The 112,602-nt window shown below is 67.7% G+C and carries 98 protein-coding genes and 2 pseudogenes (2 of these 100 cut by a window edge); 44 read left to right on the top strand and 56 right to left on the bottom strand.

What is annotated here, in order from left to right; all coding sequences use genetic code 11:
- Window positions 1–495, bottom strand: the 5' portion of a protein-coding gene (gene rtcR, locus ACXI0U_RS01820; protein ID WP_263400632.1) for an RNA repair transcriptional activator RtcR. The gene continues 1,110 nt to the left of window position 1, outside the view; 495 of the gene's 1,605 nt are visible here — the first part of the coding sequence; the start codon lies at window positions 493–495; its stop codon lies off the left edge, out of view.
- A 2-nt stretch (window positions 496–497) separates the two neighbouring features.
- Window positions 498–1,106, bottom strand: coding sequence for a YiiX family permuted papain-like enzyme (locus ACXI0U_RS01815; protein WP_043243705.1), 609 nt, complete (start codon window positions 1,104–1,106; stop codon window positions 498–500).
- A gap of 241 nt (window positions 1,107–1,347) precedes the next feature.
- On the opposite strand from ACXI0U_RS01815, the gene ACXI0U_RS01810 reads away from it, so the two are divergent.
- The 8 genes and pseudogenes from ACXI0U_RS01810 (at window position 1,348) to ACXI0U_RS01775 (ending at window position 10,165) form a co-directional block, all read left to right on the top strand.
- Window positions 1,348–2,898 carry a TROVE domain-containing protein gene (locus ACXI0U_RS01810; RefSeq protein ID WP_479549650.1) on the top strand — a complete coding sequence of 517 codons (1,551 nt, stop codon included), beginning with the start codon at window positions 1,348–1,350 and terminating at the stop codon, window positions 2,896–2,898.
- Between the two features lie 658 nt (window positions 2,899–3,556).
- Window positions 3,557–4,781: pseudogene (locus tag ACXI0U_RS01805) on the top strand (RtcB family protein).
- 58 nt (window positions 4,782–4,839) lie between these two features.
- Complete coding sequence (locus ACXI0U_RS01800; RefSeq protein ID WP_431483445.1) at window positions 4,840–5,418, top strand: hypothetical protein; 579 nt, start codon at window positions 4,840–4,842, stop codon at window positions 5,416–5,418.
- 21 nt (window positions 5,419–5,439) lie between these two features.
- The gene (locus tag ACXI0U_RS01795) at window positions 5,440–6,237 is read left to right on the top strand and encodes a nucleotidyltransferase domain-containing protein (protein ID WP_431483444.1); all 798 of its coding nucleotides are present in this window, start codon (window positions 5,440–5,442) and stop codon (window positions 6,235–6,237) included.
- Window positions 6,238–6,266: 29 nt separating this feature from the next.
- Complete coding sequence (locus ACXI0U_RS01790; RefSeq protein WP_479549649.1) at window positions 6,267–7,184, top strand: hypothetical protein; 918 nt, start codon at window positions 6,267–6,269, stop codon at window positions 7,182–7,184.
- 48 nt (window positions 7,185–7,232) lie between these two features.
- Entirely contained in the window at window positions 7,233–8,612 is a 1,380-nt protein-coding gene (locus ACXI0U_RS01785; protein WP_479549648.1) for a HEAT repeat domain-containing protein, read from the top strand.
- A gap of 41 nt (window positions 8,613–8,653) precedes the next feature.
- Window positions 8,654–9,679: an RNA 3'-terminal phosphate cyclase gene (gene rtcA, locus ACXI0U_RS01780; protein WP_479549647.1), complete on the top strand. Its 1,026-nt coding sequence runs from the start codon at window positions 8,654–8,656 to the stop codon at window positions 9,677–9,679.
- A 114-nt stretch (window positions 9,680–9,793) separates the two neighbouring features.
- Entirely contained in the window at window positions 9,794–10,165 is a 372-nt protein-coding gene (locus ACXI0U_RS01775; RefSeq protein WP_479549646.1) for a hypothetical protein, read from the top strand.
- Window positions 10,166–10,262: 97 nt separating this feature from the next.
- Here the strand turns inward: ACXI0U_RS01775 and gdhA are convergent, their stop codons facing one another.
- Window positions 10,263–11,597 carry an NADP-specific glutamate dehydrogenase gene (gdhA, locus tag ACXI0U_RS01770; protein ID WP_043243691.1) on the bottom strand — a complete coding sequence of 445 codons (1,335 nt, stop codon included), beginning with the start codon at window positions 11,595–11,597 and terminating at the stop codon, window positions 10,263–10,265.
- Between the two features lie 345 nt (window positions 11,598–11,942).
- On the opposite strand from gdhA, the gene ACXI0U_RS01765 reads away from it, so the two are divergent.
- Window positions 11,943–12,350 carry a hypothetical protein gene (locus ACXI0U_RS01765; RefSeq protein ID WP_021219402.1) on the top strand — a complete coding sequence of 136 codons (408 nt, stop codon included), beginning with the start codon at window positions 11,943–11,945 and terminating at the stop codon, window positions 12,348–12,350.
- An 84-nt stretch (window positions 12,351–12,434) separates the two neighbouring features.
- Here the strand turns inward: ACXI0U_RS01765 and ettA are convergent, their stop codons facing one another.
- Window positions 12,435–14,102 (bottom strand): energy-dependent translational throttle protein EttA, encoded by a 1,668-nt coding sequence (ettA, locus tag ACXI0U_RS01760; RefSeq protein WP_021219403.1) that lies wholly within the window; start codon window positions 14,100–14,102, stop codon window positions 12,435–12,437.
- A gap of 285 nt (window positions 14,103–14,387) precedes the next feature.
- Here ettA and ACXI0U_RS01755 point away from each other — a divergent pair, with 285 nt between their 5' ends.
- A complete protein-coding gene (locus ACXI0U_RS01755; RefSeq protein ID WP_479549645.1) occupies window positions 14,388–18,554 on the top strand; it encodes a sensor domain-containing protein in 4,167 nt (1,388 codons plus the stop codon).
- A 90-nt stretch (window positions 18,555–18,644) separates the two neighbouring features.
- On the opposite strand, the gene ACXI0U_RS01750 is transcribed toward ACXI0U_RS01755, so the two are convergent.
- Window positions 18,645–19,289 carry a DUF6348 family protein gene (locus ACXI0U_RS01750; RefSeq protein ID WP_479549644.1) on the bottom strand — a complete coding sequence of 215 codons (645 nt, stop codon included), beginning with the start codon at window positions 19,287–19,289 and terminating at the stop codon, window positions 18,645–18,647.
- 232 nt (window positions 19,290–19,521) lie between these two features.
- Between ACXI0U_RS01750 and ACXI0U_RS01745 the strand changes: the two genes are divergently transcribed.
- The 3 genes from ACXI0U_RS01745 to glyA all read left to right on the top strand — a co-directional run bounded on the left by ACXI0U_RS01745 (window position 19,522) and on the right by glyA (window position 23,830).
- Complete coding sequence (locus ACXI0U_RS01745; RefSeq protein ID WP_479549643.1) at window positions 19,522–20,217, top strand: DUF4241 domain-containing protein; 696 nt, start codon at window positions 19,522–19,524, stop codon at window positions 20,215–20,217.
- Window positions 20,218–20,598: 381 nt separating this feature from the next.
- A complete protein-coding gene (locus tag ACXI0U_RS01740; protein ID WP_479549642.1) occupies window positions 20,599–22,476 on the top strand; it encodes a hypothetical protein in 1,878 nt (625 codons plus the stop codon).
- Window positions 22,477–22,576: 100 nt separating this feature from the next.
- Window positions 22,577–23,830, top strand: a complete 1,254-nt coding sequence (gene glyA, locus ACXI0U_RS01735; protein WP_021222882.1) for a serine hydroxymethyltransferase — start codon at window positions 22,577–22,579, stop codon at window positions 23,828–23,830.
- 401 nt (window positions 23,831–24,231) lie between these two features.
- Here the strand turns inward: glyA and ACXI0U_RS01730 are convergent, their stop codons facing one another.
- The 7 genes from ACXI0U_RS01730 to ACXI0U_RS01700 all read right to left on the bottom strand — a co-directional run bounded on the left by ACXI0U_RS01730 (window position 24,232) and on the right by ACXI0U_RS01700 (window position 32,521).
- Complete coding sequence (locus tag ACXI0U_RS01730) at window positions 24,232–26,619, bottom strand: TonB-dependent siderophore receptor (RefSeq protein ID WP_479549641.1); 2,388 nt, start codon at window positions 26,617–26,619, stop codon at window positions 24,232–24,234.
- 65 nt (window positions 26,620–26,684) lie between these two features.
- Window positions 26,685–27,632, bottom strand: a complete 948-nt coding sequence (locus tag ACXI0U_RS01725; protein ID WP_479549640.1) for a FecR domain-containing protein — start codon at window positions 27,630–27,632, stop codon at window positions 26,685–26,687.
- Window positions 27,629–28,144, bottom strand: a complete 516-nt coding sequence (locus ACXI0U_RS01720) for a sigma-70 family RNA polymerase sigma factor (protein WP_021218785.1) — start codon at window positions 28,142–28,144, stop codon at window positions 27,629–27,631. Before ACXI0U_RS01720 ends, ACXI0U_RS01725 begins: the two co-directional genes overlap by 4 nt.
- 87 nt (window positions 28,145–28,231) lie before the next feature.
- Window positions 28,232–29,203 (bottom strand): GTPase, encoded by a 972-nt coding sequence (gene yjiA, locus ACXI0U_RS01715; RefSeq protein WP_431483434.1) that lies wholly within the window; start codon window positions 29,201–29,203, stop codon window positions 28,232–28,234.
- Between the two features lie 102 nt (window positions 29,204–29,305).
- On the bottom strand, window positions 29,306–29,509 hold the full coding sequence (locus tag ACXI0U_RS01710) for a YbdD/YjiX family protein (RefSeq protein ID WP_021218787.1): 204 nt from the start codon (window positions 29,507–29,509) through the stop codon (window positions 29,306–29,308).
- Window positions 29,510–29,522: 13 nt separating this feature from the next.
- Window positions 29,523–31,589 carry a carbon starvation CstA family protein gene (locus ACXI0U_RS01705; RefSeq protein ID WP_271660024.1) on the bottom strand — a complete coding sequence of 689 codons (2,067 nt, stop codon included), beginning with the start codon at window positions 31,587–31,589 and terminating at the stop codon, window positions 29,523–29,525.
- A gap of 425 nt (window positions 31,590–32,014) precedes the next feature.
- A complete protein-coding gene (locus ACXI0U_RS01700) occupies window positions 32,015–32,521 on the bottom strand; it encodes a DUF3015 domain-containing protein (protein WP_479549639.1) in 507 nt (168 codons plus the stop codon).
- Between the two features lie 219 nt (window positions 32,522–32,740).
- Here ACXI0U_RS01700 and ACXI0U_RS01695 point away from each other — a divergent pair, with 219 nt between their 5' ends.
- From ACXI0U_RS01695 to ACXI0U_RS01685, 3 genes are read left to right on the top strand one after another with little or no spacing between them, the layout of a single operon-like run.
- A complete protein-coding gene (locus ACXI0U_RS01695; protein ID WP_479549638.1) occupies window positions 32,741–33,961 on the top strand; it encodes a DUF3142 domain-containing protein in 1,221 nt (406 codons plus the stop codon).
- A complete protein-coding gene (locus ACXI0U_RS01690) occupies window positions 33,948–36,119 on the top strand; it encodes a tetratricopeptide repeat protein (protein ID WP_479549637.1) in 2,172 nt (723 codons plus the stop codon). Before ACXI0U_RS01695 ends, ACXI0U_RS01690 begins: the two co-directional genes overlap by 14 nt.
- Window positions 36,120–36,172: 53 nt before the next feature.
- Window positions 36,173–36,541, top strand: coding sequence for a PilZ domain-containing protein (locus ACXI0U_RS01685; protein WP_021218792.1), 369 nt, complete (start codon window positions 36,173–36,175; stop codon window positions 36,539–36,541).
- 3 nt (window positions 36,542–36,544) lie between these two features.
- Here ACXI0U_RS01685 and radA read toward each other — a convergent pair whose 3' ends face one another.
- The 3 genes from radA to ACXI0U_RS01670 form a co-directional block, all read right to left on the bottom strand.
- Window positions 36,545–37,906, bottom strand: a complete 1,362-nt coding sequence (radA, locus tag ACXI0U_RS01680; protein WP_021218793.1) for a DNA repair protein RadA — start codon at window positions 37,904–37,906, stop codon at window positions 36,545–36,547.
- 39 nt (window positions 37,907–37,945) lie between these two features.
- Window positions 37,946–38,227 carry an HP1242/YdcH family protein gene (locus ACXI0U_RS01675; RefSeq protein WP_021218794.1) on the bottom strand — a complete coding sequence of 94 codons (282 nt, stop codon included), beginning with the start codon at window positions 38,225–38,227 and terminating at the stop codon, window positions 37,946–37,948.
- Window positions 38,228–38,304: 77 nt separating this feature from the next.
- On the bottom strand, window positions 38,305–38,544 hold the full coding sequence (locus ACXI0U_RS01670; protein WP_043244487.1) for an HP1242/YdcH family protein: 240 nt from the start codon (window positions 38,542–38,544) through the stop codon (window positions 38,305–38,307).
- 159 nt (window positions 38,545–38,703) lie between these two features.
- Between ACXI0U_RS01670 and ACXI0U_RS01665 the strand changes: the two genes are divergently transcribed.
- The gene (locus ACXI0U_RS01665) at window positions 38,704–38,991 is read left to right on the top strand and encodes a DUF1272 domain-containing protein (RefSeq protein ID WP_479549636.1); all 288 of its coding nucleotides are present in this window, start codon (window positions 38,704–38,706) and stop codon (window positions 38,989–38,991) included.
- Window positions 38,992–39,054: 63 nt separating this feature from the next.
- Window positions 39,055–39,477 (top strand): large-conductance mechanosensitive channel protein MscL, encoded by a 423-nt coding sequence (gene mscL / locus ACXI0U_RS01660; RefSeq protein ID WP_031287489.1) that lies wholly within the window; start codon window positions 39,055–39,057, stop codon window positions 39,475–39,477.
- Window positions 39,478–39,662: 185 nt separating this feature from the next.
- On the opposite strand, the gene ACXI0U_RS01655 is transcribed toward mscL, so the two are convergent.
- From ACXI0U_RS01655 to ACXI0U_RS01645, 3 genes are all read right to left on the bottom strand, one after another.
- Window positions 39,663–41,225 (bottom strand): TerC family protein, encoded by a 1,563-nt coding sequence (locus ACXI0U_RS01655; protein WP_271660020.1) that lies wholly within the window; start codon window positions 41,223–41,225, stop codon window positions 39,663–39,665.
- A 286-nt stretch (window positions 41,226–41,511) separates the two neighbouring features.
- Window positions 41,512–41,994 carry a DUF934 domain-containing protein gene (locus ACXI0U_RS01650; RefSeq protein WP_043244491.1) on the bottom strand — a complete coding sequence of 161 codons (483 nt, stop codon included), beginning with the start codon at window positions 41,992–41,994 and terminating at the stop codon, window positions 41,512–41,514.
- Window positions 41,991–43,661 carry a nitrite/sulfite reductase gene (locus ACXI0U_RS01645; protein ID WP_374979876.1) on the bottom strand — a complete coding sequence of 557 codons (1,671 nt, stop codon included), beginning with the start codon at window positions 43,659–43,661 and terminating at the stop codon, window positions 41,991–41,993. Before ACXI0U_RS01645 ends, ACXI0U_RS01650 begins: the two co-directional genes overlap by 4 nt.
- Window positions 43,662–43,952: 291 nt before the next feature.
- Between ACXI0U_RS01645 and ccoN the strand changes: the two genes are divergently transcribed.
- Window positions 43,953–45,377 (top strand): cytochrome-c oxidase, cbb3-type subunit I, encoded by a 1,425-nt coding sequence (gene ccoN, locus ACXI0U_RS01640; protein ID WP_374979875.1) that lies wholly within the window; start codon window positions 43,953–43,955, stop codon window positions 45,375–45,377.
- A 10-nt stretch (window positions 45,378–45,387) separates the two neighbouring features.
- Window positions 45,388–45,633: a cbb3-type cytochrome oxidase subunit 3 gene (locus ACXI0U_RS01635; RefSeq protein WP_021218802.1), complete on the top strand. Its 246-nt coding sequence runs from the start codon at window positions 45,388–45,390 to the stop codon at window positions 45,631–45,633.
- Between the two features lie 151 nt (window positions 45,634–45,784).
- On the opposite strand, the gene ACXI0U_RS01630 is transcribed toward ACXI0U_RS01635, so the two are convergent.
- Window positions 45,785–46,561, bottom strand: a complete 777-nt coding sequence (locus ACXI0U_RS01630) for a ferredoxin--NADP reductase (protein ID WP_021218803.1) — start codon at window positions 46,559–46,561, stop codon at window positions 45,785–45,787.
- An 85-nt stretch (window positions 46,562–46,646) separates the two neighbouring features.
- Window positions 46,647–47,639 carry a TRAP transporter substrate-binding protein gene (locus ACXI0U_RS01625; RefSeq protein ID WP_374979874.1) on the bottom strand — a complete coding sequence of 331 codons (993 nt, stop codon included), beginning with the start codon at window positions 47,637–47,639 and terminating at the stop codon, window positions 46,647–46,649.
- A gap of 326 nt (window positions 47,640–47,965) precedes the next feature.
- Here ACXI0U_RS01625 and ACXI0U_RS01620 point away from each other — a divergent pair, with 326 nt between their 5' ends.
- On the top strand, window positions 47,966–49,090 hold the full coding sequence (locus ACXI0U_RS01620; RefSeq protein WP_479549635.1) for a methyltransferase: 1,125 nt from the start codon (window positions 47,966–47,968) through the stop codon (window positions 49,088–49,090).
- 498 nt (window positions 49,091–49,588) lie between these two features.
- Here the strand turns inward: ACXI0U_RS01620 and ACXI0U_RS01615 are convergent, their stop codons facing one another.
- The 8 genes from ACXI0U_RS01615 to ACXI0U_RS01580 all read right to left on the bottom strand — a co-directional run bounded on the left by ACXI0U_RS01615 (window position 49,589) and on the right by ACXI0U_RS01580 (window position 58,899).
- Window positions 49,589–49,735, bottom strand: coding sequence for a DUF2474 domain-containing protein (locus ACXI0U_RS01615; RefSeq protein ID WP_021218806.1), 147 nt, complete (start codon window positions 49,733–49,735; stop codon window positions 49,589–49,591).
- 17 nt (window positions 49,736–49,752) lie between these two features.
- Window positions 49,753–50,760, bottom strand: a complete 1,008-nt coding sequence (cydB, locus tag ACXI0U_RS01610) for a cytochrome d ubiquinol oxidase subunit II (RefSeq protein ID WP_184492091.1) — start codon at window positions 50,758–50,760, stop codon at window positions 49,753–49,755.
- A gap of 2 nt (window positions 50,761–50,762) precedes the next feature.
- Window positions 50,763–52,208 (bottom strand): cytochrome ubiquinol oxidase subunit I, encoded by a 1,446-nt coding sequence (locus tag ACXI0U_RS01605; protein ID WP_021218808.1) that lies wholly within the window; start codon window positions 52,206–52,208, stop codon window positions 50,763–50,765.
- Window positions 52,209–52,587: 379 nt separating this feature from the next.
- The gene (locus tag ACXI0U_RS01600; protein ID WP_479549634.1) at window positions 52,588–53,175 is read right to left on the bottom strand and encodes a nucleotidyltransferase family protein; all 588 of its coding nucleotides are present in this window, start codon (window positions 53,173–53,175) and stop codon (window positions 52,588–52,590) included.
- 160 nt (window positions 53,176–53,335) lie between these two features.
- Window positions 53,336–54,307, bottom strand: a complete 972-nt coding sequence (locus tag ACXI0U_RS01595; RefSeq protein WP_021218810.1) for an XdhC family protein — start codon at window positions 54,305–54,307, stop codon at window positions 53,336–53,338.
- Window positions 54,308–54,309: 2 nt separating this feature from the next.
- Window positions 54,310–55,533, bottom strand: coding sequence for a cytochrome c (locus ACXI0U_RS01590; protein ID WP_316925505.1), 1,224 nt, complete (start codon window positions 55,531–55,533; stop codon window positions 54,310–54,312).
- Window positions 55,534–55,535: 2 nt separating this feature from the next.
- Entirely contained in the window at window positions 55,536–56,075 is a 540-nt protein-coding gene (locus ACXI0U_RS01585; RefSeq protein ID WP_021218812.1) for a (2Fe-2S)-binding protein, read from the bottom strand.
- On the bottom strand, window positions 56,068–58,899 hold the full coding sequence (locus ACXI0U_RS01580; RefSeq protein ID WP_479549633.1) for a xanthine dehydrogenase family protein molybdopterin-binding subunit: 2,832 nt from the start codon (window positions 58,897–58,899) through the stop codon (window positions 56,068–56,070). The genes ACXI0U_RS01585 and ACXI0U_RS01580 overlap by 8 nt, the downstream gene beginning before the upstream one ends.
- Before the next feature lie 286 nt (window positions 58,900–59,185).
- On the opposite strand from ACXI0U_RS01580, the gene ACXI0U_RS01575 reads away from it, so the two are divergent.
- Window positions 59,186–60,403: an MFS transporter gene (locus ACXI0U_RS01575; RefSeq protein WP_479549632.1), complete on the top strand. Its 1,218-nt coding sequence runs from the start codon at window positions 59,186–59,188 to the stop codon at window positions 60,401–60,403.
- Here the strand turns inward: ACXI0U_RS01575 and ACXI0U_RS01570 are convergent, their stop codons facing one another.
- Genes ACXI0U_RS01570 through ACXI0U_RS01560 form a run of 3 tightly spaced genes read right to left on the bottom strand, consistent with a single transcriptional unit; the run spans window position 60,404 to window position 64,124 of the window.
- A complete protein-coding gene (locus ACXI0U_RS01570; RefSeq protein WP_479549631.1) occupies window positions 60,404–62,611 on the bottom strand; it encodes a xanthine dehydrogenase family protein molybdopterin-binding subunit in 2,208 nt (735 codons plus the stop codon). It abuts the gene before it with no gap.
- Complete coding sequence (locus ACXI0U_RS01565; RefSeq protein ID WP_374979868.1) at window positions 62,608–63,597, bottom strand: FAD binding domain-containing protein; 990 nt, start codon at window positions 63,595–63,597, stop codon at window positions 62,608–62,610. The genes ACXI0U_RS01570 and ACXI0U_RS01565 overlap by 4 nt, the downstream gene beginning before the upstream one ends.
- Entirely contained in the window at window positions 63,594–64,124 is a 531-nt protein-coding gene (locus tag ACXI0U_RS01560; RefSeq protein ID WP_374979867.1) for a (2Fe-2S)-binding protein, read from the bottom strand. Before ACXI0U_RS01560 ends, ACXI0U_RS01565 begins: the two co-directional genes overlap by 4 nt.
- Window positions 64,125–64,416: 292 nt before the next feature.
- Between ACXI0U_RS01560 and ACXI0U_RS01555 the strand changes: the two genes are divergently transcribed.
- Both ACXI0U_RS01555 and trmA read left to right on the top strand, forming a co-directional pair.
- Entirely contained in the window at window positions 64,417–65,709 is a 1,293-nt protein-coding gene (locus ACXI0U_RS01555; protein ID WP_021218818.1) for an NCS2 family permease, read from the top strand.
- The gene (gene trmA / locus ACXI0U_RS01550; protein WP_111259671.1) at window positions 65,709–66,803 is read left to right on the top strand and encodes a tRNA (uridine(54)-C5)-methyltransferase TrmA; all 1,095 of its coding nucleotides are present in this window, start codon (window positions 65,709–65,711) and stop codon (window positions 66,801–66,803) included. The genes ACXI0U_RS01555 and trmA overlap by 1 nt, the downstream gene beginning before the upstream one ends.
- A 309-nt stretch (window positions 66,804–67,112) precedes the next feature.
- On the opposite strand, the gene ilvA is transcribed toward trmA, so the two are convergent.
- The 4 genes from ilvA to ACXI0U_RS01530 form a co-directional block, all read right to left on the bottom strand.
- Window positions 67,113–68,639: a threonine ammonia-lyase, biosynthetic gene (gene ilvA, locus ACXI0U_RS01545; RefSeq protein ID WP_265170481.1), complete on the bottom strand. Its 1,527-nt coding sequence runs from the start codon at window positions 68,637–68,639 to the stop codon at window positions 67,113–67,115.
- Window positions 68,636–69,052 (bottom strand): YybH family protein, encoded by a 417-nt coding sequence (locus ACXI0U_RS01540; protein WP_479549630.1) that lies wholly within the window; start codon window positions 69,050–69,052, stop codon window positions 68,636–68,638. The genes ilvA and ACXI0U_RS01540 overlap by 4 nt, the downstream gene beginning before the upstream one ends.
- A gap of 194 nt (window positions 69,053–69,246) precedes the next feature.
- Window positions 69,247–70,068, bottom strand: a complete 822-nt coding sequence (locus ACXI0U_RS01535; RefSeq protein ID WP_021218822.1) for an HDOD domain-containing protein — start codon at window positions 70,066–70,068, stop codon at window positions 69,247–69,249.
- Between the two features lie 94 nt (window positions 70,069–70,162).
- The gene (locus tag ACXI0U_RS01530) at window positions 70,163–70,684 is read right to left on the bottom strand and encodes a DUF4345 domain-containing protein (protein WP_479549629.1); all 522 of its coding nucleotides are present in this window, start codon (window positions 70,682–70,684) and stop codon (window positions 70,163–70,165) included.
- 140 nt (window positions 70,685–70,824) lie between these two features.
- On the opposite strand from ACXI0U_RS01530, the gene ACXI0U_RS01525 reads away from it, so the two are divergent.
- The 4 genes from ACXI0U_RS01525 to ypfJ all read left to right on the top strand — a co-directional run bounded on the left by ACXI0U_RS01525 (window position 70,825) and on the right by ypfJ (window position 73,955).
- The gene (locus ACXI0U_RS01525; RefSeq protein ID WP_021218824.1) at window positions 70,825–71,334 is read left to right on the top strand and encodes a DUF4136 domain-containing protein; all 510 of its coding nucleotides are present in this window, start codon (window positions 70,825–70,827) and stop codon (window positions 71,332–71,334) included.
- Between the two features lie 324 nt (window positions 71,335–71,658).
- On the top strand, window positions 71,659–72,096 hold the full coding sequence (locus tag ACXI0U_RS01520; RefSeq protein WP_184492082.1) for a DUF411 domain-containing protein: 438 nt from the start codon (window positions 71,659–71,661) through the stop codon (window positions 72,094–72,096).
- A 63-nt stretch (window positions 72,097–72,159) separates the two neighbouring features.
- The gene (locus tag ACXI0U_RS01515) at window positions 72,160–73,014 is read left to right on the top strand and encodes a PhzF family phenazine biosynthesis protein (protein ID WP_431483420.1); all 855 of its coding nucleotides are present in this window, start codon (window positions 72,160–72,162) and stop codon (window positions 73,012–73,014) included.
- A 68-nt stretch (window positions 73,015–73,082) separates the two neighbouring features.
- Window positions 73,083–73,955, top strand: a complete 873-nt coding sequence (ypfJ, locus tag ACXI0U_RS01510; protein ID WP_479549628.1) for a KPN_02809 family neutral zinc metallopeptidase — start codon at window positions 73,083–73,085, stop codon at window positions 73,953–73,955.
- A 126-nt stretch (window positions 73,956–74,081) separates the two neighbouring features.
- Here ypfJ and ACXI0U_RS01505 read toward each other — a convergent pair whose 3' ends face one another.
- From ACXI0U_RS01505 to ACXI0U_RS01475, 7 genes are all read right to left on the bottom strand, one after another.
- The gene (locus ACXI0U_RS01505) at window positions 74,082–74,672 is read right to left on the bottom strand and encodes an HAD family hydrolase (RefSeq protein ID WP_271660003.1); all 591 of its coding nucleotides are present in this window, start codon (window positions 74,670–74,672) and stop codon (window positions 74,082–74,084) included.
- 51 nt (window positions 74,673–74,723) lie between these two features.
- Window positions 74,724–75,695, bottom strand: coding sequence for a Csu type fimbrial protein (locus ACXI0U_RS01500; RefSeq protein ID WP_374979863.1), 972 nt, complete (start codon window positions 75,693–75,695; stop codon window positions 74,724–74,726).
- A 23-nt stretch (window positions 75,696–75,718) separates the two neighbouring features.
- A complete protein-coding gene (locus tag ACXI0U_RS01495) occupies window positions 75,719–78,163 on the bottom strand; it encodes a fimbria/pilus outer membrane usher protein (RefSeq protein ID WP_479549627.1) in 2,445 nt (814 codons plus the stop codon).
- Between the two features lie 25 nt (window positions 78,164–78,188).
- Window positions 78,189–78,977: a fimbrial biogenesis chaperone gene (locus tag ACXI0U_RS01490; protein ID WP_021218831.1), complete on the bottom strand. Its 789-nt coding sequence runs from the start codon at window positions 78,975–78,977 to the stop codon at window positions 78,189–78,191.
- A gap of 13 nt (window positions 78,978–78,990) precedes the next feature.
- Window positions 78,991–79,539, bottom strand: coding sequence for a Csu type fimbrial protein (locus ACXI0U_RS01485; protein ID WP_021218832.1), 549 nt, complete (start codon window positions 79,537–79,539; stop codon window positions 78,991–78,993).
- Window positions 79,539–80,066: a Csu type fimbrial protein gene (locus ACXI0U_RS01480; protein WP_265170474.1), complete on the bottom strand. Its 528-nt coding sequence runs from the start codon at window positions 80,064–80,066 to the stop codon at window positions 79,539–79,541. The genes ACXI0U_RS01485 and ACXI0U_RS01480 overlap by 1 nt, the downstream gene beginning before the upstream one ends.
- Before the next feature lie 73 nt (window positions 80,067–80,139).
- The gene (locus ACXI0U_RS01475; protein ID WP_271659998.1) at window positions 80,140–80,586 is read right to left on the bottom strand and encodes a Csu type fimbrial protein; all 447 of its coding nucleotides are present in this window, start codon (window positions 80,584–80,586) and stop codon (window positions 80,140–80,142) included.
- Window positions 80,587–81,443: 857 nt separating this feature from the next.
- Here ACXI0U_RS01475 and ACXI0U_RS01470 point away from each other — a divergent pair.
- Entirely contained in the window at window positions 81,444–81,926 is a 483-nt protein-coding gene (locus tag ACXI0U_RS01470) for a BRO-N domain-containing protein (protein ID WP_021218835.1), read from the top strand.
- A gap of 339 nt (window positions 81,927–82,265) precedes the next feature.
- Here ACXI0U_RS01470 and tesB read toward each other — a convergent pair whose 3' ends face one another.
- From tesB to ACXI0U_RS01455, 3 genes and pseudogenes are all read right to left on the bottom strand, one after another.
- Window positions 82,266–83,135: an acyl-CoA thioesterase II gene (gene tesB, locus ACXI0U_RS01465; RefSeq protein ID WP_184492074.1), complete on the bottom strand. Its 870-nt coding sequence runs from the start codon at window positions 83,133–83,135 to the stop codon at window positions 82,266–82,268.
- A gap of 52 nt (window positions 83,136–83,187) precedes the next feature.
- Window positions 83,188–83,334 (bottom strand): annotated as a pseudogene (locus tag ACXI0U_RS01460) (hypothetical protein); the annotation flags it as partial.
- 51 nt (window positions 83,335–83,385) lie between these two features.
- Window positions 83,386–83,943 carry a GNAT family N-acetyltransferase gene (locus ACXI0U_RS01455; RefSeq protein ID WP_431483417.1) on the bottom strand — a complete coding sequence of 186 codons (558 nt, stop codon included), beginning with the start codon at window positions 83,941–83,943 and terminating at the stop codon, window positions 83,386–83,388.
- A gap of 90 nt (window positions 83,944–84,033) precedes the next feature.
- Here ACXI0U_RS01455 and ACXI0U_RS01450 point away from each other — a divergent pair, with 90 nt between their 5' ends.
- The 3 genes from ACXI0U_RS01450 to ACXI0U_RS01440 all read left to right on the top strand — a co-directional run bounded on the left by ACXI0U_RS01450 (window position 84,034) and on the right by ACXI0U_RS01440 (window position 87,076).
- The gene (locus tag ACXI0U_RS01450; RefSeq protein WP_350447821.1) at window positions 84,034–84,954 is read left to right on the top strand and encodes a histone deacetylase family protein; all 921 of its coding nucleotides are present in this window, start codon (window positions 84,034–84,036) and stop codon (window positions 84,952–84,954) included.
- 284 nt (window positions 84,955–85,238) lie between these two features.
- Window positions 85,239–85,763 carry an NINE protein gene (locus tag ACXI0U_RS01445; RefSeq protein WP_479549626.1) on the top strand — a complete coding sequence of 175 codons (525 nt, stop codon included), beginning with the start codon at window positions 85,239–85,241 and terminating at the stop codon, window positions 85,761–85,763.
- A gap of 89 nt (window positions 85,764–85,852) precedes the next feature.
- The gene (locus ACXI0U_RS01440; protein ID WP_479549625.1) at window positions 85,853–87,076 is read left to right on the top strand and encodes a TIGR03862 family flavoprotein; all 1,224 of its coding nucleotides are present in this window, start codon (window positions 85,853–85,855) and stop codon (window positions 87,074–87,076) included.
- Between the two features lie 3 nt (window positions 87,077–87,079).
- Here the strand turns inward: ACXI0U_RS01440 and ACXI0U_RS01435 are convergent, their stop codons facing one another.
- From ACXI0U_RS01435 to ACXI0U_RS01425, 3 genes are read right to left on the bottom strand one after another with little or no spacing between them, the layout of a single operon-like run.
- Window positions 87,080–87,979, bottom strand: a complete 900-nt coding sequence (locus ACXI0U_RS01435; protein WP_316925445.1) for a LysR substrate-binding domain-containing protein — start codon at window positions 87,977–87,979, stop codon at window positions 87,080–87,082.
- A gap of 32 nt (window positions 87,980–88,011) precedes the next feature.
- A complete protein-coding gene (locus tag ACXI0U_RS01430; RefSeq protein WP_479549624.1) occupies window positions 88,012–90,222 on the bottom strand; it encodes a xanthine dehydrogenase family protein molybdopterin-binding subunit in 2,211 nt (736 codons plus the stop codon).
- Window positions 90,219–90,686, bottom strand: a complete 468-nt coding sequence (locus tag ACXI0U_RS01425) for a (2Fe-2S)-binding protein (protein WP_431483413.1) — start codon at window positions 90,684–90,686, stop codon at window positions 90,219–90,221. Before ACXI0U_RS01425 ends, ACXI0U_RS01430 begins: the two co-directional genes overlap by 4 nt.
- A 122-nt stretch (window positions 90,687–90,808) precedes the next feature.
- Between ACXI0U_RS01425 and ACXI0U_RS01420 the strand changes: the two genes are divergently transcribed.
- The 12 genes from ACXI0U_RS01420 to ACXI0U_RS01365 all read left to right on the top strand — a co-directional run bounded on the left by ACXI0U_RS01420 (window position 90,809) and on the right by ACXI0U_RS01365 (window position 103,004).
- Entirely contained in the window at window positions 90,809–91,708 is a 900-nt protein-coding gene (locus tag ACXI0U_RS01420; protein ID WP_431483412.1) for a LysR substrate-binding domain-containing protein, read from the top strand.
- A gap of 477 nt (window positions 91,709–92,185) precedes the next feature.
- A complete protein-coding gene (locus tag ACXI0U_RS01415) occupies window positions 92,186–93,115 on the top strand; it encodes an amidohydrolase family protein (protein WP_043245037.1) in 930 nt (309 codons plus the stop codon).
- Window positions 93,116–93,119: 4 nt separating this feature from the next.
- A complete protein-coding gene (locus ACXI0U_RS01410; RefSeq protein WP_265170469.1) occupies window positions 93,120–94,025 on the top strand; it encodes an amidohydrolase family protein in 906 nt (301 codons plus the stop codon).
- A gap of 121 nt (window positions 94,026–94,146) precedes the next feature.
- The gene (locus tag ACXI0U_RS01405; RefSeq protein WP_021217538.1) at window positions 94,147–95,544 is read left to right on the top strand and encodes a UbiD family decarboxylase; all 1,398 of its coding nucleotides are present in this window, start codon (window positions 94,147–94,149) and stop codon (window positions 95,542–95,544) included.
- Window positions 95,541–96,164 (top strand): UbiX family flavin prenyltransferase, encoded by a 624-nt coding sequence (locus tag ACXI0U_RS01400; protein WP_043245034.1) that lies wholly within the window; start codon window positions 95,541–95,543, stop codon window positions 96,162–96,164. Before ACXI0U_RS01405 ends, ACXI0U_RS01400 begins: the two co-directional genes overlap by 4 nt.
- Window positions 96,161–97,225 (top strand): CobW family GTP-binding protein, encoded by a 1,065-nt coding sequence (locus ACXI0U_RS01395; RefSeq protein ID WP_479549623.1) that lies wholly within the window; start codon window positions 96,161–96,163, stop codon window positions 97,223–97,225. Before ACXI0U_RS01400 ends, ACXI0U_RS01395 begins: the two co-directional genes overlap by 4 nt.
- 103 nt (window positions 97,226–97,328) lie before the next feature.
- Window positions 97,329–98,669 carry a nucleobase:cation symporter-2 family protein gene (locus ACXI0U_RS01390; protein WP_431483409.1) on the top strand — a complete coding sequence of 447 codons (1,341 nt, stop codon included), beginning with the start codon at window positions 97,329–97,331 and terminating at the stop codon, window positions 98,667–98,669.
- Between the two features lie 21 nt (window positions 98,670–98,690).
- Complete coding sequence (locus ACXI0U_RS01385) at window positions 98,691–100,067, top strand: amidohydrolase family protein (RefSeq protein ID WP_479549622.1); 1,377 nt, start codon at window positions 98,691–98,693, stop codon at window positions 100,065–100,067.
- A 121-nt stretch (window positions 100,068–100,188) separates the two neighbouring features.
- Complete coding sequence (locus ACXI0U_RS01380; RefSeq protein WP_479549621.1) at window positions 100,189–100,791, top strand: N-acetyltransferase family protein; 603 nt, start codon at window positions 100,189–100,191, stop codon at window positions 100,789–100,791.
- A 284-nt stretch (window positions 100,792–101,075) separates the two neighbouring features.
- Window positions 101,076–101,441 carry a VOC family protein gene (locus ACXI0U_RS01375; RefSeq protein WP_479549620.1) on the top strand — a complete coding sequence of 122 codons (366 nt, stop codon included), beginning with the start codon at window positions 101,076–101,078 and terminating at the stop codon, window positions 101,439–101,441.
- An 85-nt stretch (window positions 101,442–101,526) separates the two neighbouring features.
- The gene (locus ACXI0U_RS01370) at window positions 101,527–102,534 is read left to right on the top strand and encodes a response regulator (RefSeq protein WP_479549619.1); all 1,008 of its coding nucleotides are present in this window, start codon (window positions 101,527–101,529) and stop codon (window positions 102,532–102,534) included.
- A 2-nt stretch (window positions 102,535–102,536) separates the two neighbouring features.
- The gene (locus tag ACXI0U_RS01365; protein ID WP_043245029.1) at window positions 102,537–103,004 is read left to right on the top strand and encodes a PAS domain-containing protein; all 468 of its coding nucleotides are present in this window, start codon (window positions 102,537–102,539) and stop codon (window positions 103,002–103,004) included.
- A 585-nt stretch (window positions 103,005–103,589) separates the two neighbouring features.
- Here ACXI0U_RS01365 and ACXI0U_RS01360 read toward each other — a convergent pair.
- The 8 genes from ACXI0U_RS01360 to yedA form a co-directional block, all read right to left on the bottom strand.
- A complete protein-coding gene (locus tag ACXI0U_RS01360) occupies window positions 103,590–105,059 on the bottom strand; it encodes an aldehyde dehydrogenase family protein (RefSeq protein ID WP_479549618.1) in 1,470 nt (489 codons plus the stop codon).
- 19 nt (window positions 105,060–105,078) lie between these two features.
- Window positions 105,079–105,891: an ABC transporter permease gene (locus ACXI0U_RS01355; RefSeq protein WP_043245027.1), complete on the bottom strand. Its 813-nt coding sequence runs from the start codon at window positions 105,889–105,891 to the stop codon at window positions 105,079–105,081.
- A 1-nt stretch (window position 105,892) separates the two neighbouring features.
- On the bottom strand, window positions 105,893–106,804 hold the full coding sequence (locus ACXI0U_RS01350; protein WP_021217527.1) for an ABC transporter permease: 912 nt from the start codon (window positions 106,802–106,804) through the stop codon (window positions 105,893–105,895).
- A gap of 105 nt (window positions 106,805–106,909) precedes the next feature.
- Window positions 106,910–108,049: an ABC transporter substrate-binding protein gene (locus tag ACXI0U_RS01345; protein WP_431483404.1), complete on the bottom strand. Its 1,140-nt coding sequence runs from the start codon at window positions 108,047–108,049 to the stop codon at window positions 106,910–106,912.
- An 80-nt stretch (window positions 108,050–108,129) separates the two neighbouring features.
- A complete protein-coding gene (locus tag ACXI0U_RS01340) occupies window positions 108,130–109,248 on the bottom strand; it encodes an ABC transporter ATP-binding protein (protein WP_431483403.1) in 1,119 nt (372 codons plus the stop codon).
- Window positions 109,249–109,909: 661 nt separating this feature from the next.
- The gene (locus ACXI0U_RS01335) at window positions 109,910–110,740 is read right to left on the bottom strand and encodes a helix-turn-helix transcriptional regulator (protein WP_431483548.1); all 831 of its coding nucleotides are present in this window, start codon (window positions 110,738–110,740) and stop codon (window positions 109,910–109,912) included.
- 208 nt (window positions 110,741–110,948) lie between these two features.
- Window positions 110,949–112,265 carry an RNA helicase RhlE1 gene (locus ACXI0U_RS01330; RefSeq protein ID WP_431483402.1) on the bottom strand — a complete coding sequence of 439 codons (1,317 nt, stop codon included), beginning with the start codon at window positions 112,263–112,265 and terminating at the stop codon, window positions 110,949–110,951.
- 88 nt (window positions 112,266–112,353) lie between these two features.
- Window positions 112,354–112,602: the final stretch of a drug/metabolite exporter YedA gene (yedA, locus tag ACXI0U_RS01325; protein ID WP_431483401.1), read on the bottom strand. The gene runs 657 nt beyond the window's last position; only the last 249 of its 906 coding nucleotides appear in the window; the start codon falls outside the window, past its right edge; its stop codon occupies window positions 112,354–112,356.

The following is a 112,602-nucleotide window of genomic DNA, read 5'->3' as shown; positions in this document are numbered from 1 at the left end:
CAGGTCGAGGTCGATCAGCGAGTGGGTACCGATGGCGTGGCGATCCTCGTCGCGGCGGCGGGCCGGCGAGGTCTGCACCAGGCGCGCCGGCAGGTAGCGCGCCTCGGTGAGCAGGAACCAGCAGATCTGCGCTACGTGGGTCCCGGTGGTGATGTGCACCAGGTAATCCTCGTGCTCGGTATCGAAGCGGTAGGCGCTGGCGAAGTCGTGCAGCGCCGCATACACCTCCTCGAAGTCCCAGGGGTTGTGCAGCGGCATCTCGTGCAGCACCACCTCGGTCTGCGGCGACACCTGCTCCACATCGCCCTTGATGCGCTGGGCCAGCCCCAGGTCGCGGGCATCGCTGCCGTGGATCAGCTCCAGGCGGTCCAGCAGCAGGTCCGGCTGCTGGCACAGGCCGACGCTGGGGCGCCACTTGTTCCAGCGCTCGGCGCCCTTGCCCATGCGGTCCAGGGTGGCGCCGATAAAGCCGATGGCGACGGTCTTGCGCGCCATGCTCAGTGCTCCGCCACGGTGATCAGCAGGGGCGACTCGAAGATCGCCACCGGTGATACCACGGTCTCGTCCAGCGGGATGGCCTGGCCGTAGCGCTCGCGCATCTTCGCCTTCACCACCGGCGAACTCAGGTCGAAGTCGCGGATGCGCTGCAACTCGCCCAGGCGCAGGCCGAGGCTGCGCTCGTAGAGCTTCCACACCAGCTCCGAGCAATACAGGCGCTGGTCATTCCACTCGAAGGCCAGGTCATAGCGACGCCCGCGCATGCCCTCCGCCAACTGGCGCATCTGCACCAGCACGTCAGGGGTCAGCAGCTCATCGGCACGGGCCAGCCGCTTGATCACGTAGTGCCCACCCTCGCCCCGGGCGATCCAGTGCTGCAGCGGCACGTACTGCACCTTCGCCCCCGCCTCGAACACCTGCAGCGTACCGTTGCGCGCCAGCACCAGCCCCATGTGGCTGTAGCGCGAGTGGGTGGCCTGCTGCACCGCCAGGCTCTGCGCCGAGCGCGACTGGTGGAAGATGATGTCGCCCTCGTGCACCTCGGGCAGCGGCACCGCCTGGGCCAGGCCGGCGAACAGGCTGAAGACGAGAAAAAGTGAAAAGCGCATGGCATGTCCTTGTCGAGGGCGCGTCAGTGACGGCGAGTTTATCCAAAAACATAAATCCGTATATCCATGAATATGAATACCCATGACGACCGCCACCATGGAGATCATTGGATTCAGCAGGAATAAAAATTAATCACTTATAAATCAATGAGTTAAAAAATAATTCGAGCCGCGAAAACGAAACTGGCACGCCGCTCGCTATATCCCTGTCAACAAAAGGACAACAGAGCGAGACGCCACCATGGCCAACACCGCACTCTTCAACACCCAGGCAGCAGGCCTGCCGCAGGTGGATGCACTGAACCACAGCCAGGCCGGCGCCTACGCCCTGCAGCCGAAGCACAAGCTGGCACAACTGGCGATGACCGGTTGCCTGAACCAGACCTTCTACGCCGACGCTCCCGAGCAACTGGCCGAGGTCCTGGCCCTGGTGGCTCAACTGGACGCAGCCTTCGTGGCCAAGACCGCCGTGTACGCCCGTCGTGCCGGCCACATGAAGGACATGCCGGCCCTGCTGGTGGCCGCTCTGGCGGCGCAACGCTCCTCCCTGCTGCCGGAAGTTTTCGGCCAGGTGGTGGATAACGGCAAGATGCTGCGCAACTTCGTGCAGATCCTGCGCAGCGGTGTGACCGGCCGTAAATCGCTCGGTTCGCAACCCAAGCGACTGGTACAGGAGTGGCTGAACACCGCCAGCGAGCGACAACTGCTGCAAGCTGCGATCGGCAACCAACCGTCCCTGGCGGACGTGCTGAAGATGGTTCACCCGAAACCGAGCGAAGCCTGGCGTGAAGCCTTCTTCGCCTGGGTACTCGGCAAGCCGGCGGACGCCGATGTGCTGCCGCCGCTGACCCGCGCCCTGCTGGCTTACCGCAGCGGCGCCAGCGACGAGCTGCCGGACGTGCCTTTCCAATTGCTGGGCGACCGTCAGCTGAGCGCTGAACAGTGGCTGGTGCAGGCACAGCGAATGGGCTGGCAGGCACTGCGGATGAACCTCAACACCCTGGCGCGCCACGGTGTGTTCCAGTTGCGCGGCGCGGCCTACACGGTTGCCGCGCGGCTGGCGGACCGGGAAGCGGTGGCCAAGGCACGGGTCTACCCGTACCAGTTGCTGACTGCCTACAAGATGGCCGGCAGCGAAGTACCGGAGCCGGTGCGCGAGGCGCTGCAGGACGCGCTGGAAATGTCGCTGGCCAATGTGCCGGCGCTGCGGGGCAACGTGGTGGTGTGCCCGGACGTGTCCGGCTCCATGCAAAGCCCGGCCACCGGCTACCGCCCGGGCGCCACCAGCACCGTGCGCTGCATCGATGTGGCGGCGCTGATGGCCGCGGCGGTACTGCGCAAGCAGCCGATGGCGCGAGTGATGCCGTTCGAGAACCACGTGGTGAACGTGCGACTCAACCCGCGTGACAGCGTGATGAGCAACGCGCAGAAGCTGGCCTCGATCGGCGGCGGTGGTACCAACTGCTCGGCACCGCTGGCGCAGCTGGTGAAGGAGAAGGCCAAGGTGGATACGCTGATCCTGGTTTCCGACAACGAATCCTGGATCGACGCCAAGCGTCGCGGCGCCACCGAAACCATGCTCCAGTGGCAGCAGCTGAAGCGGCTGAACCCGAAGGCGAAGATGGTCTGCATCGACATCCAGCCCTACGGCACCACCCAGGCGCAGGAGCGGGCGGACATCCTCAACGTCGGCGGTTTCGGCGATGCGGTATTCGATGTGGTCGCCCAGTTCGCCAGCGGCGAATACGGCGCGCGGCACTGGGTCGAGCTGATCGAGGCGACCGAGCTGTAGCGAAAAGATGAAGGGCCCCGCAATGGGGCGGGGCCCGCAACGAGTTGAAGCGCGAGACGGCGAATGCAGCCGGGACTCCATCACCGATGTCCCTGCACACTTTTGTCACCGTAGCGCGCGGCACGAATGCAGGTGGCTGTACATCGGTTGAGCCGGTTCGATTCCGGCCCGCGGCAACGCGGAACAGTCGCCTTCCCTTGTCGTGCCACCTTGAGTTTTGCGACGAATGCCGGTGGAACTACACCCTTCCACGGTCGAGATGCGGGTTCGAATCCCGTCGGCTCCAATACTGCGGGGCCGTAGTTCAACGGTAGAACACGAAAACGTTTCACCACCTTTTGTCGTCGCACCTGTTTCACCACGGCCCGCATGGGCCGGCAGCGAATGCAGCGGACATTACATTGGTCGCGGGTTCGAACCCCGCCCCGGCAACGGGTAGCTCAGTGGGTAGAGCAGTCTCATGTCCGCGTCACCTCGTCGCTGCACCAGGGCCATCGAATGGCCAAAGGATCGACCCGGCGAATGCCGGTGGAACTACAGGACGTCGTGGTTGCGGGTTCGACTCCCGCCGGCTCTTCGGGGCCGTAGCTCAACGGATAGAGCGCGATGCACGTTTCACCTCAGTTGTCGCCGTTTTGAAATTGAAAGGAACGAGAACATGGAAAAGCACTACAACCTGCTGGAAGTCGCCAACGGCAAACCGATCAAGCTCTGGACCCAGGGCGTACCGGTGGAGGACGACGCGCGCAAGCAGCTGATGAACACCGCGCAGATGCCCTTCATCTTCAAGCACCTGGCCGTGATGCCGGACGTGCACCTGGGTAAGGGGTCGACCATCGGCAGCGTGATCCCCACCGTCGGCGCCATCATCCCGGCCGCCGTGGGCGTGGACATCGGTTGCGGAATGATCGCCGCGCGCACCTCGCTGACCGCCTCCGACCTGCCGGATAACCTGGCCGGCCTGCGAAGCGCCATCGAAAGAGCCGTGCCCCACGGGCGTAGCGTTTCCCGCGGTGGCCGAGACAAAGGCGCCTGGGAAGACGTGCCGGAGCTGGCGGACCACGCCTGGTCGGCCCTGGCCGGGCGCTTCAAGGTGATCACCGACAAGTACCCGCGCCTGGAGAAGACCAACAACCGCAAGCACCTGGGAACCCTGGGAACCGGTAACCACTTCATCGAGGTCTGCCTGGACGAGGCACAGCGCGTCTGGTTCATGCTCCACAGCGGATCGCGCGGCGTAGGTAACGCCATCGGCAACCTGTTCATCGAACTGGCCCAGGCCGATATGCGCCGGCACATCGCCAACCTGCCGGACCGTGACCTGGCCTACTTCGAAGAAGGCAGCGAGCACTTCGACGACTACGTGGAAGCCGTGAGCTGGGCCCAGGACTTCGCCAAGCAGAACCGCGCGATGATGATGCATGCCGTGATCGCCGCCGCGCGCCAGGTGATCACCAAGCCCTTCGAGGCCAACCTGGAGGCAGTGAACTGCCACCACAACTACGTGCAGAAGGAGCAGCACTTCGGCCAGGAGGTCCTGGTAACCCGCAAGGGCGCGGTATCGGCACAGAAGGGCCAGCTGGGGGATCATCCCGGGCTCCATGGGTGCGCGCAGCTTCATCGTGCGTGGCCTGGGTAACGAGGAGGCGTTCTGCTCCTGCAGCCACGGTGCCGGTCGCACCATGAGCCGTACCAAGGCGAAGAAACTGTTCACCGTGGAAGACCAGATCCGCGCCACCGCCCATGTGGAATGCCGCAAGGACGAAGACGTGATCGACGAAATCCCCATGGCCTACAAGGATATCGACGCCGTGATGCATGCCCAGCGCGAGCTGGTGGAAGTGGTGCATACCCTGCGCCAGGTGGTGTGCGTGAAGGGGTAAAAACTACCTGCGCTGACTGCCTCGCCGACGTTTTTCAAGACACTGTGAAGAGGGAATCATGTTGCAGAAACTGGAAAGCCGGCGGGTGACGGAACTCCAGGCCCGCCTCGACGAAGCTGGCAGCGTCTTCGACTTCGTCGTGCTGGGCCTGGATGTCACCGCCCGCCCCGGCGAGGCCGAGCACAAGGATGCGCTGCGGGTGCTGTTCGAAGGCATTCGCGAACGCTCCCAGGCATGGCGCCGCAAGCTGCTGGAAGAACACCCGCAGTACGCCAATAAACCCTGGCCGGAGCTGATCCCCGACCTGGACCGGGCCCGCCCGCAGGCCCTGGATGCCGCGCGCATCGAGGACCTGGCGCGGGACGATGGGCCGCTGTACCGGGCCCTGGTCGGCCCGCCCTATGGCAGCACGCTGCAGGTGGAGGACTTCCGCGAATGGCGCGAGGTCCTGCGGCTGCATGCCGGCGAAGGGCTGCAGGTGCTGGACTGGGTCGGCAACGCCGACGACGAACCCCAGCGCAGCGCCTGGAGCAGCTACTTCGATGACGGCAAGGAATGGTGGGGCATCTGGTGCCTCACCCTGTACAACCCGAGACGACGAACACTCAGCGCGCTGGCCGCCAGCGCCACCGATTGAAGCAGTAAAGGAACCAACGAAATGACCAGCGACCACCGCCATCCCCTCCCCGCCGCCATGCGCGAGCGGGTGCTGGAGGAACTGCACCGGGTCGAACGCGAGCGCAACGTCACCGTGCTCTACGCCTGCGAATCCGGCAGCCGCGCCTGGGGCTTCGCCTCGAGCGACAGCGACTACGACGTGCGCTTCGTCTACGTCGAGCAACCCGACTGGTACCTGCAGGTGCGTGAGCCGCGCGACGTGATCGAGCGCCCGCTGGACGACGAGCTGGACGTCAGCGGCTGGGAACTGCGCAAGGCCCTGCGCCTGCTGCGCAACTCCAACCCCACGCTTTTGGAATGGCTCGACTCGCCCCTGGTGTACCGCCAGGACGAGGCCGCCAGTGCACGCCTGCGTGAACTGGCCGAAGCCTTCTGGTCACCCCGCGCCGTGCGTCACCATTACCTGTCCATGGCCAAGAAGAACTTCCGGGGCTACCTGCAGGACGAGACTGTGCGTTTCAAGAAGTACCTCTACGTCCTGCGCCCGCTCCTGGCGGTACGCTGGCTCGACCAGGGCCGCGGCCGCCCGCCGATGCCCTTCGAGGACCTGCTGGTGACCCTGGATGACGCTGCACAGCTGGAGGAAATACACGCGCTGCTGCAACTCAAGCGTGCGGGTACCGAGGCCACCTACGGCCCTCGCCGCGAGGTGTTGCACGCCTTCATCGAAGCCCAGCTGGCCAGCGCCGGTGAAGCGCCACAGTTGCCACGGGGCGAGGGCGATGACGCCCTGCTGGATGAATTCATGCGCCACTGCGTGCGGACCCACGCCGCCTGACGCCAACGAGTAAAGGGAGAACACGGGAAATGGATTTCAAACTGCTTATCACCCTGCCGGCGCTCCTCGGCCTTGCCAGCGGCCTGGCCGCCCAGGAGCGCCAGCGGCTGGAAACCGTCGCCCTGGACGCAACAACGGCCTTCGAACTGTCGCTGCCCGCCTGCACCCAGGCGCCCTGCCCCTTCGAGCTGCGCCTGTTGCGTAGCGGCCAGCCGGTCGGCGCCCCGGTGGCGCTGGCCTGGTCGGCAACGGCTGCACCGGCCCAGCCAGCAGAGCCCGATCCCCTGTACGGCACCGGTACGCCCCCGGCGAGCGCCTCGGCCCAACCCGGGGTGTGGATAACCGGCGAGGAGGAAGGGCAGGTCAGCGCCTCCGCCCGCCCGCTGCCGCTGGCGGATGACTCGCAGGCACTGCTGGTCACCCAGATGGCCGGCTTCGAACACCCCAAGCGCCGCCACGCCCTGTACATGGCAACGGCCCAGGGCCCGCGTCTGGCCTGGTCCCACGACGAAGTCCCGGGGCCGAACCAGAGCTGGGTGCTGACCGCCACCGGTGAGAATCCGGTGCTGCTGGTGCGCTACCACGCCCTGGAGGACAACGCGCCGGACCGCCTGGAAACCCGCAACCTGAAATGGAATGGCGACCACTCGGCCCTCGCCGAAGCCGCCACTCCGCCGCCAGCGTCGCTGCTCGCGGTAATCGCCGAGCGCCACGCCAGCATCACCGCTGCCCATGCCTCCCGCACCCGGCAGCCCGAGTGCCTGGGGCCCTATGCAGTCATCGACACCGGCACCCCGGGCACTACCCGCTACGCCCTGACGCAGGTGGCGGAAAGCGCCTCCCAGGCCCAGGCGGAAACCACCCGCCTGCGCCACTGCGCAGCGACCCTGCGCCCACAGACCGTGCCACTGGCACCGCTATTGAATACACCCGTCCCGACGCCATAAGCCGGCGGGACACGGATGGGGCCAGATCCCCATCCAAGGAGAGCTCCAATGAACACAACGCAATGGCTCGCCCATTGGCGGGACCAGCTACGCGTGAAACAGGCTGCCGGCGAATACACCGACTGGCTGCGATACCGGCTGGACGAAGCCGAAACCGCCCTGGCCAACGGCGTCACCCTCAGCGCCCGCGAGTTGCCCCGGCAGCACAACGGTTTCATCCGCGAGGGCGTGCTGCGCCGGCACCTCGAACGGGGCGACGAATCCGCTTTGGCCTATTGCCTCGTCTGCCTGAACGATTCGGTGGCGAGCCTGCGCGAACTGGCACGGGGTGCCCTGGAACAGCGCCTGGTCGCAGCGTCTGCCGAGAGCCTGCTGGCCAACCTCGACCTGCTGCTGGACCTGCAGCGCAAGATGCGCGCCGACCACAGCGTGGCCCTGGCCAGCATCCAGGAACGCATGGGAGAGCCCGCGCTGCGCCCGACCTTGCTTCAGGCGCTGCCAGGCCTGAGCGGACGGGAAGCACGCTTCGTCTTCAGCACCTTGATGGCGGAGGTCAACCTCGACGCCGAACTGCTCGGGACCGCCCTGGCACACCCCGATCCAACCCTGCGCACCCAGGCCATGGACGCGCTGGGCAAGGCGCCGGCCAACCTGGTCGGGCCGCTCTGGCGCCGCGCCTTGATGGACCGCAGCGACCGCCTGCGCGCTAAGGCCCTGTATGCGCTGCTCAAGGGCGAACCCGACGCAGCAGAACTGCGCAGCTGGCTGGAAACGGCCCTGCTGGACAGCTCGCCCGCCGTTCGCGACCTGGCGCGCTGGGCTGCACCTCGTCATGGCGTCGACGCCCAGGCCGTGGTGCGACGCGCCCTGGAACAGCTGCCGAAGGACAGGACGCACTGGCACGGCGTGCTCGGCCAGGCCGCCGAATTGCGCATGGAGGAAGCCGTTCCGCTGGCCCACCAGGCGCTCGCCACGCCACTGCCCTCCGTACGCCGCAAGGGCCTGCAGGTGCTGATGGAGCTCGCCCCTGAACAAGCAAGCGAGGCGAGCCTCGCCCTGCTGGACGACGCCGCACTGGGCGTGATCGTGGCGGCACTCCTGGCCTTGAAGCGCCTGCGCCACCCGGCATTCGAGCCGGCACTGCAGGCAGAGATCGCCCGTCGTGCCGTGGAGGACATACCGGGCAGCCTGCGCCTCATCCTGATGCGGCCCGCCGGCGCTCAGTCGGAAAGCCTGCTGGATGGCCTGTGCAACGCTCCTGAAGCCCAGCGCGAGCTCTGGCTACAGGCGTTCCAGTCCTGGCGTCAGCGCTGGCGACCGAACAGATACTGGGAGTCTGCCGCGCCACTCAAGGCCCGCCTGGAAGGCCTGCGCGACAGGCAACTGATACCCGAAGAAGAACTGACGGCCCTGATACGGCTGCTGTGAAAGCGCCCTTAGCGGAAGCAATTGATCGGAACACTTAAGACATGAACAAGGATTTTCTCGAACTCGACGGCGCTATCGGTGGCGGCCAGATACTGCGCAGCGCGCTGAGCCTGTCGATGATCAGCGGGCGCGCGTTCCGCATCCGCAATATCCGTGCGAAGCGCAGCCGACCGGGCCTGTTGCGCCAGCACCTGACGGCGGTACTGGCGGCAGCGCAGGTGTCCGGGGCAGTGGCCGAGGGCGCGGAGCTGGGCTCGCAGACGCTGTGCTTCACGCCCGGGCCGATACGCGGCGGCGACTACCGTTTCGCCATCGGCAGCGGGGGCAGCTGCACCCTGGTGCTGCAGACCCTGCTGCCGGCGCTGCTGTTCGCCGACGGGCCGAGCACCCTGGAGGTCAGCGGCGGCACCCACAACCCGCTGGCGCCGCCGGTGGACTTTCTCCAGTGCGCCTGGCTGCCGCTGTTGCGCCGCATGGGCGCCGAGGTGGAGCTGGAGCTGCTGCGCCACGGCTTCATGATGGCCGGTGGTGGCGTGGTGCGGATGCGCATGGCACCCGGCGAACTGCAGCCGCTGCACCTGGAGGCACCGGGCGCGGTGTTGAAGCGCAAGGCACGCGCGCTGGTCGCCGGGGTTCCCGGCCATGTCGGCGAACGCGAGCTGCAACGGGTGGGCAAGCGCCTGGGCTGGAATGAGGACGAGCTGCACCTGCAGTTCATCGACAATGACCAGGGGCCGGGCAATGCCCTGCTGCTGGAGATCGGCTGCGCGACCCTGACCGAGGTGTTCAGCGCCTTCGGCCAGCCCCGCCTGGGTGCGGAGCGAGTCGCCGACCTGGCGGTGGACGAGGCCCGTGCCTGGCTGGCTTCTGGCACCGCGGTGGGCGAGCACCTGTCGGACCAGCTGCTGCTGCCCATGGCCCTGGCCGGCGGTGGCAGCTTCAGCACCCTGGTGCTCAGCGACCACCTGGTGAGCAATATCGAGGTGATCCAACAATTCCTGCCCGTCCGCTGTCAGATACAGACTAAGCGGCAGGATTTCCACGACATCGCCATCACGGCGGTTTGACGAAACCACGACATCCTCCCGCCGATACTTGCGCCAGGCCGCCTCTCCCCGGGGTGGCCGCCGCAATGAAATCAGCGCATGTACGCCCGGGTAACGGGCGTACGGGAGTCGAACATGGCGTCATTCCGCGCCGCCCTTGCCATCCCCCTCCTCCTCGGCTGCGCCCTGCTGGCCGGCTGCGAGAGCACCCACCAATACCTGATCGCCGAAGGCTACCCACCGGCCTTCGCCGACGGCTTCCGCGACGGCTGCAGCAGTGGCCGCCAGGCGGCAGGCGTGATCACCGGCGCCTTCCGCAAGGACGTGCCGCGCTACCTCAAGGAGCGCACCTACGCCGAAGGCTGGGGCGACGGCTTCGAGCAGTGCAAGGAGCAGGTGCGCAGCGAAGAGCTGCGGGAGTTCCACGAGCAGGTATCCAAGGATCGCGACGAGGACTGGGAGCGTGACAAGCGCCGCACCATGGACCGCGCCCTGACCGGCCATTGAGCGGCCGGGCACAACCGTCGCGCAAACGAAAAGGGCAGCCATTCGGCTGCCCTTTTTCGTCGCGGATGAATCCGCTCCCACCAGGGGATGTCGCGACTCAGACCACGCCTTGCGCCAGCATGGCGTCGGCCACCTTGACGAAGCCGGCGATGTTGGCGCCCTTCACGTAGTTGATCCGGCCGTGCTCTTCGCCGTGGGCGACACAGGCATGGTGGATGTTCTGCATGATGCCGTGCAGGCGCTGGTCCACCTCACCGGCGCTCCAGTGCAGGCGCATGGCGTTCTGGCTCATCTCCAGGCCGCTGGTGGCGACGCCGCCGGCGTTGGAGGCCTTGCCCGGGGCGTAGAGGATGCCGGCCTCGACGAAGATATCCACAGCCTCCAGGGTCGAGGGCATGTTGGCGCCTTCGGCGACGCAGATGCAGCCGTTGGCCAGCAGGGTGCGGGCGTCGTTGGCGTCCAGCTCGTTCTGGGTCGCGCAGGGCAGCGCGATGTCGCAAGCCAGGCTCCAGGGGCGCTGGCCGGCGAGGAAGCGCAGACCGGGCGCCTGCAGCTCGCTGAGGCGGCCACGGCGCACGTTCTTCAGCTCCATCACCGCTTCCCACTGCTCCTGGGTCAGGCCGCCTTCGGCGAACAGGGTGCCTTCGGAATCGGACAGCGAGATCACCTTGCCGCCCAGCTCCATGACTTTCTGCGCCGCGTACTGGGCGACGTTGCCGGAACCGGAGATGGCCACGCGCTGGCCGTCGAAGCCGCTCTCGCGGCCCTTGAGCATTTCCTGGGCAAAGTACACGCAGCCGTAGCCGGTGGCTTCCGGGCGGATCAGGCTGCCGCCGTAGGCCAGGCCCTTGCCGGTGAGCACCGAGGTGAACTCGTTGGACAGGCGCTTGTACTGGCCGAACAGGAAGCCGATCTCGCGGGCGCCGACGCCGATGTCACCGGCGGGCACGTCGAGGTCGGCGCCGATGTGGCGGTACAGCTCGCTCATGAAGGACTGGCAGAAGCGCATGACTTCGGCATCGCTCTTGCCCTTGGGGTCGAAGTCCGAGCCGCCCTTGCCGCCGCCCATGGGCAGCGAGGTCAGGGAATTCTTGAACACCTGCTCGAAGGCCAGGAACTTGAGCACGCCGAGGTTCACCGAGGGGTGGAAGCGCAGGCCGCCCTTGTACGGACCGATGGCGCTGCTCATCTGCACGCGGTAGCCACGGTTGACCCGTACGCGGCCGGCGTCGTCGACCCAGGGCACGCGGAACAGGATGGCGCGTTCGGGCTCGACGAGGCGTTCGAGGATGCCGCCCTGCAGGTAGCGCGGGTTGGCCTCGAGGAAGGGCCAGAGGCTGCGCAGCACTTCTTCCACGGCCTGGTGGAATTCGGGCTGGTCGGGGTCACGCCGTTTCAGGCGGGCAAGATAGTTGTCGACGGATTCGGTCATGGCGTCCTGGCCTGCTCGTTCTGTTCAAAAGGGCGCTGACTCTAGCAAGGAAAATGCGCCCTACAGAAGTGCAAGATGACGCTTTATTGAATCTTTTTGGTGCAAATCTATAAAAGACGCCGCAATCGAAGGGAATAAACCCCTATGAAACGGGGATTTCGTCGAGCAAAGCTTGCACCTTGTCGGCGCAATCCAGGCTCTCAAATAGCGCATTCGCGCGAGCACCGAGCGAGCGGGGCGCTGCCGCCTGGCCTTTGTATCCACCCATTTCCACGGGAGAACTCGGCACATTCGCGCCAGTCATAGCGATGTGCCATTTCGGCACTCACTCCCAGGAGTCCATCCATGTACCGCTCGCGCATGCGTCCTTCCCTCCTCGCCGCCACCACGCTCACCGCCCTGCTGCTCGCCGGCATCGGCCAGGCCCGAGCAGGTGTCGAGATGGCAGGCTCGGCCAGCAGCTATGACAACCTCGCCGCTGTGGATAGCACCTCCCACGGGGGCCAACTGACGGAGAGCAACATCAGCGTCGGCGATCTCAAGGAGATGCAGAAGCACATCAACAAGCTGAATCAGCTGAGCAGCGATCAGGCCGACACCATCAGCGCCCTGAGGCGCCAGGTGGACGACCTCAAGCGCGACAGCGGCTCGGCCAACGACATCTCCGGCATCCAGCGCGGGCTGGATGAGCAGGCACGCAAGACCGACCAGTTGCAACGCAGCCTGGACGACCTGGCCCGCAAGGTGAAGTAAGCCGGGAGCGGAAACGAAAACGGAGCCTTTCGGCTCCGTTTTCTTTTGCGGCCCACCCGGCGTCAACCGGGGGATGACCTCAGGTCACTGGGCCAGCTTCTTGTGACGCACGCGGTGCGGCTGGGCAGCGGCATCGCCCAGGCGTTTCTTGCGGTCGGCTTCGTACTCGGTGTAGTTGCCTTCGAAGAACACCGCTTGCGAGTCGTCTTCGTACGCCAGGATGTGGGTGGCGACGCGGTCCAGGAACCACCGATCGTGGGAAATCACGATGGCGGCGCCGGGGAAGTCCAGCAGGGCTTCTTCCAGGGAGCGCAGGGTTTCGACGTCGAGGTCGTTGGACGGTTCGTCGAGCAGGAGGACGTTGCCACCCTCCTTCAGGGTCAGGGCCAGGTGCAGGCGGCCACGCTCACCACCGGACAGGTCCTTGACGAACTTCTGCTGGTCGCCGCCCTTGAAGTTGAAGCGACCGACGTAGGTGCGCGACGGGATCTCGTAGTTGCCGATGCGGATCTGGTCGGAGCCGTCGGAAATCTGCTGGAACACGGTCTTGCTGCCATCCAGGTCGTCGCGGCTCTGGTCCACGCAGGCCAGTTGCACGGTCTCGCCGATCTCGATGCTGCCCGAGTCCGGCTGCTCCTTGCCCATGAGCATGCGGAACAGGGTCGACTTACCGGCACCGTTACCGCCGATCACGCCGACGATGGCGCCCTTGGGCATGGAGAACGACAGGTTGTCGATCAGCACGCGGTCGCCGTAGCCCTTGGTGACGTTCTTGAACTCGATGACCTTGTCGCCCAGGCGCGGACCGGCCGGGATGTAGATCTCGTTGGTCTCGCTGCGCTTCTGGAATTCCTGGGATTGCATTTCCTCGAAGCGCTGCAGGCGGGCCTTGGATTTCGACTGGCGGGCCTTGGCGCCTTTGCGCACCCACTCCAGTTCTTCCTTCATGGCCTTTTCATGGGCCGACTGCTGCTTGGATTCCTGGGCCAGACGGGCCGACTTGGTCTCCAGCCAACCGGAGTAGTTGCCCTCGTAGGGGATGCCCGCGCCACGGTCGAGTTCGAGGATCCAGCCGGCGACGTTATCGAGGAAGTAACGGTCGTGGGTAATGGCTACCACGGTGCCCGGGAAGTCGTGGAGGAAGTGCTCCAGCCAGGCGACGGAGTCGGCGTCCAGGTGGTTGGTCGGTTCGTCCAGCAGCAACATGTCGGGGGCGGACAGCAGCAGGCGGCACAGGGCCACGCGGCGCTTCTCACCACCGGACAGGTGCTCGACGCGGGCGTCCCAGGCCGGCAGGCGCAGCGCATCGGCGGCGACTTCCAGCTGGCGCTCCAGGTTGTGGCCATCGCTGGCCTGGAGGATGGCTTCGAGCTTGGCCTGCTCGGCGGCCAGCTTGTCGAAGTCGGCGTCCGGGTCGGCGTAGGCGGCGTAGACCTCGTCCAGGCGAGCCTGGGCGTCCTTCACCACGCTGACCGCTTCCTCGACCACTTCGCGCACGCTCTTGTTCGGGTCCAGCTGCGGCTCCTGGGGCAGGTAGCCGATGTTCAGCTCGGGCATCGGGCGCGCTTCGCCGTCGAACTCGGTGTCCACGCCGGCCATGATCTTCAGCAGAGTCGATTTACCCGAGCCGTTGAGGCCCAGCACACCGATCTTGGCGCCGGGGAAGAACGACAGGGAGATGTTTTTAAGGATTTCCCGCTTCGGCGGAACAACCTTGCTCAGCCGATGCATGGTGAAGACGTATTGAGCCATGGGTGACCTTGGTTCTGTGATCAGGGGTATAGGGCGGGGCGCAGGCGCTCCCGCGCGCGTGCGGCAAAGCTACCGGAATGGGCGAAACAGGGCAAACGACGCTCGTCGGCCATGCTGGCACTTCGCCTCACTTCAAGGCATGCTAGCCGGCTTGCATCAGCCGGACTACAGTCAGTCGGCAAGCACCACCCTGCCTTTTTCGTCGTCACCGCAGGATTTCGCCCAGTGCCCAAGCTTCGCCCTTCCACTACCCCGCGTGCGCCCGGAGAGCCGTACGGCCCGCCGATGCATCGCTCGGTGAAGGGCCTGCTCGTGATCCTCGTGCTGTCGATGCTCGGCCTGCTCCTCTGGCAGCTGCAGCAGGAGTACCACCAGCTCCGGGACAGCCAGCGGCAACGCAGCCAGGAGCTGGCGCGGGAAATGTCCAGCCACCTGGAAGGCAGCATGGAGTTCAAGGCCCAGGCCGGCCTCGCCTTCCTCTCCCAGAGCGCCCGCCAGCCGTCCATCAACCCCGAGCTGCTGGACAACCTGCGGCGCATCTACCCGGCCATGCGCAGCATCGCCTGGCTCACCCCCCGTGGCGGCATCGCCGCCGACAGCGCGGAAGGCGCCGACGACGCCCTGTTCGTCGCCAGCCTCTACCAGCGCTCCGCCGGCCAGCCCGTGCACTTCGCCTTCAGCGCCCAGGCCGGCGGCCAGCTGTACCTGATTCTGCGGGACGTGCAGGCCAACAACGTCTGGCTCCTGCGCCTGGCGCCGCGTGCGCTGCACAACTGGATCCGCGAGCAGGAGCGCGCCCAGTCCGGCTGGCTGCTGGAGGACCGCTTCAGCGCCCGCGTGCTGCTGCACAGCGGCAAGCTCGACAAGGACAGCCCCATCGTCATGCCGGTGACCGCCGAGGAAGAGTCGCAGACGCTGTTCCTCGCCCCCCTCGCCCACAGTGACTGGCAACTGCGCGCGCTCTACGACGAACGCCAGGTGCAGGCCCAATTGCTGCCCGGGCTCATCGGCCGCTTCGCGCTGTTCCTGATCTGCGCCACCCTGGCCACCATCGCCCTGTTCGTCCTGCAGCGCGAACAGCGCAACCTGCGCGAGATCAACGACGCCTCGCGGCGCTCCCTGCGCCAGGCGGCCAGCGCCCTGGGGGTGATCGAAGAGCGCGTGGTGGTGACCTGGACCGACGGCGTGGTGTGCTACCTCAACGCCCGCGCCGAGGCGTTGTTCGGCATGAGCAGCGAAGAATCCCAGGAGTACCACCTGCTGGCCCTGCTGCCGGGGCTGGACCCGCTGCTGCTGCACGCCACCACCTTCCCCAACGACCTCGGCCCGGACCTGGTGCCCGCCGGCGTCGACGGCGAGCAGCGCCTGTTCGCCGTGACCCGCAACGACCTCAACGATGGCGCCAAGCTGATCGGATACGTCTGGGTGCTGCGCGACGTCACCGAAGAGCAGCAGGCCCTGCGCGTGCTGCAGGAAACCCGTCGGCGCTACCAGGACATCTTCGAAGGCACCGGGGTCGCGCTCTGCGTGCTGGACCTTTCCGGCCTGCGCGAATACCTGTTCCAGCTGGGCCTGCGCGACACCCAGGCCCTCGGCCAGTGGATCACCGCGCACCCCGAGCAGCACATGGAGCTGCAGCAGCGCCTGCGCATCACCGAGGTCAACCAGTTCGCCCTGCGCCTGCTGGGCGTCGCCAGCACCGAGCAGGCCTGGCAGCAGTTGGTCGGCCACGGCCCGTTGCGCGATGGCGGCATCCGCGCCCAGCTGATCGGCGCCGTGCTCGGCAGCCAATCGCAGATCGAGCTGGAAACCCGCATCGTCACGCCCCAGGGCACCGAGCGCCACCTGTGGGTGGTGCTGCGCCTGCCGGAAATGATCCAGGACCTGCACGCCGTCACCCTGAGCATCAGCGACATCACCAGCCGCAAGCGCATCGAGCTGTCGCTGATCGAGCGCGAGCGCTTCTGGTCCGACGTGGTGCTGGCCGTGCCGGACACCCTCTACGTGCACGACATCGGCAACCGCAAGGTCATGCTCAGCAACAACCGCCTCGGCCAGCAGCTCGGCTACAGCCGTAGCGAGCTCAAGGAGATGGGCGAGCGCTTCTGGGAGCAGGTGCTGCACCCGGACGACGAGGAACAGTACTGGCGCATGCGCAACCTGCAACAGGTGGTCGGCGACGGCCTGCTGCTGCAATGCCAGTTGCGCTGGCGCCATCGCGACGGCAACTGGCACTGGTTCGACATCCGCGAGCAATCCCTGACCCGCGACGAGCAGGGCCGGGTCAGCCGCCTGATAGGCGTGGCCAAGGACATCACCGAGCAGATCGAAGCCAGCGAACTGATGCGCGACAGCGAGCGGCGCTACCGCCTGCTGGCCGAAAGCATCAGCGACGTGATCTTCACCAGCGACCGCCAGCTGCAGCTCAACTACGTCAGCCCCTCGGTGCAGCCGGTGCTCGGCCTCAGCGCCGAATCGGTGGTCGCCAACGGCTTCAACACCGCCGTCGCCGACCCACGGCAGATGGCCCCGCTCTACGTGCTGCTGGACCAGGTCAGCAACGCCCTGGGCAACCCCCAGCGCCTGGCCGAACTGCGCGCCCGCCTGCCGGCCCAGCTGTTCCTCTTCGACTGCCTGCGCGCCGACGGCCGCAAGATTCCCGTGGAACTGCGCATCATGCTGATGTGGGACGAACACGGGCAGTTCGAAGGGCTGCTCGGCGTCGGCCGCGACATCAGCCAGCAACGCCGCGCCGAAAAAGACCTGCGCATGGCGGCGACGGTGTTCGAGCACTCCACCTCGGCCATCCTGGTCACCGACCCGGCCGGCTATATCGTCCAGGTCAACGAAGCCTTCAGCCGCATCACCGGCTACTCCTCGGCCGAAGTGCTCGACCAGCTGCCCTCGGTGCTCACCGCCGACCGCCAGCAGGCCACCCAGCTCAACTACATCCTCGGCCAGCTCAACCAGCGCGGCAGCTGGGAGGGCGAGGTCTGGCTCAAGCGCCGCCAGGGCGATGCCTACCCCTCGTGGATCGGCATCACTGCAGTGCACGACGAAGAAGGCGACCTGGTCAGCTACGTGTGCTTCTTCAGCGACATCAGCGAGCGCAAGGCCAGCGAACAGCGCATCCACCGCCTGGCCTACTACGACGCCCTCACCCACCTGCCCAACCGCACGCTGTTCCAGGACCGCCTGCACACCGCGCTGCAGCACGCCGAGCGGCACCAGGAGTGGGTGGTGCTGATGTTCCTCGACCTCGACCGCTTCAAGCCGATCAATGACTCCCTCGGCCATGCCGCCGGCGACCGCATGCTCAAGGACGTGGCCATCCGTCTGGCCGCCTGCGTCGACGACGACGACACCGTGGCGCGCATGGGCGGCGACGAATTCACCCTGCTGCTGCAACCTCGCGCCACCCGCGAAGGCGCGCTGAACCGCGCCATCAGCGTGGCCGAGCAGATACTCGCCAGCCTGGCCCGCCCCTTCGTGCTGGAAGGCCGCGAGTTCTTCGTTACCGCCAGCATCGGCATCGCCCTCAGCCCCCAGGACGGCCGCGAGCTGAGCCAGCTGATGAAGAACGCCGACACCGCGATGTACCACGCCAAGGAACGCGGCAAGAACAACTTCCAGTTCTACCAGGCCGAAATGAACGCCCGCGCCCTGGAGCGCCTGGAGCTGGAGGGCGACCTGCGCCACGCCCTGGAGCAGCGCGAATTCATCCTCTATTACCAGCCGCAGTTCTCCGGCGACGGCAAGCGCCTCACCGGCGTCGAGGCGCTGCTGCGCTGGCAGCACCCCAAGCGTGGCCTGGTGCCGCCCAACGACTTCATCCCGGTGCTCGAAGAGCTCGGCCTGGTGGTGGACGTCGGCGACTGGGTGGTGCGCGAGGCCTGCCGCCAGCTCAAGCACTGGCACCAGCAGAAGATGCGCCTGCCGAAGATCTCGGTGAACATCTCCGCGCGCCAGTTCGCCGACGGCCAGTTGGTGGAACGCATCTCCGGAATCCTCGCCGACAGCGGCCTGCCGCCCGCCTGCCTGGAGCTGGAGCTGACCGAATCCATCCTGATGCGCGACGTCGGCGAAGCCATGCAGATCCTCGCCAGCCTCAAGCGCCTGGGCCTGTGCATCGCGGTGGACGACTTCGGCACCGGCTACTCCTCGCTCAACTACCTCAAGCAGTTCCCCATCGATGTGCTGAAGATCGACCGCAGCTTCGTCGACGGCCTGCCCGACGGTGAGCGCGATGCGCAGATCGCCCGCGCCATCATCGCCATGTCCCACAGCCTCAACCTCGCGGTGATCGCCGAAGGCGTCGAGACCCACGCCCAGCTGGAGTTCCTCCGCGAACACGGCTGCGACGAGGTGCAGGGCTACCTCTTCGGCCGCCCCATGAGCCCCGAGCAGTTCGAGGCCCAGTTCGGCGGCGCCGCGCTGTTCATGCTCAGTTGAGCACCTCGAACCACCAGGCCAGCCCCACGCAAGAGCCCCGCTAAATGCGGGGCTCTTGCGTTGCAGCGGGACCGTTCCGGGCAAACACCGTCAGGCGGGGATCGGCTTGACCACCAGGAAGTGCCGCACGCTGTAGTACGCCTGCGAATCCTGCCAGCCGAGGCGCGAGAGGCTGTCCATGCCGGCCTGCCAGGCGTCGTTGTCGAACAGCGCCTCCACCGTGCGCTGGTTGCTGAAGGCGCAGAAGAAGTGGCGGAACCAGTGGATGCGCGCGTCCAGCGGCTGGGCGCGGATCTGCGCCTCGATGCTGGGGAACAGCTCGGCGGGCAGCTCCGGCACCTTGCCATCGGCGCCCCGCAGGCCGAGGTTGCCCAGGTGCGCCTCGAAGCGCTGCTCGCCCACCTGCCAGGTCTCCACCATCACCTGCTCCTCGTCGACATGGCCCCACAACGCCGAGAGCAGCACATGGAAGCTGTTGCGGCAGAAGTTCTGCCAGGCGTCCTGCAGACCCGACTCGCCCTCGCCCAGGCCGACGAAGGCTTCCTGGAACTGGCGGTTGTCGTCTTCCAGCAGCACATCCACGTTCAGCCGCCCGGTCTGCTCGCCGGGGTACCAGGTGGCGCGGATGGCCGGCAGCCGGCCAGTAGGGGCGACCCAGTCGTCGTGCACGACGAACTCGACGCCATGGGACTCAAACAGTGCAGCCAGGCGCTGCGTAACGAATACCGGTTCCATCTTCGATCCTTGTGCAATAAGGCACGCCCGAGGCGGCATAGACGGGGCCCGGGAATGCCAGGCCGAAACGGCGCGTAGATTACCGCGCTTGAGCGGTCGGAGCGGCAAGCACGTCGAGCAGGACGCACTCGCCTGGCTGCGCCGCAGGTATTCTGCGCACCAGTCCGCACACGCGGGCGCCAGGGCGTGGGATCTTCTCCACCGCTGCTGCACAGATGGAGGACCGCTGCCCATGAACCGACACTTCGCCAGGCTCGCCCTGCTGCTGGCCCTGCCAGCGCTCTACGCCGAGGCCGCCGCCCCGAAGGACCACCCGCTCTTCGATGCCGCCTTCACCGAGGGCTACCAGGTGCAGGTGGAGGGCCAGGACTACCGCCTCCATACACAGGCCATCGGCGAGCTGGAGCTGCCCACCGGGCAACTGGTGGCCTGTGACCCGCTGGTGAGTTGCGACGGCCCCTTCACCCAGGCCGTGCCCAAGGGCCGTTACCCCCTGCAACTGGCTATCGCGCGAATCGGCGATGACGAACGCGTGGCCTTCGCCCGCATCGTCTTCGCCCCCGGCCCGGCGACCCGCTGGGAGATGGCCCTGGTGAAAGGCCAGGACCCGAGCACCCTGGGCCCGGACGAGTTCTTCGGCTACGGGGTGGACAGCGGCACCGGCGGCTTCCTGGACGCCGCCGCCCTGCGCAGCTACGAGGCCCGCCGAGACCAGGAAGGCGAGGCCTTCGACGAGCGCCTGTTCGCCGAACTGGACAAGACCTACCAGCACACCCGCAGTTGGTACCTGCTGCCGACCGACGCCGGCAACGTGGCGTTCTTCTCCAGCGGCTACGGCGACGGCGCCTACCCCAGCTACTTCGGCTACGACGCCGACGGCCGGCTGGTGGCGGTGGTGACCGATTTCCTGTTGTTGCCCGAGCGCTGACAGCGAGCTGCAAGCTGCAAGCTGCAAGCTGCAAGCTGCAAGCTGCAAGCTGCAAGCTGCAAGCTGCAAGCTGCAAGCTGCAAGCTGCAAGCTGCAAGCTGCAAGCTGCAAGCTGCAAGCTGCAAGAGCCTGGGGGGTCGGCGAATACCGTCAACACCTGGGCTTATTTGTCTACGCAGCCCGGGCGTAGGGTGGACCACGCTTCACCGGTCCACCATTCGAGGTCATGCCGAACACCACGCCCCCCTCGCCGCGAAACCGGTTTCGTGATCCCCGACAGGCCCGCACCAAGGGCCTTGCCGTAAGATCGCGCCATCACCGCCCAGCGCCCCGCCCGACCAGCCCGCCATTGACCGGCGACGACGAGACAAGGAGCCCGCCATGTCCTGGTGGAAACGCTTTACCCGCAACGCCGACACCCGCCAGACCACCCCAGCCGCCCCGACCGCCGAGGCGCAAGCCGCCCCCGAACAGACCAGCATCGAGCTGCGCCAGGGCACCGCCGAGTTCGAGCGTTTCATCACCGAGGCCGAGCTGGAACAGGGCAACCTCGCCCATGGCGCCGAGCACCTGGCCGAGCTGCTGAAGTTCGCCCCGGGCAACCCCGAATGGCTGGCCCTGGCCGAACGCTACCTGCAAACCGCCGGTACCCCGGCTGAAGCCGTGCTGCTGCCGCCGAGCGATCAGCGCTACGCCGCCACCGAGGCCCTGCGTTGCTGGATCATGGCCCGCGAAGGGCGGGTCGCCGACGCGGTGGACCTGCTTCTGCACGTCATCGACGCCGCCCCCGAAAGCGACTACCTCGACGCCTGGGCCCTCGGCTGGCTGGAGCCGGCCGGCGCCCTGGAGCAGCTGGATGCCGACCTGCAGATGCGCCTCTACGGCCGGCTCATCCAGCGCACCCCGGAAGCCCGCGAAGCCACCGCCCACGACCTCGCCAACACCCGCCGCTGGGCCGCACTGGCCAGTCGCATCCGGCCTTCGGACGATTTCGTCGCCCAATGGGCCATGCTGCACATCGGCCTGCTGCGCCGCGCCGCCCTGTTCGACCAGGCCCTGGAACTGGCCGGCCCGGTGCAGCAACAGGACTGGCACCAGGCGACCGCACGGGGCCTGGTGCTGCGCCAGCAGGGCCGCCCGGCGGAGGCCGACCTGGCCTTCAGCCAGGCCATGCAGCAGCAACCGGAAGAACTCAGCACCTACCTGGAGGCCGGCGACACCTGGCTGGAGAACCAGGGCTGGGCCCAGGCCATCAGCTGGTACGACCAGGCCCTGGCGCTGCACCCGGAACATGCCTGGGCCGCCCCTTCGCGGGACTACTGCCAGTGGCGCGCCACGGGCGACGACGCCCTGCTGCAGCAGGTGATCGACGCCGCCAAGGCCGATAACGAGCGCGCCTACCAGCTGTGGTTCCTCGCCAGCGGCGCCCCGCCCCAACCCAACGACGCCAGCGCCAACGTCCTGCGCAAGATCCGCGACAGCCTGCTCGATGGCAGCTACAACGGCTCGCCCGGCGACAGCATCACCCTGCGCACCAGCTCCCTGGAGGCGCCGAGCAACGTCCTCGCCATCACCCTGGAACTCGCCGCCCATGGGCTGGCCGGTTGCAAGGTAGAGGTCACCGCCGAGTCCATCGCCCAGCCCGACCCGCGCCAGCCCCTGGGGCCGGTCGCCCACCGGCTCTGGCGCTATGAGGGCGACCAGGCGCAGCCGGCCCTGCCGCCGCCGGGGGAAAAGGTCAGCGCGCTGATCGCCGGGCTCGCCGCCAAGCCCTATGCCCGCGCCAACTGGGCCCAGGCCAGCCATGTGGCCGCCGGCCTGGACGCTGACGAAGCGTTGCAGGTGCTGGCGACCCTGGTGCACCCGCCGGCGGTGCCCGACCGCTCGATCCCCGCGCTGCTCTGGCTCACCCGCGTGCAAAGCGCCGCCGCCCAGGTGCTGGCCCATCTCGACGGCGGCTGGGAAGGTTCGCGTCGCCGCGAGCTGTTGCTCTGCGCCCTGTTCGGGCCCAGTGACTGGACCACGGTGGCGGCCATCCGCGTGCTGGCTGCCATCGCCCACGACCAGCCAGCCCACGCGCTGGACATCCACACCTGCTTCGAACAGCTGGAAAGCCAGCGCCCCGACGACGGCTACTGCTGCTGGCTGGAGCCGCTCTACGAGAGCTGGCAGCAGTTGCCGCTGCTGTTCGACCATGAGCGCGAGACCCTGCGCCAGAAGCTCGCCCAATTGCAGGAAGACGACAGTGATTCCGCGTGAATGCCACTTGTCTGTCGTATGACCGACCTTCATGTGTCAGCCAACGACCTATGAGTTAGAATGCGCGCCTTTCCACGTACCGATCCCTGAGAGGACCGCCATGTTCAGCCGTGATTTGACCCTCGCCCGCTACGATGCAGACCTCTTCGCCGCGATGGAGCAGGAAGCCCAGCGCCAGGAAGAGCACATCGAACTCATCGCCTCCGAGAACTACACCAGCCCGGCGGTGATGGAAGCCCAGGGTTCGGTACTGACCAACAAGTACGCCGAGGGTTACCCGGGCAAGCGCTACTACGGCGGTTGCGAGTACGTCGACGTTGTCGAGCAACTGGCCATCGACCGCGCCAAGGAACTGTTCGGTGCCGACTACGCCAACGTCCAGCCCCACGCCGGTTCCCAGGCCAACGCCGCTGTCTACCTGGCCCTGCTGTCGGCCGGTGACACCATCCTCGGCATGAGCCTGGCCCACGGCGGTCACCTGACCCACGGCGCTTCCGTCTCCTCCTCCGGCAAGCTGTACAACGCCGTGCAGTACGGCATCACCGACGCCGGCCTGATCGACTACGACGAAGTCGAGCGCCTGGCCGTCGAGCACAAGCCGAAGATGATCGTCGCAGGCTTCTCCGCCTATTCGCAGATCCTCGACTTCCCGCGCTTCCGCGCCATCGCCGACAAGGTAGGTGCCTACCTGTTCGTCGACATGGCCCACGTGGCCGGCCTGGTCGCCGCTGGCGTGTACCCGAACCCGGTGCCCTTCGCCGACGTGGTCACCACCACCACCCACAAGACCCTGCGCGGCCCGCGCGGCGGCCTGATCCTCGCTCGCAAGAACGAAGAGATCGAGAAGAAGCTCAACTCCGCCGTATTCCCCGGCGCCCAGGGTGGCCCGCTGGAGCACGTCATCGCCGCCAAGGCCGTGTGCTTCAAGGAAGCCCTGCAGCCCGAGTTCAAGACCTACCAGCAGCAAGTGGTGAAAAACGCCCAGGCCATGGCCCAGGTGTTCATCGACCGCGGCTTCGACGTGGTCTCCGGCGGTACCCAGAACCACCTGTTCCTGCTGTCCCTGATCAAGCAGGACATCACCGGTAAGGACGCCGACGCCGCCCTGGGTCGCGCCTTCATCACCGTGAACAAGAACTCGGTACCCAACGACCCGCGCTCGCCCTTCGTCACCTCCGGCCTGCGCATCGGCACCCCGGCCGTCACCACCCGTGGCTTCAAGGAAGTCGAGTGCCGCGAGCTGGCCACCTGGATCTGCGACATCCTCGAGAACATGGGCGACGAGTCCGTGGTCGACCGCGTTCGCGAACAGGTCAAGGCCATCTGCGCCAAGCTGCCGGTCTACGGCAACTAAACGTCAGCGCTGACGAAAAAGCCCGGCTCATGCCGGGCTTTTTTATGCCTGTCGCACAGGCCATGGGGCCGCTGCGCGGCCCTTGGCGAATGAGTCCGCCCCTACAGGCACGTGGTACGTCGGGGTGTAGGGTGGATGGCGCTCTTTTCATCCACCAGCGGAGCCGAACCGGGCTCCGCTGCGGTGGACCGGTGAAGCGTGGTCCACCCCACCTGCCGGACACAACGTGTCGGCGGCCCTTGGCGAATGAATTCGCCCCTGCAGGTACGGGGTTTGTCGGGGTGTAGGGTGGATGGCGCTTTTTCCATCCACCAAGGGGGGTTACCGGCAGCTCCGATGGTGGGCTGAAGCCCACCCTACGCTCCATGCCGTAGCCCGGGCTTCAGCCCGGGAACGCCCCCTCAGAAACCGAATGTCGCCGACACCAGCCAGGTGCGCGGGGTGGAGAGGGTGAGGCCGGTGGCGGTGCCGTCGGGGACGTTGGCGGAAGCCCAGTAGGCCTTGTCCATGACGTTCTCCACGCTGGCGCGCAGGGTGACGTCAGTCTCGCCGACGCTGAAGGCGTAGCGCGCGCCCAGGTCGTAGCGCTGCCAGGCGTCGGCCTTCTGGGTGTTGGCCGGGTCCAGGTACTGGGCGCCGGTGTGGATGGCCCGCGCGGTCAGGGTCAGCCCCTGCACCTGGGGCAGGTCCCATTCGACGCCGAGGTTGGCGTTGAGGATCGGCGCGCCGATGGCGCGGTTGCCATCGTTGCTGCCATTGGCGGTGCGGGTCAGCTCGGCGTCCAGCAGCATGGCGCCGCCGAGGATGCGCACGCCTCCCAGCGGCTCGCCGAACAGGTTCAGCTCCAGGCCCTGGTTGCGCTGCTCGCCGTCGGGGCGCAGGTAGCCGTTCTCGGTGTAGTAGGCGGGCTTCTCGATGCGGAACAGGCTGAGGGTGCTGGTCAGGTTGCCCATGTCGTACTTGATGCCGGCTTCCACCTGCTTGCTGCGGTAGGGCGCGAACACCTGGCCGGCGTTGCTGGCCGTCTCCGGGGCGGTCTGGCCCTGGGTCAGGCCTTCCATGTAGTTGGCGTACAGCGACAGTGCTTCGGTGGTGCGCCAGACCACGCCCAAGGCCGGCGAGGTGGCGCTTTCGTCATAGCGCTGGTCGGGCTCGCCCGGCTCGGAGCTGTCCACCTCCACCCGCTGCAGGCGCGCCCCAAGGGTCAGCAGCACGCTGTCACCGGCGAAGCTCAGGGTGTCGGCCAGCGCCAGGCTGGAGAGCACGCTCCGGGTGTGGGTCGGGTTGTCGGCTGCCGTGGGCGTGACCGGCACCGGCAGGGTCGCCGGGTCGAACAGGTTGCTCACACCGTTGGCGTAGCGCGCACCGCTGTTGTCGAAGGTCATGTCGAAGCGGTTGAGGCTGAGGTTGAGGGTGTGCCCCACCGAACCCGTGGAGAACCAGTTGCGCAGGCCGACCGTGGCGGTGCGTACCTCCTCCTCGCGCTGGAAGGCGCGCGGGCTGACCACGAAGCGCCCGGCGTCGTTGGTCAGCTGCACCGCGTGGCGGAGGAAGTCGTAGTCGCCCCGGCGCGCGCCGGCGGCGGCATAGACCATCAGCGACTCGCTCAGGTCGTACTCGCCGCGCAGGGCGCCGAAGGTGTCCTTGGCCCGGGAGTAGGTCCAGGGCTGGGCGAAGTTGTGGTGGATGCCCTCGGCGTCCGGCACCTTGACCCCGGCGTTGAGGCCGACCCGCTCCATGGGCCCGTCGACGTCGCGCTCCTGTCGTCCGAGATCGAGGGACAGGCGCACGCGCTCGGCGCGCAGGTCCAGCCCGAGCACGGCGGAATCACGCTCCAGGCTCTGGTGGTCCCACTCGGTGTCGCCGGATTGCTTCACGCCGTTGAAGCGCAGGCCGAAGCGCTGGTCGTCGCCGAAGCGCCGGCCGATGTCCACGTGCCCGCCCAACTGGCCGGAAGAGGCGTGCAGGGCGGTGAACTCGGTGGTCGGTTCGTCACCCGCGCGCTTGGGCTCGATATTCACGCTGCCGCCGACGCTGCCGTTGGGTGCCAGGCCGCCGAGCAGGGCGCCCGGGCCCTTGAGGATGTCGATCCGCTCGACCATCTCCATGTCGATGGAATAGGTGGGCAATACGCCGTAGAGGCCGCCATAGGCAACATCACTGTTGTACAGGCTGTAGCCCCGGATGGAGAACTGCTCGAAGCGCCCGGCGGAGGGGTTGGTGCTGCGCACCGAGGGGTCGCTGGCGACCACGTCGGCGAGGGTGCGGGCCTGCTGGTTCTTCACCGCCTCGCTGGTGTAGGAGGTGAGGTTGAAGGGCGTCTCCATGAAATCCCGCTCGCCCAGCATGCCCAGCCCGCCACGACGGGAAACCTGGCCGCCGGCGTAGTGATCGGCGCTGGCGCCGCTGCCCTGCCCGGTGATGGCGATCGGCTGCAGCTGCTGCACGTTGCCGCCCTGGTCGGGCACCGGCAGCAGGGTGTAGCTGCCCTCGCCGGCCGGCTGCTGCATCAAGCCGGAGCCCTGGAGCAGACGGGCGAAGCCCTCCTCCACGGCGAAGTCGCCGTTCAAGCCGGCACTGCTGCGCCCGGAGACCAGGGACGGGTCGACGGACAGGCTGACGCCCGCCTCGCCGGCGAAACGGGTCAGCGCTGCGCCCAGGCTGCCGGCGGGGATCTGGTAGCTGCGGCGCGCACCGTCGTCGGCCCAGCTGGCGGCAGACAGGCCGACACAGCCCAGGGCCAGAAGCAGAGGCATCGCGCAGGGACGGAAGGAAAGGACTGCAGACATCGAAAGGCTCTCTTTTTCGTTCTATTGCCAGTGATGACAGGCGAGCCGAAAAAAAGGGACAGCCCTCATGCAGGCGATTGCCGTGGCACCAGCGACACCCAGTAGCGGGTGCGGTAGTGCAGCTCGATGGGCAGGCTGGCGACCAGCAGGGCCAGGGCCTTGTCGGTGTCTTCCAGGCGGAAGGTGCCGGTCACGGCGAGGGTTTCCAGCGCCGGGTCCCAGCGCAGCACGCCGGGTCGGTAGCGATCCAGCTCGCGCAGCACTGCACCCAGGCCGCGGTTCTCGACGATCAGCACACCCTGCTGCCAGTCGGGCTGGCGGGTGTCGAAGGCTTCCACCCGGCCCACAGCGGAAGCGCCCAGGCCGGCACGCTGGCCCGCCTGCAGGGTGACCGGCATGCCCTGGACAGGCTCCAGCCGCACCGTGCCGCGCGCCACCGACACCAGGCAGCCGTGGTCGAACTGGCGCACGCAGAAGCGCGCGCCCGAGGCCTGCAGGCGACCGTCGCGGGTCTGTACCTGCAACTCGCTGGCGCCGTCCAGGGCGATTTCGCCGTCGACCAAGGCGAGCTGGTGGCGACCGTCGGTGAAATCCAGGTTCACCGCGCTGGCGGTGTTGAGCTGCAGGCGCGTGCCGTCGGGCAGTTCCAGCGAACGACGCTCGCCGGTGGCGGTGCGCAGGTCGGCGCTCCAGTTGGCGATGGGCATCTGCCGCCAGGCGAGCCAGCCGGCGGGTGCCAGGGCGCCGAGAGCAAGCATGCGCTTGAGAGTGGTGCGCCGCCCCAGGTCCGGGCGGTCGAGGCTGGCCAACGCCAGGGCCCCGGGCAATTGGGCGAAGCGCTGGCGCAGGGCCTGGGCCTTCTGCCAGGCCTGTTCGTGGTCGCCGCTGCGGGCGCGCCAGCGTTGCAATTCGGCATGGTCGGCCTCGCGGGCGCCGCCGGACTCCAGCAGCGTCAGCCAGTGCGCCGCTTCCCGCGCCACCTGGCGGGCCTGGGCCGAGGGCTGGGCACTCACAGGTCCACCAGCAGGCAGTGCTCGTAGGCCTTGGCCATGTAGCGCTTTACCGTGCGTTCGGATACGTCCAGGCGCAGGGCGATGCTGGCGTAGTCGAGGCCTTCGAGCTGCGACCAGAGGAAGGCACGGCGCACCGCCAGCGGCAGGCCGTCGAGCAGTTCGTCCAGCGCCTGCAGGGTTTCCAGCAGCAGCCAGCGCTGTTCGGGCGAAGGCGCTTGCGCCTCCGGCAGGCTGGCCAGGGCGTCCAGGTAGGCGCGTTCCAGGCTGCGGCGCTGGTGGTGGTTGATCAGCAGGCGCTTGCCGACGGTGAGCAGGTAGGCCCGTGGCTCCTGCAGGCGCGGCAGCGGTTTGTCCTGGTGGGCGGCGAGCACGCGGACGAAGGTGTCCTGGGTCAGGTCCGCAGCATCCCAGGCGTTGCCCAGGCGCCGCCGCAGCCAGCTTTCCAGCCAGCTGCGGTGTTCGCGATAGAGGGTATTGAGACAGGGTTCGGGTGCCGCGACTGCATCGTTCATGGGTGGCACGCCGGAGGGGTAAATGGAATCAAATGCGAGTGATTCTATTTACTTTTCATCTGCATTCCAACCCTGCGAGTCACCCTTTCAGGCCTGCACCTCGGCGAAACCGGCGCGGATGCGCTCCTCCGGCAAGCCATCGCCAATGAACACGATCACGCTCTCGCGCGACTCGCCCTCCGCCCACTCGCTGTCCCAGTCGAAGCCGTAGAGGCGCAGCACCCCCTGGAACACCATGCGCCGGTCCTCGCCGGCGATATCCAGCACGCCCTTGTAGCGCAGCAGTGCATTGCCGTGCTCTTCCAGCAGGCCTTCCATGAAGGTGCTGAGCTTGTCGAGGTCCAGCGCCTTGTCGCTCTTCAGCACCAGGGTGGAAATTCGGTCGGTGGAGCCGGCCGGGGTCAGCGGGCGCAGGCTCAGGCCGGAGCCGATGTCGGCGTTGAGGTTGAAGCCGCGCACGTCGAGCAGCTCGGCCAGGTCGATGCGGCCGTGGTCGACCACACGGATCGGCGCGCGGCGGTTGATCCGTGACAGCCGCTGGCTGAGGGCCTCGAAGTGGGCGTTGTCCACCAGGTCGCGCTTGCTCACCAGGATGCGATCGGCGAAACCGACCTGGGCCTGGGCGATGGTCTCGGCCAGGTGGCGCTCGGCGTTGGCGGCGTCCACCAGGGTGATGATGCCGTCCAGCACGTAGCGCTCGCAGAGCTCCTCGTCGGCGAAGAAGGTCTGCGCCACGGGTGCCGGGTCGGCCAGGCCGGTGCACTCGATCACCAGCCGGTCGAAGGCCAGCTCGCCGGCGTCCAGGCGCTCCAGTAACAGGTACAGGGCCTTCTCCAGCTCGACGTGGATGGAGCAGCAGACGCAGCCGTTGGCCAGGGTCATCACCTGCACCGGCTCGCTGCCGAGCAGTTGGCCGTCGATGGGCGTCTCGCTGAATTCGTTCTCGATCACCGCGATCTTCAGGCCGTGCTCGGCCTTGAGGATGTGCTTGAGCAGGGTGGTCTTGCCGGCGCCGAGAAAGCCGCTGAGCACGGTGACGGGGATGGGGGTCGGGTACATCGTGGTCTCCAAAAGACACGCGCCACGACGAGTCGTGGCGCGTGGGTAACTGTCAACCTGTCTCGCCAGGCGTCGCGAGCGCAGCAGCCTGGCGAAGCACGTTTAACAGCAGCGGATGGGTCGTCCTTTGCCGCCACCGTAACGCGCCTCCTGGCGCTCGCGGAAGAACTCCTCGTAGCTCATCACCGGCTTGTCCGGGTGCTTGCCACGCATGTGCTCGACGTAGTTGTCGTAGTCGGGCATGCCGACCAGCATGCGCGCGGCCTGCCCCAGGTACTTACCCATGCGGCTCAGGTCATTGAACATGCGCGTTCACTCCTCAGGCATCCGGGATCGGCTGGAAGGGCGATTCCTTGTCGGTGCGCTCCGGCTTGGCCCAGGCCCTGCGTCCCACCTTGATGGCGTAGAACAGGATGCTGAGAACCACGAAGAGGAAGAGCACGGTCAGGGTCGAGTTGGTGTAGGCGTTGAAGATCACGTGCTGCATCTGCGCCATGTCCTTGGCCGGGGCCAGGATCTGGCCGGCGTCAGCGGCGTCGCTGTACTTCTTGGCCAGGGCCAGGAAGCCCACCGCCGGGTTCGGGTCGAGCAGCTTGATCAGGCCCGCGGTGGTGGTGCAGATCAGCAGCCAGGTGGCCGGCACCAGAGTGACCCAGACGTAGCGCTGGCGCTTCATCTTGATCAGCACCACGCAGCCGAGCATCAGGGCGATACCGGCGAGCATCTGGTTGGAGATGCCGAACAGCGGCCACAGGGTGTTGATGCCGCCCAGCGGGTCGATCACGCCCTGGTACAGCAGCCAGCCCCACATGGCCACGCAGCCGGCCGTGGCGATGACGTTGGCGGTCCAGGACTCGGTGCGCTTCAACGCCGGCACGAAGTTGCCCAGCAGGTCCTGCAGCATGAAGCGCCCGGCACGGGTACCGGCGTCCACCGCGGTGAGGATGAACAGCGCCTCGAAGAGGATCGCGAAGTGGTACCAGAACGCCATGGTGTTCTCGCCCGGCAACACCTGGTGGAGGATCTGCGCGATGCCCACGGCCAGGGTCGGCGCACCACCGGCACGGGCCAGGATGGTGTGCTCGCCGATGTCACGGGCGGTGGCCTCCAACACTTCCGGGGTGATGGTGAAGCCCCAGCTGCTGACGGTGGCCGCCACGCTGGCGACGTCGGTGCCGACTACGGCCGGCGGGCTGTTCATGGCGAAGTACACGCCCGGCTCGATCACCGAGGCGGCGACCATGGCCATGATGGCGACGAAGGATTCCATCAGCATGCCGCCGTAGCCGATGTAACGGGCATGGGATTCGTTGGCCAGCAGCTTGGGCGTGGTGCCGGAGCTGATCAGCGCATGGAAGCCGGAAACCGCGCCACAGGCGATGGTGATGAACAGGAAGGGGAACAGGCCGCCCTTCCACACCGGGCCGGTGCCGTCGACGAACTGGGTCAGCGCCGGCATTTTCAGCTCGGGCATGGTCACCAGGATGCCGATGGCCAGGGCGATGATGGTGCCGATCTTGAGGAAGGTCGACAGGTAGTCACGGGGCGCCAGCACCAGCCACACGGGCAGCACGGCGGCGACGAAACCGTAGCCGATCAGCATCCAGGTGATCTGCACGCCGGTGAAGGTGAAGGCCGGGCCCCAGACCGGGTCGGCGGCCACCTGGCCACCGAGCCAGATCGACAGCAGCAACAGCACCACGCCCACCAGCGAAATCTCGCCGATACGGCCCGGGCGGATGTAGCGCATGTAGATGCCCATGAACATCGCGATGGGGATGGTCGCCATCACCGTGAACATGCCCCAGGGGCTCTCAGCCAGGGCCTTGACCACGATCAGCGAGAGCACCGCGAGGATGATGATCATGATCAGGAAGGCGCCGAACAGCGCGATGGTGCCGGGTATCTGGCCCATCTCCTCACGCACCAGCTCGCCCAGGGAGCGGCCGTTGCGACGGGTGGAGATGAACAGGACCATGAAGTCCTGCACCGCACCGGCGAGCACCACGCCGGCAATCAGCCAGAGCGTGCCGGGCAGGTAGCCCATCTGCGCCGCAAGTACCGGGCCCACCAGCGGGCCGGCGCCGGCGATGGCGGCGAAGTGGTGACCGAAGAGGATGTGCTTGTTGGTCGGGACGTAGTCCAGGCCGTCGTTGTTGAGCAGCGCGGGGGTCGCGCGGGTCGGGTCCAGCTGCATCACCTTGGTGGCGATGAACAGGCTGTAGTAGCGGTAAGCGACAAGGTAAAGGGCAACGGCTGCGACCACGATCCACAAGGCGTTGATCGCCTCGCCGCGGCGTAGTGCGACCACACCCAAGGCACATGCGCCGACCACCGCCAGCACTGCCCAAGGCAGGTGGCGCGTGACGCTATTGTTATTGTTCATAGGGAACTCCGAATGGATAGACAGACAAGCTGCCGCACAAGCTTAGCCGCTCCCCGGCGAAACTGAAGTCAGACCTTGGTCTAGAGCCTTCGGCCACTGTCGCCGGGGTGGTCGGACGGGGTCTATCCGGGGCATGGAGTGTGCCCTGCCAGCCCCCGTGCACGGGCATGACCGCTGAGTGGGATGGAGGTCGCTTTTTACCTCCACCAGGCGGAGTGGAGGACAGGGAAAGCAGTGGGCTGAAGCGGAGCGCCGCCCGGCCCGCCCTACGCCCACCTGCGCCCACCTGCGCCCGCACAGGTCCACCTGCGCGCTGGGTCCGATGCATGGGTAGGTCGGGTGCAACCCGACATTTCGGCCAAGCCGCCTGATCACCGGGCATGAAAAAGCCGGGCATCGCCCGGCTTCTTCGTTACTGCGGCCGATCAGGCCGGCTGTTTGGCGTAGCGCGCCAGTTGCTGGTCGCGGCTCATCACTTCCAGAGTGTTGGCCAGCACCTGCTCGCCGGTCACGTCCGGGGCGGAGAAGATGGTGGAGAAGTTCTCCTGGGCGATCTTGGCGAAGTGGGCGCGGTCGCCCTGCTCCACACCCAGCAGGGTGGCGTAGGCGTCCAGCGCTTCGCCCTGGCCCTGGGCCATGTCTTCGGCAATGTTGTCGAGCATGCCGTTCATGGCCAGCATCGAGCGGCCGCCGTAGCCGATCTTGGCGCCGACATCGCAGCCGTTGGTACCGGAGGTCATGCCGAAGGTGGCGTTACCCGAGGTGCCGTTGGTGGTAGTGGCCAGGAAGTGCGGTGCGAAGCCGCGTTGGCCGTCGAACAGCATGTTGCCCCAGCCGCAGCCGTTACCACCGGCAGCGTCGGCATGTGCCGCCACGCTACCTACGCTCAGAAGTCCCACAATCACGCCTTTGACCAGCAGTCGGTTGTCCATTAGCTGCACTCCACAATCATCAATAGGGGTAAATCCGCCTAAGCAGCTTTGGCGACACTTGGCGAACTGTCAAACCAGGCGGCCCTGCCGTGCGCCCAATGGCCATGCCGCTTGCGGGGATGTGACGGGGTTGGCGGGCAGCCCTTGCCGGCCTGGCGGATTGGGAGTCTAATCCGCCGCGAACGGGCCTCGCGCCCGGGCCACGTCACGATGACCACCATGTACGGCCTCCCCCGCCGCAGGATCGCGGCCCTCTTCTTCCTACTTGCATTGACCGGCGGCTGCCGCGAAGAGGCGTCCCTGCCCTTCGACCAGCAACTCTACGTCTGGCAGCGCCAATGGCTGCCCGCCCACGCCGAAGCGCTCGCCGCCAGCCACGCCGACTTCTCCACCCTGCGCGTGCTCGCCTTGCAGGCCCACCCCGGTGCCGGCTGGTCGCGCATCCGCGTCGACGCCCCGCTGCTGCGCGCCGATGGTCGGCCACTGGTGGCGGTGGTACGCCTCGACGGCCAGCTGCCGCAGTTGGACGCGCAACGGGCACGGGAGGAAATCACCGCGCTGCTGGCCGACTGGCAGGCCGCCGGCCTCACCCCCCAGGCGCTGGAGATCGACCACGACTGCGCCAGCGCGCGCCTGCCCGGCTACACCCGCTTCCTCGCCGAGCTGCGCCCGGCCCTACCACCAGGCCTGCGCCTGGGCATCACCGCCCTGCCCGCCTGGCTCTCCAGCCCGGACCTGGACGCACTGCTGGCCCAGGTGGACGGCAGCGTGCTGCAGGTCCACGGCGTCAGCGCCCCCGAGCAGGGGCTGTTCGATGCCGACAAGGCGTTCGCCTGGGCACAGCGCTGGGCCGAACGCAGCGAGCGCCCCTTCCTGCTCGCCTTGCCCGCCTACGGTGCCGGCCTCATCAGCAGTGCCAGCGGCGCCCAGGTGGAAAGCGAAGCGCCGCTGAACCTGGCCGGCGAGCGCCGCGAACTCAGCGCCGACCCGCAGCAGGTCGCCGCCCTGGTCCAGCGCCTGCGGGATAAGCGCCCCGCCCACCTCGCCGGGCTCATCTGGTTCCGCCTGCCCCTGCCGGGCGACCGCCGTGCCTGGCCCCTGGCGACCCTGCGCGCCGTGGCCCGGGGCGAGCCCCTGGCGGCGGCACTGGCCGTCCAGGTGGAACGCCCACGGGGCGATGAGCTGCGCGAACTCAGCCTCACCAATACCGGCAACGCCCCCGCGACACTGCCACAACGCCTGGACATCACCGCCCGGGACTGCCAAGCCTTCGACGCCCTGCCCGGCTACCGCATGCAACGCAGCGACACGGGCCTGGTGCTGGAGCGCCAGGCCACCGCCCAGCTCGCCACCGCCCAGCTCGCCGCCGGCCAGCGCCGTGCGCTGGGCTGGGCCCGCTGCTCCGAACTCGATCAAGGAGGAATCCATGTACGCCCCTGAGCGTCGCCCTGCCCGTCTCGCCCTGGCCATCGCCCTCGCCCTGCCGCTCGGCAGCGCCCTGGCCTGCGGCCCGGACTTCTCCATGCGCCTGCTGGACGACCGCGCCAACAGCCTGGCCGAACTGCCCGAAGGCAACTTCGCCTTCGAGATCAGCCGCCTGGCACCGCCCATCCCCGGGCTCAAGCAGGTAACCGAAGCCAGCCTGGTGCCGCGCTGGGAGGAGGACAACGGCGCCTACCTGCAGCAGCGTGACGAGCGCGAGAAAAGCGAACTGGGCGAAGCGATGTGGCAGCGCGTGCAAACCCTGCGCGGCCTCGATAACGCCCAGCGGGCCGAAGCGGAAGGCCAGGACCTGCCCGCCGAAATCCGCCTCTACACCGCCGGCGCCGTAGCCTTCCAGGGCGACCCGGCGCTGGCCGTCGACTACTTCCGCCGCGTCCTCGCGCTGCCGGACGCCGAGCGTCGCACCCGCAGCACCTGGGCCGCCTACTCCATGGGCCGCACCCTGGCCGCCAGCAGCCGCTTCCTGCCTGCCAGCAACGAAGTGCTCAGCGACGAGGAAATCACCCAGCGCCTGCACGCCAATGCCGAAGCCGCCAGGGAGGCCTTCCGCCTCACCCGCACACTGGCCATCGAGGGCTTCGACGACCCGCTGGAGCTGGCCGCCGCCAGCCTGGGCGAGGAAGCCCTGCTGGCCAAGGAGGCCGGCGACTGGGGCGAGGCCATCCGCCTCTACGCCAACCAGGCGACGCTGCACTCCAACACCGGCTACAGCTCCCTGCGCCAGCTGAGCGGGGAGCTGGCGCGCATGCCCGACGAGCAACTGGTGCCGCTGCTGGCGGTACCCGAAGTCCAGCAATTGCTCACGGTGCGCCTGCTCACCCGGATCGGCTGGTTCTACGACGAACAGCCCAACGGCGAGCAGCACCTGGCCGAACTGCTGATGGCCCTCGACGCCGCCGAGCTGCCCAACGCCGACCGCCTCGCCGCGCTCGCCTACCGTGTCGGTCGCTACGACGATGCCGAGCGTTTCCTGGCCAAGGCCGGGGACAGCGGCCTCGCCTGGTGGTTGCGGGCCAAGCTGGCCCTGCGTGCCGGCGACACCCCGGGCGCCACCGAGGCCTATGCCAAAGCCGCCAAAGCCTTCCCCGAGGACGAGAAATGGGGCGCCCGGCGCACCGTCAACTGGGAGTGGGAAACCGTCACGCCGCGCTGCCGGGTGGAAGGCGAAAGCGCCATCCTCGCGCTGCAGCGCGGCGATTACCTCGAAGCCTTCGACAACCTCTACCGCAGCGGCGAGATCTACTGGATGGATGCCGCCGCCGTGGCCGAGCGGGTGCTCACCCTCGACGAGCTGAAGGGCTACGTGGACGCCAAGGTCGTCGCGCCGCCCCCTCAAACCCAGGAAGACCGCGACGCCTATCGCCCGCAACCGGTGGCCGCCTCCCTGCGCGAGCTGCTGGGCCGCCGCCTGCTGCGCGAAGGCCGCTACGACGAAGCCCCGGCCTATTTCGAGAGCGACGAGCTGCGCGCCGCCGCCCTTGAATACGGCCAGGCCCGCGAACAGGCGCAAAGCCGCTGGACCGGCATCGGTCGCGCCGAGGCCTACTACACCGCCGCCCGCCTGGCCCGCCGGCAGGGCATGGAGCTGCTGGGCTACGAGATGTCCCCGGACTTCCACGCCCTGGGCGGCAACTTCGCCTTCACCCAGGTGAACCCGCTGCAGGCCGGCGGGCTGCTTTCCGCGGACGAAGTGCAGCGGCAGAACGCCAACCTGGCCCAGCCCAACCTGCGCTACCACTACCGCTGGGTCGCCGCCGACCTCACCGAGCGCGCCGCCGACGACCTGCCCCACACCAGCCAGGCCTTCGCCGCCGTGCTGTGCAAGGGCAGCGGCTGGGTGCAGTACAGCGACCTCCCCCGCGCCCAGGCCATCTACCGGCGGTACGTCGAGCACGGCCCTTTCGTGGAATGGGCCGGCAATTTCGGCATGAACTGCGAGGAACCGGACTTCGAAAGCGCCCACGGCCGCCTGTGGGAAGAACGTGAACAGGCCGTGCGCGATGGGTTCTACTCCATCAGATACGGCCTCGCTGCCGGCGCCGCGCTGTTGCTGGGTGCCGCCGGCGCCTGGCTGTGGCGACGTCGCTCCCGATGAGCGGCAGCCCCGAGCCTTGTCTATAGTTGTGTGAATTGAGCAGGAGCCATGCCATGAGTGACACAGACAACGAGCGCCGACGCTTTCACCGCATCGCGTTCGATGCCGCCACCGAGATCGCCCAGGACGAGCGTCGCTGGAACGTCGAGCTGCAGGACATCTCCCTGAAGGGCCTGCTGGTGGAGCGCCCGAGCAACTGGAACGGCGACCCCGACCAGCCGTTCCTGGCCACCGTCCGCCTCAGCGGCGACACCCAGGTGCGCATGGAGGTGGTGCTGACCCGCGTGCAGAAAGACCAGCTGGGCTTCGTCTGCCAGCACATCGACCTGGATTCCATCGCCCACCTGCGCCGCCTGGTGGAACTCAACCTCGGCGACGAGGACCTGCTGGAACGTGACCTCGCCGCCCTGGTAGAGAAGTAGGGGTCACTCGAACAGGGCATCCAGCGCCTGTTCCAGGCGCGTCACCGCAATCACCCGCAGCCCCGGGGGCGCCTCCTTCGGGGCGTTGCCCTTGGGCACGATGGCGCGCTTGAAGCCGTGCTTGCCCGCCTCCTTCAGGCGCTCCTGGCCGCTCGGTACCGGGCGCACCTCGCCCGACAGGCCCACCTCGCCGAACACCAACAGGTCATGCTCCAGCGGGCGGTTGCGCAGGCTCGACATGATCGCCGCGATCAGCGCCAGGTCGGACGCCGTCTCCAGCACCTTGACCCCGCCCACCACGTTGAGAAACACATCCTGGTCGTGGGTGGGAATGCCGCCGTGGCGGTGCAATACCGCCAGCAGCATGGCCAGGCGGTTCTGGTCCAGGCCCAGGGTGACCCGGCGCGGGTTGGCCAGGTGGCTGGTGTCCACCAGGGCCTGCACCTCCACCAGCATCGGCCGCGAACCTTCCCAGGTAGCCATGACCACGCTGCCGGGCACCGCTTCCTGGGCACGGGTGAGGAAGATCGCCGACGGGTTGGAAACCTCCTTCAGGCCCTTGTCGGTCATGCCGAACACGCCCAGTTCGTTGACCGCGCCGAAGCGGTTCTTCACCGCCCGCAGCAGGCGCAGGCGGCCATCGGACTCGCCCTCGAAATACAGCACGGTGTCGACCATGTGCTCCAGCACGCGCGGGCCCGCCAGGGCGCCTTCCTTGGTCACGTGGCCGACGAGGAAGATCGCCGTGCCGCTCTGCTTGGCATAGCGCACCAGCAGCGCCGCGCTCTCGCGCACCTGGGCCACGCCGCCAGGGGCGGACTGCAATTGCTCGGTGAAGATGGTCTGGATGGAGTCGATCACCATCACCTTGGGCTTCTCCACCCGGGCGGTGGCGATGATGCTTTCGATGCAGGTCTCGGTCATCACCTTGAGCTTGTCTTCCGGCAGCCCGAGGCGGCGGGCGCGCATGGCGACCTGCTGCTGGGATTCCTCACCGGTGACATAGAGCGCGGGGAAGCGCGAGGCGATGTTGCACAGGGTCTGCAACAGAATGGTGGACTTGCCGATGCCGGGGTCGCCGCCGATCAGCACCACCGAGCCGTCCACCAGGCCACCACCGAGTACGCGGTCGAGCTCGGCGGAGGCGGTGGAAAAGCGCGGCATTTCCTCGACGCTGACTTCGGCCAGGGTCTTGATCTGCGCCTGGCCACCGGCCCAGCCGGCGCGCCCGCTGGGGGGCGCGGCGCCGTCGATGACGGTTTCAACCAGGGTGTTCCAGGCCCCGCAATCGCCGCACTGGCCGGCCCATTTGGGGAAGGTCGAGCCGCACTCGGTGCAGCCGTACATGCGCTTGGCCTTGGCCATCAGCGGACTCCGTCAGACGAAAGCCCGCATGATAGCGGATCAACCCTTGCAGGCGCGCCCGCAGCCGCAGCAGCCTTCCTTGCGCTCCGGCGCCTTGAGCGCCTGCAGATTCTGCAGCAGGCCATCGCGGCGCATGCGCAGGGCCTGGAGGCTGGAACCGTCCAGCGGCTCGCTGCCCTGCTCGATGCGGCCGATGCGCTTTTCCAGCAGCTCGTACTGTTCACGCAGACGCGCCGTGCGCTCTTCGGCGCGGCGCGCCTCGTACAGGGCCTTGCGGTCACGCTCGGGGGCGGCATTGGGAAGGGTGTCGTAGACGGTCATGGCGACGGCTCCGGAAGGGGAAATGGGCGCCAGACTACCCAGCGCGCCTCCCCGCCGTTTTGACGCCGATCAACGCCTCAATGGCTCTTCAGCAGCTGGGCAATCTCGTCCTTCAGGGCCACCCGCTGCATTTTCAGGCTGTGCAGGGCGAGGTCATCGAGGGCGTGCTTGCCGTCCTCCACTTCATAGATGCGGGCGTCGAGGCGCTGGTACTCCTGCGCCAGACGGGAAAAATGCACGTTGTGCTGGAGCATTTCGCGCATCGTGTCGCGATGTTCGGGGAACTCGCGGTCCAGGGGGTGATGTTCGAGCGGCATGGTCGGGCTCCTCACTGGCGAAAACTCCCTTGAGGCTAGACCAAGCAGCCGCGATGTCGCCGGCCGATGCACCACCGGGAGGTTTTCAGTGAACAGTCGTGGCTGTGCGCCGGCCCCTGGAAGCACTAGGATGGTCCGCCTGACCGAGGAGAACCCCCGATGCTGGAGCTGCGCCCTAGCTGTGAAGCCTGTTCCCGCCCCCTGCCGCCATCGAGCACCGATGCACGCATCTGCTCCTTCGAGTGCACCTTCTGCGCCGCCTGTGCCGAGCGCCTGGAGAACGTCTGCCCCAACTGCGGCGGCGGTTTCTACCCGCGCCCGGTGCGGCCGAAGGTATTGCTGAACCGCTACCCCGCCACCGGCGTGAGGGTGGAAAAACCGGTGGACAGCCGCGTCCACGCCGATTTCTGCAGCCTGTACCGGCACGTGGAACCGCAACATCGCTGAGATGGCAGGGTCAGAACACTCGGTTACACTTTCAGCCCATAACCAGACCCAGGGGAGCGGTACATGAGCCTATTGAACGAATTCAAAGCCTTCGCGGTGAAAGGCAACGTGGTCGACATGGCGGTGGGCATCATCGTCGGTGCGGCCTTCGGCAAGATCGTCTCGTCCTTCGTCGGCGACGTGGTCATGCCCCCCATCGGCCTGCTGATCGGCGGCGTCGACTTCACTGACCTGGCCATCACCCTCAAGGCCGCCCAGGGCGATATCCCAGCGGTGGTGCTGAGCTACGGCAAGTTCATCCAGACGGTGCTCGACTTCGTCATCGTCGCCTTCGCCATCTTCATGGGCGTGAAGGCCATCAACAAACTCAAGCGCGAAGAAGCCGTAGCCCCCTCCGCCCCGCCGGTCCCTACCCCGGAGGAAGTGCTGCTGACCGAAATCCGCGACCTGCTCAAATCGCAGCAGCAGGACAAGCAGCAACCCTGAGCGGATTGCAGCCATGAAGAACGGCGCCCGTGGGCGCCGTTCTTGTTTCATGCCTCCGTAGGGCGGGTGAAACCCGCGAGCTCCTGGCACTCCGCATCGTCGGGTTGCACCCGACCTACACACTCCCCGGCCCTGCCCCCCCGCCAATGAAAACGGCGCCTCGCGGCGCCGTTTTCGTTTCAGGCTCAGCCCGTCTCCTCGACCGGCCTCAGCAGCAGGCGGTTGACCCGGCGCTCACGCACCTCGGTCACCTGCAGCTCCCAACCTTCTACCTCGAGGCGGTCGCCCACCATGGGCAGGCGGTCCAGCAGGCTCATGGCCAGGCCCGCCAGGGTCTGGTAGTCGTCCGTGGGACGGGCGCGGAAGCCCAGGCGCTCACGCAACACGGCGAGGTTCACCGCACCGCTGACCTTGTAGCCCCCCGCGCTCGGCTCGATGTCCGGGCCTTCGCTCTCGCTGGCGTCAGGCAACTGACCGGCGATGGACTCGAGGATGTCGGTCATGGTCACCAAGCCCTCGAAGCCGCCGAACTCGTTGACCACGAAGGCGATGTGGGTGGAGGCCTCGCGCATCTGCTCCAGGGCCCCCAGCACCGACACGCTCTCGGGCAGGTTGACCGGCGCGCGCAGCAGGGATTCCAGGTCCGGCTCCTCGCCACGCAGCAGCTCCTTGAACAGCTCCTTCTTGTGCAGGTAGCCCAGGGGCTCGTCCACCGCGCCATCGCGGATCACCACCAGGCGCGAGTGGGGCGCCTGCAGCAGGGCCTGGTGGATCTGCTCGCGAGTCTCGCCCAGGTCGATGCGGTTGACCCGTGCGCGGTCGGTCATCACGGTGCGGATCGAACGCTCGGCCAGGTGCAGCACGCCGCTGATCATCACCCGCTCGCGGCGGTCGAACACCGCGGTGTCGCCCTCGCCGTCCTTGAGCATGTCGGCGATGTCATCGCCCACTTCGCCGGCATCCACGCCACGGCCGCCGAGCAGGCGCAGCACCGCATGGGCGGTGCGCTCACGCAGGCCACGGCTGCCCTGCAGCTTGCGCTTGCGTCGCCAGCGCACCGTCTGGTTGGCCATCTCGATGAGGATCGAGAAACCGATGGCCGCATACAGGTAGCCCTTGGGAATGTGGAAGCCCAGGCCTTCGGCGGTGAGGCTGAAGCCGATCATCATCAGGAAGCCCAGGCACAGCATGATCACCGTGGGGTGGGCGTTGACGAAGGCGGTCAGCGGCTTGCTGGCGACGATCATCAGGCCGATGGAGATGATCACGGCGATCATCATCACTTCCAGGTGCTCGACCATGCCGACGGCGGTGATCACCGCGTCCAGGGAGAACACCGCGTCCAGCACGACGATCTGCGCCACCACTGGCCAGAACATGGCGTAGGTGCGGCTGCCGCTCTGGTGGTGGGTATGGCCCTCGATGCGCTCGTGCAGCTCCATGGTGGCCTTGAACAACAGGAACACACCACCGAACAACATGATCAGGTCACGGCCGGAGAAGGCCTGGCCGAACACCTCGAACAGCGGTTCGGTCAGGGTCACCAGCCAGGAGATGCTGGCCAGCAGGCCCAGGCGCATGATCAACGCCAGCGACAGGCCGATCAGGCGGGCGCGGTCACGCTGCTCGGGGGGCAGCTTGTCGGCGAGGATGGCGATGAACACCAGGTTGTCGATGCCGAGGACGATCTCCAGCACGATCAGCGTCAGCAGGCCCAGCCAGGCGGTGGGGTCGGCTATCCATTCCATGCTCAGGCACTCCCGGGCGAAAGACGGGCAGGCGCGAAGGCTGCATCGGCGCTAACGGGGCGCGGCAGGCGGTTCGGCATGCGGGAAGATCGCGCGGCACGCTGCCACGCTCGGGTCGGGCGCGCGCTGGCGCCGGGGGAGGAAGGGGCCACGCCCTGGGTACTCGGGGGTGGTTTACAACTGTCGCTGTCCATTGGGTTCCGGATCAAAAAAACGGACGTGCATCCTAGGACATGAATGCACGCCGTTTAATCGTGGAATTTTTACTAATCGTGTACGACCTTGCTTAGCGCCGCCGGAACAGTGGCCGCGGCTCGATCACCGAACGCCCATAGAGCACGCTGACCCCGGCCAGCCCCTTGAGCGCGTCGACGACGGATTTGTCCTCACGCACGGCAAAGGCATCGAAGCCGCACTGGCGCATGTGCGAAAGCTGGTCGCGCAGCACATCGCCCACCGCGCGCAGCTCGCCGTGCCAGCCCAGGCGGCTGCGCAGCAGGTAGGCCTGGCTGTAGCCGCGGCCGTCGCGGAAGCTGGGGAAGTCCACGGCGATCAGCGGCAGCGCATCGGTCAGCAGCGGCCCCAGCGCCTCCACCTCGTCGTCCGGTTGCAGCAGCAGGCCGTCCCGGCCATCACGCTCGCGCCACAGGGCCAGCGGCAGGATCAGCCGCCCGTCGGGCAGCGCCTCGCCCGCCTCGCGCACCAGGGTCCAGGGGTCGTCCGCGATCAGTTGCGGTTCATCGTCGAGCAGGCGGATGAGGTTGTTCATGCCGGCACCTGCTCACGCACGTAGACCCGTTCCTTGAAAGGCTCGATGCCGATGCGCCCGACGGTGTCGACGAAGCGCTCCTCCAGCTCGCGGTAATCCACATAGGTGGCGACGATGCGCTCGATCACCTCCGGGACCTCGGCGGCGCTGAACGAGGGGCCGATCACCTTGCCCAGCGCGGCAGCCATGCCCTGGGCGCCGCCGAGGGTGATCTGGTACCACTCGCTGCCGCCCTTATCCACACCGAGGATGCCGATGTTGCCGATGTGGTGGTGGCCGCAGGCGTTCATGCAGCCGGAGATGTTCAGGCTCAGCTCGCCCAGGTCGTGCAGGTAGTCGAGGTCTTCGAAACGCTGCTGGATGGCCTGGGCGATGGGGATCGACTTGGCGTTGGCCAGGGCGCAGTAGTCGCCGCCAGGGCAGGCGATGATGTCGGTCAGCAGACCGATGTTCGGCGTGGCCAGGCCAACGGCCACCGCCCGCGACCAGAGCGCGTGCAGGTCGCGCTTGCGCACATCGGGCAGCACCAGGTTCTGTTCATGGGCGATGCGTATCTCGCCGAAGCCGAACGCGTCTGCCCAGTCGGCCACGGCCTCCATCTGCGCGGCGGTGACGTCACCCGGCGGCGCGTCGACCCCGGGCTTGGTGGAGAGCACCACGGCGGAATAACCGGGCACCTTGTGCGGCTGCAGGTTGCGCGAGCACCAGCGGGCGAAGGCCGGGTCGCTGGCCAGCTGGCTGCCGAAATTCAGGTCGACGTCGTCGAGGGTTTCGTACACCGGCGCATCGAAGGCCGCGGCCACCCGCTGGTACTCATCGGCGGTGAGCTGGGCCGGGCCGTCGCGCAGGTGCTCCCACTCGTCCTCCACTTCGCGGGAGAAAGCCTCGATACCCAGCGCCTTGACCAGGATCTTGATCCGCGCCTTGTACTTGTTGTCGCGCCGGCCGTGGCGGTTGTACACCCGCAGGATGGCCTCGACGTAGGACAGCAGGTGCTGCCAGGGCAGGCCGTCGCGGATCTGCAACCCGAGGATCGGCGTGCGCCCCAGGCCGCCCCCCACCAGCACCCGCAGGCACATCTCGCCCGCCGCGTCGCGGTACAGGTAGAGGCCGATGTCGTGCATCTGGATGGCCGCGCGGTCTTCCCCGGAGGCGGAGATGGCGATCTTGAACTTGCGCGGCAGGAAGAGGAACTCGGGGTTGATGGTGGACCACTGGCGGAGGATTTCCGCCAGCGGGCGCGGGTCCAGCAGCTCGTCGGCGGCCACCCCGGCGAAGGCTTCGGTGGTGATGTTGCGCACGCAGTTGCCGGAGGTCTGGATGGCGTGCATCTCCACCTCCGCCAGGCGTTCGAGGATGTCCGGCACCTCGGCCAGCTCGATCCAGTTGAACTGGATGTTCTGCCGCGTGGTGAAGTGGCCGTAGCCGCGGTCGTGGTCGCGGGCGATGCCGGCCAGGGTGCGCAGCTGGCCCGACGCCAGGGTGCCGTAGGGGATGGCCACGCGCAGCATGTAGGCGTGCTTCTGCATGTACAGGCCGTTCTGCAGGCGTAGCGGGAGGAACTCCTCCTCGCTCAGCTCATCGCTCATGCGCCGCGCCACCTGGTCGCGGAACTGCGCCACGCGCTCACGCACGAGCGCGTGGTCGTAGTCGTCGTATCGATACATGCAAGGCTCCTCGGGTCAGGCATCCGCCCCTGCACCGGGGGCGGAACAACGAGGTGCAACTATGGGCGGACCCGCGCAGCAGAAACAGCCGCAGATGCGCGATCTAAAACCGGATCAGATGAGCATCGCCTGGCGGCCTTGCTCCATCTGTCAGCCATCCGATCGGCCCTGATCTGATACCCAAAAACCTCAATGATCTGAGCCTGTTTTGTTTTGGCTCGCCTTCCTAGAGTGACGACCCTGCCAGCCCCCGTACTGGCACCCCCTTCCTTGCAATCGAAAGGTTTCGCCATGAGCACTGCAACACAGGAGCCCACCTACAACTACCGGGTGGTTCGTCAGTTCGCGATCATGACCGTCGTCTGGGGCGTAGTCGGCATGGGCCTGGGCGTGTTCATCGCCGCCCAACTGGTCTGGCCGCAGCTCAATCTCGACCTGCCCTGGACCAGCTTCGGCCGCCTGCGCCCGCTGCACACCAACCTGGTGATCTTCGCCTTCGGCGGCAGCGCGCTGTTCGCCACCAGCTACTACACCGTGCAGCGCACCTGCCAGGCGCGACTGTTCGGCGACGGCCTGGCGGCCTTCACCTTCTGGGGCTGGCAGGCGCTGATCATCTGCCTGCTGGTCACCCTGCCCCAGGGCTTGACCACCACCAAGGAATACGCCGAAGTGGAATTCACCGGCGCCGTGTGGATGGGTATCGTCTGGGTCGCCTACGCGGTGGTGTTCTTCGGCACGGTGGTGAAGCGCAGCACCCCGCACATCTATGTGGGCAACTGGTTCTTCGGCGCCTTTATCCTGGTCACCACCATGCTCCACGTGGTCAACCACATGGCCATCCCGGTGAGCTGGTTCAAGTCCTACCCGCTGTACAGCGGCGCCACCGATGCCATGGTGCAGTGGTGGTACGGGCACAACGCGGTGGGCTTCTTCCTCACCACCGGCTTCCTCGGGATGATGTATTACTTCATCCCCAAACAGGCCGGGCGCCCGGTCTACTCCTACCGCCTGTCCATCGTTCACTTCTGGGCGCTGATCACCCTGTACATCTGGGCCGGCCCGCACCACCTGCACTACACCGCCCTGCCGGACTGGGCCCAGAGCCTGGGCATGGCGATGTCGATCATCCTCCTGGCGCCCAGCTGGGGCGGCATGATCAACGGCATGATGACCCTCTCCGGTGCCTGGCATAAGTTGCGCGACGACCCGATCCTGCGCTTCCTCATCGTCTCGCTGGCCTTCTACGGCATGTCCACCTTCGAGGGGCCGATGATGGCGATCAAAACGGTCAACGCCCTCTCCCACTACACCGACTGGACCATCGGCCACGTGCACGCCGGCGCCCTCGGCTGGGTGGCGATGATCACCTTCGGCTCGCTCTACCACCTGATCCCGAAGATCTTCGGTCGCGAGCGCATGTACAGCGTCGGCCTGATCAACACGCACTTCTGGCTGGCCACCATCGGCACCGTGCTCTACATCGCCTCGATGTGGGTCAACGGCATCACCCAGGGCCTGATGTGGCGCGCCATCAACGACGACGGCACCCTCACCTACTCCTTCGTCGAATCCCTGGAGGCCAGCCACTCGGGCTTCCTGGTGCGCTTCATCGGCGGGGTGTTCTTCCTCAGCGGCATGCTGCTGATGGCCTATAACACCTGGCGCACCCTGAAGGCGCCCCAGGCCGAACGGCACGCGCTCGGCGCCACGGCCTGAGGAGACGGGCATGGACACGGATACCTTCTACGGCCTGCTGTCCCTGGGCACCCTGGTGTTCTTCTACGTCGCCACCCAGTTCAGCCTGGGTGGCAAGAGCCAGCGGCAGATCGACGAAGCCACCATGCTGCCCTTCGCCGACGACGACCCCGTGGCCCGGCGCATGGAGCGCGCCACCGGGCGCAGCAGCACCGGCTGCAGCTGCCCCGGCCGTTGCGACGGCGGCTGTGCGAATCGAGGGGATGTGGAGATGTGAAGCCCGCGCCTAGCAAAAGCGCCGCCGTAGGATGGGTAGAGCGAAGCGAAACCCATCGATACGAAGTACGGCACGACTTAGGTGCCGGGCTGCCAGCATGGGTTTCGCACGGCTCTACCCATCCTACGAACGCTCGCTGGGCCAACGTCTTCTACCAATAATTCTCCACCGCCACCTGCCCGGGCTTGCGGGTCAGGGCCAGGTTCATGTCGCGGGCCTTCAGCACGGCGCGGGTGTCTTCGATCATCTGCGGGTTGCCGCAGAGCATAACCCGCGAATGCTCGGGGGTCAGCGCCAGGCCGGCGGCGCGCTCCAGTTCACCGTTCTCGATCAGCGTGGTGATGCGCCCGTTCAGCGCACCCGGCACCTGCTCGCGGGTGACCACGGGGATATAGGTCAGCTTGTCGGCAACGCCTTCCAGGTGCTCCAGCTCTTTGAGCCCCGCGATCAGCGGCTGGTAGGCCAGCTCGCTTTCGTGCCGTGCGCTGTACACCAGCAGGATGCGCTCGAAGCGCTGCCACACCTCCAGGTCCTGGAGGATCGACAGGAAGGGCGCGACACCGGTGCCGGTGGCCAGCAGCCAGAGGTCACGGCCGTCGATGAAGCGATCGAGGGTGAGGAAGCCGAAGGCCTGCTTGTCGATCAGCAGGGTGTCGCCCTCGGCGAGGCGGCTCAGCTCGCTGGTGAACTCGCCGCCGGGCACCACGATGGAGAAGAACTCCAGGTGCTCGTCATGGGGTGCAGACACCATGGAATAGGCGCGCCACACGGTGCTGCCATCGGCCTTGGTCACGCCCAGGCGGGCGAACTGGCCGGCGCGGAAGCGGAAGCCGGGGTCACGGGTGGTGCGCAGGGTGAACAGGCTCGGCGTCAGGGTCTGGACGTCGAGCAGGGTCTGGCGGGTGAACTTCTCTTCGCTGGCGCTCATTGCGGGCTCCTTGTCGCTGGAACCCTGCCAGTGTCCCGCAAAGCGCGCGCGGGAAACACCCGCGCGCGTTGTGGCTATAGACCGATCAGTGCTTGCGGTTGACGGTCTGGGCGGCGCGCAGCACGTCGGCGCCGATCTCCGCTTCGTAGGTCTTCCACAGCGGCATCAGGGCCTGGCGCCAGGCATCGCGCTCCTCGGGGGTGAGGGTGACGACCTTGGTCTTGCCGGCGGCAATGACGCGCTCGCGGTCCTTCAGGTTCATCGCCTCGGCATCCTTGTTCACCGCGAAGGTGACTTCCTCGATGATGGCTTCCAGCTCGGTGCGGGTCTCGTAGGGAATGCTGATCCAGAACTTGTGGCTGGTGATCAGCATGTAGTTCAGCGAGCCATGGTTGGTTTCCATGATGAACGGCTGAACGGTGTCGACCTTCTGGCTGGCGATGTTCGACCAGGGGCCTTCGGTGCCCTGGATGGTGCCCGCCTGCAGGGCCTTGAAGGCATCGGCGAAGGGCATTTTCACGGTCTTGGCGCCGAGCAGGCCGAACTGTGCGTCGAGCACGGAGGACGGCTGGATACGGAAGGCCAGGCCCTTGGCGTCTTCAGGCTTGCGCAGCTCGCGGTTGGAGGTCAGCACCTTCATGCCGTTGTTCCAGTAGCCCAGGCCATAGATGCCCTGCTTGGACATGGAGCGCAGCAGCTCACGGCTCTTGTCACGCTTCTGGAAGCGCTTAACGGCTTCGAGGTCGTCGAACAGGAAGGGCAGGTCGAACACCTGCAGCTGCTTGGTATAGGCCTCGAACTTGGACAGCGAGGGCGCCAGCATCTGCACCTCGCCCTTCTGCAGCGCCTGGATCTCGTCGGCGTCGCCGTACAGGCTGGAGTTCGGGAAGACCTCGACCTTCACCTTGCCGGGCAGGCGCTCCTCCACCAGCTTCTTGAACAGCAGCGCGCCCTTGCCCTTGGGCGTGTCCTCGGCCACCACGTGGGAGAACTTGATGAGGATCGGCTCCTCGGCCAGTGCGGAGCTGGAAAGGACCATGAGCGAAGCGAAGAGCGCCCCGAACAGAGACTTGTACATGTATACACCTGTGCAAATGGCAACGGCGAAGCCCGCGCCATGCGCGTCGGCTCCGTCTGGAATAAGGTTTTTTCGGTGGAACGCCCGCTCCCAACCAGCGGGTACGCACCGTTTTTTACGGCGTACCAGGTCGTTCAGGGCAGAGAAATGCCAGATGCCTGGTTATTATTGGAGCTGTTCCGGCGGAGAGAATCGCCATGGGATGGCGGGCCGAAATCAGCGGCGTGGATTGTTAGTCAAAACTGATCAATAAACAAGCACCGCTAATCCAAACCAGCTCTCACTTCCAGCAGAATCTTCGCCTTCATCCGAGTCCAGAGTTCCCGATGCCCCAACTGCTCACCCCCTTCGGCCAGCTCGACCTGGTCCGTGTTCCCGACCAGCCGAACGACCCGCTGCAGGCGTTCGACGCCGCCGACGAATACCTGCTCGCCCACCTGCATGAGCAGGCGCCCGACGCCGCCACCCGGGTGCTGGTGCTCAACGACAGCTTCGGCGCCCTGGCCGCCAGCCTCGCGCCCCATGTGCAGGTCACCAGCAGCGGCGACTCGCACCTGGGCTTCCTCGGCCTGCAGCGCAACCTGGCGCGTAACGGCCTGGCCGCCGACGCGCTGCGCTTCGTGCCGGCCAATGAAATAGTCGAGGGGCCGTTCGACCGGGTGCTGATCCGCGTGCCCAAGACCCTGGCCCTGATGGAAGAACAGCTGATCCGCCTGCAAGGCCAGTTGGCGCCCGGCGCCACGGTGGTGGCCGCCGGCATGGTCAAGCACCTGCCCCACGCCGCCGGCGACCTGCTGGAGAAATACATCGGCCCGATGCAGGCCTCGCTGGCGGTGAAAAAGGCCCGCCTGCTGGTGGCCACCCAGGCGGACCGACCGCGCGCCCGCTCGCCCTACCCCACTCGCTACCTGCTGGAAAAGCCGCGCATCGAGCTGCTCAACCACGCCAACGTGTTCTGCCGCGAGGGCCTGGACATCGGCACCCGCGCCTTCCTCCCGCACCTGCCCAAGCGCCTGGACGCCACTCGCGTGGCGGACCTGGGCTGCGGCAACGGCGTGCTCGGCATCGCCTACGCCCTGGCCAACCCGGCGGCGCAGTTGACCCTGGTGGACGAGTCCTACATGGCGGTGCAATCGGCTGTGGATAACTGGCGCGCGGCCCTGGGCGAGCGCGCGGTGGAGGTGCGCCCCGGCGATGGCCTGGCCGAGCAGCCGGCGGATTCGCTGGACTTGGTGCTGTGCAACCCGCCCTTCCACCAGCAGCAGGTGGTGGGCGATTTCCTCGCCTGGCGCATGTTCGTGCAGGCGCGCGATGCGCTGGTCACCGGCGGCGAGCTGTGGATAGTCGGCAACCGCCACCTGGGCTACCACGCCAAGCTCAAGCGCCTGTACCGCGGCGTCGAACAGGTCGCCGCCACGCCCAAGTTCGTGATCCTCAAGGCCACCAAATAGAAGCGCGATTCAATCGGGCGCCGATGTAGGTCGGGTGCAACCCGATATCGCCGTCACAGGGATTCGCGGGTTCCACCCGCCCTGCACGAGCCGACCGTCGCGTGGACCCCGCTTCACCGGTCCACCATCGGGGCCAAACCGGGCATCGCTGGTGGATGTAAAAAGCGACATCCACCCTACCGTCCTGCGCTCCCTGGTACCGCAGGGAGTCGCTCAACCGTAGGTCGGATGCAACCCGACATCGCCGTCACAGGGATTCACGGGTTCCACCCGCCCTGCACGAGCCGACCGTCGCGTAGGGTGGACCCCGCTTCATCGGTCCACCAGCGGAGCCGGGCCGGGCATCGCTGGTGGATGTAAAAAGCGACATCCACCCTACCGTCCCGCGCTCCCTGGTACCGCAGGGAGTCGCTCAACCGTAGGTCGGATGCAACCCGACATCGCCGTCATAAGGATCGCGGGTCCACCATCGGAGCCGAGCCGGCATCTTGTCCCGGCTCAGGGCGTGCTCAGCCCCGCCGCATTCATGAACAGCCGCAGCAGGTAGGACACGGCGCCCAGCGCCAGGACGCTGCCGGTCCAGATCGCCAGCAGCCAGCCCAGGCGTTGCCACAGGGGCTTCTTCTCGGGGTTATCCACAGCCATGGTCGCTCTCCTGTCCACTAGTGGTAGCCCTGGTCCGGGGTGACCTTGCCGCGGAACACGTAGTAGCTCCAGGCGGTGTACACGAGGATGAAGGGGATGATGAACAGCGCCCCCACCAGCGCGAAACCCTGGCTCTGCGGCGGCGCGGCGGCCTGCCAGATGCTCAGCGAGCCCGGCACGATGTTCGGCCACAGGCTGATGCCCAGGCCGCTGTAGCCGAGGAAGATGAGGATCAGGGTCAGCACGAAGGGCTTGATGTTGTCGTAGTTCGCCACCGATCGCAGCAGGTAGAAGAAGGTCACCAGCACCAGCAGCGGCACCGGCAGGAACCAGAACAGGTTGGGCAGGCTGAACCAGCGCTGGGCGATCTCGCCATGGGACAGCGGCGTCCAGATGCTGACGATGCCGATCACCGCCAGCAGCACCAGGGCCAGCGGCCGGGCCATGTCGTGCATCTGCTCCTGCAGGCGGCCTTCGGTCTTCATGATCAGCCAGGTGCAGCCGAGCAGCGCATAGGCCGCCACCAGCCCCAGGCCGCTGAAGATCGGGAAGGGTGCCAGCCAGTCCAGGCCACCGCCGGCGAACTGGCGGTTCTCCACCGGGATGCCTTCGATGAAGGCCCCCAGGGCCACGCCCTGGAAGAAGGTCGCCGCCAGGGAGCCGCCGATGAAGGCCTTGTCCCAGATGTGGCGCTTGTGCTCCTTGGCCTTGAAGCGGAACTCGAAGGCCACGCCCCGGAACACCAGGCCGATGAGCATGAACATCAGCGGCAGGTAGAGGGCGCTGAGCACCACCGAGTAGGCCAGCGGGAAGGCCGCGAACAGCCCCGCCCCGCCCAGCACCAGCCAGGTCTCGTTACCGTCCCACACCGGCGCCACGGTGTTCATCATCACGTCGCGCTCGGAGTCGTCCTTGACGAAGGGGAAGAGGATGCCGATGCCCAGGTCGAAACCGTCCATCACCACGTACATCATCACGCCGAAGACGATGATGATTGCCCAGATCAGAGAAAGGTCGATGCCCATGTTCAATTCCTCGCGCCCAGGTCGTCGCCACTGGCGTCATCATCGTCCATGTTCTCGTCGGCGGCCGAGATCGGCCGTGCCGGCGTGCGTTTCTGGCCAGGGCCACCGATGCCCTGCTCCTTGCCTTCATCGGTCTTCGGCCCTTTGCGCACCAGGCGCAGCAGGTAGCTGAAGCCGGCGCCGAACACGGCGAAGTACACCACCACGAACATGATCAGGGTGAGGCTCATCTGCGCGAAGCTGTGGTTCGACGAGGCGTCGGCGGTGCGCATCAGCCCATACACGACCCAGGGCTGGCGGCCGATCTCGGTGGTGAACCAGCCGGCGAGGATGGCGATCAGCCCGGACGGCCCCATCCACAGGCACAGGTAGAGGAACGGCCGCGAAGTGAACAGCCCGCCGCGCCAGCGCAACCACAGGCTCCAGACGCCGGCCAGGATCATCAGCAGACCCAGGGCGACCATGATGCGGAACGACCAGAAGACGATGGTGGAGTTGGGCCGGTCTTCCTTGGGGAAGTCCTTCAGCGCCGGCACCTGTTTGTCCAGGCTGTGGGTGAGGATCAGGCTGCCGAGGTAGGGAATCTCCACCTTGAAGCGGGTTTCCTCGCGCTCCATGTCCGGCCAGCCGAAGAGGATCAGCGGGGTCGCCTCGCCACTGCTGTTGTCCCAGTGCCCTTCCATCGCGGCGATCTTCGCCGGCTGGTGCTTGAGGGTGTTGAGGCCGTGCAGGTCACCGATGAACGCCTGGATCGGCGCCACCAGCAGGGCCATCCACATGGCCATGGAGAGCATCTGGCGGATCGCCGGGTTGTCACGCCCGCGCAGCAGGTGCCAGGCCGCCGAGGAGCCGACGAAGAAGGCCGTGGCGAGGAAGGCCGCGGTGGCCATGTGCGCCAGGCGATAGGGGAAGGACGGGTTGAAGATCACCGCGAACCAGTCGGTGGGGATCACCCGGCCATCGATGATCTCGAAGCCCTGGGGCGTCTGCATCCAGCTGTTGGAGGCGAGGATCCAGAAGGTGGAGATCAGCGTGCCGATGGCCACCATCACCGTGGAGAAGAAGTGCAGGCCCGGCCCGACGCGGTTCCAGCCGAACAGCATCACGCCGAGGAAGCCGGCCTCGAGGAAGAATGCGGTGAGCACCTCGTAGGTCAGCAGCGGCCCGGTGACCGAGCCGGCGAAGTCGGAGAAGGCGCTCCAGTTGGTGCCGAACTGATAGGCCATCACCAGGCCGGACACCACGCCCATGCCGAAGTTGACGGCGAAAATCTTCGACCAGAAGTGATAGAGGTCGCGATAGACCTCCCGGTTGGTCTTCAGCCACAAGCCTTCCAATACCGCCAGGTAACTCGCCAGGCCAATGGTGATGGCCGGAAAGATGATGTGGAAGGAAATGGTGAAGGCGAACTGGATTCGGGCGAGATCAAGAGCCTCCAATCCGAACATTACGGCGTCCTCATAGCTGGTTTCACGGGCACGGCCCTGGGCAGGTCACTCCGGCAATTGGAGCGCTGCTCATGGGAATTCGTTCTTTTTATGTGGAGTTTCAGGGAGATGGCGGCCCAATCGGCCGCAAGCGCAAACCCAAAGGTCGGGCATTGACGCAGATCAATCAGCAGCTAAAGAGTAGCGCTTCGCTTGAAGAAAAATGCTGTGGTCGATTGCCACGCGGCAGGTTGCCGCAGCGAGTGGATAACCCTGGACAAACACGGAGCCGGACCGGAGCTCCGCTACAAGGTCACTGGACAGTCCTGAGCAGCCCGTAACCCACCTGGTGGATGGATGAAGCGTCATCCACCCCACACCCCTGGAAGCCGGTGCACGCCTACGGCCGTGGCGCGTGCCCCGAATCAAGGGCCTTGGGCGTGTCCACGTCCAGCACCACGCCAGGGTCGTCCACCTCCAGCGCCAACCAGGCCTCGCGATGGGCGGCGAGCACCGCACGGGCGCCTTCGTCGCCCTGGAGGTGTTGCAGCTCGGGCCAGAAATCGCGCCCGAAGATCACCGGGTGGCCACGCAGGCCGTGGTGCAGCGGGAACAGGATGTGCTGCGCATCGGCCTGGGCCACCAACTGGCGCAGCGTCGCCTCGGCCAGCCAGGGCATGTCCCCCAGCAGCACCGCCACGGCCCTGCCCCGGGCTGTGGATAACCCGCGCACGCCGGCCGCCAGGCTGTGGCCCATGCCCAGGTCGGCGTCCGCGCAGCGGATTACCGGGCAATCGTCGGGCAGGCCCAGCGCCGCCGGGTCGTCCTCAGGGCGCAGCACCACATGCACCTCATCGAACACCGCCCGCGCCCGCGCCACGCTGGCCGCCAGCAGGGTGCGGCCATCGGCCAGGCGCGCCTGACGCTTGTCGCTGCCGAAGCGGGTACCACGGCCAGCGGCGAGGATCAGGGCGATGACGGGGGGCATGACAACTCCTGGGATCTCACAGAATGGGTGGGAGCGAATTCATTCGCGAAAGGACCGCGCAGCGGTCCCAGCAGCAAACCGATACAGAGCAGCAGCCTGTCGGCTGCCATCGCGAATGAATTCGCTCCTACAGGGTTTCCCCAGCGTTCCGTCCAGGGAATCAAACCCGCTCGCGCGGTATCGCATTGCGCACCCGCAGGATGTCGGCAAGCACCGCCAGGGCGATCTCCGCCGGGGTCTTGCTGCCCAGGTTCAGGCCGATGGGGGCGATGATGCGGTCGATCTCGGTTTCGCTCAGGCCGCCCACGCGGCGCAGGCGCTCCCGGCGCTTGGTGCTGGTGGCCATCGAGCCCATCACGCCGATGTAGAAGGCTTCGGTGCGCACCGCCTCGATCATCGCCAGGTCGTCGATGCGCGGGTCGTGGGTCAGGGCCACCACGGCGGTGTCGGCGTGGCAACCACCGTTGCGGATCACTTCGGAGGGCAGCTCGCGGCGCACCTCGACGCCCGGCAGCTCGACGCCCTCGAGCACCTCCTCGCGGGGGTCGCAGAGCACCACCTCGAAGCCCAGCGGCTGGGCGAATTCGGCGCACACCTGGGCCACCGAGGAATAGCCCGCCAGCAGCAGGCGCTGGGCAGCACCGACGCGCAGGCGGATCACCTGTTCGTTACGCTCCACCCGGGCGCCCTGCTCGCGGTCCTCCAGCAGGGTGCGGGTGCCGCCGTCGATGCGGATCTCCCGCAGCAGCCGGCGCTGGCCGGCCAGGGCGCTTTCCAGCTCGCGCAGGTGCGCCTGCACCTCGCAATCGGCCGGCAGGTTCTCCACCAGCACGTCCAGCACCCCGCCGCAGGGCAGGCTGATCTTCGAACGCTCATCGCTGCCGTCGCCGTAGCGCACCAGCGCCAGCGGCTCGGGGAATGCGCCTTCGGCGACACGTTCGAGGAAGTCATCCTCGACGCAACCACCGGACAACGACCCCACCCACTGCCCCGCCTCGTTGGCGGCCAGCAGCGAGCCCGGCGCACGGGGCGCCGAGCCGTAGGTGGAAAGCACGGTACAGAGCCAGACACGCTGGCCGGCCCTGGACCATTCGAGGGCCTTGCGCACGACGATGAGGTCGAGGTGTTGCATGGTCAGTGAACCTTTTCGCTTCGCAGTTGGGAGACGCTCTCCATACCGATGTCCCCGGGCGATCCTCCCCAGGTCTGGCGCAGGTAGTTGAGCAGATCGCGCATCCGCGCGTCATCAAGATCATGCAGGAAACCCGGCATAGGCTGCATCCGCTCGAAGCCGGTGAACTGTTGTTCGCGGATGCCGTCGTCGATCACCCGCAGCAGGTTGCGCGAATCCTCCTGGCGCAGGGTGGTGTTGCCGGCCATGGCCACCGCCACGTGGGGGATGCCCTGCCCCTCCGCGCCATGGCAGCCGGCGCAGAGGTTCAGGTACTCCTGGCGACCGGCCTGACCGCTGGCGGTGAGCTCGGCCAGCGGGCGGGTGGCGATGGTCGCCGGCGCCGGCGGCTGGTCACCCATGAGGAACACCGCCATGGCCTGGTGATCCACCTCCGGCAGGTATTGCAGGCTGTGGTGCAGCACCGGGTACATCTCGTTGAACACCGAGCCCTGGGCGCTGATGCCGTGCTTGAGGAAGGTCGCCAGGTCGTCGGTGGTCCAGCCACGGGCGGCCAGCGCCTCGGCCTTCAGGCTCGGCGCCAGGTAGCCCAGGAGCACACCGCCTTCCATGCGCTGGTCCTGCTGCAGGGCACCGAGCGCGTTGCGCGGGGTGTGGCATTCGCCGCAGTGGCCGAGGGCTTCCACCAGGTACTGGCCACGCTGCCAGGCCTCGCTCTTGCCTTCCGCCGGCTGCATCTGCACGCGGTTCTTGTAGAGCATGTTCCAGAAGGCCAGGCCGAAGCGCAGGTTGAACGGGAAGGTCAGGCTGGTCTGCGGGCTCGCCTTGGGGATCGGCTCGCGGCTCATCAGGTAGGCGTAGAGGGCATCGGAGTCCTCCCGGGTGATGAGGTGGTAGGAGGTGTAGGGCATCGCCGGGTAGAGCTTGCTGCCATCGGGCTTCTCGCCCTGGGTCAGCGCGCGGTAGAGGTCATCGGCGGTGTAGTGGCCGATGCCGTGCTCCTTGTCCGGGCTGATGTTGGTGCCATAGATGGTGCCGAACGGCGACTCCAGGGGCAGGCCGCCGGCATAGGGGGCGCTGCCCTCGATGCTGTGGCAGGCCACGCAGTCGGCGGCGCGGGAGATGTAGCGGCCGCGCTCGATCAGGGCCTTGTCGGCGGGCGCTTCGGGCGCGGCGGTGGCGGCCAGGGGCAGGAGCAGCCCGGCGGCGATCAGCAGTGCTTTCATCATCAGCCTTCCTTCACCAGACCCAGTTCCTCGACCACATCGCGCGCGGCGTTGTAGTAGCGGACGTAACCGGTGCAACGGCAGATGTGCTTGCCCAGGGCGTTGTCGATCTCACCCTCCAGCTCGCTGCGCTTGATCGGCTGGCGCTGCAGCTTCTCCACCAGCACGGTGGCGGCGTTGACGTAGCCGGGGGTGCAGTAGCTGCACTGGAAGGCGAACTGGTCGACGAACTTCTGCTGGATGGGGTTGAGGCTCTTCACCTCGCCCTTGTCGTCGAGCTGGGCGTGGCCCTCCACCGTGCGCACCTTCTTGCCGGCGAAGAAATGCGCGCCGGTGATGCAGGTGCGGATTTCCTCGCTGGTGCCGTCGGGCTTGTCGAGGATGGCCACGCAGGCGTGGCAGACGCCCTGGCCGCAGCCCAGGCGCGAGCCGGTGAGGTTCAGGTACTCGTGGAGGAAGTCGATCATCATCAGGTCGTCCGCCACCTCGATGGGGCCGACGGCCTGGCCGTTGATGTTCATGCTGAGCGCGCGGTTAGCCATGGAGGGCCTCCTTGATGCGGGCCGGAGTCAGGGGAAGGTCGCGCAGGCGCTTGCCGGTGGCGTGGGCCACGGCGTTCACGATGGCGCCGACCACGGGGATCATCACCACTTCGGCGATGCCCTTGGCCGGGTCGCTGGGCGACAGCGGCGGCAGGATCTCCGCCGTCTGCGACCACACGGCGACGTCCTTCGCCCGGGGCAGCTGGTAGCGGTTGAAGTTCCAGGTGCCCTCGCCCGGGCCCCCTTCGTAGAGCGGCATTTCCTCCATCAGCGCGTGGCCGATGCCCATGGCGATGCCGCCTTCCAGCTGGCCGAGCACCAGCTCGGGGACGATCACCCGGCCGCACTCCATCCAGGAATGGTGGTTGATCACGGTGGCCTGGCCGCTGCCTTTGTTGACCTTGATCTCCACCAGGGTGGCCACCGGGCTGTAGTAGGTGACCATGGCGTTGTTGAGCTGGGTTTCCGGGTAGCTGACCGAGACGCGGTCCAGCAGGTGGTAGCCGTTGCGGGTCATCAGGGCGCGCTTGCCGGCGTCAGCACCGGCGCCGTACTTCACCGCCACCGCATCCAGCGGCAGGCTCTCGCGCACGCCGTTGATCTCGAACTCGGCCGAGGCCCACTTCCAGCGGTTGAAGCCGTGCACGCTGGCACCGGTGACCAGGCCCAGGTCATGGGCCTTCTTCGCCAGCAGCTCGAAGGGGATCGGCGGCATGCCGCCGGCGCTCAGGGCGCCATCCTTCCAGTGGGCGTCTTCGCGGCGCACCACGTAGGGGTTGAGCGAGCCGTTGTACTCGCCACGGCCCCAGATGCTCAGCGCCGCCGGCCACAGGCCGAAGTTGAAGAGGATGCGCGCGGCCTCGCGGGTGGCGTGGCCGGAGTAGTAGGCGGAGTTGGTGGCCGAGGACGGCGACGCCAGCTTGCCCACCCAGCGCGGGTTCTTCAGCGCGGCGTCCTGGTCGGCCTGGCTGATGATGTAGGGGTTGCCGCTGGTGACCAGGCCCAGTTCGTGCCAGTCGGTCTCGCCGGTCTTGATCTCATGGGCCGGCTGGCCCAGGTGGTCGGCGGCCAGCAGCGCCTGGGAGGTGGCCATGCCGGTGCCCATGTCGATGGCCACGTGGCGCAGCAGCACGCGCCCGTCGGCGGTGATCTCCAGGCTCGCCAGGGGCGCCTCGGAGCCGGTGCCGAAGTCCTTCTGGCACATGGCGAAACCGACGCCGTAGAGGTTGTCCGGGTCCTCGGCGTCGAAGCGCTGCTTGCGCTCCGCGCGGGTGCGCCAGATTTCATGCTGGGCGGCCTTCTCGAGAATCTCGTCGAGGCGCAGGGCACCGGCGGGAATCGCACCCTGGGTGTTCTTCATGCCGGTCTTGAACACGTTCTTCTTGCGCAGCTCGATGGCGTCCAGGCCCAGGCGGCCGGCCACCTCGTCCACCATCATCTCGGTGGCGGCCATGGTCTGCAGGGTGCCGTAGCCGCGCATGGAGCCGGCCTCGACGCCGCGCGAATGGTACGCGGTGGCGGCCAGGTCGCTCTGCGGCAGGTAGTAGATGGACTGCGCCGCCGTGGCGCCGACCGCCGCCACCGAGGAGCTGTAGTTGGCGCGGCCGCCGCCGTCGACGTCCATGTGCGCGCGGAAGATCTGGAAGCTGTGGTCCTGCTTGTTCACCGCCAGTTGGTAATGCATGTCGAAGGGGTGGCGCTTGATGCCGCTCTGGAACTGCTCGTAGCGGTCGTTGGCCAGGCGCACCGGCACGCCTTCGCCGTACATCGCGGCGAGCGCGGCGTAGAAGACGAAGATGTTGTTGTCCTTGGAGCCGTAGCCCACGGTGTAGCCCGGGTGCAGGTTGAGCTTGGTCACCTTGAAGCGCGACGGCGCCAGCATGTGCGCGGTCTGTTCGGCCACCTCGAAGGGGCACTGGGTGGCGACCACGAAGTGCAGGGTGCCGCTCTCGGCGTCATACCAGCCGTTGCCGTTGTCGGCTTCCAGGGCCGCCGGTTCGATGGACTGGGTGGTGAAGCGCTCGTCGAACACCAGCCAGTCTTCCGGCGGCGCCTTGAGCTGCTGCTCCATGCGTTCGGCGTAATAGAGGCCCTGCTGGGTCAGGTCGCCGTTGATCTTGGCCTGCTGGCTCCACACCGGTTTGCGCTGGCGGATGATGGGGAACAGCATGCTGTCCTTGAGGCTGGAGAACACGTCCGGCTCGAACGCCGTCTCGCCGCCCACCCGCACGAAGCGGAAGCTGCCGTAAGGGTCGGTCTGGTACAGCTCGGCCTTGGCGCCGTAGCGCACCACCTTCTCGTTGAACTTGAGGATGTTCTTGGCCCGGCGGTAGCGGTCGAAGTCGGTCCAGATGGCCATCGCCACCGGGTGGCCGATGAACATCGGCACCTGGCCTTCCGGCAGGAAGGGATCGAGGTTGTGGCCTTCGGGGAAGCCGATGCCGTCACGGGCGAGGTCCGCCGCGGTGACCAGGCGATCGGGCTGCAGCTCGTCGCCGAGCATGGACAGGTCGAGTCCGGCGTAGAGCTGGTCGGCGCGGGTCGCCTTGATCAGCAGCGCATGGCCCTGGCGCTGGGGCCAGCCGGGCATGTCCTGGGCGCGAATGTCACGGGCGAACACCTTGGCCCCGCAGGCCTTGGAAACGCCGTCGATGCGCGCTCGCGCCTGGCCGCCGGGCGTGTACCAGGGCTGCGGCGAGGCGGTGACCTTGTCCTCGAACAATGCAGCAAAGGCCTTGCTGCCCAGTGGTGCCAGCGTGATGCCGATACCTGCGATGACACTGCCCTGCAAGAAGGCGCGTCGGGATAACTCACGGTTGGACATACCCGATCCTTGGGGCGCGATCTGTGCCGGCCCCTGTTTCCTGTGCGTAGTAATCCGTCGGCCCCGAGGCTCGGGGTCGATGAGAATGGTCGAGAGGGTTTCTGACTCGAAGGTCAGATTCTAATGGAACCGAATCGGCAGACAAGAAAAAATTGGCCGCTCGGTCAGAATAAATTCCTGGCACGAAGGTGCACGCCTCGGGTGCCGGGGCGTCGCGCCGATTCTCGGCGCCGGGGCAAGGTGCTAATCTGCGCATCCGATAGCCTCCTAAGCATTTTCCCGACCTATGTCCCAGGCCCTCTTGCTGCGTCACCACCGCCCGTTCATGGCGTTCTGGTTCGCTCGCGTGTGCACCGCCAGCGGCTTCCAGATGCTCACCGTGGCCATCGGCTGGCACATCTACGCACTCACCGGCAACGTGCTCGACCTGGGCCTGGTGGGCCTGGCGGAATTCCTCCCGCGCGTGCTGTTCATGCTCCATACCGGGCACGTGGCCGACCGCTACGACCGCCGCCACGTGGCCGCGCTGTGCCAGACGGTCCAGGGGCTGATCGCCGTCGCGCTGGTACTGGGCAGCGCCACCGACAACATCAGCCGCGAGATGATCTTCCTCCTCGCCTTCGCCCTCGGCGCGGCACGCTCCTTCGAGATGCCGGCGACCCAGGCGCTGCTGCCCAACATCGTCCCGACGGAGCTGTTCCCACGCGCCGTGGCCGCGGCGGCCTCGGCGATGCAGGCGGCGACCATCGTCGCGCCGGCGGTGGGCGGCCTGCTCTACGCCTTCGGCAGCCTCTGGGTGTATGGCCCGGTGGCGGTGCTCTACGCCATCGCCTGCTGCCTGATGCTGAGCCTGTCCAGCCGCCAGCAGGTGCTGCGCAAGGAGCGCGCCTCCCTGGACTCGCTGCTGGCCGGCATCCGCTTCATCCGCAGCCGCCGCGACATCCTCGGCGCCATCTCCCTCGATCTGTTCGCCGTGCTCCTCGGCGGCGCTACCGCGCTGCTGCCGGTGTTCGCCAAGGACATCCTGCTCACCGGGCCCTGGGGCCTCGGCCTGCTGCGCTCGGCACCGGCGGTGGGCGCGCTGGCCATGTCGTTCTGGCTGGCGCACTTCCCCATCGAACGCCAGGTGGGGCGCATCATGTTCACCGCCGTGGGCGTGTTCGGCGTGGCCACCATCGCCTTCGGCCTGTCCACCTCGTTCTGGTTCTCCCTCGCGGTGCTCGCAGTGCTGGGCGCAGCGGACATGATCAGTATGGTCATCCGTGGCGCTTTCGTGCAGTTGCACACGCCGGACGAGATGCGCGGTAGGGTCAGCGCCGTCAACGGCCTGTTCATCGGCGCCTCCAACCAGCTCGGCGAGTTCGAGTCCGGCGTCACCGCCGCCTGGTTCGGCACCGTGCCGGCGGTGGTCATGGGCGGGGTCGGCACCCTGCTCATCACCGGCCTGTGGATAAGGCTCTTCCCCACCCTGGCCAACCGCGACCGCCTGCACGGCGGCGATTGATCAGAGCAGTTTGTCGGGGGTGATCGGCAGGTCGCGGATGCGCTTGCCGGTGGCGTGCCAGATGGCGTTGGCCACCGCCGCCGCGACCCCGACTATGCCGATCTCGCCAACGCCCTTGGAGCCCAGGGCGTTGACCACCTCGTCCTCTTCCTCGACGAAGATCACCTCGATCTCATCGATGTCCGCGTGCACCGGGATGTGATACTCGGCCAGGTTGTGGTTCATGTGCCGGCCCAGCGCATGGTCGGTCTGGGTCTCCTCCTGCAGGGCCATGCCGATGCCCCAGACCACGCCGCCGAGAATCTGGCTGCGCGCCATCTTCGGGTTGACCACGCGACCGGCGGCGATGGCGCTGACCACCCGGCTGACCCGCACCACGCCCAGCGCCTCGTCCACCCGCACCTCGACGAAGACCGCCGAGTGGCTGGCCGTGGAATAGGCCTCGCGCTTGTCGTCCGGCTTGGCGTCCACCCGGGCTTCCAGGGCCGCGCCGCCAGCGGCACGGACGATCTCGCCATAGCCCAGCGCCAGCTCCGGCGCGCCGATGACCCGCAGCTCGCCGTCGACGAACTCCACCTGCTCCCGCGTCAGCCCCTCGAAGGGCGAGTCCTCCAGCGCCACGGCGGTCTTCAGCAGCCGGTCCTGCAGCGCCACACAGGCCTGCTGCACCGCGCTGCCCACCGAGGAGACGGTGAAGGAACCGCCCTGCAGCGGCGCCTTCGGCAGGTGCGAGTCGCCCAGGCTGAAGGTCACCCGCGCCATGTCCAGCCCCAGGCTGGCGGCGGCGATCTGGGTCATCACCGTGTAGGTGCCGGTGCCGATATCGGTGGTGGCGCTGCTCAGGTGCAGGTGGCCGTCGCCATCGATCACCGCGCGGGCGCTGGCCGGGCTCTGCATGGCCTCCCACACGCCGGTGGCCATGCCCCAGCCGAGTAGCTCGTGGCCCTCGCGCATGCTGCGCGGCTGCGGGTCACGCGCCGCCCAGCCGAAGCGCTCGGCACCCTGGGCGTAGCACTCGCGCAGGGCCTTGCTGGAGAAGGGCTTGCCCTCGTTCTGGTTGCGCTCGGCGTAGTTGGTCAGGCGCAGCTGCAGCGGGTCGATGGCCACGGCGGCGGCCATCTCGTCCATGGCGCACTCCAGGGCGAAGACCCCGAGGGTGGCGCCGGGGGCGCGCATGTCCAGCGGCGTGTAGACGTCCAGCGGCACCAGGCGGTAGCCCAGTTCGACGTTGTCGCACTGGTAAAGCATCCCGGACCACTCCACCACGTGCTCGGTGAAGTCCTCGAAGCGCGAGGTCTGCCCCACCGCCTCGTGGCGCAGGGCGCGCAGCTCGCCATTGGCAGCGGCGCCCAGGCTCAGGCGCTGCAGGGTGCGCGGGCGATAGCCGAAGCTGAACATCTGCTGCCGGGTCAGGGTCACCCGTACCGAGCGCTGCAGCTTGAGCGCCGCCATCACCGCCAGCACCAGTTGGTACTGCGGGCGCAAGCCGGAACCGAAGGCCCCACCAACGAAGGGCGCCATCACCCGCACCTGGCCCGGCTCCAGGCCGAACACCCGCTCGATGTACTGCTGGCTGTTCTGCGTGCCCTGGGTCTTGTCGTAGACCAGCAGCGCGCCGTCAGGCTGCATGACCACCGTGGCGGCGTGGGGCTCCATGGGGTTGTGCTGCTCGATGGGCGAGCTGTAGCTCACGTCGATGCGCAGGGCCGCGCCGGCCAGGGCGCCGGCGCAATCGCCCCGGGGCTCGGGCAGCGACGCCGGGGCCAGGTGGGCGTCGTCGAGGGCGGCCAGCAGGTCGGTCTGGTGCGGCTCGGCCTGGTATTCCACCGTCACCAGGCGCGCGGCGTGGCGCGCCTGCTCCAGGGTCTCGGCCACCACCAGTGCCACCGGCTGGCTGCTATAGAGGATGCGATCGTTGTACAGCGGGCGGAACGGCGAGCCGTCGGCGGCGTCGGCGTCCTCGTAGGGTTCGTCATAACTGGCGATGGGCGGGCGGTTGGCGTGGGTCAGCACCAGCTGCACACCGGGCACCGCCTCGGCCGCGCGGCTGTCGATGGCGAGGATGCGCCCACGGGGGATGCCGGCGTTAACCACCCAGCCATGCAACAGGCCGGGCACGGCGAAGTCGGCAGCGTAGCGGGCGCGGCCGGTGACCTTGTCACGGCCGTCCACCCGGTCATGGGCCTTGCCCAGTGGCGATGCGCTCATGCCCGGGGCCCTCCCTTGGCGGCGTCGGCCAGGGCGCGGACCACCGCGCGGCGGGCCAGCTCCACCTTGAAGGTGTTGCGCCCCAGGCCCTCGGCCCCCTGCAGCAGCAGGTCGGCGGCGACACGGAAGGCCGCCGGTGTGCACGGGCGCCCCACCAGTGCCGCCTCGGCGTCCGGCAGGCGCCAGGGTTTGTGCGCCACACCGCCCAGGGCGATGCGCGCCTCGGCCACGGTGCCCTGCTCCACGCGCAGCGCCGCCGCCACCGAAACCAGGGCGAAGGCGTAGGATGCGCGGTCGCGGATCTTCAGGTAGGCGCTGTGGCGGGCGAAAGGCGACGGCGGCAGCTCGACCTCGGTGATCAGCTCGTCCGCCGCCAACAGGTTGTCGCGCTGCGGTTCGTCGCCGGGCAGGCGGTGGAAGTCGGCGAAAGCGATCACCCGGGTGCCGCCGGGGCCGGCGACGTGCACCTTGGCCTCCAGCGCCGCCAGGGCCACGCACATGTCGGAAGGGTGGGTGGCCACGCAGTGTTCGCTGGCGCCGAGTATCGCGTGGTTGCGGTTGAGCCCCGCCCGCGCCGGGCAGCCGCTGCCGGGCTCGCGCTTGTTGCAGGGCGTGGCCACGTCATAGAAGTACTGGCAGCGGGTACGCTGCAGCAGGTTGCCGCCGACCGTGGCCATGTTGCGCAACTGCGGCGAAGCCCCGGCCAGCAGCGCCTCGGCCAGCAACGGGAAATGGCTCTGCACGCGCGGGTGCCAGGCCAGGTCGGCGTTGCTCACCAGGGCGCCGATGCGCAGCCCGCCGTCCTCGCCGACCAGCACGCCGTGCAACGGCAGCGCGGTGATGTCGATCAGCCGTTCGGGGCGCTCGACGTTCTCCTTCATCAGGTCCACCAGGTTAGTGCCCCCGGCGATGAAGCGCGCGTGGGGGCCGGCCAGCTTCAGGGCCTGGTCCAGTTCCTCGGGGCGTTCGTAGCTGAAGGGCATCATGCGGCGTCCCCCTTGGCGGCGCCCTGGCAGGCGGGCAGCGCCTCTTCGATGGCGTCGAGGATGTTGGCGTAGGCGCCGCAGCGGCACAGGTTGCCGCTCATCTGCTCGCGGATGCCGTCACGGTCGTGGGCGTGGTTCTCGCTGGCCAGGGCCACCGCCGAGCACAGCTGCCCCGGTGTGCAGTAGCCGCACTGGAAGGCGTCGTGGCGGATGAACGCGGCCTGCATGGGGTGCAACTCGCCGTTGCGTTCCAGGCCTTCCACCGTGGTGATCTCGGCGCCGTCCTGCATCACCGCCAGGGCCAGGCAGGCATTGATCCGCACGCCATTGCGCAGCACGGTGCAAGCGCCGCACTGGCCGTGGTCGCAGCCCTTCTTGGTGCCCACCAGGTCGAGGCGCTCGCGCAGCAGGTCGAGCAGGGTGGTCCAGGGCTCCACCTGCAGCCGATGGGGTTCGCCGTTGATGACCAGTTGGATCGGATGGCCGACGGCGGTTTGGCCACGGCGCAGGCTGGGTAGGGAACTCATGTTGACCTCAGGCTCGTCTCGTCCGGCCCCGAAGGGCGGTGCGCGGGTGTGGATACCCGCATCTTTCTGGTGGACTGGCCGGTCTTCGCCGAGGTTCAGGGTTTCTGCCCGGGCGGGCCGCACGACGAAACCCGAGCTGCCCGTCTGGTCATAAATTCACCGCCCCCAGGGGAGCTGGTATGATGCGCGCCTTTTTTGCCGGGCTGGCAGAAACGGCGCCCAACCGCAGGCGCTGTGCTTGACTGCTATCCAGTCCGGGCCAACAGACGCGAAGACGTCACGGGGAGCGAAAATGCTGGAAAAACTGTTCCAACTCAAAGCGCACGACACCAACGTACGCACCGAGGTCCTGGCGGGCCTGACCACCTTCCTGACGATGGCCTACATCCTCTTCGTCAACCCGGCCATCCTCGGTGAAACCGGCATGGACAAAGGCGCGGTGTTCGTCGCCACCTGCCTGGCCGCCGCCATCGGCTCCACCGTCATGGGCCTGATTGCCAACTACCCCATCGCCCTCGCCCCCGGCATGGGCCTGAACGCCTTCTTCACCTACACCGTGGTGCTGCACATGGGCCACACCTGGCAGGTGGCCCTGGGCGCGGTGTTCATCTCGGCGTGCATGTTCTTCGTGCTGTCGATCTTCCGCATCCGTGAATGGATCATCAACAGCATCCCCCTGGAGCTGCGCTCGGCCATCGCCGCCGGCATCGGCCTGTTCCTGGCGCTGATCGCCCTGCAGAAGGCCGGCATCGTCGCCGCCCACCCGGTGACCATGGTCACCCTGGGCGACCTGACCAAGCCGGAGCCGATCCTCGCCGTGCTCGGCTTCTTCCTGATCATCGCCCTGGAAGCCCGCAAGGTGACCGGCGCCGTGCTGATCGGCATCCTCGCCGTCACCCTCGCCGGCATCGGCCTGGGCGTTTCCAAGTTCGGTGGCATCGTCTCCATGCCGCCGTCCCTGGCGCCCACCTTCCTGCAGCTGGACATCAAGGGTGCGCTGGAAATCGGCCTGGTCAGCGTGATCTTCGCCTTCCTCTTCGTCGACCTGTTCGACAACTCCGGCACCCTCATCGCCGTGGCCAAGAAGGCCGGCCTGATGCGCGCCGACGGCCACATGCCGAAGATGGGCCGCGCCCTGATCGCGGACTCCACCGCCGCCATGGGCGGGTCGCTGCTGGGCACCTCGACCACCACCAGCTACATCGAATCCGCCGCCGGCGTCAGCGCCGGTGGCCGCACCGGCCTCACCGCCGTCGTGGTCGCCGTGCTGTTCCTCCTGGCCCTGTTCCTCTCGCCCCTGGCCGGCAGCGTGCCCGCCTTCGCCACCGCGCCGGCGCTGTTCTTCGTCGCCGTGCTGATGGCCTCGGGCCTGGCCGAAATCGAGTGGAGCGACCTGACCACCGCCGCCCCGGTGCTGATCACCGCCCTGGCCATGCCCTTCACCTACTCCATCGCCGACGGCATCGCCTTCGGCTTCATCGCCTGGGCCGCCATCAAGACCCTGGCCGGCCGCTACAGCGAGCTGAGCCCGGCGCTGGTGATCCTCGCCGTGCTGTTCGTGATCAAGATGGGGTTCTTCCACTGATGAGCCGCCCGCAGTTCGATCCCACAGGCTACGCCGCGCAGCTCGCCGACAAGGCCGAGCGCCTGAAGGCACTGCTGGCGCCCTTCGACGCACCGCAACCGGACGTCTTCGACTCGCCCCGCGAGCATTACCGCCTGCGCGCCGAGTTCCGCCTGTGGCGCGAGACCGGCAGTGAGACCCGTCACTACGCCATGTTCGAAGCCGGGGACAAGTTCACCCCCGTGCTGATCGAGGACTTCCCCATCGCCAGCCGCCGCATCAACGAGCTGATGCCGCGCCTGAAGGCCGGCTGGCAGGCGAGCCAGGTGCTGTCGTTCAAGCTGTTCCAGGTGGAGTTCCTCACCACCCTGTCCGGCGACGCGCTGATCACCCTCTGCTACCACCGCCCCCTGGACGATGCCTGGAAGGCCGAGGCCGAGAAGCTCGCCGCCGACCTGGGCGTGAGCCTGGTGGGCCGCTCCAAGGGCAAGCGCATCGTCATCGGTCGCGACTACGTGGAAGAAGAGCTGACCGTCGCCGGCCGCGCCTTCCGCTACCGCCAGCCCGAAGGCGCCTTCACCCAGCCCAACGGCGAGGTGTGCCAGAAGATGCTGGCCTGGGCCTTCGAAGCCATGGGCGAGCGCAGCGACGACCTGCTGGAGCTGTACTGCGGCAACGGCAACTTCACCCTGCCCCTGGCCACCCGCGCGCGCAAGGCGCTGGCCACCGAGATCAGCAAGACCTCGGTCAACGCCGCCCTGGCCAACCTCGCCGACAACGGCGTGGACAACGTCACCCTGGTGCGCCTCTCCGCCGAAGAGCTGACCGAAGCCCTCAACGAAGTGCGCCCCTTCCGCCGCCTCGCCGGCATCGACCTCAAGGCCTACGAGTTCGGCACCGTGTTCGTCGACCCGCCCCGCGCCGGCATGGACCCGGACACCTGCGAGCTGACCCGCCGCTTCGAGCGCATCCTCTACATCTCCTGCAACCCGGAGACCCTGGCCGCCAACATCGCCCAGTTGCACGACACCCACCGCATCGAGCGCTGCGCCCTGTTCGACCAGTTCCCCTACACCCACCATATGGAATCGGGTGTGTTGCTGGTGCGTCGCTGACTCCGGCCAGGAGCCAACGCGCGGACATGACCGCTGTGTAGGGTGGAGGTCGCTTTTTACCTCCACCAAGGCGGAGGTGAGGCGCGCTCGGAAACGAACTGGGCACCGAGCTGACCGAAGGAAAACGGTGGGCTGAAGCGGAGCGCCGCCCGGCCCACCCTACGCCCACCCTGTGCGTGACCGCCTGGAATCCCGATCGCGAATGAATTCGCGCCTACCCAGCCGGCGGCGCTGCGCGCCGCTTGGCGACTGAAGTCGCCCCTACAGGACGCCGCGCCAGGCCGTCCATACGCACGGTCCCTCCCCCCATCACCCCACGAACAGGCGGTAGGCCGGGTTGTCGCTTTCGTCCCACCAGGGGTAGCCGATGGCGTCCAGCGCCCCGGGCAGCAGGTGCAGCTCGTGGTCGGGCACCTGCAGGCCGGCCAGTACGCGGCCGTCGGCGGCGCCGTGGTTGCGGTAGTGGAACAGGCTGATGTTCCAGCGCCCGCCCAGCTGGTTGAGGAAGTTCAGCAGCGCACCGGGCCGCTCGGGGAATTCGAAGCGCAGCAGGCGCTCGTGCAGGGCGCCGTCGGCGCGGCCGCCGACCATGTGGCGGATGTGCAGCTTGGCCAGTTCGTTGTCGGTCAGGTCCAGCACCGGGAAGCCCTGGGCCTGCAGGCCGCTCACCAGCGCGTCGCGCGGGTCGTTCTCCGGGTGGGTCTGCACGCCAACGAAGATGTGCGCCTCGGCCTCGCTGTGGAAGCGGTAGTTGAATTCGGTGATCTGCCGCCGCCCCAAGGCCTCGCAGAAGGCGCGAAAGCTGCCCGGGCGCTCGGGAATGGTCACGGCGATGATCGCTTCGCGCTGCTCGCCCAGCTCGGCGCGCTCGGCCACGTGGCGCAGGCGGTCGAAGTTGACGTTGGCGCCCGAGTCGATGGCCACCAGGGTGCGGCCCTCGCAGCGCTCGCGGGCCACGTACTTCTTGATCCCGGCCACGGCCAGGGCACCAGCCGGCTCGGTGATGGAGCGGGTGTCGTCGTAGATGTCCTTGATCGCCGCGCAGATTTCGTCGGCGCTGACAGTGAGCACCTCGTCCACATACTGGCGGCAGACCTCGAAGTTGTGCGCGCCGATCTGCGCCACGGCCACGCCGTCGGCGAACAGCCCCACCTGCTCCAGCACCACGCGCTCGCCAGCGGCCATGGCGGCCTGCAGGCAGTTGGAATCCTCCGGCTCGACGCCGATGACCTTCACCTCGGGACGCAGGTATTTCACATAGGCGGCGATGCCGGCGATCAGCGAACCACCGCCCACCGGCACGAAGATGGCATCCAGCTCGCCCGGCTGCTGGCGCAGGATCTCCATGGCCACGGTGCCCTGGCCGGCGATCACGTCGGGGTCGTCGTAGGGCGGCACGAAGGTCAGGCCCTGCTCCTCGGCCAGGCGCAACGCATGGGCCAGGGCCTCGGGGAAGGCATCGCCGTGGAGCACCGCCTTGCCGCCCCGGGCCAGCACGCCCTGGACCTTGAGCTCCGGCGTGGTGCGCGGCATGACGATGGTCGCCTCGATGCCCAGCTGGCGCGCCGCCAGGGCCAGGCCCTGGGCGTGGTTGCCGGCGGAGGCGGCGATCACGCCCCGTGCGCGTTGCTCGGCGCTGAGCTGGGACACGCGGTTGTAGGCGCCGCGGATCTTGAAGGAGAACACCGGCTGCAGGTCCTCGCGCTTGAGCAGCACGGCGTTGCCGAGGCGCTGAGACAGGCGCGGCGCCGGTTGCAGGGGCGTCTGGATGGCGACGTCGTAGACCGGCGCGCGGAGGATCTTCTGCACATAGCCCTTGAGCAGTGAGTCGGTCATGCCACGGCCTCCCCGGTGACGGCATCGAGCAGGTCGGTGCCATAGGAGTTATCCACGGCGCAGCGCCAGCTGTCGTCGGCCTGGCGGCGGAACACGTAGGTGGCCTTGCGTTCGAGGAACGACAGGAAGCCGTCGCTGGAGCGCCACTGGATGCGCGCACGGCCCATCACCAGGGCGGTGTCGCCGGTCTCCACCACCTGCAGGTCGCGCTGGCTGACCCAGAGGCTGTGCTGGAAATGCGCGGCGATGGCATCGAAGGCGCGGCGGATGCCGTCGCGGCCCTGGACGTTGAGGCCCGGGCGCACCACCAGCACGGCGTCGTCGGTGTAGAAATCCATCAGCGCATCGAAGCGCCCGGAATTGATCAGCTGGTCCGCCTGTTGCACGGCCTGGACGAGGGGGGAAGGTTGCATGGCGTCTCCTGCGGTTCGCTTGGGGCCCAGGAGACAGAAAGAAGAAACCCGCCTCGAGGGCGGGTTTCTTTGTAGGTACTGGTCAACCCGCCAAGTATGTAATGGCGGTAATAATCTGTTGGCGCAGCATCAGGGAGGTCGATTTCATGGGTCTGGAAATTATTCCTGCCGTTGCGCCAAGTCAAGCGTCGGTTTCAGGTGAGCAGTTCGGCGAAGGCCTTGTCCGCCTCCAGCACCGCCGGCAATGCCGCGAACAGCGCGTCCAGGTCCACGCCTTCCACCAGCGGGCCTTCCAGGGATTGCCGCGCCTCCTCGGTGGCGCCGCCATGGGCCTGCAGCGCCTCGCTGACCAGCACCGCCTGGGCGAGGATGCGCGGCAGCAAGGCATCGGCCGGCGCCTGCATCGGGCGCGCCTGGTAGGCGATGGCCTGCTGGATCACCGCCGGCAGCTGCCAGCGCCGCGCCAGCTCTGCCCCCACTTCCGGGTAGCCGAACCCCAGTTGCAGCGTTTCGCTGGCGGCACGCCCGGTGGCCCCGCCCTTGCCGCTGTTGAGCTTCTCGGCGAACTCGGGGGCGCCGGTCTGGATCAGCAGTTCGCCGATGTCATGCATCATCCCGCAGGTGAACGCCGTGTCCGGGTCCACGCCCTTCTGCTTGGCCAGCAGGCGGCTGATGCTCGCCACCTGGAAGCTGTGCAGCCAGAAGCCCTTGAGGTCGAAATTGGGCGATGCCTTGAAGGCGCCGGTCACGGCCGAAGCCATCACCAGGGTGCGCAGGGTGTTGAAGCCCAGGCGCATGGCCGCATCCTCGATGCTGGTGGACTCCCGCGCCCCGCGAAAGCGCGCGGAGTTGGCCAGGCGCAGCACCTTGGCGGCGATCACCGGGTCGAGGGCGATATTGCGCGCCACGCCATCCAGGCTGGAGGTGGGGCTGTCGAATTGCTGGATCAGGTCCTGCGCCACCTTGGGAATGCTGGGCAAGGTGTGCAGGTTGGAAAATAGGGCTTCTATATCCATGGGACCGCCTCCGTCATCGGCTTGAAAACCAAAGGATAGGCAAGTTTCCCAAGCCTGCCCGGCAGGCCGTCGCCCCGTGTGCGACGGCTCTGTATCAGGGCCTTTCCGGCGGCAGCGGTGCCGCTTCGTCGATGCGCTCCACCAACCCTTCGCGGATGCCGCCCCGGCGCAGCGGCTCGCTGACCTCGTCGTCCAGGTCGCCGATCAGCGCGGTGTCCGCCACCGGTTCCTGGTAGCGCGTCAGCTGCACCAGGGCCACGCCGGCCAGCAGCGCGGTGGCCACCTTGTAGGCCAGGGAGCTGATGTCGAAGTTCTGCAGGGTGCCGTCGTCCAGCCATAGGGAACCGATGCGCGCCAGGGCCAGGGCGGACTGCACCAGCAACAGCATCATCAGCGCCGCGCGCATCAGCTCGCGGCCGCGCAGGGCCCAGAGCAGGAACAGCGCCAGGCCGATCTGCAGGCCGCCGTAGTAGACGCGCACGTTGCTTACCGAGGTGGTTTCCATCAGCAGCATGCCGCTGAGGTTGGCCATCTCGTAGGGGCGGAACCAGTAGGCCAGGCCGAAACCCGCGAACACCAGGATCTGGACCACCAGAATCAGCCGGGCAAGTAGCATCGCCTTTCTCCTCCCGATCGGCAGCGATCTGCAAAAGACCCATCGCAGCGGGTTTCGTTCGCCCAACCCATCGCAAGGTCGGGGCCGCCGGGCCAGGGCCACGGCTAGGCTCTAGCCAGGACCATTCCAAGGAGTCACCCATGCTGCCGCCCCGCCTCAGCCTGCCGCTGCTCGCCATGCTGCTGGGCGCCTGCGCCGCGCCCCCCGACGACGGCGTCACCGTCGCCCCGGCCGCGCGCACCAGCCACTACATGACCTTCAGCATCCAGCCGGTGCGTGCCCCGGGGCACCGCCAGGACCTGGAAGAACGCTTCGACAACGCCCTGCACAAGGCCCTGGAAGCCAAGGGCTACCGCTACCAGGAGCACGGCAGCGACCTGACCATCATCTACGCCCTGGGCCTGGCGCCGGAGCCAGGCGTGACCATGCGACCGGTGGTCACCCCAGGCGGCGCCCTCTACAACCAGACCGAGCTGACCCAGGACGAACGCGCCCGCCTCGCCCTGCGCATCCTCGACGGCTTCGACGAGCGGGTGCTGTTCGAAGCGCAGATCAGCCGCCAGCTGCACGACCCCAAGCTCACCCAGCAAGGCTTCGACCGGGCCGTGGCCGAGCTGCTGAAGGACTTCCCCGCGCGGCCGGCGCCTTGAAACATCCCGCCCACCAAGGACATGACCGCTGCGTAGGGTGGAGGTCGCTTTTTACCTCCACCGAGCGGAGTCGGGATCGGCACGCGTATATACCGGGTTCGCACACACCGCTGTGCGGAGAATTTCGCGAATGAATTCGCTCCCACAAGGGAGGGGTTCAGCCCCGTAGGGTGGGCTTCAGCCCACCGATTCCCAACACGCGCCCACCCGGAAACCGGGAAAACTGACCCATATCAACCGGCGTACATCCCGTAACAGCCGCGGCGCGCAGCGCAGCGGCGACAGGCATAAGCTGTCGCCCATTCCACGTTCAGGAGCTTTCCCATGCGCCGCGCCCTTCTCGCCTCCCTGCTCTTCGCTCCCCTCTTCGCCCAGGCGGCGGAGACCGTTTCCATGGACGTCTACCGCGACCCCAACTGCGGCTGCTGCAAGGCCTGGATCAGCCACCTGCGGGACAACGGCATCCAGGTCAACGACCACGTCGAGCGCGACATGGCCTCGGTCAAGACCCGCCTCGGCGTGCCCCACGGCCTGGGCTCGTGCCACACCGGCGTGGTCGACGGCAAGTTCGTCGAGGGCCACGTGCCGGCCAGCGACGTGCTCAAGCTGCGCGAGCGCAAGGACCTGATCGGCGCTGCCGTGCCGGGCATGCCCATGGGCTCGCCGGGCATGGAGATGGACGGCATGCAGGACGCCTACCAGGTGATCGGCGTATCGGCGCAAGGTCAGCAGAGCGTGCTGGCCGAGTATCCGGCACACTAGCGCTCCCCTACCCCCACAACGCGGCCGCCCCTGGGCGGCCGCGCGCGTTTACGAGGAACAGCAATGGATTACTGGCAGGTCGATGTATTCGCAGAACGCGTGCTGGCCGGCAACGGCCTGGCGGTGTTCCCCGACGCCCGGGGCCTGTCGCCCGCTGCCATGCAGGGGCTGACCCAGGAGCTGCGCCAGTTCGAGTCGATCTTCCTCGAACCGAGCGCCCAGCCCGGCGAATTCGCCGCGCGGGTGTTCACCGTGGAAGAGGAGCTGCCCTTCGCCGGCCACCCGATCCTCGGCGCCGCCGCCCTGCTGCACCACCTGCACGCCCCGGGCGAGCACGCCGAATGGGCCCTGCAGCTGCGCGACAAGCGCGTCACCCTGGCCACCCGCCGCCAGGGCCAGGGCTTCTACGCGGAGATGGACCAGGGCATCGCCGAGTTCGGCGTCGAGCTGGACGCCCGCGCCGCCCAGGGCTTCGCCGCCGCGTTCAGCAGCGAATGGGACAGCCGCCACCCGCCGCAGGTGGTCAGCACCGGCCTGCCCTACCTGCTGCTGCCGGTGACCGGCGCCGGGCTGGCCAATGCCCGCCAGCAACGTCCGCTGGATGAAGACCTGGCGGCCATATGCGCCGCCTTCGTCTTCCTCCTCGACATCGACGCCCGCGAAGGCCGCACCTGGGACCCCCTCGGCGTGGTCGAAGACATCGCCACCGGCAGCGCCGCCGGCCCGGTCGCCGCCTGGCTGGTACAGCGGGGCCTGGAGCGCCGCGAGCAGGGCTTCGCCCTCAACCAGGGGCGTTTCCTCGGCCGCCCCAGCCGGCTGGATGTACAGGTCACCGGTGAGGGCCGCGTGCAGGTCGGCGGCGCCGTGCAACTGCTGGCCCATGCGCGCCTGCTGCCGGAGCCGGGCCGCCTCGGCTGACGACCGGGCTGGCGCACCCCGCCGCCAGCTACGACACTCAATGCCTCGACAAGAACAAGGATCGGCACATGCGCTGGCAACGTGCGAGACGCAGCGACAACGTGGTGGATGCGCGCGGCAGCGGCAGTGGCGGCATGCGCCTCGGCGGCGGCAAGAGCCTCGGGCTGGGCGGCATCGCCCTGGTGGTGGTGGTCGGCCTGCTCATGGGTGAAGACCCGCTGACCATCCTCGGCCAGCTCGCCGGCCAGGCCAGCCTCTCCACCGCGCCCCCTCATAGCGGCGCGCCACCGGGGGACGACCAGGAAGCGGAGTTCGTGCGCGCTGTGCTCGGCGATACCGAAGACACCTGGCAGGCCATCTTCCAGCAGGGCGGCCGCCAGTATCAGGACCCGAAACTGGTGCTGTTCAACGGCGGCGTGCAATCGGCCTGCGGCTTCGCCTCCTCGGCGGTCGGCCCCTTCTACTGCCCCGGCGATCGCCAGGTGTACCTGGACCTGGACTTCTTCCGCGAAATGGCCCAGCGCTTCTCCGCCGCCGGCGACTTCGCCCAGGCCTATGTCATCGCCCACGAGGTGGGCCACCACGTGCAGACGCTGCTCGGCGTCTCCGCCAAGGTCAATGCCGCGCGCCAGCGCGGCCAGAAGATGGAAGGCGCCAGCGGCCTGCTGGTGCGCCAGGAACTCCAAGCCGACTGCCTCGCCGGCGTCTGGGCCTTCCACGCGCAGAAACGCCTGGACTGGCTGGAGCCGGGTGACCTGGAAGAAGCCCTCAACGCCGCCAACGCCATCGGCGACGACCGCCTGCAGAAACAGGCACGCGGCCAGGTGGTGCCCGACTCCTTCACCCACGGCACCTCGGCCCAGCGGGTGCGCTGGTTCAAGACCGGCTTCGAGCGCGGCGACATCAACCGTTGCGACACCTTCACCGCACGGGACCTGTAGCCACCCGCCCCGTGCGGGGCCTTTGATGGGTTTCGCACGGCTCTTCCCATCCTACGAGCACTCCCCCGTAGGATGGGTAGAGCGAAGCGAAACCCATGCGGTATGCGGTCTTGGTGCGCTCCCGACCTACCGCGCCAACAGCAACAGCTGCGCGCAATCCTCGGCGTACCAATCGGTGAGCTCGGGCCAGGGGTTTTCCGGCAGGTTGACCAGCACCGTGGCGCTGCCGGCGGCGCGGCCGCAGTCGAGGTCGAAGCGGTAGTCGCCCACCATCACCATCTCGTCCGGCGCCACGGCCCAGCGCTCGGCCAGGTGCAGCAAGCCACCCGGGTGCGGCTTGGGCGGCGCCTCGTCGCGGCCGAGGATGTCGGCCGGGGCGAAGCAATCGTCCACGCCGATGGCCTGCAGCGTCAGCAGCGCCAGCTCGCGGGCGTTGCGGGTGAGGATGCCCAGGCGCACGCCGCATGCGTGCAGGTGGCGCACCAGCTCCACGGCACCGGCCGCCGGGCGTGCATTCAGCGCCAGCTCGCGCTCGTGCTCCAGCAGCCAGGCGTGCTTGGCGCGGGCCTCTTCCGCCGGCAGCGCGGCGAGGTGATGGAGGATGTCATCCTCCGGGGGAATCGCCAGCTCGCGGCGGATCGCGGCGAAATCGTGAACGGCAATCGTCAGGGTGCCATCCATGTCGAACACCCAATGGCGGAACTGCGCCAGGCCCATGTCTCTACTCCGGACGGTTCGGGAAACAGCGCGCCAGGGTACACCGTCCCGTCAGTAGTTGATGATCAGGGTCACGTTGTCGATGTAGGTGCCCACCGGCACGTTGGCCTGCGTGGGGTCGACGGTCACCTGGAAGTTCACCGTCTGCAGCAATCCCGTGCCTTTCTGCGACAGGTTCTGCGTGGTGGTCCACACCGTCGTCGTATTGGGGAAGTAGATGTTGTAGCCCAGGCGGTTGGCGCCGCTGGCCATGCGTCGCCAGGGCGCCTGGTAGTTCTGGCCGTTGTCGAAGCTGACCAGGTAACCCTCGTCGCTGGTGCAGGTCAGGGTGATGGCGCGGGTCACCGAGGCGAACTGGCTGACCAGCGCCTGGCTACCGAGGTCGACGTTCTGGTAGCTGTTCAGCGCACAGGCCTTGGTCACTACGATGGTCACGGTGCTGGTGGCGGTCACCCCGGTGCCCCAGTTGGTGGGCGCGCCGCAGAGGCCGAGCGGGCAGTTCTGGGTGACGCCGGGGCTGCGCTGCCAGGAGCAGGAGTTGAGCACGCCGGATTCGCAGATGGCGTAGCGCCAGGTGAACACCACATTGGTGGTGTAGGTGCCGGCGGGAATATTGGCCGCCTGGGCCTGGAAGTACAGGTTGATGCCGGTGCTGGCATTGGTCAGCAGCGCCAGCACCGCCAGGCTGCTCAGCTGCACCGTGGAGCCGGGGGTGATCTCGGCGCCGCCGTTGGTGACGAACACCTTCAGCGGAATGCTGTTGCCGTTGCCATCGCTGAGCACCGGCGCAGTGGACTGCAGCGTCACCTGTACATAGTTGGCCGCCAGCAGGGACAGGAAGGTCGCGCAGGTCAGCCCTGCGCCCCCCAGGTTGCCCTGGGCCGAGGCGTTCATGGTGAAGGAGCTGACGCTGCCCAGGCTCACCGCCGGGTTCACCGTGGTGCAGGCCGCCCACGCGCGCCCCGCACCCAGCCAGAGCAGCGCCAGTAGCAGCAGGGGGAGGATATTGCGCTTCGCATCCATGACTCGTTCCTCGTTCGTGCAGGTCAGCGACAGGTCAGCGGGCCGATCTGCGCCAGTTCCTCGTCCAGGCTCTTCAGCTCCACCGTCACCGCACAGTGGCTGCCGTCGGGCAGCTCCACGCGCAACGCGTTACGCAGCTCCAGCCCCTCGAAATACACCAGCCCGTCCCAGCCCACATAGGCCTCCAGGTCGCGCCCCTCGACCCGGGCGATGGCGCCGCGCGGCAGCACCTCGCCACGCACGTCGATCAGCAGGATGCTCGCCGCCACCACCCGCGCCATGGGGAACTCCAGCAGGGCGCCGCTGCCTTGGTGCACGGCAATCTCCTGGGAGACATCCGGGATACGCACGTTGCCCGGCAGGCCCAGGGGGTCGATCTCGTAATTGGCGCGGTAGTAGGACGGCACCCAGGGCACCAGCAGGTGACCGCGGCTGTCGGTGTAGCCCAGCAGCTGGTGCTCGAAGTTCACCGGCACGTCGGCGAAGCCCGAGGTGCTGACCAGCACGAAGGCGTCGTTGATGCGGTTGCTGGGGAACACCCCGCCGTCCATCCACACCAGCGAGCCGCTGATATCGCCCCACTGGGTGCGCTCGCCATCGTTGTCGTACACGCCCAGCTGCATCTGCGTATAAGGCGTGCGCCAGGTGACGTCGGCCTGCGTGTAGCGGCCGCCACCGGCGGCATAGCTGAGGTTGTAGCCGACGCCGCCCTGGCTCGGTGCGGTGCGCCCGTAGTTGACCCGCTCGCGGTACTTGCCGTTGGTGTCGCGCTCGACGCTGGCGCTGAAGGTGGAGAGCATGTCGAACGGCATGATCAGCTGCACCAGCGCCGAGTAGCCCGAGGTGCCCAACTCGCGGTTCATCGACACATACAGGCTGCTGTTGGCCCACAGGCTGCGCGACCAGGAGAAGTTCAGCACGCGGGTGCGCTCGCCGCTGCGGGTCTCGCTGGCGAAGTAGCCGATGCCGAGGCTGCCGATCTCCTCCGGGCTCACCGAGAAGGTCACCTGGTCGGTGCGCCGCGCCAGGCCCAGTTCCTCGCGGCCCAGCTCCAGGGCGCTCACCTGGCTGACGTCGACGAAGCCCGAGCTGCGCTGCACACGCTGGAAGGCGAAGCCGAACAGCGGCGAGTAATAGCTGTAGCCGAGGCTGGCCTGATGGCCGCGCAGGCCCTCATAGGTGCTCTGGGAAAACGAAGTGCCGAGGGTGCCCCAGTTGCCCAGGCCGAAGGTGCCGCCGAGCCCGCCCAGGCGCAGTTCCTCGCCCAGCTCGGCGTGGCTCTCCAGGGTGAAGGCGTCGCTGATGCCGTAGCGGAAGGTGCCGCTGCTCACCGTGCTGCCATAGGCGAAGCTCTTCACGCCGTAGTCTTCGCGCAGCTTGCCCACACCCAGGGAGTAGTCGTACAGGCCCTTCTGCAACAGCGTGTTGGTCACGTAGAAGGGCACGTCGGTGGACACCTGGCGCCCCAGGGCGTCGGTGGTCACCACCGTGGCGGTGCCCGCGCCGCTGATGTAGGGCACGTTGCTCACGGTGAAGGGGCCGGGCTGCAGGTCGTCGCTGCTGACCCGCGCATTGTTGATGAACAGGTCCACCGTGCTCGGCACCGCGGCATCGCCGCTGAAGCGCGGCAGGGGGTAGGTGACCAGGTCCGGGCGCAGGCCGAAGTTACGCGACACCTGCACGCCGCCCACCCGCACCGCGCTGTTCCAGGTCAGCGCCCCGGTGACCAGGTCGCCCACCTGCAAGGTGCGCAGGCTCTCCTGGTCGTTGAGGGTCCACAGGGTGTCGTAGCGCACGTAGCCGTCCCCCTCGCCCTCGCTGTCGCCGAAGCTCTTGCGGTACACGCCCGTGTTGCCCAGGGTGCCGCGGCTGCCGAACAGGCGCTGCTCCAGCCAGGTGCTGGCGTAGCGCTGCCCGGCATCGCTGTCGGTGTAGTAGAGGTCGTAGTTGAACAGCGCCCCGAAGTCGGCGCGGGCCGGGGTGCGCGCATACACGCTGGTATCACCCACCTCCTGGCGCGGCAGCCACTCGCTGGGCAGCGTCAGCTTCAGGCGTTGCAGCTCCTGGTCGTACTCGCTGCCCAGGCCCTCGATGGCATCCAGCGCCTGGGGCCCGCTAGCGCCCTCGGGCAGGCGCACGCCAGCGCCACGCAGGTCCTCGGCCTCGACCCAGTAGCGGCCAGCACGGACGATCACCGGCACCACCTTGTCGGTAGGCATCTCGTTGACCACCAGCTCCAGGTAGAGGGTGTACTCCCCCGGCGCCGCGCCAGGGTCGGTGGCCGCCGGCTCGCCCGGGCCCGGTCCTGGGCTGGAGTCGACGGGCGCAGCTGCGGCGGCCTCGGCGGGCGGCGGGTTGGGCTCGGCCGCCCAGGGCGCTCCGCCCAGCAGCAGAACGAGCAGCAGCCCGCCCCACAGGCGCCATGCCCATGCCGTTGTGTTGCGCCCGTTGCCCCCAATATGCGCCATCCTTCGGCAGTCGCCCGGCCGCTGTTCAATGGGCCGGTATCGGCTGGGGCTCGGCCTGCTCGTTGATCCGCGCCTCCAGCACGAAATTGCCGCTCGGCGCCCGCTCCGGCAGTTGCCAGCGCATCTGCGCGCCGGGCAGCACGTAGCCCAGCAGGCCATCGGCGATCAGTGTGCTGGCGCCCCCCTGGCGCAGCGATACCTTGGACAGCCGGGCATGGGCCGGCCCCTGGTTGCTGAGGAACAGGTAGCGCCGGCCTCCTTCCTGGCGCACCTGATAGCTGAGCCTGGGCTGCAGGATCTGCACCCCCTCGCGGGGCTTGGCGCCGCTCACCGGCTCCGGCCCCGCGCCACCGCCGAACACGAACAGCGGCACCGAATAGCGCATCTGGAATTTCACCCCCAGCTGCGGGTCCACCTGGGCATCCGGGCGCAGCATCTCGTCCACCAGCACCCGGTAGGCCTGCTCGGTGCCGGCCGGCGCCGGCTGGGTGGCGATCAGGCGGATCATCTGTCGCTTGCCCGGGGCGATGGTCACCACCGGCGGGCTGCCGATGATGGTGCGCTGGGCGTCGAGCTGGTCGTCGAAGTTGCCCTGGCGCCAGGTCATCACCCGCACCTGCAGGTCGACGGGTTGCTGGCCACGGTTCTCCAGCCACAGCGCGGCGGCCTTCTGTTCGGCCTCGATGGTCGGGTTGATCGGCCAGATCAGCACCGAGCTCGCCGCCATGGCCGTGTTCGCCGCCGTCAGGCCCAGCCCCAGCAAGGCGGCGATGACGCCGGTGCGCAGGCCATGTCCTAGGGCGGTTCGGTGCATGGGCTTCCCCTTCTCAATAGGTCACGGTGACGGTCACCGTGTCGTTGTAGATCCCGGCGCTGGGCATGGTCGCCACCGCGAACAGCCGTGCATACACCGGGTAGGACTGGGTGCCGCTGGTGGCGCTGTAGGTCAGGCTCATGGCCGTGGCGCCGTTGCTGCCATCCCCCCACACGGCGCTGTAGCCGGCGTCCTTGTACAGCTGGTAGCGCAGGGTCTCGGCGCCCTTGATCATGTAGCGGCCGCCGGTGACGCTGGCGGTGTTGAGCCCGGCGTTGAGGGCGATGCTCAGCGAGGTGCCGGGTGTGCACTGCAACTGGATGGAGCCGTTGCCCACCGTGCTGACCCGCGTCACGTCGCTGGGCAGGGTGCTGACCTGGCCGAAGTTGATGCTGCCGTAGGTGGTCACGTCGCTGCTGCCGCTGCCCAGGATGCAGCCGGCGGTCACCGCCGCCTTGATCTCGAACAGCTGGGTGATCTGCAGCTCGTTGAGGCCCGTGTCGGCGAAGCAGCCCAGGCCCGGCAGCAGGGCCAGGCTGGCGACCAGGGGCCGGCGCAACATCACCAGCTCACCGTCACGGTGACGGTGTCGGTGTAGGTGCCCGACAGCGGCGCGGCCTGCACCGGCACGCGGCCGTACACCGGCAGCAGTTGGTCCTGGCCGTTGCCGGTGCCGGTGACGCCGATGCTGTTGTCCCACACGGTGGCGTAGGTGGCGGAGGTGTAGAGGTTGTAGCTGACCTGGGCCGCCGAGGGCCCGGTCATGCGGCGGGCATTGACGTTGCCGCTGCCGCCGGCGCTGATCAGTACGCGATAGGGGGTGCTGGTCAGGCAGTTGACCCGCAGTGCGCCGGCTCCCGCCGTGCCAACCACGGTGACCTGCGCGGCGAGGTTGAAGTGGGTGCCAAAATCCAGGGTGCCGAACTGGCCGAGGGTCGCCGGTACCGTGCTGCCGGCGCTGCAGGCCGGCAGGACTTCAGCGGCTATTCCGATGGTGGCGCTCTTGCTGGCGGCATGGATCGACGGACAGACCGTCGTCGAAACCATCAGCACCAGCCACATCCACTTGCTGTCGCAATGGCAGACCATGGCGGTTCCTGGCTGTGAGTCTTACTTCCGTGTCGCAGTGGTCATTGCCGGGCGCCGGGCCCGGTCACAACGCTTACCAGGTGATGGTCACCTGGACGGTATCGGTGTAGGTGCCGGTGGCGGGTGTCGTCTGCGGCGGTACGCGGCCATACACCACCAGCTCCTGGTTGGCGCCGGTGCCGGTGGCGGCCAGGGCCGTGCCGCCGTTGCTGCCGTTGCCCCAGAGCGTGGTGCGCGCCGCCTCCTTGTAGAGGTTGTAGGCGATCACATCGGTGGCGCCGGCACTCATGTTGCGCTGGTTGCCGGTGGCATGCAGGCCCGAATCCAGCGCCACCGAATAGTTGGTGCCGATGGTGCAGGTCACGCCGAACGAACTGCCCGCCGAAGCCCCCACGGACTGGGCTTCGATGATGCTGTTCAAGCTCGGGTAGGTACCGAAGGCGATGCTGCCGAATGTGTTCGCACTGCCGTTGTTACTGCCGTTGTTCACGGTGCAACCGGCGCCGATCACGAGCTGCACACCCAACTGCCCCTGGACCGTCCCGGCGGCCTCGAGCGTAGAAGAGAGAGGCAGAAGTACGAGGGACGAAATCAAAAACTGAGCGCGGTTCATTATGAAAACTCCTACAACACCCAAGACTCCACGAGCACTTGCGTACCAATGAATGGGACCGTAGTAGAAATTCGGCGGCGTTCAAAAAGCTGAAGGTGCCAGCACGCTGGCGCAACGTGCCATCACAGGGCCTACAGGGCTTAAAACCTATGTATTGGCGGGGCTTTCAGGGCTTTGTAGGAAATAAGAGGAAGTATAAATAGCGTTTTACTTACGCAACAAAGAGCAAATAGCCAGTATGTGTTTTTAAACGCATTAGCACTGTTCGAGCGGGTTTAAATTGCGATTGGCAATAAAGATTTGTGAGGATTCTCCTACAGCAAATCGCCTAATAACATCGACCCGTTGGAAATATTTCACTCAGGGTCTTACAGCGGGATTAACCAACGACTTGCGGTAGCTTGAAGGCCGTTCCCTACGCGACAACTGCATTGCCGTCCTACAGGACCGCTCAGTAGCTTCTCGCCCCGTCATGGCCTTGGTCATGACCGGGATTAGAGACCCCGAAATCCAAAACACGCATCACACGCCATAGCAGAAAGACGGTCCCCTCGGGTTCCGGCTTCCTGGCCGTCTATGGCGGACCGTGCGGGACGGGCGTATGCCCATCCGGTTTGCGTGTTTGCCGGGGTCTCTAGCCCTGCACGGTCCGCCACCCTTCCCCTCGGTGGCGGCTCCACGTCCAGCACAGGAGTTCTGGAACATGCGAGCCATCCAGTCGCAACAGCGCATCACCTGCCGCCCCTCCACCCCGGAGGCGCGCCATGACTGACTACCGCATCGCCACGCGCTTCATCCGCTACCGCCGCCCCCTCAACGTCGTGCTGATCGACGGCCTGCCCTGGTTCTGCTGCCGCGACCTCGCCCGCCTCACCAACAGCCGCCTGGACATGCGCCTCACCGCCAAGCTCGACGCCGACCAGTGGCGCCAGGAAACCCTGCGCCACGAGGCCGGGCAATTCACCGACGAGCTGCTGGTTAACGAAAGCGGCCTGCACAGCCTGCTGCTGGTGAACTTCTACCACCCGGAAAACCGCAGCTTGCGCCAGTGGATCACCCAGGAAGTGCTCCCCGCCCTCCTCGACGGCCAACGCACGCCCGACCACCAGCCCCGTCGCCGCCTGCTGAAATGGCAGGGCCACCACCAGGTCAACCTCATGGAATGGCAAGGCCAATGGTGGATCCGCTACGAAGACATGCCCCGCGTCCTCGGCCAGAGCGAGGCATTGAAGCAGCAGTTGTCCTGAGGCCAGCCGTGGGGACGCCTGGGGATACCGAGGTGATGGGTTTCGCACGGCTCTACCCATCCTACGAAGCACCTGCAAGGCACACGTAGGATGGGTAGAGCGCAGGGAAACCCATGCGGTGCAAAACTCGCCCAGGGTGCAGGCCGGGAACACCGATTGGTGGATGAAAAGAGCGTCATCCACCCTACGCGAGCCCGCTCGCCGTGGGGCACCGGGGCATTCCGGGCGTAGGGTGGACATCGCTTTTCATGTCCACCAACGGAGTCGGGCCATACGCCGTGGCCCACTCGGCGGAGCGCTTCGCGAGCAGAGCTCGCTCCTACGGGGCGGCGCGGGGAGTTACTTCCAGTCTTCGCGCACGCGGGTCAGCCCTTCCTGGGCCACCGAGGCCACCAGCTGGCCGGCGCGGTTGAAGATGCTGCCGCGAGAGAAGCCGCGGGCGTTGCCGGACCAGGGGCTGTCCATGGAGTACAGCAGCCAGTCGTCCGCGCGCAGGTCACGGTGGAACCACAGCGAATGGTCGAGGCTGGCCACCTGCATGAACTTCTGCCACACCGAAACCCCGTGGGGCAGCATGGCGGTGGTCAGCAGGCCGAAGTCCGAGGCATAGGCCAGCACGTATTTGTGCAAGGCGCGGATGTCCGGGAGGTTGCCGTCGGCGCGGAACCAGACGTACTTGATCGGCTCGCCGGGCTTGGGGTCGTAGGGGTTGTTGGCGGTGACCGGGCGGATTTCGATGGGCTTGTCGCAGAGGAACTTGTCGCGCATGCGCTCGGAGATCAGGTGGGCGTTCTGCCGGGTGAGCTCCAGCTCCGAGGGCAGGTTCTCCGGCCCGGGCACCTGGGGCATGGTGATCTGGTGCTCGAAGCCGTTCTCGTCGGCCTGGAACGAGGCGCTGCAGGTGAAGATCGGCTGGCCCTTCTGGATCGCCGTCACCCGCCGGGTGCTGAAGCTGCCGCCGTCGCGCACCCGGTCCACGGTGTAGACCACCGGCAGGGTGGCGTCGCCCGGGCGCAGGAAGTAGCCGTGCATGGAGTGCACGTGGCGCTCCTCTTCCATCGTCTGGCTGGCCGCCGACAGCGACTGACCGAGCACCTGGCCGCCGAACAGCTGGCGGAAGCCCAGGTCCTGGCTGGTGCCACGGAAGAGGTTCTCCTCGATGGATTCGAGGCTCAGCAAGGCGACCAGATCATCCAGCACCTGGGTCATGTGGGGTATCTCCTCTGCAAGGCGGCTGCCCCGTTCAAGGTCGGGGTCGAGTTCATTCAGGATAGGCCGGTGCCGTCGTCAGGCGCTCATCCCAGCGGGCGCGGCCAAGGGTGAAATGGTAAAGACTTTGCCAGCGGCTGTCGGCAAGTCCGAGCAATTCGTGCACCGCATCGTCGAAATAACAGCCGATGCCGACTCCACCGCTCGCCGGGCGATGCCTGATCCGCGTGGTGCGCATGGGCCTCATCGCTCATGGCCGCTCCAGCCAATCCTGGCGGTGGATGCGGTAGAGGATGTGGCGGCGCAGCGGGTGACCGACTTCCACCTTCGGGTGCTCGAAGTCGCCGGCCTCGTCACGGGTCATGCCGATGCGTTCCATCACCGCGCTGGAGGCAGTGTTGGCCGGGGTGGTGAAAGCCACCACCTGGGCCAGCTGCAGGGTGTCGAAGGCGCAGGCCAGGGCCGCGCGCGCCGCCTCGCTGGCGTAACCCTGGCCCCAGTGGGCGCGGGCCAGGCGCCAGCCGATCTCGGTGGCCGGGGTGAAGGGCGCCTCGAAGCCGACCTTGCCCAGCCCGGTGAAGCCGATGAATTCGCCGTTGTCCTTGCGCTCCAGGGCCCAGAGGCCGAAGCCGTGTTCGGCGGCGTGGGCGCGGGCACGCTGGATCAGCGCGGCGGCCTCCTCGCGGCTCTGGGTGCCGGGGAAGTAGCGCATCACCTCGGGGTCGGCGCAGAGCGCGGCCAAGGGATCGAGGTCGTCGTCGCGCCAGGCGCGCAGCAACAGGCGTGGGCTCTGCGTTTCGATGGGCATGGTCGGTTCCTCCAAGCGTGGTGGTGCTTACGGCATGGACAGCCAGCGGGGTACTCTTGCGCCCCGGCCGATGAAAAATAGCTCCGCATTATGCCTTTGCCGCTGGTCTACCACGACGACTACAGCCCGCCCTTCCCCGACGGGCACCGCTTCCCCATGGAGAAGTTCCGCCTGCTGCGCGACCACCTGGTGGACAGCGGGCTGGTCCGCGACGAGCAGCTGCTGCGCCCCGAGCTGTGCCCGGCCGACATCCTCGCCCTCGCCCACTGCCCCGACTACATCGCCCGCTACCTGCAGGGCGAGCTGGCCCACGAGGACCAGCGCCGCCTCGGCCTGCCCTGGAGCGAGGCCCTGGCCCGGCGCACCATCCGCGCCGTCGGCGGCTCGGTGCTGGCCGCCGAGCTGGCCCTGGAGCACGGCCTCGCCTGCCACCTGGCTGGCGGCACCCACCACGCCCATTACGACTTCCCGGCGGGCTTCTGCATCTTCAACGACCTGGCGGTGATCAGCCGCTACCTGCTAGCGGCCGGCCGGGTCGGACGTGTGCTGATCTTCGACTGCGACGTGCACCAGGGCGACGGCACCGCGCGCATCCTCGCCGACACGCCCGAGGCCATCACCGTGTCCCTGCACTGCGAGAAGAACTTCCCCGTGCGCAAGGCCGAGAGCGACTGGGACATCCCCCTGCCGATGGGCATGGGCGACGCCGACTACCTCAGGGTGGTGGACGACGCGTTGAACTACCTGCTGCCGCTCTACCAGCCCGACCTGGTGCTCTACGACGCCGGCGTGGACGTGCACCAGGACGATGCCCTGGGCTACCTGAAGCTCACCGATGCCGGCGTCGCCGCCCGCGACGAAGCGGTGATGCGCCACTGCCTGGGCCGCGACATCCCCGTGGTCGGCGTCATCGGCGGCGGCTACAGCAAGGACCGCCAAGCCCTCGCCCGCCGCCACGGCATCCTCCACCACAGCGCCGCCCGCGTCTGGCACAGCCAGGGCCTCGCCTAACCCGCCACAACGCCGGCGTAAGACGGGGCACAGGATGGCCGTAGAGCGCGGCGTAGAGCGAGCCGTAGGGTGGGCGTAGGGTGGGCCGGGCGGCGCTCCGCTTCAGCCCACCGAATACACCCAAGTCCACCCCCACCCACAACTCTCCCCAAACACCCTCTCACCACTCCCCCTGCACCCCCACAACCCCCAATCCCCGCCGCCCTCACAGAATCATGGCCACCTGCTAGCAGTCGTTTCGTGCCACTGCTAGAGTCGCCGCTTTCCCCCACAAGGATGTCTCCATGGAAGTCCATGCCTACCAGGCACCCAGCGCCAACCTCGAAGCGGAAAGCGTGTTCTGCCGCAACTGCGGTTCCTCCATCACCCCGACAGCGCAGACCTGCCCGCGCTGCAACGCCGACCAGAACCTGAACTCCAAGAGCAAGATCGTCGCGGGCTTCCTCGCGCTATTCCTAGGCGGCCTCGGCTTCCACCGTTTCTACCTGGGCCAGTGGTGGGGGCTGTTCTACCTGCTGTTCATCGGCACCGGCATCCCCAGCCTGATCTCGCTGATCGAGGCCATCGTGTTCTTCTGCACCAGCGACCAGACCTGGAACGCCAAGTACGGCCGAACCAAGGGCAGTGCCTGGCTGATCGGCCTGGCGGGCGGCTTCGCGCTGCTGTTCGTGATCGGCACCCTCGCCGCCATCGCCATCCCCGCCTACCAGCAATACGTGGAGCGGGCCAAGGCTGCCCAGGCCCGTATCGAGCAGCAACACCAGCAACAACCGCAGGCCGAGCCGCAACTGCGCCAGCAGCAGCAGTGAGCCCGCCGGGCGCCGCCCCGTGCGGCGCCCATGCCCGCTGGCGAGGCCTGCGCTAGAATGCGCGCCAGCCCAACCTCGCCAAGCCCGCCATGACCCAGAATTCCCTTCCCGTCGCCATCATCGGTGGCGGCCCCGCCGGCCTGATGGCCGCCGAAACGCTGGCGCTCGCCGGCGTGCGGGTCGACCTCTACGACGCCATGCCCTCGGTGGGCCGCAAGTTCCTCCTGGCCGGTGTCGGCGGGATGAACATCACCCACTCCGAGCCCAGCGACGCCTTCCTCTCCCGCTATGCCGAACGTCGCGACGATGTGGCCGCGCTGCTGCACGGCTTCGGCGCCGAGGAGCTGCGCGCGTGGATCCACGGCCTGGGCATCGACACCTTCGTCGGTACCTCCGGCCGCGTGTTCCCCACCGACATGAAGGCCGCGCCGCTGCTGCGCGCCTGGCTCAAGCGCCTGCGCGAAGCGGGCGTGGCCATCCACACCCGCCACCGCTGGCTGGGCTGGGACGCACAGGGCGACCTGCGCATCGTCACGGCGGAGGGCGAACGCAGCGTCGCGGCCCGCGCCACCCTGCTCGCCCTGGGCGGCGGCAGCTGGGCGCGCCTGGGTTCCGACGGCGCCTGGGTGCCGCTGCTGGAAGGCCGTGGCGTCGCCATCGCCCCGCTGCAACCGGCCAACTGCGGCTTCGAGGTGGAAGGCTGGAGCCAACTGCTGAAGGACAAGTTCGCCGGTGCGCCGCTGAAGACCGTGGCCCTGCGCCTGGACGACGAGCCGCCCCGCCCGGGCGAATTCGTGCTCACCGCCGGCGGCATCGAGGGCAGCCTGGTCTATGCGCTGTCGGCACGCATCCGCCAGCGCATCACCCGCGAAGGCAGCGCCACGGTGCACCTGGACCTGCTGCCCAACCACCCGCTGGAGAAGGTCATCAAGGCCCTGGCCAAGCCGCGCGGCGCGCGCTCCATGGCCAAGCACCTGCACAGCCAGCTGGGCATCGACGGGGTCAAGGCCGGGCTGCTGCGCGAGCTGACCCCAGGCGAGGTGTTCACCGACCCGGCGCGCCTGGCCGCCGCCATCAAGGCATTGCCCATCACCCTGGTGCGCCCGCGCCCGCTGGATGAGGCCATCAGCTCCGCCGGCGGCGTGCCCTTCGAAGCCCTCGATGACAAGCTGATGCTCAAGGCCCTGCCCGGCCTGTTCTGCGCCGGCGAGATGCTCGACTGGGAAGCCCCCACCGGCGGCTACCTGCTCACCGCCTGCTTCGCCAGCGGCCGCCGCGCCGGGCTGGGCATGCTGGAGTGGCTGGCCCGCTAGACGTCAGGCCGGCAACGGCCGCTCGGTGGCGCTCTGCTCGCGCAGGGTTTCAAGGAAGCGCTGCAGCACCGCCGAGTCATCCCCCGCCCGGTAGATGGCGTACAGCGGCACCTCCGGCAGGGGCGGCTGCAGGCGGCGGAACACCACCCCGGCCGGCGCCAGCTGCTCCAGCGACGCCGGGAGCAGCGCCACGCCGAACCCCGCCTGGACCAGCCCGAGCAGCGTCTGCACCTCGATCACCTGCTGCAGGATCAGCGGGCTGAAGCCCACCTGCACGCAGCACTGCACGAGGAAGTTGGCGAAGCTCGACTGGTTCAGCTCCAGGGTCACGAAGAACTCCCCCGCCAGGTCGACGGGCGCCAAGGTCGCGCGCTGGGCCAGCGGGTGCTCCGCCGGCAGCACCGCGCGCAGGGGTTCGTAGAGCAGCAGCTCGTTGCGCAGGCCGGGGTCGTCATGGCCGACGCGGAACACGCAGACGTCGATGCGGTGCTCCTTCAGCGCCACCAGCTGCGCCGCCGGGGTCATCTCGTGCAGGCGCCAGCGCACGTCCGGGTAGCGGGTGCGGAAGCGGTGCAGCGCCTTGGGCAGCACGCCGACCATCACCGAGCTGATCATGCCGATCTCCAGTTCGCCCAGCTGGCCACGGGCGGTCTGGCGGGTGAGGTCGAGCGCGCGGTTCAGCTGCTCGAACACCAGCGGCACCTGCTGCTTGAGGGTGCGGCCGGCTTCGGTCAACTCCACCCGGTGATGGCTGCGCTCGAACAGGCGCGTGCCCAGGGACTCCTCCAGCAGGCGTATCTGCTGGCTCAGGGGCGGTTGCGACATGTGCAGCCGGGTGGCCGCACGGCCGAAGTGCAGTTCATCGGCGAGCACCGAGAAATAGCGCAGCAGTCGTAGGTCCATGCAGCCTCCGCAAGCCGTTCAGTCCACCCCGTTCAGCCCAGGCCATCCAGCGCCAGCGGCGTGTCCCGCAGGCGCTTGCCGGTGAGCCGGAACACCGCGTTGGCGATGGCCGGCGCCACCGCCGGGCTGGCCAGCTCGCCGATGCCGCCGGGCGTGTCCCGCGCGCCTTCGAGCAACTGGATGTCCAGCGCCGGCATGTCCGACATGCGCGCCACCCGGTAGTCGTGGAAGTTGCTCTGCACCACCTGGCCCTGGCGGATGTCGAGGCGGTCGAACAGCGCATGGCCGAGCCCCCACATCAGCCCGCCCTGGAGTTGCTCCTCCACCCCGCCGGGGGACACCGCCAGGCCGCAATCCACCACGCAGGTGAGGCGCTCCACCTGCACCGTGCCGTTGCGCCGGGCCACCTGGGCGATCACCGCGATGAAGCTGCCGTAGCCCTGGTTGGTGGCGATGCCCAGGGCCGAGTCCGCCTCCGCCGCGTGGCCCCAGCCGGCGCGCTTCGCCGCGGTGCGCAGCACCTCCACATGGCGCGGCCGTTCGTGCATGTGCGCCAGGCGGAAATCCAGCGGATCGCGGCCGCCGGCCTGGGCCAGCTCGTCCATGAAGCTCTCCACCGCGAAGACGTTGGGGATGAAGCTCACCGAGCGGTACCAGCCGCTGGGCACGCCGCTTTCGTGGCGCAGCCAGGCCAGGTCCAGGTGCGGCGCGCGGTAGGCGAAGTCGAAGGCGGAGATGGCCTCGGTGGTGCTGTAGTCCATGTGGTCCGGGCGCTCGAAGTAGCCCGGCTCCCACATCTCCGGCGAGGCCGGAGACACCGCGCGCAGCCTGAGGGCCTGCAGGGCGCCCTCGCCATCCAGGGCCCCTTCCAGGCGGTGCAGGGTGGCGGGGTGGCCGTAGAGGGCGCGCATCTCGTCCTCACGGCTGTTCATCAGCTTCACCGGCACCTTGGCCTGGGCGGCCAGGTAGGCGACCTCGAACAGCCAGTACTTGGCCTCCCGCGCGCCGAAGCTGCCGCCGGAGACCATCTCGTCGATGTGCACCTTTTCCGGCGGCAGGCCGCAGATCACCTCGGCCGCCTCCATGGCGAAGGACGGCACCTGCACGCCGCCCTTGAAGGTGATCCCGCCCGCGTCGAGCCAGGCGATGATGCACACCGGCTCCAGGGGGTTCTGCATCTTGCCGGGCATGCGGTAGTCGGCCTTGATCACCCGCCCGGCGCCGCCCAGGGCCGCAGCGGCGTCACCGGCCTGCAGCGTCGGCACCGGCGCGGCGCCGGCGGCTTCCAGTGCCTTGGCCTGGGTTGCGGCCAGGTGCTCGCTGTCGAAATCCTCCAGGCCGCCCTGCCACTCCACCACCAGCGCGGCGCGCCCCAGCTTGGCGGCCCAGTAGTCGTCGGCGAGCACCGCCACGCCTTCCTGGTTGCCGCCGAGCACCTTGTCCTGCGCGGGGATGCGGATGACCCGGTGCACGCCGGGCACCTTCAGCGCCGCGCTGTCGTCGATCCTCGCCACCCGGCCGTTGACCACCGGGCTGCGCTGCACCACCGCCACCCACATGCCCGGCACCCGGGCGTCGATGCCGTACTCGAAGCGCCCGCGCACCTTGTCCGCCGCGTGGCGTTTGTGGCGCAGCTTGCCGATGTAGCGGAACTGCGCCGGGTCCTTGAGCTTCACCTCTTTGGGCGCCGGCAATTGTGCGGCGGCGTCGGCCAGCTCGCCGTAGCCCGCGCGGCGGCCGCTGGCGGCATGCAGCACCTGCCCGCCCCGGGTGGTGCAATCACTGGGCGCCACGCCCCAGCGCAGCGCCGCAGCCTCTACCAGCAGGGTGCGCGCGGTGGCGCCGGCCTCACGCAGACGCCCGTATTCCAGGGAAACGCTGGTGCTGCCGCCGGTGGAAAACACCTTCCACAGCGGGTGCCGGTAGGCCTCGAAGAAGGGGTTCTCGGGGGTGATCACCTGCACCTCCAGCGGGTCCAGGTCCAGTTCCTCGGCGACGCAGGCGGCCAGCGCGGTGTGGGTGCCGGTGCCGGAGTCGTGCTTGTGCACCACGATCCTCACCGTGCCGTCGGCCAGCACCCGCACCCAGGCGTTGGGTTCGAAGGGCGCCGTGGTCCCGGCGGCCGTGCCGAGTTCGCGCCCGGCCTGGGCGCCGCCCAGGTGGAAGCCGATGGCCAGGCCCGAGGCCAGGGTCGCCGAATGCTTGAGGAAGGTGCGCCGCGCCAGCGGCCGGGCCAGGCTCATGTGGCGTCCCCCTGTGCCGCGGCGGCACGCTTGATGGCCTTGCTGATGCGCGGGTAGGTGCCGCAGCGGCAGATGTTGCCGGCCATGGCCGAGCGGATGGTGTCGTCGTCGATGGCGGTGCCGGAGGCCAGCAATGCCGCCGCCGACATCAACTGGCCGGATTGGCAGTAGCCGCACTGGGGCACGTCCTCCTCGACCCAGGCGAGTTGCAGCGGGTGGTCGCCCTCGGCGGACAGCCCTTCGATGGTGGTGATCGCATGGCCCGCCGCAGCCGCCAGGGGGAACTGGCAGGAGCGGATCGGCGTGCCGTCCAGGTGCACCGTGCAGGCGCCGCAGAAACCACCGCCGCAACCGAACTTGGTGCCGGTCAGGTACAGGCGGTCACGCAGGACCCAGAGCAAGGGCGTGGACGCCAGCGTGTCTTCCAACTGATGGCGTGTGTCGTTCACCACGATCTCGATCATGCCGGGCGCTCCTTGAACTGAGGCGAGAATTCGCGTGTAGTCGTGCCGCCCCATAGTGGGTGGGAGCTGCGGCGCCAGCCAGCGACGATTTCCGCCAACCCGTGTAAGCAGGACTTACAGCCATGTACAAGCGATACCCGTCGCTGCAGTCGATGAGCGCGTTTCTCCAGGCCGCCCGTACCGGCAGCTTCTCCCAGGCCGCCCGCGACCTGGACCTCAGCCACAGCGCCGTGAGCCAGCAGATCCGCACGCTGGAAGAATTCGTCGGGCAGCCGCTGTTCCTTCGCGAAAAGGGCCGCAGCAGCCTCACCGATGCCGGCCAGCTGTTCGCCGGGATGCTCGCCGACGGCCTGATGCAGATCGACAAGGCACTGTCCTCGGTGAGCCACCGCGAGCTGCCCCGGCGCCTGACCCTGGACGTGGATGCCGAGCTGGCGCAAAGCTGGCTCAACGCCCGCCTGCCGGCGCTGCTGGAGCTGTTCCCCGGCCGCGAGATCCTCTTCCTGTCCATGCCGCGCCTGGAGCGCCAGGCGTTCGAGCGCGTCGACCTGAGCCTGCGCTACGGCTACGGCGAGTGGCAGGACTGCGAGTTCGCCCCCATCTGCGACGACCGCGTCACCCCCGTCGTCTCCCCGGCGCTGCTGCAACGCCATGGCCTGATGGCCCCCATCGAGCCGGCCGAGGTGCTGAAGCTGCCGCTGCTGGGCTACTCGCGGCGCTCGTGGATCCCCTGGCTCGACGCCGCCGGCCTGGAACCCACCGAGCCCGCGGCGGTGATGGTGTTCGACAACGTCGCCAACCTGCTGGCCGCCGCCGAGGCCGGCACCGGCGTGGGGCTGGTGCGCGGCCTGCTGGCCGCCGATGCCCTGCGCGAAGGCCGCCTGGTGCGCCTGACCCGCACCAGCATTCCCGCGCACTACAACCTCTACGCCCTCTGGCCCCACGGCGGTGGCGAGAAGGTTGCGCCGATGATCGCCGCCATCCGCGACATGGCGGCGAGGACGTTCGCGGCGATCGGGTGAGCACCTGGAAGCCCGATCGCGAATGAATTCGCTCCCACCGGAAAAGCGGCGGCGCTGCACGGACATGACCGCTGTGTAGGGTGGATGGCGCTTTTTCATCCACCAGGCGGAGTCGGACCGGGCACGTCGTTATACCTGGCGCGCAGCATTGATGGGTTTCGCGGAGCTCTACCCATCCTACAGAGGCCACTTGCGCGGTGAATTCGTGCCCAACGCAGGGGCGGCGCTGTGGATAACCCCTTGCAAATCATCCTCTTGCGGGGCCGATATCCAGCGCATATCAACCCAGCGGCCAAATAGTATTGGTCGCGCTTCGAGGCCCCTCCCAATACTGCGGACCAAGCGACAGCTCAGGTCCTGTGCGCCCTGCAAGAGGCGCGGGAAGGTGCTGCGAGGCACCTAGCAATGGCCATTGCACAGGTCGATCTGTTGCGAACCGGAAGGTCTTCCTTCCCCGCACTATCAGGAGATCGAACTGTGATCATCGATATCAGTTGCTACCCCACCGATCTGGTGGACCTCGCCTGGAGGCACGACGGTGACCCCTTCACCGGCGAGCGCCTGCTGGAGATGATGGATGGCCCCTATCTGGTCAACGGCAAACCGCGCCGCATCGACAAGGCCTTCATCCAGCCGCCCCAGGGCAACACCATCTACACCTGGACCGACGGCGAGCTGTCGGGCCGCGAATCCATCGACGCCTACATGGCCTACACCCTGAAGATGGTCCAGACCTACCCGGACCGCTTCATCGGCTGCTTCGTCTACAACCCCCGCTGCGGCGTGCAGAACGGCGTCGAGGCCATCGAACGCTACGTCACCGAGCACGGCTTCAAGATGGTCCAGATGCAGGCCAACATGCATGCCTACCGCCCGGACCGCGCCCTGGACTGGGTCCGCCCGGCCTTCGAGAAATGCGCCGAGCTGGGCGTGCCGGTGAAGCTGCACACCGGTGACGGCCCCTACAGCATCCCTTCCGAGTGGGTGCCGATGATCAAGGAGTTCCCCAACGTCGACTTCATCATGGCGCACTTCGGCGTGCAGACCGGTGGCGTCTACGTGTTCGAGCCCATGCAGTGGGCCATGGAGCTGCCCAACGTCTACTGCGAGTCCGGCTGGTGCCTGCAATCGCGCATCGTCGAGTTCGCCAAGGTCCTGCCGACCCACAAGATCCTCTTCGGCACCGACACCCCGCCCAACGAGCCGGGCATGTGGCTGCGCCTGCTGGAGGTGCTGTGCATGGAGCCGCCCCAGGGGCTGGACCTGGACGAGGACACCCTCGAGGAATACCTCGGCAACAACACCGCCCGGATGATCGGCCTGGAGCCGACCCCGCCGCCGCGCAGCCTCGCCGAAGCCGAGGCGCTGCTGAAGAGCCCCGTCACCACGCAACTGGCCAGGAGCTGATGCGATGATCATCGACACCCACCTGCACCCCACCAACCTGGTCGACGAGGCCTGGCGCCACACCGGCACGCCCTTCACCGGCGAGCGCATGCTCAAGCTGATGGACGGCCCCTACATGATCAACGGCAAGCCGCGCCGCATCGACATGGGCTTCATCCAGCCGCCGCCGGGCAACACCGGCTACCGCGACGGCAACCGCCGTGGCCGCGAAGGCGTGCGCGACTACATGTCGTACATCGCCGAGCTGTGCGTGAACTACCCCGACCGCTTCATCGGCAACTTCACCTTCAACCCGCGCTGGGGCCCGGAAAACGGTGCGGCGGAGCTGGAATTCCACGTCAAGGAATACGGTTTCAAGATGCTCAAGCTGCACGCCAACATGCACGGCTACCGCCCGGACCGCGCCCTGGACTGGCTGCGCCCGGCGATGAAGGTCTGCGCCAAGTACAACATCGTGGTGCTGATCCACACCGGTGACGGGCCCTACACCATCCCGACCATGTTCTACCCGATCATCCGCGAGTTCCCGATGGTGAACTTCATCATCGGCCACTTCGGCATCCAGACCGGCGGCAACTACTCCTTCGAGGCCTTCTGGATGGCGATGGACACGCCCAACGTGTACTGCGAGTCGGGCTGGTGCTTCCAGTCGCGCATCGTCGAGTTCGCCAAGGAGTTGCCGCGCCACAAGATCGTCTTCGGCACCGACTCGCCGCCGAACGAACCGGGCATGTGGCTGCGCGAGCTGGAGGTGCTCTGCTCGCCCGCCCCGCAAGGGCTGGGCATCGACGAGGACCACCTCGAGGACTACCTGGGCAACAACATCGCACGCCTGGTGGGCATCGACCCGACGCCGCCGCCCAAGGACCTGACGGAGGCGGAGATCCGCCTGACCACCACCTACCTCTAGGGATTCCACTGCGGTACTTACAGGCGTCCCGGGGACCGCACGCGGTCGGCCATCGGCCGGCCGCGTGCAGGGACTCGGACACCCCGCGCCCCGGGACCGCCTGCTTTTCGAGAGGTGCACCATGACCCTGCCGAGCTTTGCCACGACCCAGGATTTCCACGCGTTCATCGAGGCCTACCGCGAGCGCTTCGCCGACGACGTGCTGACCATCAAGGAACCCCTTTCCGCCGACCAGGACGTCACCGCCCTGGTCGACGCCCTGGCCGCCCGGGGCCAGCACCCGCTGCTGATCTGCGAGCGGGTGGGCAGCCTCGGCGTGCCGGTGGTGACCAACCTGTTCGCCTCGCGAACCCGCATCGCCCGGCTCTTCGGCACCACCCCGGCGAAGCTCCACGAGGTGTTCCAGGCCCGCGCCAACGCCCCCGTTCCGCCGGTCTACCTGGCCACCGGCCCGGTGCTCGACGAGGTGATCGAGGGCGAGGCCCTGGACCTGGCGCTGCTGCCGATGCTCAAGCACTTCGACAGCGACCGCGGGCCCTACATCACCAACGCCATCATCGTCGCCCAGGACCCGGTCACGGGCGTGGCCAACATGAGCTACCACCGCTCCATGCGCCATGCCCGCCAGGCCCTGGCCACCAGCCTGCATTCCCGCGGCCACCTGTGGCGCATGCTGCAGGCCGCCCGCGAACGCGGCGAGGAGCTGCCGGTGGCCATGGTGGTGGGCGCTCACCCGCTGTTCATGCTGGCCGCCGCCGCGCGCCTGCCCTATGGCGCCGACGAGCGCGCGGTGGCCGGCGGCCTGTTCGGCGCGCCCCTGGAGCTGGTGAAGACGCCGCGCTACGGCATCGGCGTGCCGGCCCACGCCGAGTTCGTGCTGGAGGGCGCCATCGACCCCACCGCCTATGCCGAGGAAGGCCCCTTCGGCGAGTTCAGCGGCTACTCCTCCGACCGCTCCACCAACAACGTGCTGCGCGTCGACACCCTGCTGCGCCGGCGCGATGCCTGGCTGGTGGACGTGGTGGGCGGGCGCTACGCCGAGCACCTGACCCTGGCGCGGCTGCCCCGCGAGGCGGAGATGAGCGAGAAGCTCAAGGCGCGCTTCCCGGCGGTGACCGCCGTGCACTACCCCAACTCCGGCACCCACTTCCATTGCTACGTGGCGCTGGACCAGAGCCGCGACGGCGAGGCGCGGCAGATCATGCTCGCCCTGCTCGGCTGGGACCCGTACCTGAAGACGGTGATCGCGGTGGACAGCGACATCGACATCAGCGACGACAGCCAGGTGCTCTGGGCGCTGGCCACGCACTTCCAGCCACACCAGGACCTGTTCACCATCGACGGCCTGCCGGGCAGCCCGCTGGACCCGTCCTCCTCGGCCAACGGCACCACCTCGCGCATGGGCCTGGACGCCACCCGCAGCAGCGGCTTCGACGGCATCCGCGCGCAGCTCGACCCGCGCATCCAGGGGCGCATGCGTCAGCTATTGAAGGGCTACCTGCCGGGGGGCGCGTCATGACGGCCCCCCGTCGCCTGGTGGTGGGCATCAGCGGCGCCTCGGGCTTCATCTACGGCGTGCGCCTGCTGGAGCTGCTGGAACAGCTGGGGATCGAGAGCCACCTGGTGCTGAGCCGCGCGGCACAGCTGACCATGGCCCACGAGACCGACTACAAGCTGGCCGACGTCATAGCCCGCGCCAGCCACCACCACCGCGCCGACGACGTGGCCGCCGGCATCGCCAGCGGCTCGTTCCGCTGCCTGGGCATGGTGGTGGCGCCCTGCTCCATGCGCACCCTGGCGGAGATCGCCAGCGGCGCCTCCTCGAGCCTGCTGACCCGCGCCGCCGACGTGACCCTCAAGGAACGCCGGCCGCTGGTGCTGATGGCGCGGGAAACGCCGCTGACCCTGGCGCACCTGCGCAACATGACGGCGGTCACCGAGATGGGCGGGATCATCGCCCCGCCGGTGCCGGCCTTCTACGCCCGCCCGCAATCGCTTTCACAGATGGTCGACCACAGCCTCGGCCGGGTGCTGGACCTGTTCGGCCTCGACGCCGGCACCGCGCTGCGCTGGGGCGAACCCGCCCCGCAAGCCGGCGCCGACGGCGGCCATTCCGCAACCCCGAAGGAGCTCGCATGAACAGTCCATTCAACGCCCCGACGCCCAACCGCAAGATCCCGGTGACCATCCTCACCGGCTTCCTCGGGGCCGGCAAAACCACCCTGCTCAACTACATCCTCAAGGAGAACCACGGCCACAAGATCGCCGTGATCGAGAACGAGTTCGGCGAAGTCGGCATCGACGGCGACCTGGTGCTCAGCTCCGAGAGCGAGGAGATCTACGAGATGGTCAACGGCTGCGTGTGCTGCACCGCCGAGGTCCGCGAGGACCTGGTGCGCATCATCCGCGAGCTGGTGGCGCGCCCGGTGCGCCTGGACCGCATCCTCATCGAGACCAGCGGCCTGGCCGACCCCTACCCGGTGGCGCAGAGCTTCTTCATCGACGACCCGATCGCCGCCGAGGTGGAGCTGGACGCCATCGTCACCCTGGTGGACGCCAAGCACGTCGCCCAGCACCTGGAGGACCTGCAGCTCGACGGCGTGGACAACCAGGCGGTGGACCAGATCGTCTGTGCCGACCGCATCATCATCAACAAGGTGGACCTGGTGAACGGCGAGGAACTGGCCGACCTGCAAGGCAAGGTGCGCAGCCTCAACGCCACCGCCGAGCTGGTGACCTCCAGTTACGCCCGCATCGACCTGGACGGCATCCTCGGCGTCGGCGCCTTCGAGGCCACCCGCAAGCTGATGGAGATCGGCGCGGAGCATCACGACCACGGCCATGACCATGACCATGACCATGACCACCCCGAGCCTGCTGCGGACACCGGCCACGAGCACGACCCCAGCGTCAGCTCGGTGGGCATCGCCGTGACCCAGGACATCGACCTGATGGCCTTCCACCGCTGGATCACCGACCTGCGCCAGCGCCAGGCCGACACCCTCTACCGCATGAAGGGCGTGCTCGCCGTGCAGGGCGAGGACCAGCGCTACGTGCTGCAGGGCGTGCACAGCCTGGTGGAATTCCGCGCCTCCACGCCCTGGGGCAACGAGCCGCGCACCAGCAAGATCGTGTTCATCGGCCGCGACCTCGATCGCGCCGCCCTCAACCAGGGGTTCGCCGCCTGCCTCGCAGGCTGACCACGCTCCGGGCTGCCGCTACGCCCGTGAGCCGGGCGACGGCCCTGGGCACACTGAACGGGTTCCCTCAGCAACAAGAACAATTCGCCAGAGGACTTACACCATGAATTCAGCCGTGCACCCGGTAGACCAGATTCTGCCGTTCCGTCAGATGCTCACCCTCGGCCTGCAACACATGGCCGTCTCGTACATCGGCGCCATCGCCGTCCCCCTGATCGTCGCCAGCGCCCTGAAGATGTCCCAGCCGGACACCGTGCTGCTGATCAGCACCACGCTGTTCTGCTGCGGCATCGCCACCCTGATGCAGACCCTGGGCTTCTGGAAGTTCGGCGTGCGCCTGCCGATCCTCCAGGGCGCCGCCTTCAGCAGCGTGGGGCCGGTGATCGCCATCGGCAGCAACCCCGACATCGGCGTCGCCGGCATCTGCGGCGCGGTGATCGGCGCCGGCCTCTTCACCATGCTGGTGGCGCCCTGGGTGGGGCGCCTGCGACGGCTGTTCCCGCCGGTGGTCACCGGCTGCATCGTCACGGTGATCGGCCTGCAGCTGTTCCCCATCGCCTACGAGTGGGCCGGCGGCGGGCGCAACCACAGCGACTTCGGTGCCCCCGGCTTCCTGCTGGTGACGGTGGTGGTGCTGGCGGTGATCCTGCTGGTGACCCGCTACGGCAGCCCGCTGCTGCGCAACATGTCGGTGCTGATCGGCATGCTGGTGGGCGGCGGCCTGGCCTATGGGCTGGGCATGGGCAACTTCCACGGCGTGGAAGAGGCGCCCTGGCTGACGGTGCCGGTGCCCTTCCACTTCGGCGTGCCCACCTTCGCGCTGATCCCCATCGCCACCATGGTGGTGGTGATGATCGTGCAGATGGTCGAGTCCATGGGCCTGTTCGTGGCCATCGGCGACATCGTCGAGCGCCCGGTGGAAGACCGCCAGGTGGTCGCCGGGCTGCGCGCCAACGGCCTGTCCAGCGCCATCGCCGGGATGTTCGCCGGCTTCCCCTTCATCGCCTTCATGGAGAACGTCGGCCTGGTGATCCTCACCGGCGTGCGCAGCCGCTGGGTGGTGGCCGTCAGCGGGCTGATGATGTGCGCCGTGGCGCTGATCCCCAAGGCCGGCGCCGTCATCGCCTCGATGCCCACCGCCGCCCTGGGGGGCGCTGCCGTGGCCATGTTCGGCGTGGTCGCCGCAGCCGGCATCCAGACCCTGGCCAAGGTCGACTACGAGCGCAACCGCTACAACGTGCTGATCGTCGGCTTCACCATCGCCGCCGCGCTGGTGCCGGTGCTTTCCCCCGCCCTGTTCCATCAACTGCCCGAGTGGAGCCAGCCCTTCCTGCACAGCAGCGTGGTGATCGCCTGCCTGGTGTCGGTGGGCCTCAACGCCGCCCTCAATGGCGTCGGCGTGCCGGACACCGCGAACGGCAAGACCCTCCACGACGTGCTCTGAGCGCAACCACGGGAACCTTCCATGAACGACATCCTGATCAAGAATCCCCAGGCGGTGATGACCGGCCTGCGCGGCGACCGCGCCCGCGCCGGTGGCGTCGACATCCGCATCCGCAACGGGCGCATCGCCGAGATGGCCAACGACCTGCAGCCGGGCACCGGCGAGCGGGTGATCGACGCGCGCAACTGCCTGGTCTACCCGGGCTGGGTGAACACCCACCACCACCTGGCGCAGAACCTGCTCAAGGCCGTACCCGCCGGCCTCAACCAGGACCTCCAAGGCTGGCTGGCCAGCGTGCCCTACCCGCGCCTGTCGCGCTTCACCACCGAGCTGGTGCGCATCGCCGCGCGCCTGGGCATGGCCGAGCTGCTGCTGTCGGGCGTCACCACCTGCGCCGACCACCATTACCTCTACCACGCCCATGGCAGCACCGAGAGCGGCGACGCGCTGTTCGACATCGCCGAAGAATTCGGCATGCGCTTCGTGCTCTGCCGGGGCGGTGCCTTGGAATCGGCCAACGCCCACCCGGGCTTCTCCAAGACCGCGCTGCAGCCGGAGAGCCTGGAACAGATGCTCGGCGACATCGAGCGGCTCAAGGCGCGCTACCACCAGAACACCCCGGACGCCCTGCGCCGGGTGGTGGTCGCCCCCACCACGCCGACCTTCTCGCTGCCGCCGACGCTGCTCCGCGAGCTGGCGCAGAGCGCCCGGCGCATGGGCCTGCGCCTGCACACGCACCTGTCGGAAACGCAGAACTACGTGAACTTCTGCCGCGAGAAGTACAACTGCCTGCCGGTGGAGTTCGTCGCCGAGCACGAGTGGCTGGGGCCGGACGTGTGGTTCGCCCATATGGTCCACGCCCAGCCGTCGGAGATCCGCATGCTGGCGCAGACCGGCACCGGCATCTCCCACTGCCCGGTGAGCAACGCGCGCCTGGGCAGCGGCATCGCCCCGGTGCCGCAGATGGCGGCGGCCGGCGTGCCCATCTCCCTGGGGGTGGACGGCGTCGCCTCCAACGAGTCCGGGAGCATGGTGGGCGAGGCCAACACCGCCTGGCTGATCCACCGCACCAACCAGGGCGCCTCGGCCACCCTGGCCGAGGACGTCATCCATTGGGGCACCGCCGGCGGCGCCACGGTGCTGGGCCTGGGCGCGGTGGGCACCCTGGAAGTGGGCCAGGCCGCCGACCTGGTGCTCTACGGCCTCGACCACCCGCGCTTCTTCGGCTTCCACGACCCGGCCCTCGCCCCGGTGCTGGCCGGCGAGCCGATGGCTGTGCGCTACAGCCTGGTGGGCGGGCGCCTGGTGGTGGATGACGGGGTGATCCCGGGGCTCGATATCGAGCGCCTGCGCCGCGAAGCCCTGGACGGCGTGCAGCAGCTGCTGCAGGGCGACTGAAGCCGAAAAGCCGCGCTGCCCGGGGCTCAGGGCGGCGCGGTGGGAGGCTCGGCGGGGCACTCGCGAAATGTGGCACGAAAGTGCTAATTTCCGCATTCCCCTGCCCTTCCGAGCCCCCGTCATGGCCCTGACCTTCCGCCCCGCGACACCGGCCGATGCCCCGGCCATCGCCCCGCTGGTGTACCGCTCCGGCCCCGCCGCCTTCGACCACGCCTTCGCCCGTGGCGGGCGCAGCGCGGTGGACTTCCTGCGCTGGACCCTGGCGCGGGAGGCGGGCGAGTTCGGCTACCGCCTGCATTGGGTGGGCGAGCAGGACGGCCGCATCGTCGCCACCGGCACCGCCTTCAGCGGCGAGGCCAACCTGCGCAACAGCCTGGCGGCGCTGGGGCAGATCGTCGGCTTCTACGGCTTCGGCGCCGCCGCGGTGATCCGCCGCGGCCTGCAGCTGGAGCGCATCATCCAGCCGCCACCCGCCGCCACCTGCTACCTCGCCCACCTGGGCGTGGCAGAGGGCCTCACCGGCCAGGGCATCGGCCAGCGGTTGATCGACCACCTGCTGCACCTGGGCCGCCATGACGGCCTGCAACGCGCGGCCCTCGACGTTTCCGCCGCCAACCCCCGCGCCCAGGCGCTCTACGAACGTCTGGGCTTCGTGGTCGAGCACGAGCGCCCCTCCCCTATCCTCGGCATCGCCGCCCATCGGTTCATGACCCGGGGGATTTGAGGGGGTCGCGGACCGTAGGATGGCGTAGAGCGAAGCGAAACCCATGCTGTGCCGTGCATGGCCTGATCATCCCATCGCGAATGAATTCGCTCCTACCAGGGCGGCGGCGCTGTGCGCCGCTGGGCGACTGAAGTCGCCCCTGCATCGATCATGCGGAGACGCGACCGTCGTGCTCCTGACGGGCTACCGGAGCGGGTATTCCTGGGTTTAGGATGCGCCTGCAGGCGCACGCAGAGGCGCCCACCTGACCGCGACGGCCTGTTCACCGACCACAGGGATAGCCCATGAGCACGCTGGAAACCGTTGAAATAAAGGCCTTCGTCCCCGCGAAGGACTACGAACAGAGCAAGGCCTTTTACCTGGACCTGGGCTTCAAGCCCGGCGGCGTCTCCGAGGAGATCGCCTATTTCAGCCATGGCGACTGCGCCTTCCTGCTGCAGAACTTCTACGAGAAGGCCCTGGCCGAGAACCTGATGATGCACCTGCTGGTGAAGGACGTTGAGGCCTGGTGGCAGCACGTGCAGGCCAGCGGCGTGATCGAGCGCTACGGCGTGCGCGCCATCCCGCCCGAGGACCAGCCCTGGCGCATCCGCGACTTCATTCTTTTCGACCCCAGCGGCGTGCTCTGGCGTATCGGCCAGAACATCTGAGCGTAATCCCGCCGGCGCCCGTGCCGGCGAGCCCCGGGCCAGCGTCTATGCTTGCTCTGACCTGAAGTGACGGCGGTGCCGCTAAGTGATTCCCCTCCTCGTCTGCGATGACTCGATGATGGCGCGCAAGCAACTGATCCGCGCGCTGCCCCAGGATTGGCCGGTGACCATCACCCAGGCCACCCAGGGTGAAGAAGCCATGGCCGCCATTCGCCAGGGTTTGGGCCAGGTGGTGCTGCTGGACCTGACCATGCCGGTGATGGATGGCTACCAGGTGCTGGCCCAGCTGCAGGCCGAGGGCCTGGTGGCCCAGGTGGTGGTGGTCTCTGGCGACATCCAGGAAGAGGCCCAGCGCCGGGTGCTGGAACTGGGCGCCCTGGCCTTCCTCAAGAAGCCCGCCGACCCCGCCGAGCTGCGCGCCGTGCTGGTGCGCCTGGGCCTGCTCAAGGTGCCGGCACCGGGTGTGCCCGCCGAGCCGGTGCCCTCCCGCGAGGACCTGGTCCTCAAGGTCAACTTCCGCGATGCCCTGCGCGAGGTGAGCAACGTCGCCATGGGCCGCGCCGCCGCGCTGCTGGCCAAGGTGCTGAACGTGTTCGTGCAGCTGCCGGTGCCCCAGGTGAACATCTTCGAGGTCAGCGAGCTGCACATGACCCTGGCCGACGCCCAGAGCGGCGAGCGGCTCAGCGCGCTGTGCCAGGGCTTCATCGGCGACGCCATCGCCGGCGAGGCGCTGCTGCTGTTCCACGACTCCGAAATCGCCGACATGGCCAACCTGCTGGGCTGGCAGCCGGCCGACGACAAGGAAACCTCGGAGATGCTGCTGGACCTGGCCAGCATCATCATCGGTGCCTGCCTGGCCGGCATCGCCGAGCAGATCGACGTGCGCTTCTCCCAGGGCCACCCGCAGCTGCTCGGCCAGCATGCATCCATCGAGCGGCTGATCCACCTCAACCGCACCCGCTGGAAGAAGACCCTGGCGGTGGAGATCAGCTACAGCGTCGAGGGCCACAACGTGCACTTCGACCTGCTGCTGCTGTTCACCGAGGACTCGATCCCGCGCCTGACCCACAAGATCCGCTACCTGATGGACTGACCATGCCGGCACAGATCGATATCAAAGAGGTTCACTGGCTGCTCGACATCGTGCAGTGCATCGACGTCGGCGTGATCGTTCTCGACCGCCAGTACAAGGTGGAGGTGTGGAACAGCTTCATGGAGAACCACTCCGGCATGGGCCCGGACGAGGTCCACGGCAAGGTGCTGTTCGAGCTGTTCGACGAGATCGACGAGACCTGGCTGCGACGCAAGGTGGACAGCGTGGTGCAACTCGGCACCCGCGCCTTCAGCCTGTGGGAGCAGCGGCCCTACCTGGTGCGCTTCAAGAACTACCAGCCGATCACCGGGGAGGAGGACCTCATGTACCAGAACGTCACCCTGCTGCCGCTGATGGGCGCCAGCGGCAGCGTCGAGCACCTCTGCGTGGTGATCTACGACGTCACCGAGGTGGCGCGCTACAAGAAGCAGGTCGCCGCCCTCCGCGCCGGCGACGGCGGCCCGGCGTAACGCCCACCGATCCGTTCGTTGTGCACACGGCGAACCCTGCGTGGAGGCCTCGTAGGATGGGTAGAGCTCCGCGAACCCCATCGATGTGGAGCCTCAGGCATGACGCTGTACAGGGGCTCGACTCCGCCTGGTGGAGGTAAAAAGCGACCTCCACCCTACGCATGGGTCAAGCCCATCCGCCGCCCTGTGGGAGCGAATTCATTCGCGATCAACCGATCCGGTCATGCACAGACACAGGGCGGGTGGGCCGGGCGGCGCTCCGCTTCAACCCACCGTTTCTCCTCGACCTGCTCGGAGTTTCCGCGTGACGAGGTGCCGATCCTGACTCCGCGTGGGGCGTCGTCGTAGGATGGGTAGAGCTCCGCGAAACCCATCGATGCGAAGCCTCAGGCATGATGCCGTGCCGGGGCCCGACTCCGCCTGGTGGAGGTAAAGAACGACCTCCACCCTACGCAGCGGTCACGCTTGTGCGGCGGGGGCCTGCTGCTTTTGTAGGAGCGAGTTCATTCGCGATGGGCGATCCAGCCATGCACACCACAGCATGGGTTTCGCTTCGCTCTACGCCATCCTACGGGGCCCCTCGCATCACTTGAGGTACCACCCCCAGGGCTCCTGGCTGCGGTACTCGGTGACCTGCTTGACCTCCAGGTAGTTGTCCAGCCCCCAGCGGCCGAGTTCGCGGCCGATGCCGCTCTGCTTCATGCCGCCCCAGGGCGCCTGGGTGAAGGTGGGCTGCGAGCAGTTGACCCAGACGATGCCGGCGCGCAGGCCGTTGGCCACCCGGGCGGCGCGGTCGAGGTCGGCGCTCATCACCGCGGCGGCGAGGCCGAAGCGGCTGTCGTTGGCCAGGCGCAGGGCGTCGGCTTCGGTCTTGAAGCGCTTGACGCAGAGCACCGGGCCGAAGATTTCGTCGCGCCAGATGCTGGCGTTGTCCGCCGGCTCGTCGAAGATGGTCGGCTCGAGGAAGTAGCCGTGGGACAGGTGCGCGGGGCGCTTGCCGCCGCTGATCAGGGTCGCTTCGCGGGTGCCCTGCTCAATCATGCCCATGACCTTCTGGTACTGCCCGGCGCTGACCAGCGGGCCCAACAGCACGCCGCGCTCCAGGCCCGGGCCGATGGTGATGCGCCGCGCCTCGGCGACCAGGCGTTCGAGCAGGCGCGGGGCGATGCCCTCCTGCACCAGCAGCCGCGAGGTGGCGCTGCACACCTGGCCCTGGTTCCAGAAGATGCCGAACATGATCCACTCCACCGCCGCTTCGATATCCGCGTCGTCGAAGACGATGAAGGCCGACTTGCCCCCCAGCTCCAGGCTGATGTTCTTGATATCGGCCGCCGCCGCCGACATGATTTTCGCCCCCGTGGGCACGCTGCCGGTGAAGGCCAGCTTGTCCACGCCCGGGTGCTGGCTGAGAGGGCCACCGGCGTCGCCGCCAAGGCCGGTGACCACGTTGAGCACGCCCGAGGGCAGGCCGATGCGGTCCGCCGCGCTGGCCAGTTCCAGGGCGGTGAGCGGGGTCAGCTCCGAGGGCTTGAGCACGCAGGTGGCGCCGGCGGCCAGGGCCGGGGCGACCTTCCAGGCGGCCATCAGCAGCGGGTAGTTCCAGGGGATAATCTGCCCGGCCACGCCCACCGGCTCATGGCGGATGCGGCAGCTGAAGCGCGCGTCCGGCAGCTCCAGCGCCTCGTCCTGGCGGCCGTCCAGCTCCCGTGCCAGCTCAGCGTAGTAGCGGAAGCAGCCGATGGCGTCGGCGATGTCCCATTGCGCCTCGGGCAGCGGCTTGCCGTTGTCGCGCACCTCCAGCACTGCCAATGCGTCCTGGCGCCCTTCCAGTTCACTGGCCAGGGCCTCCAGCCAACCGGCGCGCTCGGCACCGGTGGTGTGCCCCCAGCCGCGGTTGAAGGCCTGCCGCGCGGCGCGCACGGCATGGTCGATGTCCTCCTCGGTGGCCGCCGGCACGCGCTGGATCAGGTCGCCGCTGCTCGGGTCGATCACATCGAAATGGCCACCCAGGTCCGGGCGGACCCATTGCCCGTTGATATACAGCTGGTCACGCATGGTCTTCTCCAGGTGGTCGTCAGGCGCCGGTACGGCGGTTCTGCAGGTAGCGGGAGGTGAACAGCAGTGCCAGGGAGGCGCAGATGATCACGGTCGAGATGGCGTTGATCTCCGGGGTGATGCCCCGGCGGATGGACGAGAAGATGTAGATCGGCAGCGTGGTTTCCGAGCCGGCGACGAAGAAGGCGATGATGAAATCGTCGAAGCTGAAGGTGAACGCCAGGAGGAAGCCGGCCATGATCGCCGGGGCGATCTGCGGCAGCACCACGCGGCGGAAGGTCTCCAGCGGCGGCGCGTAGAGGTCGGCGGAGGCTTCCAGCAGGGCCTTGTCCAGGGACTCGACGCGGGTGCGGACGATAACCATCACCAGCGCCATGGTGAACAGCGAATGGGCGGCGACCACCGTGACGAAGCCCATGCGCAGGCGCGGCAGGCCGGCACCGAGGATCACATCCAGCAGCGGGTTGAGCACCTCGAACAGGCTGATGAAGGCGATCAGCGTGGCGATGCCGATGACGATGCCGGGGATGATGATCGCGCAGTAGGTCAGGGCGTCGAAGAACATCCGCACGCGCCGCCCGACCCGCTGCAGGCCGAACACCGCGAGGGTGCCGAACAGGGTGGCGATCAGCGCCGAGCACAGGGCGATCAACGCGCTGTTGCCCAGGGCCTCCATGATGAAGGGGTTGCCGAAGGCGCGGCCGAACCACTGCACCGAGCAGCATTCGAAGGACAGCCCGCTGCGCCCGGCGTTGAAGCTGAAGAGGATGATCAGCGCGATGGGCGCGTAGAGGAACAGGTACAGCGAGGTGGAATAGCTGCGCAGCCACATGTCAGAGCATCCCGTCGGTGGAGCGCTTGCCGTAGCGCGCCACGAGCTTGAGGTAGAGGAAGATGATCACCAGCATCATCGCCACCAGGGTCATGGCCACCGCGCTGCCGAAGGGCCAGTTGCGCGATTGCAGGAACAGGTCGACCAGGGCGTTGCCGACGAAGAACACCTTGCCGCCGCCGAGGATGGCGGGGATGAGGAACTCGCCCATGAGCAGGATGAACACCAGCATGGCGCCGGTGATCACCCCCGGCGCGGAGAGCGGCAGGGTGACCCGGCGGAAGGTTTCGAAGGCGCTGGCGCCGAGGTCGGAAGAGGCCTCCAGCAGGCGCTTGTCGAGCTTCTCCAGGCTGACGTAGATGGGGAACACCATCAGCGGCAGGTAGCCGTAGACGATGCCGATCAGCACCGCCGTGGGGGTGTTGATCAGGCGCACGTCCTCCAGGCCGACGCTGGCCAGCAGCGCGGGAATGCCCTTGCCGCCGAGGATGAAGATCCAGGCGTAGGTGCGGATCAGGAAGCTGGTCCAGAACGGCACGATCACCAGGGTCAGCAGCAGCGAGCGGTTGCGCTGCACCTTCACCGCCAGGAAGTAGGCCAGCGGGTAGGCCGCCAGCAGGCACACCAGGGTGCCCAGCGGGGCGAGGAACAGGGTGTTGGCGAAGGCCTTGGCCCGCGAGCCGAGGTTGAGGTAGTTGTCCAGGGTCAGCGCGGCGGCGTAGCCCCCCACCGGGCTGCGCTCGCCGAGGCTGAAGACCAGGATGATCACCAGCGGCATCAGCAGCATCAGCAGGAACCACAGGGTGGAAGGCAGCAGCAGGAGCAGCGTGACGCGGCGGCCGAGGCTGCGGCTTTCGACCGGCGCAGCCTGGCCCGCATCGACCGCTGCGGGAGCGCTGAGAGCGACGTTCATGGAAGAGTCCCTACGATTCATGGAGGCGACCTGGGAGCGAACTCTGCTCGCGAATACGGCGTCGCGATTCACGGGTGGAGCTCGCCCCTGCGACGGCAGCGACGGTCAGGCAGCCTTGAAACGCGCCATCAGTTCGGCACGCTCCGGGCTGGTGAGGGTGGCGGCGGCGCCGAACTCCAGGGCGCTGAGCAGCTCGGCGGCCGGGTACATGATCGGGTCGTCGAGCATCGCCTTGGGCAGCAGCGCATCCACGCGCTTGTCGCCGCTGGGGTAGCCGTGGGCCTCCACTTCCAGCTTGTTCACCTGCGGGTCGAGGAGGAAGTTGATCAGCGCGTAGGCGGCATCCGGGCGCTCGGCGCCCTTGGGAATGGCGAAGAAGTCGCTCCACAGCTCGCCGCCTTCCTTGCCCAGGGTGAACTGCATGTTCGGCAGGTCGCGGTGCAGCTGCGAGCCGTCGCCGGTCCAGCACATGGACATCCAGGCATCGCCGTTGCGCATCGAGGGCTGGTAGTCGGAGTTGATGGCGAACAGGTGCGGCTTGACCTCCAGCAGCAGTTTCTCGGCGTCGGCCAGCTCTTTCGGGTCCAGCGAGTTGAAGCTGTAGCCGAAGGATTTCAGCGCATTGCCGATGGCGGTGAGCTGGTAGTCGTGGACCATCACCCGGCCGGAGGCGTCGCCCTTGGCCAGTTCCCAGAACTCCTTCCAGCTGCTGGGCTTGGATTTGATCTTGTCGCTGTCGTAGACGAAGCCGGTGGTGCCCCAGTTCTTCGGCACGGCGTAGAGCTTGCCGTCGACGATGCCCTGCTCCATGAAGCGCTTCTCGTAGCTGGCGGCATCGAAGTTGGGCAGGCGCGCCAGGTCCAGCGGCTCGATCAGGCCCAGCTCGACGTAGGTGCTGATGGTGTAGTTGGTGGGCACGAAGAGGTCCCAGCCGCTGCCGCCAGCCTGGAGCTTGGCGAGCATCTCCTCGTTGGAGCCGAAGACGTTCATCTGCACGTGGGCGCCGGTCTTCTCGGCGAAGGCGGCGAAGTTCTCGGCGTTGTGGTAGTTCGGCCAGGTGGCCAGCACCACGCGGTCGCCGATGGCCTTGTCGGCGCCATAGGCCTTGCTGGTGAGCAGCCCGGGCATGTTGCTGGCGACCACCGCGGCGGCCAGGCCGAGGCCGGTGCGGCCGAGGAATTCGCGTCGGGTGATGGAGCCGTTCTGCCAGCTGCGCATCTGTTTGATGAAGTCTTTACGGTCCATTGCCTGCTACCCCGCCAGTTCGTCTGTGGTTTTTATTCACTGCAGAAGCCCCCGCGATGCCCTGCAGGGGGGGTTGAAACCTAGAGCGCCATGGCCAGGCCGGCGGCCTGGTCCCAGCCGATGCGCACCGGCGCGCCATGCTCGAAGGCCGCCTTGTCGCGCCCGGTGTGGCCCGGCACGCGCACGCAGACGATGCCGAAAGGCTCGGTGCGCACGCGGTATTCGGTGAGGTTGCCCAGGTAGATGCGGTCCACCACTTCGCCGGCCAGGCTGATCTCCCGGGCCAGGGCGTCGGCGGCGTTGCCGATGGCGATCTGCTCCGGGCGCACGGCGATGCAGCCGGGGTCGCTGGCGGCCAGGCGCGGGCCGGTGGGGGTGGCCGGGCTGGCCAGTTGCAGGCCCTGGGGCATGTCCAGCAGCACGCGGTCGCCGTCCACCTGGCGCACGGTGCCGGTGAACAGATTGGATTCGCCGATGAAGTCCGCCACGTAACGGCTGGCGGGGGTCTCATAGAGCTGTTCGGGGGTGGCGGTCTGAATAATGCCGCCGTCCTGCATGACGCTGATGCTGTCGCTCATCGACAGCGCCTCTTCCTGGTCATGGGTGACCAGCACGAAGGTGATGCCGACCTCGCGCTGCAAGCGCAGCAGTTCGGATTGCATCTCCTTGCGCAGCTTGCGGTCCAGCGCCGCCAGGGGTTCGTCCAGCAGCAGCACCGTGGGCTTGTTGACCAGGGCGCGGGCCAGGGCCACGCGCTGCTGCTGGCCGCCGGAGAGTTCGTGGGGCTTGCGCTGGCCGAAGCCCGTGAGGCGCACCATCTCCAGGGCTTCGTCGGCGCGGCGGCGCTGTTCGTCGCGATCCGGCCGCGGGTTGAGGTAGCGCAGGCCGTAGGCGATGTTCTCCGCCACCGTGAGGTGGGGGAACAGCGCGTAGCTCTGGAACACCATGTTCACCGGCCGCTGGTGCGCCGGGATGCCCGCCACCGGACGGCCGCCGAGCCAGACCTCACCGGCGCTGGGCTGCTCGAAGCCGGCGACCATGCGCAGGGTGGTGGTCTTGCCGCAGCCCGAGCTGCCGAGGAAGGAGTGGAAGGCGCCGCGACGGACCTTGAAGTTCAGCCCGCTGACCGCGCGCACCGAGCCGTAGCTCTTTTCCACGTTGCGGAATTCGATATCGAAGACAGCCTCTGCATCGCTCACGACCAGCCCCTTTTCCAAGTGTTCCTGCTTGTGGAGCCACGCTAGCAACCGCCGTTTCGGGCTGTATATATCCCTCCGGGGATAGGGCTGGCCGGTCGCAACCAGCGCCCTGCCGGTCGCCGCAGCTATGCACAGAAGCTGTGGATAACTTTGTGGACAGAGGGTGGATGGGCGCGTGCGCACCACTCCCGGCAGGGGCCACCGCCAACTGTTCAAAAAACGATCAATCGCTTTACCCCGGAGTGCGTCGGTGGCTAGCAGATCGAACCCTGCCGGGCAAGGGTTCGAGTGCCCACAGAAACGGTGGATGAAGCTGTGGATAACTCGTCTATAACCTTCTGCAGCCCAATGGATATGGGCACCTTGCGAATATGTACAAAAAATAAACAGCGGTGCAAAACTGCGATTTCAGGTCGCAGCGGCGACGAAAAGCGCCTGCCACCCGGGCCCCGCGAAGGCAAGCTTTTTTTCTGCATAAAAAGGCTTGCCGCACAGGCCGAAATGCCGCAGGGGGTGTGGTTTTCTGCTCACATTATCTGTGGAACGGATTGTGGATAACTCGTGGACAGGCGGCCCGGGGCCAAGCGCCGCGCGGCTTCCAGCATGATGGATGGTTATTGATCAGCGCCGCTAAATTCCACTTGGCGATAAGCGAAATGCCTCAGATCGCCGCACGCAATACTGCTTCGCTGACCGCCTCGCGCTGGCCGGCGAGGTCACGCACCAAAAGCCCGAGCAACTCCGATTGGCTGCCGATACCGAGCTTGGCGTAGATGTTCTTGCGGTGGATCTTCACCGTGCCGGGGCTGATGGCCAGGTGCTCCGCCACCGAGGCACTGGAGTGCCCGCGCAGGAGCATCTGCACCACTTCCTGTTCGCGGGCGGTGAGCAGGTGGGCGCCGAATTGCTCGAAGGTTTCGCGGATCTTGTAGTCCAGGTCCTGGGCCGGGCGCGGCTGGTAGGCGCGGCGCTGTTCCCAGGCCTCCCCCACCACCTGTTCGACCACCGCCTGGGCGCAGTCGAGCAGTTGCATCTCGTCGCGGCTGTAGGCCGGGCTGCAGGCGCTGCGCATCAGCGAGAGCACCGCCTTGGCGCCGTCGGCCAGGTCGATGAAGAAGGCGATCTCCTCGGTGAGGCCGGTCTGCTGGTAGTAGGTGACGTAGTACTCGCCCAGGTAGAAGTGGTCCGGGGCGAACTGGCGCAGGCGCCACAGGCCGGGGGCCTGGTTGCGGGTGCAGGCGAGGTAGAAGGGGTCGAGCAGGTAGGGGCCGACCTGGTAATCCTCGACGTAGACGTGGCGCTTGTCCGCCGGGAAGGTGTCGAACAGCGCCAGGGGCCGGTGGTTGCCTTCGTAGACGAAGAGCACGAAGTGGTCGACGTGGCAGATCTGCTGCAGCCACTGGGCGAGGCCGAGCAGGCGCGCACGGCCGGCGGGCTGTGACAGCAGGTGGGCGACACCGGTGGTCCAGTGCTTGAGTTCCTTGGGGCGCATCATGGAATCGTCTGACGTGGGACGGCGCTTCGAACACACTAGGCGTTCATCATTTCGCACAGAAATGCACGATTTGCGCCAATATTCCGAACTCTAGCCAATCCCGCGCCAGGCTGCGCGCCGCCTCGCTCAACGGCCTGCGCAGTGCACCTCGATGGTTCGCCGCGCCCCGCGTTGCGTCACCCGACGCTACACCGGGCGGTAGCAGTCAGCCCTTCTTCGCCTTGCCGAACCCCGGGCCCTTGCGCACGGCCTTGGCCTTCGGCGCCTCGCTGTCGATCCAGTTGCCCAGGCGTGCGCTGCCCGGCTTGCCCTGGGACTCCTTGGGCTTCTTCGGCTTCTTGGGCTTTTTCAGGATGGCGCCGGTGGCGTCAGTCTGCGGCACCCGGTGATCGGGGACGAAGCCGGGCTCGTCGCGGCGCTGCAGGGTCTGCTTGATCAGCACTTCGATGGCCGAGAGCAGCTGGACCTCGTCGGCGCAGACCAGGGAGATGGCCTCGCCGGTGGCGCCGGCACGGCCCGTGCGGCCGATCCGGTGCACGTAGTCCTCGGCGACGATGGGCAGGTCGAAGTTGACCACCAGGGGCAGGTCGTCGATGTCCAGGCCACGGGCGGCGACATCGGTGGCGACGAGGATCTGCACCTCGCCGGCCTTGAAGCGCTCCAGGGCGCGCAGGCGCGAGGGCTGCGGCTTGTCGCCGTGGATAGCGTCGGCGGACACACCGGTGCGTTGCAGCTCGTCCACCAGTTCATCGACGCCCTTGCGGGTTTTGACGAAGACCAGCACCTGGCCCCAGCGACGCTCCTGCAGCAGGTGCAGGAACAGCTCGGACTTGCGCTTCTTGTCCACGGTGGTCACCCACTGCTTGACGCTGCGGGCGGCGGCGTTGCGCGGGCTGACCTCGATGGACAGCGGGTCGCGCAGCAGCTCGCGGGCCATCTGGCGGATGGCGTCGGAGAAGGTGGCGGAGAACAGCAGGGTCTGGCGGCGGCGCGGCAGCGCGGAGAAGACATCGTCCAGCTCGCGGGAGAAGCCGAGGTCGAGCATGCGGTCGGCCTCGTCCAGCACCAGCGTCTGCACCTGGTTGAACTTGACCGCGTTCTGCCGGTACAGGTCGAGCAGGCGGCCGGGGGTGGCCACCAGCACGTCGATGCCCTTGCGCAGCTTCATCATCTGCGGGTTGATGCTGACCCCGCCGTACACCGCATAGGTGCGCAGCGGCAGGTTCTGCCCGTAGACGCGGAAGCTCTCGTGAACCTGCTCGGCCAGCTCGCGGGTGGGCACCAGCACCAGGGCGCGCACCGAGTTGGCGGCCACCTGCGGGCCTTCCATGGTCAGGCGCTGCAGCAGCGGCAGGGCGAAACCGGCGGTCTTGCCGGTGCCGGTCTGCGCGGCAGCCATCAGGTCGCGGCCCTTGAGCACGGCGGGGATCGCCTCGGCCTGCACCGGCGATGGGGTCTTGTAGCCGAGCGTGTCGAGCGCGCGCAGCAGGGGGTCGATCAGGCCAAGGGAAGCGAAGGTCATGGAGGTAACAGCCAGGGAACGGAAAGGCGCAATTCTATCAGGCCGTTGGAAAACTACCTGCGTTCCTTGGCCGGATTCCGGCCTCCCGTCAGCTCGTCTGCTGCAGCACCGGCTCCCTGGTCTTGCGCCACTGCGGCAGGCCGATCAGCACCACGGCGCTGATGATCACCAGCATCGCCAGGCCCTCCTCGCCGCCGATGTGTTCACCGGCGAAGAGCACGCCGAGCAGCACCGCCACCGCCGGGTTGACGTAGGCGTAGCTAGTGGCCGCCGCCGGGCGCACGTTCTTCAGCAGGTAGAGGTAGGAACTGAAGGCGATGATCGAGCCGAACACCAC

Source organism: Pseudomonas sp. C9D1 (genome assembly GCF_056491235.1).
Note: the sequence above shows the minus strand (reverse complement) of the source record. Positions and strands in the feature narration are given on the sequence as shown.

Bases quoted from the DNA above. Each gene is read 5' to 3' on its own strand.
- ACXI0U_RS01520 (WP_184492082.1), top strand. From the start codon at position 71,659: ATGCGCCGCGCCCTTCTCGCCTCCCTGCTCTTCGCTCCCCTCTTCGCC.
- ACXI0U_RS01810 (WP_479549650.1), top strand. From the start codon at position 1,348: ATGGCCAACACCGCACTCTTCAACACCCAGGCAGCAGGCCTGCCGCAG.
- ACXI0U_RS01470 (WP_021218835.1), top strand. From the start codon at position 81,444: ATGACTGACTACCGCATCGCCACGCGCTTCATCCGCTACCGCCGCCCC.
- ACXI0U_RS01685 (WP_021218792.1), top strand. From the start codon at position 36,173: ATGAGTGACACAGACAACGAGCGCCGACGCTTTCACCGCATCGCGTTC.
- gdhA (WP_043243691.1), bottom strand. From the start codon at position 11,597: ATGACCGAATCCGTCGACAACTATCTTGCCCGCCTGAAACGGCGTGAC.
- ilvA (WP_265170481.1), bottom strand. From the start codon at position 68,639: ATGACCGACTCACTGCTCAAGGGCTATGTGCAGAAGATCCTCCGCGCG.
- ACXI0U_RS01730 (WP_479549641.1), bottom strand. From the start codon at position 26,619: ATGTCTGCAGTCCTTTCCTTCCGTCCCTGCGCGATGCCTCTGCTTCTG.
- ACXI0U_RS01745 (WP_479549643.1), top strand. From the start codon at position 19,522: ATGAACCGACACTTCGCCAGGCTCGCCCTGCTGCTGGCCCTGCCAGCG.
- ypfJ (WP_479549628.1), top strand. From the start codon at position 73,083: ATGCGCTGGCAACGTGCGAGACGCAGCGACAACGTGGTGGATGCGCGC.
- ACXI0U_RS01405 (WP_021217538.1), top strand. From the start codon at position 94,147: ATGACCCTGCCGAGCTTTGCCACGACCCAGGATTTCCACGCGTTCATC.
- ACXI0U_RS01800 (WP_431483445.1), top strand. From the start codon at position 4,840: ATGTTGCAGAAACTGGAAAGCCGGCGGGTGACGGAACTCCAGGCCCGC.
- ACXI0U_RS01645 (WP_374979876.1), bottom strand. From the start codon at position 43,661: ATGTATCGATACGACGACTACGACCACGCGCTCGTGCGTGAGCGCGTG.
- ACXI0U_RS01535 (WP_021218822.1), bottom strand. From the start codon at position 70,068: ATGGATATAGAAGCCCTATTTTCCAACCTGCACACCTTGCCCAGCATT.
- ACXI0U_RS01705 (WP_271660024.1), bottom strand. From the start codon at position 31,589: ATGAACAATAACAATAGCGTCACGCGCCACCTGCCTTGGGCAGTGCTG.
- ACXI0U_RS01570 (WP_479549631.1), bottom strand. From the start codon at position 62,611: ATGAGCGCATCGCCACTGGGCAAGGCCCATGACCGGGTGGACGGCCGT.
- yjiA (WP_431483434.1), bottom strand. From the start codon at position 29,203: ATGTACCCGACCCCCATCCCCGTCACCGTGCTCAGCGGCTTTCTCGGC.
- ACXI0U_RS01435 (WP_316925445.1), bottom strand. From the start codon at position 87,979: ATGGACCTACGACTGCTGCGCTATTTCTCGGTGCTCGCCGATGAACTG.
- ACXI0U_RS01675 (WP_021218794.1), bottom strand. From the start codon at position 38,227: ATGACCGTCTACGACACCCTTCCCAATGCCGCCCCCGAGCGTGACCGC.
- ACXI0U_RS01400 (WP_043245034.1), top strand. From the start codon at position 95,541: ATGACGGCCCCCCGTCGCCTGGTGGTGGGCATCAGCGGCGCCTCGGGC.
- ccoN (WP_374979875.1), top strand. From the start codon at position 43,953: ATGAGCACTGCAACACAGGAGCCCACCTACAACTACCGGGTGGTTCGT.
- rtcA (WP_479549647.1), top strand. From the start codon at position 8,654: ATGAACAAGGATTTTCTCGAACTCGACGGCGCTATCGGTGGCGGCCAG.
- ACXI0U_RS01755 (WP_479549645.1), top strand. From the start codon at position 14,388: ATGCATCGCTCGGTGAAGGGCCTGCTCGTGATCCTCGTGCTGTCGATG.
- ACXI0U_RS01360 (WP_479549618.1), bottom strand. From the start codon at position 105,059: ATGCGTGACCAGCTGTATATCAACGGGCAATGGGTCCGCCCGGACCTG.
- ACXI0U_RS01500 (WP_374979863.1), bottom strand. From the start codon at position 75,695: ATGGATGCGAAGCGCAATATCCTCCCCCTGCTGCTACTGGCGCTGCTC.
- ACXI0U_RS01815 (WP_043243705.1), bottom strand. From the start codon at position 1,106: ATGCGCTTTTCACTTTTTCTCGTCTTCAGCCTGTTCGCCGGCCTGGCC.
- ACXI0U_RS01540 (WP_479549630.1), bottom strand. From the start codon at position 69,052: ATGCAACCTTCCCCCCTCGTCCAGGCCGTGCAACAGGCGGACCAGCTG.
- ACXI0U_RS01495 (WP_479549627.1), bottom strand. From the start codon at position 78,163: ATGGCGCATATTGGGGGCAACGGGCGCAACACAACGGCATGGGCATGG.
- ACXI0U_RS01485 (WP_021218832.1), bottom strand. From the start codon at position 79,539: ATGTTGCGCCGGCCCCTGGTCGCCAGCCTGGCCCTGCTGCCGGGCCTG.
- ACXI0U_RS01620 (WP_479549635.1), top strand. From the start codon at position 47,966: ATGCCCCAACTGCTCACCCCCTTCGGCCAGCTCGACCTGGTCCGTGTT.
- ACXI0U_RS01355 (WP_043245027.1), bottom strand. From the start codon at position 105,891: ATGTGGCTGCGCAGCTATTCCACCTCGCTGTACCTGTTCCTCTACGCG.
- ACXI0U_RS01615 (WP_021218806.1), bottom strand. From the start codon at position 49,735: ATGGCTGTGGATAACCCCGAGAAGAAGCCCCTGTGGCAACGCCTGGGC.
- ACXI0U_RS01345 (WP_431483404.1), bottom strand. From the start codon at position 108,049: ATGGACCGTAAAGACTTCATCAAACAGATGCGCAGCTGGCAGAACGGC.
- ACXI0U_RS01455 (WP_431483417.1), bottom strand. From the start codon at position 83,943: ATGCCCATCGAAACGCAGAGCCCACGCCTGTTGCTGCGCGCCTGGCGC.
- ACXI0U_RS01795 (WP_431483444.1), top strand. From the start codon at position 5,440: ATGACCAGCGACCACCGCCATCCCCTCCCCGCCGCCATGCGCGAGCGG.
- cydB (WP_184492091.1), bottom strand. From the start codon at position 50,760: ATGGGCATCGACCTTTCTCTGATCTGGGCAATCATCATCGTCTTCGGC.
- ACXI0U_RS01480 (WP_265170474.1), bottom strand. From the start codon at position 80,066: ATGGTCTGCCATTGCGACAGCAAGTGGATGTGGCTGGTGCTGATGGTT.
- ACXI0U_RS01450 (WP_350447821.1), top strand. From the start codon at position 84,034: ATGCCTTTGCCGCTGGTCTACCACGACGACTACAGCCCGCCCTTCCCC.
- ACXI0U_RS01605 (WP_021218808.1), bottom strand. From the start codon at position 52,208: ATGTTCGGATTGGAGGCTCTTGATCTCGCCCGAATCCAGTTCGCCTTC.
- tesB (WP_184492074.1), bottom strand. From the start codon at position 83,135: ATGACCCAGGTGCTGGATGATCTGGTCGCCTTGCTGAGCCTCGAATCC.
- ACXI0U_RS01740 (WP_479549642.1), top strand. From the start codon at position 20,599: ATGTCCTGGTGGAAACGCTTTACCCGCAACGCCGACACCCGCCAGACC.
- ACXI0U_RS01765 (WP_021219402.1), top strand. From the start codon at position 11,943: ATGTACCGCTCGCGCATGCGTCCTTCCCTCCTCGCCGCCACCACGCTC.
- ACXI0U_RS01790 (WP_479549649.1), top strand. From the start codon at position 6,267: ATGGATTTCAAACTGCTTATCACCCTGCCGGCGCTCCTCGGCCTTGCC.
- ACXI0U_RS01575 (WP_479549632.1), top strand. From the start codon at position 59,186: ATGTCCCAGGCCCTCTTGCTGCGTCACCACCGCCCGTTCATGGCGTTC.
- ACXI0U_RS01700 (WP_479549639.1), bottom strand. From the start codon at position 32,521: ATGGACAACCGACTGCTGGTCAAAGGCGTGATTGTGGGACTTCTGAGC.
- ACXI0U_RS01490 (WP_021218831.1), bottom strand. From the start codon at position 78,977: ATGCACCGAACCGCCCTAGGACATGGCCTGCGCACCGGCGTCATCGCC.
- ACXI0U_RS01600 (WP_479549634.1), bottom strand. From the start codon at position 53,175: ATGCCCCCCGTCATCGCCCTGATCCTCGCCGCTGGCCGTGGTACCCGC.
- ACXI0U_RS01385 (WP_479549622.1), top strand. From the start codon at position 98,691: ATGAACGACATCCTGATCAAGAATCCCCAGGCGGTGATGACCGGCCTG.
- ACXI0U_RS01430 (WP_479549624.1), bottom strand. From the start codon at position 90,222: ATGAGCCTGGCCCGGCCGCTGGCGCGGCGCACCTTCCTCAAGCATTCG.
- ACXI0U_RS01350 (WP_021217527.1), bottom strand. From the start codon at position 106,804: ATGAACGTCGCTCTCAGCGCTCCCGCAGCGGTCGATGCGGGCCAGGCT.
- ACXI0U_RS01375 (WP_479549620.1), top strand. From the start codon at position 101,076: ATGAGCACGCTGGAAACCGTTGAAATAAAGGCCTTCGTCCCCGCGAAG.
- ACXI0U_RS01595 (WP_021218810.1), bottom strand. From the start codon at position 54,307: ATGCAACACCTCGACCTCATCGTCGTGCGCAAGGCCCTCGAATGGTCC.
- ACXI0U_RS01560 (WP_374979867.1), bottom strand. From the start codon at position 64,124: ATGAGTTCCCTACCCAGCCTGCGCCGTGGCCAAACCGCCGTCGGCCAT.
- ACXI0U_RS01585 (WP_021218812.1), bottom strand. From the start codon at position 56,075: ATGGCTAACCGCGCGCTCAGCATGAACATCAACGGCCAGGCCGTCGGC.
- ACXI0U_RS01410 (WP_265170469.1), top strand. From the start codon at position 93,120: ATGATCATCGACACCCACCTGCACCCCACCAACCTGGTCGACGAGGCC.
- ACXI0U_RS01515 (WP_431483420.1), top strand. From the start codon at position 72,160: ATGGATTACTGGCAGGTCGATGTATTCGCAGAACGCGTGCTGGCCGGC.
- trmA (WP_111259671.1), top strand. From the start codon at position 65,709: ATGAGCCGCCCGCAGTTCGATCCCACAGGCTACGCCGCGCAGCTCGCC.
- ACXI0U_RS01425 (WP_431483413.1), bottom strand. From the start codon at position 90,686: ATGATCGAGATCGTGGTGAACGACACACGCCATCAGTTGGAAGACACG.
- ACXI0U_RS01635 (WP_021218802.1), top strand. From the start codon at position 45,388: ATGGACACGGATACCTTCTACGGCCTGCTGTCCCTGGGCACCCTGGTG.
- ACXI0U_RS01530 (WP_479549629.1), bottom strand. From the start codon at position 70,684: ATGCTACTTGCCCGGCTGATTCTGGTGGTCCAGATCCTGGTGTTCGCG.
- ACXI0U_RS01445 (WP_479549626.1), top strand. From the start codon at position 85,239: ATGGAAGTCCATGCCTACCAGGCACCCAGCGCCAACCTCGAAGCGGAA.
- ACXI0U_RS01590 (WP_316925505.1), bottom strand. From the start codon at position 55,533: ATGAAAGCACTGCTGATCGCCGCCGGGCTGCTCCTGCCCCTGGCCGCC.
- ACXI0U_RS01580 (WP_479549633.1), bottom strand. From the start codon at position 58,899: ATGTCCAACCGTGAGTTATCCCGACGCGCCTTCTTGCAGGGCAGTGTC.
- ACXI0U_RS01380 (WP_479549621.1), top strand. From the start codon at position 100,189: ATGGCCCTGACCTTCCGCCCCGCGACACCGGCCGATGCCCCGGCCATC.
- ACXI0U_RS01750 (WP_479549644.1), bottom strand. From the start codon at position 19,289: ATGGAACCGGTATTCGTTACGCAGCGCCTGGCTGCACTGTTTGAGTCC.
- ACXI0U_RS01365 (WP_043245029.1), top strand. From the start codon at position 102,537: ATGCCGGCACAGATCGATATCAAAGAGGTTCACTGGCTGCTCGACATC.
- ettA (WP_021219403.1), bottom strand. From the start codon at position 14,102: ATGGCTCAATACGTCTTCACCATGCATCGGCTGAGCAAGGTTGTTCCG.
- radA (WP_021218793.1), bottom strand. From the start codon at position 37,906: ATGGCCAAGGCCAAGCGCATGTACGGCTGCACCGAGTGCGGCTCGACC.
- ACXI0U_RS01390 (WP_431483409.1), top strand. From the start codon at position 97,329: ATGAATTCAGCCGTGCACCCGGTAGACCAGATTCTGCCGTTCCGTCAG.
- ACXI0U_RS01440 (WP_479549625.1), top strand. From the start codon at position 85,853: ATGACCCAGAATTCCCTTCCCGTCGCCATCATCGGTGGCGGCCCCGCC.
- ACXI0U_RS01555 (WP_021218818.1), top strand. From the start codon at position 64,417: ATGCTGGAAAAACTGTTCCAACTCAAAGCGCACGACACCAACGTACGC.
- ACXI0U_RS01335 (WP_431483548.1), bottom strand. From the start codon at position 110,740: ATGCGCCCCAAGGAACTCAAGCACTGGACCACCGGTGTCGCCCACCTG.
- ACXI0U_RS01670 (WP_043244487.1), bottom strand. From the start codon at position 38,544: ATGCCGCTCGAACATCACCCCCTGGACCGCGAGTTCCCCGAACATCGC.
- ACXI0U_RS01785 (WP_479549648.1), top strand. From the start codon at position 7,233: ATGAACACAACGCAATGGCTCGCCCATTGGCGGGACCAGCTACGCGTG.
- ACXI0U_RS01420 (WP_431483412.1), top strand. From the start codon at position 90,809: ATGTACAAGCGATACCCGTCGCTGCAGTCGATGAGCGCGTTTCTCCAG.
- ACXI0U_RS01775 (WP_479549646.1), top strand. From the start codon at position 9,794: ATGGCGTCATTCCGCGCCGCCCTTGCCATCCCCCTCCTCCTCGGCTGC.
- ACXI0U_RS01665 (WP_479549636.1), top strand. From the start codon at position 38,704: ATGCTGGAGCTGCGCCCTAGCTGTGAAGCCTGTTCCCGCCCCCTGCCG.
- mscL (WP_031287489.1), top strand. From the start codon at position 39,055: ATGAGCCTATTGAACGAATTCAAAGCCTTCGCGGTGAAAGGCAACGTG.
- ACXI0U_RS01625 (WP_374979874.1), bottom strand. From the start codon at position 47,639: ATGTACAAGTCTCTGTTCGGGGCGCTCTTCGCTTCGCTCATGGTCCTT.
- ACXI0U_RS01525 (WP_021218824.1), top strand. From the start codon at position 70,825: ATGCTGCCGCCCCGCCTCAGCCTGCCGCTGCTCGCCATGCTGCTGGGC.
- ACXI0U_RS01630 (WP_021218803.1), bottom strand. From the start codon at position 46,561: ATGAGCGCCAGCGAAGAGAAGTTCACCCGCCAGACCCTGCTCGACGTC.
- glyA (WP_021222882.1), top strand. From the start codon at position 22,577: ATGTTCAGCCGTGATTTGACCCTCGCCCGCTACGATGCAGACCTCTTC.
- ACXI0U_RS01505 (WP_271660003.1), bottom strand. From the start codon at position 74,672: ATGGGCCTGGCGCAGTTCCGCCATTGGGTGTTCGACATGGATGGCACC.
- ACXI0U_RS01720 (WP_021218785.1), bottom strand. From the start codon at position 28,144: ATGAACGATGCAGTCGCGGCACCCGAACCCTGTCTCAATACCCTCTAT.
- ACXI0U_RS01330 (WP_431483402.1), bottom strand. From the start codon at position 112,265: ATGACCTTCGCTTCCCTTGGCCTGATCGACCCCCTGCTGCGCGCGCTC.
- ACXI0U_RS01710 (WP_021218787.1), bottom strand. From the start codon at position 29,509: ATGTTCAATGACCTGAGCCGCATGGGTAAGTACCTGGGGCAGGCCGCG.
- ACXI0U_RS01395 (WP_479549623.1), top strand. From the start codon at position 96,161: ATGAACAGTCCATTCAACGCCCCGACGCCCAACCGCAAGATCCCGGTG.
- ACXI0U_RS01565 (WP_374979868.1), bottom strand. From the start codon at position 63,597: ATGATGCCCTTCAGCTACGAACGCCCCGAGGAACTGGACCAGGCCCTG.
- ACXI0U_RS01650 (WP_043244491.1), bottom strand. From the start codon at position 41,994: ATGAACAACCTCATCCGCCTGCTCGACGATGAACCGCAACTGATCGCG.
- ACXI0U_RS01655 (WP_271660020.1), bottom strand. From the start codon at position 41,225: ATGGAATGGATAGCCGACCCCACCGCCTGGCTGGGCCTGCTGACGCTG.
- ACXI0U_RS01695 (WP_479549638.1), top strand. From the start codon at position 32,741: ATGTACGGCCTCCCCCGCCGCAGGATCGCGGCCCTCTTCTTCCTACTT.
- ACXI0U_RS01690 (WP_479549637.1), top strand. From the start codon at position 33,948: ATGTACGCCCCTGAGCGTCGCCCTGCCCGTCTCGCCCTGGCCATCGCC.